Origin of the sequence: Marinobacter sp. 1_MG-2023 (genome assembly GCF_030549045.1) — a bacterium.
GTDB lineage: Bacteria > Pseudomonadota > Gammaproteobacteria > Pseudomonadales > Oleiphilaceae > Marinobacter.
In genome coordinates this window covers 1150131-1265473 of sequence record NZ_JAUOST010000001.1, presented here as the reverse complement: position 1 = coordinate 1265473, position 115343 = coordinate 1150131, and the positions used below count along the sequence as shown (strand labels likewise).

The 115343-nt window shown below is 54.6% G+C and carries 103 protein-coding genes and 1 pseudogene (1 of these 104 only partly in view); 49 read left to right on the top strand and 55 right to left on the bottom strand.

The genetic code is table 11. The features are described 5' to 3' along the window. Positions 1-174: 174 nt before the first annotated feature. The gene (gene zapE / locus Q4606_RS05810) at positions 175-1308 is read right to left on the bottom strand and encodes a cell division protein ZapE (protein ID WP_303597338.1); all 1134 of its coding nucleotides are present in this window, start codon (positions 1306-1308) and stop codon (positions 175-177) included. A gap of 196 nt (positions 1309-1504) precedes the next feature. Here zapE and Q4606_RS05805 point away from each other — a divergent pair, with 196 nt between their 5' ends. Further along, the gene (locus Q4606_RS05805) at positions 1505-1933 is read left to right on the top strand and encodes a YhcB family protein (protein ID WP_303597339.1); all 429 of its coding nucleotides are present in this window, start codon (positions 1505-1507) and stop codon (positions 1931-1933) included. On the opposite strand, the gene Q4606_RS05800 is transcribed toward Q4606_RS05805, so the two are convergent. From Q4606_RS05800 to Q4606_RS05750, 11 genes are all read right to left on the bottom strand, one after another. Next, positions 1934-2677, bottom strand: a complete 744-nt coding sequence (locus tag Q4606_RS05800; RefSeq protein ID WP_303606930.1) for a Nif3-like dinuclear metal center hexameric protein — start codon at positions 2675-2677, stop codon at positions 1934-1936. It abuts the gene before it with no gap. A gap of 169 nt (positions 2678-2846) precedes the next feature. Then, positions 2847-3899, bottom strand: a complete 1053-nt coding sequence (hisC, locus tag Q4606_RS05795; protein WP_303606929.1) for a histidinol-phosphate transaminase — start codon at positions 3897-3899, stop codon at positions 2847-2849. Between the two features lie 187 nt (positions 3900-4086). Further along, complete coding sequence (gene hisD / locus Q4606_RS05790; RefSeq protein ID WP_303606928.1) at positions 4087-5394, bottom strand: histidinol dehydrogenase; 1308 nt, start codon at positions 5392-5394, stop codon at positions 4087-4089. 177 nt (positions 5395-5571) lie between these two features. After that, complete coding sequence (gene hisG / locus Q4606_RS05785) at positions 5572-6210, bottom strand: ATP phosphoribosyltransferase (protein WP_303597343.1); 639 nt, start codon at positions 6208-6210, stop codon at positions 5572-5574. A 29-nt stretch (positions 6211-6239) separates the two neighbouring features. Continuing rightward, positions 6240-7502, bottom strand: coding sequence for a UDP-N-acetylglucosamine 1-carboxyvinyltransferase (murA, locus tag Q4606_RS05780; RefSeq protein WP_303597344.1), 1263 nt, complete (start codon positions 7500-7502; stop codon positions 6240-6242). Positions 7503-7530: 28 nt separating this feature from the next. Continuing rightward, positions 7531-7773, bottom strand: a complete 243-nt coding sequence (locus Q4606_RS05775) for a BolA family protein (protein ID WP_303597345.1) — start codon at positions 7771-7773, stop codon at positions 7531-7533. Between the two features lie 25 nt (positions 7774-7798). Beyond that, positions 7799-8107: a lipid asymmetry maintenance protein MlaB gene (locus tag Q4606_RS05770; protein WP_303597346.1), complete on the bottom strand. Its 309-nt coding sequence runs from the start codon at positions 8105-8107 to the stop codon at positions 7799-7801. Further along, on the bottom strand, positions 8104-8715 hold the full coding sequence (locus Q4606_RS05765; RefSeq protein WP_303597422.1) for a phospholipid-binding protein MlaC: 612 nt from the start codon (positions 8713-8715) through the stop codon (positions 8104-8106). Before Q4606_RS05765 ends, Q4606_RS05770 begins: the two co-directional genes overlap by 4 nt. A gap of 72 nt (positions 8716-8787) precedes the next feature. Next, positions 8788-9237, bottom strand: a complete 450-nt coding sequence (mlaD, locus tag Q4606_RS05760; RefSeq protein ID WP_303597347.1) for an outer membrane lipid asymmetry maintenance protein MlaD — start codon at positions 9235-9237, stop codon at positions 8788-8790. Positions 9238-9271: 34 nt separating this feature from the next. Beyond that, positions 9272-10054, bottom strand: a complete 783-nt coding sequence (gene mlaE / locus Q4606_RS05755) for a lipid asymmetry maintenance ABC transporter permease subunit MlaE (protein ID WP_303597348.1) — start codon at positions 10052-10054, stop codon at positions 9272-9274. Next, positions 10051-10863, bottom strand: coding sequence for an ABC transporter ATP-binding protein (locus tag Q4606_RS05750; protein WP_303606927.1), 813 nt, complete (start codon positions 10861-10863; stop codon positions 10051-10053). Before Q4606_RS05750 ends, mlaE begins: the two co-directional genes overlap by 4 nt. A 300-nt stretch (positions 10864-11163) precedes the next feature. On the opposite strand from Q4606_RS05750, the gene Q4606_RS05745 reads away from it, so the two are divergent. The 12 genes from Q4606_RS05745 (at position 11164) to yjgA (ending at position 20519) form a co-directional block, all read left to right on the top strand. Beyond that, positions 11164-12144: a KpsF/GutQ family sugar-phosphate isomerase gene (locus Q4606_RS05745; RefSeq protein ID WP_303606926.1), complete on the top strand. Its 981-nt coding sequence runs from the start codon at positions 11164-11166 to the stop codon at positions 12142-12144. A gap of 35 nt (positions 12145-12179) precedes the next feature. Beyond that, the gene (locus tag Q4606_RS05740) at positions 12180-12743 is read left to right on the top strand and encodes an HAD family hydrolase (RefSeq protein ID WP_303597351.1); all 564 of its coding nucleotides are present in this window, start codon (positions 12180-12182) and stop codon (positions 12741-12743) included. 2 nt (positions 12744-12745) lie between these two features. Continuing rightward, positions 12746-13366, top strand: coding sequence for an LPS export ABC transporter periplasmic protein LptC (gene lptC / locus Q4606_RS05735; RefSeq protein WP_303606925.1), 621 nt, complete (start codon positions 12746-12748; stop codon positions 13364-13366). Further along, a complete protein-coding gene (gene lptA, locus Q4606_RS05730; protein ID WP_303606924.1) occupies positions 13350-13880 on the top strand; it encodes a lipopolysaccharide transport periplasmic protein LptA in 531 nt (176 codons plus the stop codon). The genes lptC and lptA overlap by 17 nt, the downstream gene beginning before the upstream one ends. Positions 13881-13907: 27 nt before the next feature. Beyond that, positions 13908-14633: an LPS export ABC transporter ATP-binding protein gene (lptB, locus tag Q4606_RS05725; RefSeq protein WP_303597354.1), complete on the top strand. Its 726-nt coding sequence runs from the start codon at positions 13908-13910 to the stop codon at positions 14631-14633. 174 nt (positions 14634-14807) lie between these two features. After that, positions 14808-16349, top strand: coding sequence for an RNA polymerase factor sigma-54 (locus Q4606_RS05720; protein ID WP_303597355.1), 1542 nt, complete (start codon positions 14808-14810; stop codon positions 16347-16349). A gap of 105 nt (positions 16350-16454) precedes the next feature. Continuing rightward, a complete protein-coding gene (gene hpf, locus Q4606_RS05715; RefSeq protein ID WP_303597356.1) occupies positions 16455-16763 on the top strand; it encodes a ribosome hibernation promoting factor in 309 nt (102 codons plus the stop codon). An 86-nt stretch (positions 16764-16849) separates the two neighbouring features. Then, a complete protein-coding gene (gene ptsN, locus Q4606_RS05710; RefSeq protein ID WP_303597357.1) occupies positions 16850-17320 on the top strand; it encodes a PTS IIA-like nitrogen regulatory protein PtsN in 471 nt (156 codons plus the stop codon). A 29-nt stretch (positions 17321-17349) separates the two neighbouring features. Then, on the top strand, positions 17350-18234 hold the full coding sequence (gene rapZ / locus Q4606_RS05705; RefSeq protein ID WP_303606923.1) for an RNase adapter RapZ: 885 nt from the start codon (positions 17350-17352) through the stop codon (positions 18232-18234). A 6-nt stretch (positions 18235-18240) separates the two neighbouring features. Further along, complete coding sequence (locus tag Q4606_RS05700; protein ID WP_303597359.1) at positions 18241-18510, top strand: HPr family phosphocarrier protein; 270 nt, start codon at positions 18241-18243, stop codon at positions 18508-18510. A 94-nt stretch (positions 18511-18604) separates the two neighbouring features. Then, a complete protein-coding gene (mgtE, locus tag Q4606_RS05695) occupies positions 18605-19966 on the top strand; it encodes a magnesium transporter (RefSeq protein ID WP_303597360.1) in 1362 nt (453 codons plus the stop codon). 22 nt (positions 19967-19988) lie between these two features. Next, the gene (gene yjgA, locus Q4606_RS05690) at positions 19989-20519 is read left to right on the top strand and encodes a ribosome biogenesis factor YjgA (RefSeq protein ID WP_303597361.1); all 531 of its coding nucleotides are present in this window, start codon (positions 19989-19991) and stop codon (positions 20517-20519) included. A 6-nt stretch (positions 20520-20525) separates the two neighbouring features. Here yjgA and Q4606_RS05685 read toward each other — a convergent pair whose 3' ends face one another. Genes Q4606_RS05685 through Q4606_RS05660 form a run of 6 tightly spaced genes read right to left on the bottom strand, consistent with a single transcriptional unit; the run spans position 20526 to position 28862 of the window. Beyond that, positions 20526-24299, bottom strand: a complete 3774-nt coding sequence (locus Q4606_RS05685) for a YhdP family protein (protein WP_368502305.1) — start codon at positions 24297-24299, stop codon at positions 20526-20528. A gap of 37 nt (positions 24300-24336) precedes the next feature. Further along, entirely contained in the window at positions 24337-25818 is a 1482-nt protein-coding gene (gene rng, locus Q4606_RS05680) for a ribonuclease G (protein ID WP_303606922.1), read from the bottom strand. Continuing rightward, complete coding sequence (locus tag Q4606_RS05675) at positions 25815-26417, bottom strand: nucleoside triphosphate pyrophosphatase (protein ID WP_303606921.1); 603 nt, start codon at positions 26415-26417, stop codon at positions 25815-25817. Before Q4606_RS05675 ends, rng begins: the two co-directional genes overlap by 4 nt. Before the next feature lie 2 nt (positions 26418-26419). Next, entirely contained in the window at positions 26420-26896 is a 477-nt protein-coding gene (gene mreD, locus Q4606_RS05670; RefSeq protein ID WP_303597364.1) for a rod shape-determining protein MreD, read from the bottom strand. Then, on the bottom strand, positions 26896-27792 hold the full coding sequence (mreC, locus tag Q4606_RS05665; RefSeq protein WP_303597424.1) for a rod shape-determining protein MreC: 897 nt from the start codon (positions 27790-27792) through the stop codon (positions 26896-26898). Before mreC ends, mreD begins: the two co-directional genes overlap by 1 nt. A 29-nt stretch (positions 27793-27821) precedes the next feature. After that, complete coding sequence (locus Q4606_RS05660; RefSeq protein WP_303597425.1) at positions 27822-28862, bottom strand: rod shape-determining protein; 1041 nt, start codon at positions 28860-28862, stop codon at positions 27822-27824. A 269-nt stretch (positions 28863-29131) separates the two neighbouring features. Here Q4606_RS05660 and Q4606_RS05655 point away from each other — a divergent pair, with 269 nt between their 5' ends. The 6 genes from Q4606_RS05655 to Q4606_RS05630 all read left to right on the top strand — a co-directional run bounded on the left by Q4606_RS05655 (position 29132) and on the right by Q4606_RS05630 (position 36317). Continuing rightward, entirely contained in the window at positions 29132-30562 is a 1431-nt protein-coding gene (locus Q4606_RS05655) for a mechanosensitive ion channel family protein (protein ID WP_303606920.1), read from the top strand. A 90-nt stretch (positions 30563-30652) separates the two neighbouring features. Further along, positions 30653-30940 (top strand): Asp-tRNA(Asn)/Glu-tRNA(Gln) amidotransferase subunit GatC, encoded by a 288-nt coding sequence (gatC, locus tag Q4606_RS05650; RefSeq protein ID WP_303597366.1) that lies wholly within the window; start codon positions 30653-30655, stop codon positions 30938-30940. 40 nt (positions 30941-30980) lie between these two features. Next, positions 30981-32438, top strand: coding sequence for an Asp-tRNA(Asn)/Glu-tRNA(Gln) amidotransferase subunit GatA (gene gatA / locus Q4606_RS05645; RefSeq protein ID WP_303606919.1), 1458 nt, complete (start codon positions 30981-30983; stop codon positions 32436-32438). A gap of 6 nt (positions 32439-32444) precedes the next feature. After that, the gene (gatB, locus tag Q4606_RS05640; protein ID WP_303597426.1) at positions 32445-33911 is read left to right on the top strand and encodes an Asp-tRNA(Asn)/Glu-tRNA(Gln) amidotransferase subunit GatB; all 1467 of its coding nucleotides are present in this window, start codon (positions 32445-32447) and stop codon (positions 33909-33911) included. 187 nt (positions 33912-34098) lie between these two features. Continuing rightward, positions 34099-35466: an MBL fold metallo-hydrolase gene (locus Q4606_RS05635; protein ID WP_303606918.1), complete on the top strand. Its 1368-nt coding sequence runs from the start codon at positions 34099-34101 to the stop codon at positions 35464-35466. A 188-nt stretch (positions 35467-35654) separates the two neighbouring features. Next, on the top strand, positions 35655-36317 hold the full coding sequence (locus Q4606_RS05630) for a carbonic anhydrase (protein WP_303597369.1): 663 nt from the start codon (positions 35655-35657) through the stop codon (positions 36315-36317). Positions 36318-36375: 58 nt separating this feature from the next. On the opposite strand, the gene rimO is transcribed toward Q4606_RS05630, so the two are convergent. Further along, on the bottom strand, positions 36376-37719 hold the full coding sequence (gene rimO / locus Q4606_RS05625) for a 30S ribosomal protein S12 methylthiotransferase RimO (protein ID WP_303597370.1): 1344 nt from the start codon (positions 37717-37719) through the stop codon (positions 36376-36378). Between the two features lie 295 nt (positions 37720-38014). On the opposite strand from rimO, the gene Q4606_RS05620 reads away from it, so the two are divergent. The 4 genes from Q4606_RS05620 (at position 38015) to Q4606_RS05605 (ending at position 42431) form a co-directional block, all read left to right on the top strand. Continuing rightward, positions 38015-38425, top strand: coding sequence for a PilZ domain-containing protein (locus Q4606_RS05620; protein ID WP_303597371.1), 411 nt, complete (start codon positions 38015-38017; stop codon positions 38423-38425). 170 nt (positions 38426-38595) lie between these two features. Then, positions 38596-39504 (top strand): sulfate adenylyltransferase subunit CysD, encoded by a 909-nt coding sequence (gene cysD / locus Q4606_RS05615; protein WP_303597372.1) that lies wholly within the window; start codon positions 38596-38598, stop codon positions 39502-39504. A gap of 1 nt (position 39505) precedes the next feature. Continuing rightward, the gene (gene cysN, locus Q4606_RS05610; protein ID WP_303606917.1) at positions 39506-41164 is read left to right on the top strand and encodes a sulfate adenylyltransferase subunit CysN; all 1659 of its coding nucleotides are present in this window, start codon (positions 39506-39508) and stop codon (positions 41162-41164) included. 250 nt (positions 41165-41414) lie between these two features. Further along, on the top strand, positions 41415-42431 hold the full coding sequence (locus Q4606_RS05605) for a nucleoid-associated protein (protein ID WP_303606916.1): 1017 nt from the start codon (positions 41415-41417) through the stop codon (positions 42429-42431). A 167-nt stretch (positions 42432-42598) separates the two neighbouring features. Here the strand turns inward: Q4606_RS05605 and trmH are convergent, their stop codons facing one another. Continuing rightward, positions 42599-43330 carry a tRNA (guanosine(18)-2'-O)-methyltransferase TrmH gene (gene trmH / locus Q4606_RS05600; RefSeq protein WP_303606915.1) on the bottom strand — a complete coding sequence of 244 codons (732 nt, stop codon included), beginning with the start codon at positions 43328-43330 and terminating at the stop codon, positions 42599-42601. A 334-nt stretch (positions 43331-43664) separates the two neighbouring features. Between trmH and miaB the strand changes: the two genes are divergently transcribed. The 5 genes from miaB (at position 43665) to lnt (ending at position 48937) form a co-directional block, all read left to right on the top strand. Then, positions 43665-45011: a tRNA (N6-isopentenyl adenosine(37)-C2)-methylthiotransferase MiaB gene (gene miaB / locus Q4606_RS05595; protein WP_303597376.1), complete on the top strand. Its 1347-nt coding sequence runs from the start codon at positions 43665-43667 to the stop codon at positions 45009-45011. Between the two features lie 66 nt (positions 45012-45077). Then, positions 45078-46082, top strand: a complete 1005-nt coding sequence (locus tag Q4606_RS05590) for a PhoH family protein (RefSeq protein WP_303597377.1) — start codon at positions 45078-45080, stop codon at positions 46080-46082. After that, positions 46079-46552, top strand: coding sequence for an rRNA maturation RNase YbeY (gene ybeY / locus Q4606_RS05585; RefSeq protein ID WP_303597378.1), 474 nt, complete (start codon positions 46079-46081; stop codon positions 46550-46552). The genes Q4606_RS05590 and ybeY overlap by 4 nt, the downstream gene beginning before the upstream one ends. After that, positions 46549-47397: an HlyC/CorC family transporter gene (locus tag Q4606_RS05580; protein WP_303597379.1), complete on the top strand. Its 849-nt coding sequence runs from the start codon at positions 46549-46551 to the stop codon at positions 47395-47397. Before ybeY ends, Q4606_RS05580 begins: the two co-directional genes overlap by 4 nt. Positions 47398-47455: 58 nt before the next feature. Beyond that, entirely contained in the window at positions 47456-48937 is a 1482-nt protein-coding gene (gene lnt, locus Q4606_RS05575; protein WP_303606914.1) for an apolipoprotein N-acyltransferase, read from the top strand. A 66-nt stretch (positions 48938-49003) separates the two neighbouring features. On the opposite strand, the gene Q4606_RS05570 is transcribed toward lnt, so the two are convergent. Next, entirely contained in the window at positions 49004-49552 is a 549-nt protein-coding gene (locus Q4606_RS05570) for a zinc ribbon-containing protein (protein ID WP_303597381.1), read from the bottom strand. 191 nt (positions 49553-49743) lie between these two features. Here Q4606_RS05570 and leuS point away from each other — a divergent pair, with 191 nt between their 5' ends. The 5 genes from leuS to Q4606_RS05545 all read left to right on the top strand — a co-directional run bounded on the left by leuS (position 49744) and on the right by Q4606_RS05545 (position 55132). Continuing rightward, positions 49744-52329: a leucine--tRNA ligase gene (gene leuS, locus Q4606_RS05565; protein ID WP_303607018.1), complete on the top strand. Its 2586-nt coding sequence runs from the start codon at positions 49744-49746 to the stop codon at positions 52327-52329. A gap of 16 nt (positions 52330-52345) precedes the next feature. Beyond that, positions 52346-52921, top strand: coding sequence for an LPS assembly lipoprotein LptE (lptE, locus tag Q4606_RS05560; protein ID WP_303606913.1), 576 nt, complete (start codon positions 52346-52348; stop codon positions 52919-52921). After that, complete coding sequence (gene holA, locus Q4606_RS05555; protein ID WP_303597383.1) at positions 52918-53925, top strand: DNA polymerase III subunit delta; 1008 nt, start codon at positions 52918-52920, stop codon at positions 53923-53925. Before lptE ends, holA begins: the two co-directional genes overlap by 4 nt. Positions 53926-54035: 110 nt before the next feature. Continuing rightward, positions 54036-54299 (top strand): hypothetical protein, encoded by a 264-nt coding sequence (locus Q4606_RS05550; RefSeq protein WP_303597384.1) that lies wholly within the window; start codon positions 54036-54038, stop codon positions 54297-54299. 197 nt (positions 54300-54496) lie between these two features. Beyond that, a complete protein-coding gene (locus Q4606_RS05545; protein WP_303597385.1) occupies positions 54497-55132 on the top strand; it encodes an endonuclease in 636 nt (211 codons plus the stop codon). 91 nt (positions 55133-55223) lie between these two features. On the opposite strand, the gene Q4606_RS05540 is transcribed toward Q4606_RS05545, so the two are convergent. The 8 genes and pseudogenes from Q4606_RS05540 to bioB form a co-directional block, all read right to left on the bottom strand. Next, positions 55224-57020, bottom strand: a complete 1797-nt coding sequence (locus Q4606_RS05540) for an acyl-CoA dehydrogenase C-terminal domain-containing protein (protein WP_303597386.1) — start codon at positions 57018-57020, stop codon at positions 55224-55226. A 202-nt stretch (positions 57021-57222) separates the two neighbouring features. After that, positions 57223-59022, bottom strand: a complete 1800-nt coding sequence (locus tag Q4606_RS05535; RefSeq protein WP_303606912.1) for an acyl-CoA dehydrogenase C-terminal domain-containing protein — start codon at positions 59020-59022, stop codon at positions 57223-57225. A gap of 317 nt (positions 59023-59339) precedes the next feature. Further along, positions 59340-60008 (bottom strand): putative metalloprotease CJM1_0395 family protein, encoded by a 669-nt coding sequence (locus Q4606_RS05530; protein WP_303606911.1) that lies wholly within the window; start codon positions 60006-60008, stop codon positions 59340-59342. A gap of 95 nt (positions 60009-60103) precedes the next feature. Beyond that, entirely contained in the window at positions 60104-60349 is a 246-nt protein-coding gene (locus tag Q4606_RS05525; protein ID WP_303606910.1) for a flagellar biosynthesis protein FlgE, read from the bottom strand. Positions 60350-60400: 51 nt separating this feature from the next. Next, on the bottom strand, positions 60401-61093 hold the full coding sequence (gene bioD, locus Q4606_RS05520) for a dethiobiotin synthase (RefSeq protein WP_303606909.1): 693 nt from the start codon (positions 61091-61093) through the stop codon (positions 60401-60403). Next, a complete protein-coding gene (gene bioC / locus Q4606_RS05515; protein WP_303606908.1) occupies positions 61086-61946 on the bottom strand; it encodes a malonyl-ACP O-methyltransferase BioC in 861 nt (286 codons plus the stop codon). The genes bioD and bioC overlap by 8 nt, the downstream gene beginning before the upstream one ends. Before the next feature lie 30 nt (positions 61947-61976). Then, positions 61977-63152 (bottom strand): 8-amino-7-oxononanoate synthase, encoded by a 1176-nt coding sequence (gene bioF, locus Q4606_RS05510; RefSeq protein ID WP_303606907.1) that lies wholly within the window; start codon positions 63150-63152, stop codon positions 61977-61979. Positions 63153-63312: 160 nt separating this feature from the next. Then, positions 63313-64272, bottom strand: a pseudogene (gene bioB, locus Q4606_RS05505) (biotin synthase BioB); the annotation flags it as partial. A 329-nt stretch (positions 64273-64601) separates the two neighbouring features. Here bioB and Q4606_RS05500 point away from each other — a divergent pair. Then, complete coding sequence (locus tag Q4606_RS05500; protein ID WP_303606905.1) at positions 64602-65057, top strand: ComF family protein; 456 nt, start codon at positions 64602-64604, stop codon at positions 65055-65057. An 11-nt stretch (positions 65058-65068) separates the two neighbouring features. On the opposite strand, the gene Q4606_RS05495 is transcribed toward Q4606_RS05500, so the two are convergent. Beyond that, the gene (locus Q4606_RS05495) at positions 65069-66337 is read right to left on the bottom strand and encodes an NAD(P)/FAD-dependent oxidoreductase (RefSeq protein ID WP_303606904.1); all 1269 of its coding nucleotides are present in this window, start codon (positions 66335-66337) and stop codon (positions 65069-65071) included. Between the two features lie 23 nt (positions 66338-66360). On the opposite strand from Q4606_RS05495, the gene Q4606_RS05490 reads away from it, so the two are divergent. Genes Q4606_RS05490 through cmoB form a run of 4 tightly spaced genes read left to right on the top strand, consistent with a single transcriptional unit; the run spans position 66361 to position 69547 of the window. Next, a complete protein-coding gene (locus Q4606_RS05490; protein ID WP_303606903.1) occupies positions 66361-67362 on the top strand; it encodes a serine/threonine protein kinase in 1002 nt (333 codons plus the stop codon). A gap of 30 nt (positions 67363-67392) precedes the next feature. Beyond that, positions 67393-67779: a kinase gene (locus Q4606_RS05485; RefSeq protein ID WP_303606902.1), complete on the top strand. Its 387-nt coding sequence runs from the start codon at positions 67393-67395 to the stop codon at positions 67777-67779. Next, positions 67772-68527, top strand: coding sequence for a carboxy-S-adenosyl-L-methionine synthase CmoA (gene cmoA / locus Q4606_RS05480; RefSeq protein WP_303597398.1), 756 nt, complete (start codon positions 67772-67774; stop codon positions 68525-68527). The genes Q4606_RS05485 and cmoA overlap by 8 nt, the downstream gene beginning before the upstream one ends. Positions 68528-68554: 27 nt before the next feature. Further along, complete coding sequence (gene cmoB / locus Q4606_RS05475) at positions 68555-69547, top strand: tRNA 5-methoxyuridine(34)/uridine 5-oxyacetic acid(34) synthase CmoB (RefSeq protein WP_303606901.1); 993 nt, start codon at positions 68555-68557, stop codon at positions 69545-69547. 69 nt (positions 69548-69616) lie between these two features. Here the strand turns inward: cmoB and Q4606_RS05470 are convergent, their stop codons facing one another. The 11 genes from Q4606_RS05470 to Q4606_RS05420 form a co-directional block, all read right to left on the bottom strand. Then, entirely contained in the window at positions 69617-70912 is a 1296-nt protein-coding gene (locus tag Q4606_RS05470) for an adenylosuccinate synthase (RefSeq protein WP_303606900.1), read from the bottom strand. An 87-nt stretch (positions 70913-70999) separates the two neighbouring features. Continuing rightward, the gene (locus Q4606_RS05465) at positions 71000-72181 is read right to left on the bottom strand and encodes an ATP phosphoribosyltransferase regulatory subunit (protein ID WP_303597401.1); all 1182 of its coding nucleotides are present in this window, start codon (positions 72179-72181) and stop codon (positions 71000-71002) included. A 180-nt stretch (positions 72182-72361) separates the two neighbouring features. Then, positions 72362-73237 (bottom strand): protease modulator HflC, encoded by an 876-nt coding sequence (gene hflC, locus Q4606_RS05460; RefSeq protein ID WP_303597402.1) that lies wholly within the window; start codon positions 73235-73237, stop codon positions 72362-72364. 2 nt (positions 73238-73239) lie between these two features. Next, a complete protein-coding gene (hflK, locus tag Q4606_RS05455) occupies positions 73240-74433 on the bottom strand; it encodes an FtsH protease activity modulator HflK (RefSeq protein ID WP_303597403.1) in 1194 nt (397 codons plus the stop codon). 79 nt (positions 74434-74512) lie between these two features. Beyond that, complete coding sequence (gene hflX, locus Q4606_RS05450; protein ID WP_303597404.1) at positions 74513-75811, bottom strand: ribosome rescue GTPase HflX; 1299 nt, start codon at positions 75809-75811, stop codon at positions 74513-74515. A gap of 117 nt (positions 75812-75928) precedes the next feature. Continuing rightward, positions 75929-76180 (bottom strand): RNA chaperone Hfq, encoded by a 252-nt coding sequence (gene hfq / locus Q4606_RS05445; RefSeq protein WP_072796627.1) that lies wholly within the window; start codon positions 76178-76180, stop codon positions 75929-75931. A gap of 34 nt (positions 76181-76214) precedes the next feature. After that, positions 76215-77213, bottom strand: coding sequence for a tRNA (adenosine(37)-N6)-dimethylallyltransferase MiaA (gene miaA, locus Q4606_RS05440; protein ID WP_303607017.1), 999 nt, complete (start codon positions 77211-77213; stop codon positions 76215-76217). A gap of 46 nt (positions 77214-77259) precedes the next feature. Next, a complete protein-coding gene (mutL, locus tag Q4606_RS05435; protein WP_303597405.1) occupies positions 77260-79176 on the bottom strand; it encodes a DNA mismatch repair endonuclease MutL in 1917 nt (638 codons plus the stop codon). Positions 79177-79196: 20 nt separating this feature from the next. After that, a complete protein-coding gene (locus Q4606_RS05430) occupies positions 79197-80528 on the bottom strand; it encodes an N-acetylmuramoyl-L-alanine amidase (protein WP_303597429.1) in 1332 nt (443 codons plus the stop codon). Positions 80529-80589: 61 nt separating this feature from the next. Next, complete coding sequence (tsaE, locus tag Q4606_RS05425; protein ID WP_303606899.1) at positions 80590-81087, bottom strand: tRNA (adenosine(37)-N6)-threonylcarbamoyltransferase complex ATPase subunit type 1 TsaE; 498 nt, start codon at positions 81085-81087, stop codon at positions 80590-80592. Continuing rightward, the gene (locus tag Q4606_RS05420) at positions 81084-82646 is read right to left on the bottom strand and encodes an NAD(P)H-hydrate dehydratase (protein ID WP_303606898.1); all 1563 of its coding nucleotides are present in this window, start codon (positions 82644-82646) and stop codon (positions 81084-81086) included. Before Q4606_RS05420 ends, tsaE begins: the two co-directional genes overlap by 4 nt. A 147-nt stretch (positions 82647-82793) precedes the next feature. Here Q4606_RS05420 and queG point away from each other — a divergent pair, with 147 nt between their 5' ends. Further along, entirely contained in the window at positions 82794-83873 is a 1080-nt protein-coding gene (gene queG, locus Q4606_RS05415) for a tRNA epoxyqueuosine(34) reductase QueG (RefSeq protein WP_303606897.1), read from the top strand. Here queG and orn read toward each other — a convergent pair. Next, positions 83868-84410 (bottom strand): oligoribonuclease, encoded by a 543-nt coding sequence (gene orn / locus Q4606_RS05410; protein WP_303606896.1) that lies wholly within the window; start codon positions 84408-84410, stop codon positions 83868-83870. The genes queG and orn overlap by 6 nt on opposite strands. 256 nt (positions 84411-84666) lie before the next feature. Here orn and rsgA point away from each other — a divergent pair, with 256 nt between their 5' ends. Next, the gene (gene rsgA / locus Q4606_RS05405; RefSeq protein ID WP_303597410.1) at positions 84667-85722 is read left to right on the top strand and encodes a small ribosomal subunit biogenesis GTPase RsgA; all 1056 of its coding nucleotides are present in this window, start codon (positions 84667-84669) and stop codon (positions 85720-85722) included. Between the two features lie 19 nt (positions 85723-85741). On the opposite strand, the gene motB is transcribed toward rsgA, so the two are convergent. Together motB and motA are read right to left on the bottom strand one after the other, a co-directional pair. Next, positions 85742-86701, bottom strand: a complete 960-nt coding sequence (gene motB, locus Q4606_RS05400) for a flagellar motor protein MotB (protein WP_303606895.1) — start codon at positions 86699-86701, stop codon at positions 85742-85744. 25 nt (positions 86702-86726) lie between these two features. Continuing rightward, the gene (motA, locus tag Q4606_RS05395) at positions 86727-87578 is read right to left on the bottom strand and encodes a flagellar motor stator protein MotA (protein WP_303597430.1); all 852 of its coding nucleotides are present in this window, start codon (positions 87576-87578) and stop codon (positions 86727-86729) included. A gap of 198 nt (positions 87579-87776) precedes the next feature. Here motA and asd point away from each other — a divergent pair, with 198 nt between their 5' ends. After that, on the top strand, positions 87777-88634 hold the full coding sequence (asd, locus tag Q4606_RS05390) for an archaetidylserine decarboxylase (protein ID WP_303606894.1): 858 nt from the start codon (positions 87777-87779) through the stop codon (positions 88632-88634). Between the two features lie 174 nt (positions 88635-88808). Here the strand turns inward: asd and epmA are convergent, their stop codons facing one another. Both epmA and efp read right to left on the bottom strand, forming a co-directional pair. Continuing rightward, positions 88809-89777: an EF-P lysine aminoacylase EpmA gene (epmA, locus tag Q4606_RS05385; protein ID WP_303606893.1), complete on the bottom strand. Its 969-nt coding sequence runs from the start codon at positions 89775-89777 to the stop codon at positions 88809-88811. A gap of 7 nt (positions 89778-89784) precedes the next feature. Continuing rightward, positions 89785-90360 (bottom strand): elongation factor P, encoded by a 576-nt coding sequence (gene efp, locus Q4606_RS05380; protein ID WP_303596206.1) that lies wholly within the window; start codon positions 90358-90360, stop codon positions 89785-89787. A 45-nt stretch (positions 90361-90405) separates the two neighbouring features. Here efp and epmB point away from each other — a divergent pair, with 45 nt between their 5' ends. The 3 genes from epmB (at position 90406) to Q4606_RS05365 (ending at position 95772) form a co-directional block, all read left to right on the top strand. Next, positions 90406-91455 carry an EF-P beta-lysylation protein EpmB gene (gene epmB, locus Q4606_RS05375; protein WP_303606892.1) on the top strand — a complete coding sequence of 350 codons (1050 nt, stop codon included), beginning with the start codon at positions 90406-90408 and terminating at the stop codon, positions 91453-91455. Between the two features lie 226 nt (positions 91456-91681). Further along, positions 91682-93499, top strand: a complete 1818-nt coding sequence (locus Q4606_RS05370; RefSeq protein ID WP_303596208.1) for a GTPase — start codon at positions 91682-91684, stop codon at positions 93497-93499. Between the two features lie 188 nt (positions 93500-93687). Beyond that, a complete protein-coding gene (locus Q4606_RS05365; RefSeq protein WP_303596209.1) occupies positions 93688-95772 on the top strand; it encodes an EAL domain-containing protein in 2085 nt (694 codons plus the stop codon). 21 nt (positions 95773-95793) lie between these two features. On the opposite strand, the gene serB is transcribed toward Q4606_RS05365, so the two are convergent. Together serB and parC are read right to left on the bottom strand one after the other, a co-directional pair. Then, a complete protein-coding gene (serB, locus tag Q4606_RS05360; RefSeq protein WP_303596210.1) occupies positions 95794-97026 on the bottom strand; it encodes a phosphoserine phosphatase SerB in 1233 nt (410 codons plus the stop codon). Beyond that, positions 97023-99329, bottom strand: coding sequence for a DNA topoisomerase IV subunit A (parC, locus tag Q4606_RS05355; RefSeq protein WP_303596211.1), 2307 nt, complete (start codon positions 99327-99329; stop codon positions 97023-97025). The genes serB and parC overlap by 4 nt, the downstream gene beginning before the upstream one ends. Positions 99330-99414: 85 nt before the next feature. Here parC and Q4606_RS05350 point away from each other — a divergent pair, with 85 nt between their 5' ends. Together Q4606_RS05350 and Q4606_RS05345 are read left to right on the top strand one after the other, a co-directional pair. Then, positions 99415-99870, top strand: a complete 456-nt coding sequence (locus Q4606_RS05350; protein ID WP_303606891.1) for a hypothetical protein — start codon at positions 99415-99417, stop codon at positions 99868-99870. A gap of 94 nt (positions 99871-99964) precedes the next feature. After that, positions 99965-101602, top strand: a complete 1638-nt coding sequence (locus tag Q4606_RS05345) for a methyl-accepting chemotaxis protein (RefSeq protein WP_303606890.1) — start codon at positions 99965-99967, stop codon at positions 101600-101602. A 32-nt stretch (positions 101603-101634) separates the two neighbouring features. Here Q4606_RS05345 and Q4606_RS05340 read toward each other — a convergent pair whose 3' ends face one another. Together Q4606_RS05340 and Q4606_RS05335 are read right to left on the bottom strand one after the other, a co-directional pair. Continuing rightward, complete coding sequence (locus Q4606_RS05340) at positions 101635-102216, bottom strand: YceI family protein (RefSeq protein ID WP_303596214.1); 582 nt, start codon at positions 102214-102216, stop codon at positions 101635-101637. A gap of 58 nt (positions 102217-102274) precedes the next feature. Next, entirely contained in the window at positions 102275-102835 is a 561-nt protein-coding gene (locus Q4606_RS05335; RefSeq protein WP_303606889.1) for a cytochrome b, read from the bottom strand. Positions 102836-103375: 540 nt separating this feature from the next. Here Q4606_RS05335 and Q4606_RS05330 point away from each other — a divergent pair. Then, positions 103376-104671: an EAL domain-containing protein gene (locus Q4606_RS05330; RefSeq protein ID WP_303606888.1), complete on the top strand. Its 1296-nt coding sequence runs from the start codon at positions 103376-103378 to the stop codon at positions 104669-104671. Here Q4606_RS05330 and Q4606_RS05325 read toward each other — a convergent pair. The 5 genes from Q4606_RS05325 to Q4606_RS05305 all read right to left on the bottom strand — a co-directional run bounded on the left by Q4606_RS05325 (position 104658) and on the right by Q4606_RS05305 (position 112485). Beyond that, positions 104658-106433, bottom strand: coding sequence for an SLC13 family permease (locus Q4606_RS05325; RefSeq protein WP_303596217.1), 1776 nt, complete (start codon positions 106431-106433; stop codon positions 104658-104660). The two genes, Q4606_RS05330 and Q4606_RS05325, sit on opposite strands and share 14 nt — an antisense overlap. Positions 106434-106555: 122 nt before the next feature. Further along, positions 106556-108451: a DNA topoisomerase IV subunit B gene (parE, locus tag Q4606_RS05320; RefSeq protein WP_303596218.1), complete on the bottom strand. Its 1896-nt coding sequence runs from the start codon at positions 108449-108451 to the stop codon at positions 106556-106558. Between the two features lie 114 nt (positions 108452-108565). Then, the gene (locus tag Q4606_RS05315) at positions 108566-109063 is read right to left on the bottom strand and encodes a protease complex subunit PrcB family protein (protein ID WP_303606887.1); all 498 of its coding nucleotides are present in this window, start codon (positions 109061-109063) and stop codon (positions 108566-108568) included. Between the two features lie 17 nt (positions 109064-109080). Further along, positions 109081-111738, bottom strand: a complete 2658-nt coding sequence (locus Q4606_RS05310) for a S8 family serine peptidase (protein WP_303606886.1) — start codon at positions 111736-111738, stop codon at positions 109081-109083. A gap of 126 nt (positions 111739-111864) precedes the next feature. Then, positions 111865-112485 carry a TetR/AcrR family transcriptional regulator gene (locus Q4606_RS05305; RefSeq protein ID WP_303596224.1) on the bottom strand — a complete coding sequence of 207 codons (621 nt, stop codon included), beginning with the start codon at positions 112483-112485 and terminating at the stop codon, positions 111865-111867. A gap of 147 nt (positions 112486-112632) precedes the next feature. Between Q4606_RS05305 and Q4606_RS05300 the strand changes: the two genes are divergently transcribed. Then, positions 112633-114429: an acyclic terpene utilization AtuA family protein gene (locus tag Q4606_RS05300; protein WP_303606885.1), complete on the top strand. Its 1797-nt coding sequence runs from the start codon at positions 112633-112635 to the stop codon at positions 114427-114429. A gap of 50 nt (positions 114430-114479) precedes the next feature. Next, a protein-coding gene (locus Q4606_RS05295; RefSeq protein ID WP_303606884.1) for an SDR family oxidoreductase crosses the window boundary here: on the top strand, positions 114480-115343 show its 5' portion. Its footprint extends 3 nt past the window's final position; only the first 864 of its 867 coding nucleotides appear in the window; it begins with the start codon at positions 114480-114482; its stop codon lies beyond the right edge, outside the window.

Below are 115343 nucleotides of genomic sequence, written 5' to 3'. Positions count from 1 at the left end.
CGTGATGTAGGCACTATAGCTAACGCTGTCCAGTGCTTTGATCAGTCAAAAGTATGATTTTGCTCTCACCACCCGCTCACCCACCCGATCGACGTCGGGTTTTCTCGCACAGACTCACTATAGACAACAATTACGGATGCAACCACTTTGCTTTTGATGGTTTTTTTGCTCCTGCTAGGGCCTGTGTGGAGCCTGCAGATATTCTTGTGACTGCATTTCCAGGAGGCGGGATTCGGTGCGCTCGAATTCGAAGCTCAAGCGACCACCAGAGTAAAGCTCAGTAATAGGCACGGCTGCTGAAATGATCACTTTCACATTGCGATCATAGAACTCGTCGACCATGTTCACGAACCGGCGTGACTGATCATCTTTCTCGCCCCCGAGCACAGGGACGTTACTGATTATGATTGCGTGAAACTGGCGCGCCATCTCGATATAGTCGTTCTGGCTGCGAGGGCCGTCACACACGTCTTTGAAGTCAAACCAGACCACATCGTCAGCATGCTCCTGAGCCGGAATCTTGCGACCGTTAATCTCCATGGATTTACTATGCTTGCCGGCTTCCAACGCCAGTGCATCAAAGCTTCTGCGCAAAGAGGCATCAGCCTCTTCATCCAGCGGCGAATGATAAAGCTCAGCCTGCTCCAGTGTTCGCAAGCGGTAATCAACGCCGCCATCTACGTTCACTACGTCTGTGTGCTTGTTCACAAGTGCAATTGCAGGAAGGAAGCGCGCCCGCTGCAAGCCATCCTTGTAAAGGCCGTCGGGAACGATATTGGATGTACACACCAGGGTAACGCCACGTTTGAACAGCCCACCCATCAGGGTTGCGAGAATCATGGCATCGCCGATATCTGACACAAAAAACTCGTCAAAACAGATCACACGGGTCTCATCCGCAAACTTTTTCGCTACAAGATCCAGCGGATTCTTTTCACCCTTGAAGTTTTTAAGTTCCTGATGCACCCGCTGCATGAAACGGTGAAAATGCACGCGCATTTTGCGTTTGAAGGGCAGCGACTCAAAAAACGTGTCCATCAGGTAGGTCTTGCCTCTGCCAACGCCGCCCCAGAAATACAGGCCTTTAACTGGCTCCTCTCTGCCTTTTCTCAACTTGCGGCGCAATTTTGCCATTGCTTTTCCGCGTTCGCTTTCCGCTTCCACGAGTTTGTCGTAAAGTGTCTGGAGACGTCGAACAGCGTCTGCCTGGGCGGCATCACTGAGAAAATCCGGGCGTTCAAGATCTGCTTGATAGCGCTGCCAGGGGGTCTGGCTCGCAGTGGTTTCAGAGGGCATGGAAGCTGTCATCAGGAAATCCCGAGGTCTGATCGTTGATTTTGGCGCGGCGTATTATCGCGTATTTACGGTTTTTTCGCCATGCTGAAGGGCTGCGGGGGCAATACGACGATTGGCGCAGCACGCAAGCATGGGCTGATAGGGCCACGGGCGTTATACTGGCTTTCATGACTTGGTTCATTTTTCAGGCAACAGGACGACACAGCATATGACAAACCTGATTCTGGCAGCGATTGCCGCATTGATTGTTGGCATTGTCATCGGAGTATTGGTCGGCCGCTCGGGGCAGGGGTCTTCCCTCAGGCAGCGCCGTGCAGAACAGCAGGCAGAAGAACTGCGCAACGAGTACACCCGTTATCAGGCCCAGGTGAATGAGCATTTTATGGAGTCGGCCCATTTGCTGAGCCGCTTTAACGATGCCTATCGCGATGTGAACCAGCATATGGCTCGCGGCGCTAACCGCTTGTGCAACGATGAGGACTGGATGGCAGAGCTTGCTGAGCAAACCTCCCGCAAGCGCCTTGAGGAAGTCAGCGAAGACGGCGTTGAGCCGCCCCGTGATTATGCTCCCAAGACTTCGGGTACGCTTTCGGAAGACTTTGGCCTGAAGAAAGGCGAGAAAGCAACCCAGGCTTGATCAGACCGGGTTATCGCAATCTATAAACCGGTGATTGACGCCAAATTCCTTTTCTAACGCCACACCGAGCGCTTTTACACCATAGCGCTCGGTTGCGTGATGTCCGGCGGCATAGTAGTAGATGCCGCACTCTCTGGCTGTATGGGTTGTCGGTTCAGAAATTTCGCCACTGATGTAAGCATCGAGATCTGCGTCGATCGCTGTATTAAGGAACCCTTGCGCCGCACCTGTGCACCACCCCACCCTTTTAATTTCTGTTTTTCCGTCGCCGACCTGCAGAGGTTCCCGGTGAAGTGCTCTGGCAATATGCAGCCCGAATTTTTCGGGAGACATTGCTTCCTGAAGCTCACCTTCCCAGACCAAACCGTTTAACGGGCGGGGATTCTCGATACCGAGGATGTCTGCCAACTGGCGGTTGTTGCCGTATTCCGGATGGTCATCCAGAGGCAGGTGATAGGCGACCAGATTGATGTCGTTGTCCAATAACCGCTTGAGGCGTTCACGCTTCATACCCTGGATACGCTGGTCTTCGCCTTTCCAGAAGTAACCGTGGTGCACAATGACCATATCGGCGTTTGCGGCAATGGCAGCTTCGATGAGTGCGCGGGAGGCGGTTACGCCAGTGATGATGGTTTTTACGTCGCTTTTGCCCTCAACTTGCAGTCCATTGGGGCAATAGTCCTGGAAATTTTCTGGCTCGAGCCATTCATTGAGCTTTGCGAGAATGCTGTCACGGGTTGCCATGTTTTATCCTCTTTTAACCTAAACACTGGAGTTGCCGGCTGGCAGTGAGAGGGAGCGTTCCGGGAATGTAGAGGGCCAAGGACGGCCCGAAACAAGCGCACATGGATGTGCTCGTAGCGGTTCCCGGAACGCTCCCTCTCACTGCCAGCCTTGATCAGACTTCAGTCGTTTACAGAGATCTAAGACCAGTAATCAAGGCATCATTCTGCTCGGAAGTACCAATGGTAACCCTTAAGAAATCACTGATCCGGGGCTTATTGAAGTGACGGACAATAATGCCTTGCTCTCTCAGAGCTTTCGCCAGACTTTCACCGGACTTCGCTTTATGACGGGCGAAAACGAAGTTGGCTTTAGATGGCAAGACTTCGAAACTCAGACCCTCCAGAGCCTCAGTCACACGCTCCCGCTCAGAAATGACGCCTTCGCAGGATTTTTGAAACCAGGCCTCGTCTTCGTAAGCGGCTTTTGCGCCAGCCAGAGCCAGCCTGTCCAGCGGGTAACTGTTAAAGCTGTTTTTGACGCGATTCAAAGCCTCAACCAGATCCGGGTGGCCAATTGCGAAGCCGACGCGGAGGCCTGCCAATGAACGGGCCTTGGAGAGCGTCTGACTGACCAGCAGATTGGAGTATTTATCCACAAGCTTGATAGCGGTTTCGCCGCCAAAGTCTATATAAGCTTCATCAACCACAACTACACGCTCAGAATTGGCCTGGAGGATAGTTTCCACATGCTCAAGCCCGAGGTAACGACCGGTAGGCGCGTTCGGATTGGGGAAGATGATCCCACCGTTGGGCTGCGTGTAGTCTTCTGGATCGATTTCGAAGCTATCGGTCAGGGGTACCTTTTTGCCTTCTATGTTGTATAGGCCACAGTACACCGGGTAAAAACTGTAGGTTATGTCCGGGAACAGGATAGGCTCGCCGTGCTGGAACAAGGCAAAAAATATGTGCGCCAGGACTTCGTCGGAGCCATTGCCCAGGAACACTTGCTCGGGCGTTACGCTGTGATAACCGGCAATGGTCTGGCGCAGGCTTTCGCCTTCGGGATCCGGATAGAGGCGCAGGCTGTCGTTGAGTTCCGCCTGGATGGCATCTATCACTTTTGGGGATGGGCCAAACGGATTTTCATTGGTGTTCAGCTTCACCAGGTTGGCCATTTTGGGTTGCTCGCCTGGCACATAAGGAACCAAGCTCTTAACCAGGGGGCTCCAGAATTTACTCATTTCATTGCTCCGGTGGAGACGGCAGTTGGGGCGGCATCTGCTCCGGGAACCGCTACGAGCACATCCATGTGCGCTTGTCTTCGGACGTCCATGGCCTCCAACATTCCCGGAGCAGATGCCGCCCCAATTGCCTGCAAACTTTGGTGATATATTCAAATAGCTCGGGTCATTTTCAAGCTGACTAAAACTAGTCGCTTTTAATACGGTACTCAGCAGATCGTGCGTGAGCCGTAAGCCCCTCTCCCCTTGCCAGAACAGAGGCTACTCGCCCCATCCGGTCGGCACCTTTGGCACTGAAGCCAATAATAGAGGAGCGCTTCTGGAAATCGTAAACACCCAGTGGGGATGAAAATCGGGCTGTGCCGCTCGTAGGCAGTACGTGGTTCGGGCCAGCACAGTAGTCACCCAATGCTTCAGCGGTGTAGCGACCCATGAAGATAGCGCCAGCATGGCGGATTTCTTCCAGCAGAGCTTCCGGATCTTCGACCGACAACTCCAGATGTTCCGGCGCGATTCGGTTGGAGACCTTGGCGGCTTCGCTTAAATCTGAAACTTGTATCAGAGCTGCGCGATCAGACATAGAGGCGCGGATGATGTCGGCGCGCTCCATGGTGGGCAGTAGCTTGTTGATACTGGCCTCAACGGCATCGAGGAAGTCTGCGTCGGGGCTGACCAGAATGGACTGGGCCTGTTCGTCATGCTCGGCTTGGGAGAACAAGTCCATGGCGATCCAGTCAGGATCTGTCTTACCGTCACAGATCACGAGGATTTCCGAGGGGCCGGCAATCATGTCGATACCGACGGTGCCGAAGACTTCGCGCTTGGCCGTAGCCACAAAGATATTACCGGGACCAACAATCTTGTCCACAGCAGGGATGGTTTCTGTACCGTAGGCCAAAGCACCAACCGCCTGCGCGCCGCCGACGGTGAACACACGATCAACGCCCGCAATAGCGGCGGCGGCCAGCACCAGATCATTCACCACACCATCCGGAGTGGGAACCACCATGATAACTTCGCCCACCCCAGCCACTTTCGCGGGGATGGCGTTCATCAGAACGGACGAAGGATAGGCTGCTTTACCACCGGGCACGTAAAGCCCAGCGCGATCCAGCGGTGTCACCTTCTGGCCCAGCACAGTGCCGTCTTCATCCTGATACTGCCAGGACTTCTGATTCTGGCGCTCGTGATAATCCCGCACCCGATCCGCAGCCTGTTCCAACGCAACGCGCTGTTCTTTCGGAATTGCATTCAGCGCTTGCTGCAAACGACTCTGACTCATCTCCAACTCAGCGACGCTGGCAACATCCAGCCGATCAAACTTCTCTGTAAACTCCAGAACTGCCTGATCACCACGGGTTTTAACTTCGTGCAGGATATGACGCACCGACTCGTTCACCTGATGATCAACACTGTCGTCCCAGGCTAGCAGCGCAGCCAGCGCGCTATCAAAGTCACTTTGGGAGGCGTTCAATCGTTTGATGCTAACGGTCATTTCTCAAATCCTGCTTTGGATTAATTCTAAAAGCGTACACTCATGTTTCTGCGAAGCTGTTGGGCAAGGCTGACCAAAACTGTGCGGAGCCATGGATGGCGTAGCCAAGCGTACACGGACGTATTCACAGCGTGTTTTGGTCAGCCTTGCCCGACGGCTTCAGCGCACAAGGTATCTTTAGCGGCGCCTATCCACAGCAGCCGCCATCTTCTCAATGATGGGGTTAATCTGCTGATGTTTCATCTTCATAGAAGCACGATTCACCACCAACCGACTGCTGATGTGATCAATCAACTCACGGGCTTCAAGGCCATTGGCCTTCAACGTATTGCCCGTATCCACGATATCGACAATCTCATCTGCCAAACCGAGTATCGGGGCCAACTCCATCGCGCCGTAAAGCTTGATGATATCGGCCTGGCGCCCCTGGGCCGCATAATACCGGCGAGCCATATTAACGAACTTGGTTGCTACCCGAATGCGCCCGGCGGGCGGCGTTTCACCTTTGGGGCCGGCGGTCATGAGGCGGCAGCGGGAGATGTTCAGATCCAAAGGCTCGTAAAGCCCTTCCCCGCCATGCTCCATCAGCACATCCTTGCCCGTCACACCCAAATCGGCGCCGCCATATTGCACATACGTGGGCACATCAGTTGCACGGATAATAAGCACCCGCACATTCGGATCTGTGGTGGGAAACACCAGCTTACGGGATTTCTTGATGTCGTCGACCAGCTCAATTCCGGCTTCTGCCAGCAGTGGCAGAGTTTCTTCCAGGATTCGCCCCTTCGACAAGGCGATGGTAATGGAGTCTGTCATGCGTCCTTCCGGTTCCCCACTTGTGTCTGTCACGCTGGCAGGCGGCGGATACTTCCACCAAGCAGCTGCAATTTTTCTTCAATGCACTCATAACCACGATCGATATGGTAGATACGGTCGATAATAGTATCCCCATCGGCTATCAGACCTGCGATTACCAGACTGGCGGATGCCCGCAGATCCGTTGCCATAACCGGCGCGCCTGTCAGATGATCAACGCCTTTGATAATGGCAGCATTGCCTTCCAAGGTGATATCCGCCCCCATGCGGGTCAGTTCCTGAAGGTGCATGAAACGATTCTCGAAAACGGTCTCGATGATGGTGCCTGTACCTTCCGCCACTGCATTCATCGCGGCAAACTGCGCCTGCATGTCCGTGGGGAAAGCCGGGTAAGGCGCTGTACGAATATTAACCGCCTTCGGACGCTGACCTTTCATATCCAGCTCGATCCAATCAGGACCCGAAGTGATGTGGGCGCCGGCTTCTTCCAGTTTGAGCAACACGGCATCGAGAAGATCCGCGCGGGTATCTTTTAGTTTTACGCGGCCACCGGTCGCGGCTGCCGCCACCAGGTAGGTACCCGTTTCAATACGATCTGGTAGCACGTTGTAGTGACAGCCGTGCAAACGCTCAACACCTTCAATAACAATAGTCGAAGTGCCTTGCCCGGTGATTTTTGCCCCCATGGCAATCAGGCATTCAGCCAAATCAACGACTTCCGGCTCGCGGGCAGCGTTTTCGAGTATGGTTGTGCCTTCAGCAAGAGCCGCAGCCATCAACAGGTTTTCCGTGCCGGTCACCGTCACCACATCCATAAAAATGTGCGCACCTTTCAAGCGCCCATTGGTTTTCGCCCGGATGTAGCCGTTCTCTACCTTGATATCCGCGCCCATCTGCTCAAGGCCCTGAATATGCAGGTTTACCGGGCGGCTGCCAATGGCACAGCCACCAGGCAGAGAAACTTCAGCTTCGCCGAAATGCGCGACCAACGGCCCAAGCACCAGAATGGAGGCACGCATGGTTTTCACCAGCTCGTAAGGCGCATGAAAATGCTTGATGGTGTTAGCGTGAATTTCAACGCTCATCTTCTCATCAATCATTAGTTCCACACCCATGCGGCCAAGCAGCTCGATCATGGTTGTCACGTCGTGCAGGTGCGGCAGATTGCCTACGGTCACCGGCTCATCCGCCAGCAAGGTGGCAGCAAGAATAGGAAGGGCGGCATTCTTAGCACCGGAAATCCGGATTTCGCCGTCCAGGGGCTTGCAGCCCCGGATCAAAAGTTTGTCCACAATGGTAATCCTGTCGTGTGCGAGCTGTTCAGCCCTGGCGCGCGGCCCATTCAGCCGGTGTAAAAGGTTTCGGATGAAGGGCATGAATAGTGCCATCCATGATTTGCTGGAATAGCGCCTTGTTGATCAGTTGCTGCCGCTTGATGCTCGACAGGCCTTCGAAAACCTCACCTATGACTACCACCATGTAATGGCTGCCGTCGATCTGTACCTGCACTTCACAATCAGGCAGTGCTTCTTTGACCAGCTCGGAGACTTCGGTGGCGTCCATAGTAAATCCTCGGGTTTTATTGAAATCAGGGGCGGGATTGTAACCAATCCGCGAGGTTGCTCAAAGCCGCAAGCGAAACGAGGCGCTCTGGTGCGCCTGTGAAAGACAGTGAAACACCCTGCTTTTCAGCAAGCCGACTCCAACATAGAAGCATAGAGAGGGCCGCACTGTGAGTGGTGGTCAAGCCTTCAAGATCCACCACCAGGCTTCCGCTAGCCGTTTTGATCAGCCGCTCGCCCTCAGCTCGCAATGGCAACACTGTGTGAGCGTCAATGGCCCCGGCAACCGCGAGCACGCCACCCTTTTGCTTCACCGTCGGTAGCTCTGTGTTCATGAATTGTTCACTTCGTCTTCCAGGTTGAGAGATTTCACTGCATCACTCCATCCGTCGATCACTACCTGAACCTGCCCACGGTTGGCTTCCATTTCCTGGGTGAAGCGATCCCGGAACGACAGGCCGATGTTAACTCCCTCGACGATCACATTTTCCATCATCCAGTTACTGCCCTCCCGGCGATACATGGAATAGGTGACTGAGTGACGATTTCCCGTGGCAGTAATCACTTCCATGGCCACAGAAGCACGGTTATCGTTCTGCGGATTGATGGAAGCATCGTTGACATTGATTCTGAAATCTTCCGCACTCACCAACGCCTGTGCGTAGCTGTCGAACAGGCTGCGCTTGAATTTAACCACAAACTCATCCCGCTGTTCGGGAGTTGTTTGCCGCGCATAACGACCCATTACCCGGGCTGCAATTCGGCGAAAATCAACAAAACCCTCAAGTGCATCGTCCATACTCTGGTAAAACGCCTCAGGATCACGGTCATAAAGCCCGCGCTCGGCGTTAAGTTTCTCTACCAGCATCTGTGTATTCTCATCCACATACTGCTGCAAGTCTTCTTCCGGGCCCGCATGAACTGATGCCACGCAAAACGCCATCAGAGTCAGAGCGAGAAAAAATCGTTGTATTGACGCAATCACCTGATTCTCCTGTTCTGTCGCAAAACTGGCTTATTTGCCAGACGCAAAATTGCTGATCAGCCGTTCGATATTCATGGCAGACTGGGTGGAGTAGAACGTGTCGCCCTCTTTGAGGGAGTCCATTTCGCCACCAATTGATATATCAATGTACTGCTCGCCCAGCAATCCGGATGTACGTATTACTGCAGCGCTATCTGCGGGGATATTGTCCACATCACCATGGATGGACATAGCGACCCGCGCCTGGAAGGTTTCCTTGTTCAGACTGATGGAATCAATAGTGCCCACCGTTACGCCTGCCATGGACACCCTGCCTCGGGGTGTAATACCGCCGGTGTCATTAAAGTCGGCGTAAATGGTGTAGGTACTTTTTGCGGATTTTGGCGACAGTCCGCTTACCTGCAATGCGAGAAACAGCAGCGCTGCAAGCCCCGCCAGCATAAACAGGCCAACTGTGATATCCGTTGTTCTTTGTGTCATTACCCGCTCCCGGTATTATCTCGTCAGTCGTTAATCAGAAGTTGCCGAACATTACGGCAGTGAGCACAAAATCCAGCCCCAGCACGGCCAGCGAGGAGTAAACCACCGTTTTTGTAGTAGCCGAGCTGATTCCTGCCGATGTGGGTACACAGTCGTAGCCCTGATAAACCGCAATCCAGGCGCACACAAAGCCGAACACCACGCTTTTAATCACGCCATTTACTACATCGTCCCAGAAGTCCACTGAGGCCTGCATATTGCCCCAGTATGAACCCTCAAAAACGCCCAGCCATTCGACACCAACCAGCATTCCGCCCCAGATACCTACCATTGAAAAAATGATAGCCAGCACCGGCATGGCAATGAAACCCGCCCAGAGCCTGGGAGCAATAACCCGCCGCAAAGGGTCGACCCCCATCATTTCCATACTGGACAGCTGCTCGGTCGCTTTCATCAAGCCTATCTCAGCGGTCAACGCCGAGCCTGCGCGCCCGGCAAACAGCAGTGCGGTTACCACAGGCCCGAGCTCACGCACCAGGGTAAGCGCAATCATCTGCCCTATGGCCGCTTCGGAACCAAAATCGCTGAGAATTGTATAGCCCTGAAGGCCGAGTACCATGCCGATAAACAGGCCGGAAACCACTATGATAGCCAGCGATAGCACACCAACCGAATACAGCTGCTTCATCAAAAGCGGGAAACCGGTTGCTGGGTGCGGAACACCTGACAAGACGCCCGCCAGAAAGCGGCCAGCCTGGCCGAACGATATAACAAGGTCGATCCCGCTACGCCCGAAGGAAGCGATTCTGTTGATCACGAGACACCTCCCGAGAGACCAAAATCTTCAGCCGCAGCCGAGGATGGGTAATGGAACGGCACGGGGCCATCCGGGTGCCCGTTCAAAAACTGTTGTACCTGCTCGGACGGATGATCCTGCAACTCGGCAGGTGTACCTGTACCAATCACTTTTCCATCCGCGATAATACAGGCGTAATGGCAGATGCTCAGGGATTCTTTTACGTCGTGGGAGACCAGAACACTGGTGAGCCCCATGGAGCTGTTGAGGTCACGAATCAGTTTCACCAGCACACCCATACCAATCGGGTCCTGCCCGGCAAAGGGCTCATCGTACATGATCAGCTCCGGATCCAGAGCAATACTGCGGGCCAGAGCGACGCGCCGACCCATACCACCGGAAAGTTCCGATGGCATAAGTTTGCGCGCACCACGCAAACCAACGGCCTCCAGCTTCATCATTACGATGTCGTGAATCATGTCTTCCGGCAATTTCGTGTGCACACGCATCGGGAAAGCCACATTCTCGTATACGCTCAAATCGGTAAACAAGGCACCGCTCTGGAATAACATGCCCATTTTTTCCCGAAACTTGTAAAGCTCTTTACGGCGAAGTTCAGAAATCGGGTGACCATCCACCATAATGCTGCCGGAATCTGGCCGGAGCTGACCACCAACCAAACGCAACAAAGTGGTTTTCCCGCTGCCGCTAGGGCCCATAATGGCGGTAATTTTTCCACGGGGAATGTCCACGGAAACACCATTGAAAATGCGGCGACCGGAGCGCGAAAATACAACGTCCTTTAATGAAATGTACGAGCTCAAACCCATATTCCTTACCTTTCAGCCCATAGCCTTTAGCTCTCAACGCATAGCGCTTGGCTTTCAAAGACCGGCTACATTATTCTAAGGAGCCCACAAGCTCAATCAGTGGTTCGTAAAATGAATCGATAGCAATGATCAGTTTCACTGAACTTTACAGAGAAATCCTTGCGGAATTCGCTACAACGCCCGCTACTGCAATCTCTGATGAACATCCAGTAACCAGGCCTCGCGACTGGTGGGAAATGTTATACTTCGTCAACTTTATCGCATTCCCGTAAATTAACGAAAAAGCAGGCCCTTTGCCCGATGACTGAGCAAAAAACATTCAATTTCCGGAACCCCGCACTCCAGGCCATTCGCATTGAGCGCGATGCAATCAGCGCCCTGGAAAATCGCATCGATGACCACTTTGTACGTGCCTGCGAAGTAATCATGGCATGCAAAGGCCGTGTTGTGGTGACAGGCATGGGCAAGTCCGGCCATGTGGGTAACAAGATTGCAGCTACCCTGGCCAGTACCGGCACCCCTTCTTTTTTTGTTCACCCAGGGGAAGCCAGCCATGGCGATATGGGCATGATAACCAGCCAGGACGTCGTAATTGCCATTTCGAACAGCGGCAACACCAGCGAAGTGGTTACCATCCTGCCACTGATCAAACGCATGGGCGCACCTCTGATCAGCATGACCGGCAATCCGGCGTCCGTACTGGCGAAAGAGGCGGTTGCGAACCTGGATGTCAGAGTGGAAACAGAGGCTTGCCCTCTTGGACTGGCGCCGACATCCAGTACAACCGCAACCCTGGTGATGGGCGATGCCCTGGCCGTTGCCTTGTTGGAGGCGCGGGGCTTCAGCGCGGAAGACTTCGCGATCTCACATCCGGGCGGCAGCCTGGGTCGTAAACTCCTGCTACGGGTTTCCGACATTATGCACACTGGTGATCGCATACCCGTGGTAGGGGAAGACACCACCCTGAGCGGCGCTTTGTTGGAGATATCCCGCAAAGGGTTGGGAATGACCACCGTCGTAAACAGTGCTGGCTCCATGACTGGCATTTTCACTGACGGCGACTTGCGCCGTACCCTGGATAAGTCCATTGATGTGCACACCACCCCCATGCGGGATGTGATGACGCGCAATGGAAGAGCCATTCAGCCGGATCAGCTGGCAGCCGAGGCCCTCAACGTTATGGAAGGCCTGAAGATAAACGCACTCCCCGTGGTCGACGAAAACGGCGCCCTGGTTGGAGCCATTAACATGCACGACCTGCTCCGCGCCGGAGTTATCTAAAAAGCTGCTTAAAGAGTTATTCAGAGATCGATTTAATGGAAGAACTAAAAAGCCCACTTCAGGAAAACTGGCCCGACACCCTGCTGACGAAAGCAGCGCGTATCAAGCTTGTTGCTTTGGACGTTGATGGCATCATGAGCAACGGCAAAATTTACTTCAGCGCAAAAGGCGATGAGCTGAAAGGTTTTAACATTCTGGACGGGCTGGGTCTCAAACAGATCATGGCAGCGGGCATCACTGTAGCCGTCATTACCGGCCGCAACTCACCGCTTACTGAAAAGCGTATGAAAGACCTTGGAATCCCTCATCTTATGCAGGGTCGCGAGGATAAAAAGGTCGCCCTGCAAGAGTTAGTGAGCACGCTGGGCATTCTGCCAGAAGCCATCGCCTACATGGGCGATGATTTGCCGGACCTGCCCGCCATTCGCTACGCGGGCCTTGGGGTTACGGTTCCGAACGCATACTGGCTGGTGAAAGAGCATGCGGATTACTGCACCGAGGTTAGCGGTGGCAACGGAGCCGTGCGCGAACTCTGTGACCTGCTACTGACGGCAGGGGGCAGCCTGAACTCAGCATTGACGCCCTATCTGGAACCATAGCCATGGCACAAAGCGAAAAGAACAGCCTGCTATCTTTGCTGGCCATGGCAAACAGGCCACGACTTCGCATGCTCGCGCTGGCAGCCACCATCGCCGCCACGTTTTTCCTTCTGTGGCAAAGTGACGAATCACCGGTAACCAGTTACAGCGATGCCAGACAGCTCCGAGGAGAGGGTGAACCCGACGGTTTTGTAATCAACGGCAGCTACACATCTTACGATGACGCAGGCAATCGCAAGATCGTTTTTACCAGCCCCCGTATCGAACAGTTTGAAGAGGGAAACCGGGCTACCATGGAGCTGCCCAATGCAGAGGTGTTCAGCGCAACCGAAACTGAGCCATGGGTACTCAAAGCCGAGAACGGCAACCTGCTGCAGGGCGAAGACCTGTTACACCTGACCGGCAACGTTCGCGTGGTGCGCACTATTGGTGAGCGTGAAGCGACTCTGGTCACAGAGAGCCTGACCCTGGACAACAATCAGGGTAAAGTCTACACCGATGATTTTGTAGAAATTACTGACAGCGTGGGCACTACCCGGGCTAAAGGCATGAACGCGTGGATTGATGAACGCATTCTGGAACTCAACTCCCAGGTGGAAGGACGCTATGAAACCGTCAGATAACTCAATGGGCAAAGTGCTTGCCGGCATTCTGGTTGCAAGCCTCACTGGCCCGGCAATGGCATTTGATCTTGACTCCGACTCCCCTATTACCGTCAGCGCTGACAGCGCTCGTCTCGACGACGGTAAGGGCATTGCCACCTACACCGGAGCTGTAGAACTGGTTCAGGGCAAAACCCGTCTAACGGCGGAACGTGTCGTTCTGTATCGCAGCGCCGAAGGCCTGAACCGCATTGAGGCCAATGGTACTCCTGCACGCTACCAGCAGCCGGTTACCAGCGGAGAAGGTGAGACCGACGCCAAAGCCCTCAACATAACCTGGTCGGCCTCTGACAAACAGCTCACCTTTGAACGCGAGGCTGTGATTGAGCAGAATGGCAACGTGTTCAGCGGCGACATTATTCATTACGATACCGAGCAACGAGTGGTCACTGCAGAAGGCAGCGAGGATACCGGCGCTGGCCCGGGCCGGGTCGAAATGATCATCCAGCCCCGCGGTACCAACTCCAACCAATAACAGCTGATTACAGCAAACAGAGGTTCGATGGCAGTTCTCAGAGCGAGCAACCTGGCGAAAAGCTACAAACAGAAAAAAGTGGTCATCGATGTTTCGCTGGAAATTCGCAGCGGTGAAATCGTCGGACTGCTCGGCCCTAACGGCGCCGGCAAGACCACCTGTTTCTATATGATTGTAGGGCTGGTGAACGCCGACAATGGCCGCATAACCATCGACAGCCAGGACATTACGCCCTTACCCATGCACGGACGAGCCCGCAAAGGGATTGGCTACCTGCCGCAGGAAGCCTCGGTGTTCCGCAAGCTCTCCGTGCGAGATAACATCATGGCGATTCTGGAAACCCGCAAAAACCTCAATCGTGCTGACCGCCTGCAGAAGCTCGAGCAGTTGCTGGAAGAATTTCACATCACCCATATTCGCGATAGCCTTGGCATGGCGCTCTCCGGGGGTGAACGCCGCCGGGTTGAGATCGCCCGCGCTCTGGCGATGGAACCCGCCTTTATTCTGCTCGACGAGCCATTTGCAGGTGTAGACCCTATCTCCGTGAGTGATATCAAACAGATTATTCGTCACCTCCGGGACAAAGGTATAGGTGTTCTGATCACCGATCACAACGTGCGCGAAACACTGGATATCTGCGAGAACGCTTACATTGTTTCAGGTGGCCACATTATTGCCTCTGGAAATTCGGAATCTATTCTGGCCAATCAACAAGTTAAAGAAGTGTACCTTGGCAATGAATTTCACCTGTAAGCTTTGTTTTCGACACTCGGTTACACCCGTTCGATTGTTTTGCAGACCCGGAGCAAGTAAACTCGGCAAAGAACTTGCTAGGATAATCTAAAGTGGCGGCAAGTAGCCGGCATACATAGATTTTTTAGTCAATGCAAGAAATTCAGAGTGGGTATAAGTGACGGATCCTGAGCGATGGTTATGAAAGCCTCATTACAATTAAAGCTGGGTCAAAGCCTGACCATGACGCCCCAGCTGCAACAGGCGATCAGGCTTCTGCAGTTATCAACTCTCGATCTTCAGCAGGAAATCCAGCAAGCCCTGGAATCCAATCCCCTGCTGGAAGCCTCGGAAGATGACGACCAGTCTGAATCGACCCCAGCCGATAACGATCAGGGCGAGCACAAAGACACCGCGTCGGAGGAAGTTTCGGCCGACGTAGCTGGTGACTCTAACGCTTCTGACTGGGATGAAAACGAAACCGGCCCGGACTGGCAGTCCGAAAACGAAATACCGGATGCGCTTCCCGATGATCTTCCCGTAGATACCGCCTGGGAAGATGTTTATCAGTCCGCTCCCGCCCCGGCCGCGCGGAACGATGATGAGAACGACCACGATTTCGAAACCCGGAACTCTCCGACCGAAACCCTCAGGGACCATCTTGAATGGCAGCTCAACCTTACTCCGTTGAGTGAGCGGGATCAGGCCATTGCTCATGCTTTGATGGATGCGGTAGATGAGCGCGGGTATCTCACCAGTACACTTGATGAGATCTACGCGGGCCTGAGTGACGAGAGCGATGAAGACCCTCTTGAAATGGATGAAGTGGAAGCCGTTTTACGGCGGCTGCAGTACTTCGATCCGCCGGGGGTTTTCGCCCGGGATCTGCAGGATTGCCTGTTGATTCAACTCAACCAACTGCCCCCGGAAACACCCTGGCTGGCCCAGGCGCGTCTGGTTATCACCCATTATATAAATCTGCTGGGCAATCGCGATTATGCCCAGTTGCTTCGCCGCAGCCGCCTAAAAGAAGATCAATTGCGTGATGTGCTCGCGCTGATCACCAGCCTAAATCCGCGGCCTGGTGACATTATCGATCGCACAGAACCGGATTATGTCATTCCCGATGTCATCGTACGCAAACACAACGGCCGGTGGCGCGTGGAGCTGAATCCGGAAATTGCACCGCGCATACGCGTGAATGCCAGCTATGCTTCATTGATAAAGCGTGCGGACAGCAGCGCTGACAATACCTATCTTCGTGACCAGCTTCAGGAGGCCAAGTGGTTCATAAAAAGCCTGCAAAGCCGGAACGAAACTCTGTTGAAGGTAGCCACACGTATTGTTGAGTACCAGCAGGGCTTTCTGGATCATGGAGAGGAGGCGATGAAGCCGCTGATTCTCTCTGATATCGCCCAGGTAGTGGAAATGCATGAGTCCACCATTTCCCGTGTAACGACGCAGAAGTACATGCATACCCCTCGGGGTATCTTCGAGCTGAAGTACTTTTTTTCCAGCCACGTCAGCACTGACGAGGGCGGAGAATGCTCCTCAACCGCGATTCGCGCCATGATCAAAAAGCTGATTGCGGCCGAAACACCTAAAAAGCCGTTGAGTGACAGCAAGATTGCGACCATGCTTGGGGAACAGGGAATCAAAGTGGCGAGGCGCACAGTTGCAAAATATCGCGAAGCCATGCACATTCCGCCCTCGAACGAACGCAAGCGCCTGGTTTGAACCGGACACGGTTAACTGACTACTACGGATTTCGCTGGCACAGTCACAAACGCCAGCACTCAGTCCGGCTCCAGGAGCCGGAACGAATGACAACAGGAGACGTCTATGCAACTCAACATTTCAGGCCATCACGTAGAACTGACTCCCGCTTTGAAGGAATATGTATCCGAAAAGTTTGAACGGCTGGAGCGGCACTTCGACCATATCAGTAACTGCCAGGTAACACTGGAAGTTGATAAGGTTCGGCAGATCGCCGATGCTACGCTCCACGTGGTTGGTGGTGAGATTCACGCAAAGGCGGAAAACGAGGATATGTATGCGGCTATCGACGGCCTCGTCGACAAGCTTGACCGACAGATCCTCAAGCACAAAGAGAAAAGCCTGGACAGGATGCAGGGAAATACCGCCCGATAGGCGGCCATTTTCAGGCATGTAATCTAATCAAGCTGCGGCCCGGACAACGTGCCGCAGCTTTATTTTAACGGAAGCGCGGTCGATTCATGAGCGACACATCCCTGACAATAGACAACATTCTTGCACCGGAACTGACCCTGTGTAAGGTACCCGCCTCGAGTAAAAAGCGGGTTCTGGAGTTCATTGCCGAGCAGATCCGTCAGCAAAATGATTCACTCAGCGAGAGCCAGATTTTCAACAATCTGATCGCTCGTGAGCGGCTGGGCAGCACTGGAATCGGCCAGGGGATCGCCATCCCCCACTGCCGCCTGGAAGGGCTTGAGCACGTTATTGGCGTTCTGATGACGCTGGACGAAACCGTCGAGTTTGATGCGATTGATAACCAGCCGGTGGATCTTGTATTTGCACTGGTGGTACCCAAGGAAGCCACCAGTGAGCACCTTGAGTTACTGAGCCAGCTCGCCGAGAAATTCAATGAGCGTACCTTCTGTGACCGTCTCAGGCAGAGCGAAGATGCGAGCACGCTTTACCAACGCATGACCGCCGCGAGCGGCTGACATCCACTCTGGGAACAGGCTGTTTCATCATGAAGCTCATCATCGTCAGTGGCAGGTCCGGCTCCGGCAAGAGTACCGCCCTTCACGTACTGGAAGACCTCGGATACTACTGTATTGATAACCTGCCGATCGGGCTGCTGTTTCCTCTTACCCGGGAAGCTGCTAACCAGAGTGCTCCCGGGCGACTCGACAAAATGGCGGTCAGTATCGATGCCCGCAACCTGTCCGGCGAACTGGCCAATTTTGAGGAGATTTACCGCAAGCTTCGCAGAGATGACATTCAGGTAGAGATCATCTTTCTGGATGCCGATGAACAGTCCTTGCTGCAACGCTTCCATGCCACCCGGCGCAAGCACCCGCTGAGCGACGACAAAACCTCGCTCAGGGAGGCAATCAGCAACGAAAAGAGTCTGCTTGAGCCGCTCTCAAAGCTCTCGGACCTTTACATCAACACCAAAGGGCTGTCGATGTATGAGCTGCGGGATATGGTGAAGCAGCGGGTAGCGGGTCGTAAGGATCAGGAACTGGCCTTGCTTTTCCAGTCCTTCGGTTTCAAGCACGGCGTACCTCTGGATTCCGATTATGTGTTTGATGTGCGCTGCCTGCCCAATCCCTACTGGGATACCAGCCTGCGAAAGTTTACAGGCCTTGATCAGCCAGTGATCGAGTTTCTTGAAAAAGAGCCTTCAAGCAAAAAAATGATAGCCGACCTCATTACGTTTCTGGAGAGCTGGATTCCCTCCTTTGCGGATAGCAATCGCAGCTACATGACCATTTCCATTGGTTGCACTGGCGGTCAGCACCGATCTGTTTATATCTGCGAACAGTTGGGGCGGCACTTCCGGGAACACACCAGTAACGCTCAGGTACGTCACACCGAGCTACCGCATTTGCAGGCCCGGAAAGAGGTCTGAACCAGCGTGATACGGCAGCATATTGTGATTATCAATAAACTCGGTCTGCATGCCCGGGCCACCGCCAAGCTGGTTGCCACAGCGTCGGCATTTGATTGTTCCGTCAAAGTCTGCGGCAAAGGTCGCGAGGTGGACGCAAAAAACATCATGCAGGTCATGATGCTTGCTGCCAGCAAAGGCACAGAAGTGGAACTCGTGGCAGACGGCCCGGGCGAGCAGGAAGCTATTGAGGCCCTTGCCGGGTTGATCAACGACTATTTCGGGGAAGGTGAGTAACTCACCATTTTTCACTGAACATCCCTGTAACTCTTTCTCACGTGCACAGCCTAACTCCGTTATAATGCAGGTGTTTTCTGAGCTCAGGTGATTCATGTCCGATATTCTGGAAAAAAGCCAAGCCCGCCAACGTCTACGCTCACTGAGTGAAGCGCTGGACAGTGGCGCCCTGAAACAGGTCGCCCGCATTCTCAATGGCGGCCTGAGCCCCAGTGATATCGCTCACCTGCTTGAATCTTCGCCTCCACGCCAGCGTGCCGTGCTATGGAACCTGGTAGACAAACAGCTGGAAGGCGAGGTTCTCCAGTATCTTAATGAAGATATTCGTGCCGAATACCTGAGCCGCCTGAATGCTCAGGAGCTGGCAGATATCATCGAGGACTTCGAGTCCGACGATCTCGCCGACCTTCTGCAACAGCTGCCGGATGCGGTGATCCAGGAAGTCCTGGACACCATGGACGAACAGGACCGGCAGCGGGTCGAAGAAGTGCTTTCCTACCCGGAAGACACCGCCGGCGGCCTGATGAACACGGATACCATCACCGTGCGCCCCGACCTGAGCATGGATGTGGTCTTGCGGTACCTGCGCCGGCACAAAGCGCTACCGCCCATGACCGACAGCTTGATTGTGGTAAGCCGCAGGGACGAGTTTATCGGCATGCTTCCCATTACCAAAATGCTTGTATCCAACCAGAGCGCAACGGTACGGGAAGTCATGGACACCGATATCGAGCCTATTCCCGTCACCCTTTCCGATACTAAAGTGGCCACGCTGTTTGAACGTTACGACCTGATTTCCGCCCCCGTTGTGAGCGACGAGGGTCGCCTGTTGGGCCGGATCACCATCGATGACGTGGTAGATGTTATCCGGGAGGATGCAGATCACTCGCTGCTGAGCATGGCCGGCCTCGATGACGATGAAGACACCTTTGCTCCGGTATGGAAGACCACCCGCCGCAGAGCTGTCTGGTTGGGTGTCAATTTGATCACGGCTTTCACTGCCTCCGGGGTAATTGGGCTGTTCGAGGGCACCATCGACAAAGTTGTCGCCCTTGCGATACTGATGCCTATCGTGGCCAGCATGGGGGGCATAGCAGGCAGCCAGACTCTCACTCTGGTTATCCGGGGCATGGCCGTGGGGCAAATCAGTGGCGCCAATGTAGGCTGGCTACTGAACCGGGAGTTTCTCTCGGGTATTCTCAATGGTTTGCTCTGGGCTGTCGTCGTGGCGGCCGCCGCCATGGCCTGGTTCCAGGATGTCCTTATAGGCGCTATCATTGCCGCTGCGCTGGTTATCAACCTGGTCGTCGCCGCATTGGTGGGCACGGTACTGCCACTATTCCTGAAATCCCGGAACATCGACCCTGCCCTGGCCGGCAGCGTTATACTGACCACCGTGACAGATGTGGTGGGCTTCATGTCATTTCTGGGCCTTGCGACCATCGTCTACGCCTGACTCGAAAACCCTGGATGCACTAATGATTGACAGCGATCACGAAGATAACGATACCTACGAATATTCCGGCCCGAGTAAATCCCAGCTCAAGCGGGAGATGCACGCACTGCAGGGTATTGGTAAGCGCATGATGGAGCTGAGCGATGAGCAGCTTGATACGCTTACTATCAGCGATACTCTGAGACATGCCATTGAAGAGTCGCGCAGGATTCGCCAGAACGAAGCCAAGCGACGCCATCTGCAGTACATCGGCAAGATTATCCGACAGGAAGATGATCCGGAAGCGGTGCAGCGTGCCATTGATGCCTTCGATTCAGGCAGCGAAGAACATACACGTCGCCATCACCTGGCTGAACGCTGGCGTGACCGTATGATTGCAGAAGGTGATGCCGTGGCGGGTGAGTTCTTCAGATACTGCCCGGATGCTGACATACAACACTTACGCAATCTGGTTCGCAACGCCCGCAGGGACGTTGAAAAGCAGAAAAATACTGGCCAGACCCGCAAACTGTTCCGCTACCTGAGGGAGCGTATTGACGAGGTTGAGGCCTAACCCAGATTAGCCACCGGTATCAAAAACCTGCCTGAGATCTACTTTGGGCTCGTCCCAGGTGCCGGTGACGTTGTAAGTGGCGCTGGTCAACTTGCTCAATGGGTCGCCCAGCACCTTGTCCAGTACGAAAAGAGCTCCCCCTATCGGCGCACTGGCGCCCATCAACAACGCTGCCAGGGGAAGATTCTGGGTCAGTGGCAAAACGACCACCAGGCGCATATCAAGCGCTTCATTTGCCAGGTCTGTGTTACCGCTGAGCTTGAAGGCTAGCGAAGGCCCCACAACCTGGAGTTCCGGATCCATGGTCAGCAGACCTTCGTTCAGCCTCGCCTTGCCTGAGATCGCATCAAACGCTACACCTCGCTCATACAGATCGGAAAAATCCAGTTTGAGCCTGCGCCACAGGGTATCGGCATTGAGCAGGTTGAATACCCGGAATATCTGGGCACTGTTGTTGCGCTCCAGAATCACACCATCATCCAGTCGTAAGCTGACCTCGCCGCTCAGCCCCGCAATCTCAAACTCATCCGGCCGACCTGGCCAGTCCAGTTCCAGCTGAACGTCCGTCTGCTTATTGGAAAGCGGGATATCCGTATCGAAGAGCTCGCCAAGATCCGCCAGCGCACCGCCAGAAACCGACCCGGTAAACTGGCTGGTTTCTCTGTTGTCTATTACGCCCCAGGTCATATCACCGAGAAGCGTGAGGGATTTTAACCGCCCCTCGATGCCGCTGATATTGAGTTGGGAGGGCTCTGGTCGCAGGTGGAAGGACCAACGCCCAAGGCTGCCCCCATTCAGTTGCAGTTCGGAAATATCTATATCCACATCTGGCCAGTTCGCTATATCCATCGCCCGGAAGGCTTCCAACTGCTGCTCGACCGTCAGCAACTCCGGCTCATCATTTGCCGTGGCGTCATTCCGGATAAGGCGTACTACTTCAAAATTTGCAGCTATGGGGCGATCGTCGGCCGGGAAAACGATTCTGCCGACCGCCCGCTCGGAGCGAGTTGTTAAAATCCAGCGATCGCCCAGATCGAGTGCTTCCAGGTGAATATTCGTGAGCGTCTGATCGCCGAGGTACAATTCGTCGAACGTCAGCTCAACACCGGAACTTTTCAGCAGCAGATCAAAGGTCGCCCGATCTTGCCAGCTCCCGGTGATGCCAATTCCATCTGCCTCCGCCGGATCAATTTTTGCAACCAGCGGCGTCGCCTCTGCCGATTTTTTGGAAAACGGGCCGGGCCAATCAATAGCCAATCCTTCAAGGGTTGAGCGAACGGTGATGATCGAAGCTGTATCTGCGTCCACATTGAGCTCCGCAGAATAATCAATACTCCCTTTCAACCCGTATTTGCTTTGTCCGCTGCCATTGTTCTCTCCCCCCTCAGCCAAACCGGCCTGACGGAGCGCGTCAGGTACAGACAGGGAGCCGGTTTGCCTGATGCTAAGCCCGTCGGCATCAGAAGCTTTATCCGAAGAGGATTGGCTGAACATAACCTCGACCGGCTCACCGAGAAACCGGGCACTGAGCGGATCTCCTGAAAAACCTTTCTCCGAGTGGTATTTCAGGGACCCGGAAATATCCTCCCAACTCAGGTCCGCACCCGGATACCCTACATAGCCGTTCGACGTACTGACATCGGCTTCCACGACCACGCCTCCAGCATTATCAAGTGGCAGGTCAATATCCAGATCAAGCAAGTAGTCGCCACCGTAATTCAGGTTTGAAGCCTGAGTGCCGGCCATCGCCCCAAATGGGCTGTCAGTCATCCAGAATGCGATAGCACTACCCGGCACAGGTGCTGACACATCCACTCGGACCCGCGCCCCGCCATCGCCGGGAATAACCGCAACGGTTGCGGGGTTCAGCGCCAACCCACCGGTTTTTCCCGACTCCAGAGACACCAGAGTGTCGCCATTCTGTATGGCAACTCTTCCACGTGCCTCCGTCACTTCCGGCCATTGTTCATCGTAGCGGACGATGCCGTTCTCGAATTCATACCACATGGAGGAAACAAACGACCCCGAAGGTGCGTCTCCACCAATCTGTCCATGGCCGTAGTACACACCCGAAGTAATATCTGCCTCTTCTATAGCGGAGGTAAGCCATTCGTAAAGGCCGGCATCCACGACCTTTGCAGGTACAAAGTCCGCCAACATGGATTCATCTGCATTCTCGACAGCCACTCGCAATCCGAGATCGTCCTCACCCTGCCTGTCCAGTTTCAGGTCAAAAGCGCCGGTCAGATGGGTGTCCTCGCCATAGGTCATGGTTATGTCTGACGCATATACCCGGGTTACAGATCCATCCAGCTTCCAGGCGACGGTAGCGGCAAGTTCGGGTAACGACCACTCGCTTCCAAAGAGTTGAGGAAAGCCGAGAGCAACGGGCTGAATGCCTGAGCGGGCCTCCACATAGCCTGATGTCTGATCAACGTAAATGAACCCATTCACGTTCTGTACCGCTGGAGCACCCCCGTATGCGGCTGCCCCGACACCCCTGAGGCGCCCGGATAATTCGAAACTACTGCCTGTATTGCCCGGAATGCTGAGCGTCATACCATCGAGAAAACCGACGGGACGATACTGTTCGAGCGCTTCACGGGCCACATCAGGCAGCAGAGGCAGGGTTTCGGCAAGCCGTCTTAACGGGAGCAAGGGAAGAGCGTCAGCTGTTAAAGAGAACCCCTCGGGCTGGGGCGACAAAAGCAGACTGAACGGCGGCACTGTGTCACCATTCCAGGTCCAGGCCAGCTGTTTCAGGTGCCACTCCCCAATGGTTTCAGGTTGTGCGCTGGCACCCTCCTTTGCTTCGAGGACAGTATTATGGCGGCGCCAGCCGAATCGGGCGCTGATATCTTCTAGCGGCGCCAGAGACTCCCCTCCAACACCGAGCTGCAGGTACGGCGTCCTGACCGTCCCGTTGACTTGCTGCAAGACACCTGAACGGAAGGTAAGCCAGGCCTCACCACCCAGATCAAAGCCTTCTACGCGTATATCCTTCCATTGATACTCATCAATCAGGCCGTCGAACAGGCGTCCGGAATCCACATCGAGGTAAAGCTGGCCGGTAAAATCACCGCGAAAGAAGTGCTTCCCCACGAGCGTAAAACTGGCGAGCTGCTGGGTCGTTGCGGATCGCATAGCGCGCCCTGATGCACGAAAAAGGCCCTGTTGGTATCTCAGGTCAAGCTGGGGAATGTCGAGGTGCCTGAGCTGGCCCTGGTTATCCCGGATACCCAGGCTTACACGAGTGACTTTTATGTAAGGGTCTGACAGCCACTTTCCGGCAACTTCCAGCCAATACCGGAGTCGGTTGTTGAAGGGTTCCTGGAAATCCGCTCCTCGAACGCCGAGATCGCCACTGTCACGTTGATTCAGCGTCAAATCGAGCCCTTCAGCCTCAAAATCCTCGAATACAACTCTAAAACGCATCAACGAGGCCAATGCGTCAAACCGAATAGTCAGATGCTGCAGATGCAATGCCCGCACCCCGGTATCGGGGTTAGTGATTTCTATATTTTCCGCCGTAAAGGAAGGGTCAAGCCAGAACCAGCGAGAGGAGAGGCTGCCAATACTGACGTCGTGATCAAGGCGGGCGGATAGCTCGCGGGAAAGGTCATCCCGGAAGGCATCAATATTATGGGTGAGCTGCCTTCCGATTCCGGCGTAGAGAGCAAACAGCACCAGAGCAACCACCAACAGCCACCAGAAAGTGCTGGTCAGCAGCGCAATCAAACGGGCTGGCTGGCTGTCGGAAGGAGGCATCCGGGGTGTCACTCTAAGTCACCCCCTCCGCCGGTAGATTGCTCCAAAATCAGAGCAAAACCACATCGTATTGCTCCTGGCTATAAAATGGTTCCACCTGGAAACGGACCGTCTTGGCTATAAAGGTTTCAAGGTCAGCCACGTTGTCAGACTCCTCATCCAGTAGTCGATCAACCACACTCTGGGAAGCCATTACCAGATAGCTTTCGGCATCATAAACCCGGTTAACCCGGAGAATTTCCCGAAAAATCTCGAAACACACGGTTTCACTGGTTTTCAGGAAACCCCGGCCATCGCAGATCGGGCAAGGCTCGCAAAGAACCTGGCCAAGGCTTTCTGTGGTGCGCTTACGGGTCATCTCAACAAGGCCCAGCTCGGACACACCGGTAATCTTGGTTTTCGCGTGATCCCGCTCGAGCATCTTTTCCAGCATTCTGTGAACCTGGCGTTTATGCTCAGCGTCTTCCATGTCGATAAAATCGATGATGATAATGCCACCCAGATTGCGCAGGCGCAGTTGACGGCTGATCGCCCGGGCCGCTTCCAGATTGGTCTTGAAAATGGTCTCTTCCAGATTGCGATGCCCCACAAACGCACCGGTATTGATATCGATGGTTGTCATGGCTTCGGTCTGGTCAATGATCACATAACCGCCGGACTTGAGCTGAACTTTGCGGCTAAGCGCCCGCTGGATCTCATCCTCAACCGAATAGAGATCGAAAATAGGCCTCTCGCCGGGGTAGTATTCAACTTTATCGGCAAACTCTGTCACGAACTCTTCGACAAATTCCATCACGCGCTGATGGCTCTCGCGACTGTCGATACGCACTTTTTCAGTCTGAGGCCGGATAAGATCACGAATGGTGCGGATGAACAGGGGCAAATCTTTATACACAGCTGCAGGGGCCTGCACCTTTCCAATCCGTTCGTGAATGGACTGGCTGAGATGATGCAGGTAATTCATATCGGCCATCAGCTCTTCTTCCGATGCAGCCTCAGCCGCTGTGCGGATAATATAGCCTCCTTGCACATCGGCGTGTGCTGCAGCACCTTCCTCAACGAGAGCCTTCAAACGGTTACGTTCGGTCTCATCTTCAATCCGCTGGGAGATACCCACGTGGCTGACGTCTGGCATAAAGACCAGATACCGGGAGGGTATGGAAAGCTGAGTGGTGAGCCGGGCGCCTTTTGTGCCAATAGGATCCTTGGTTACCTGCACGACCAATGACTGGCCTTCCCGCAACAGGGTACGTATATCGGGAACCGTTTTTGGCCCTTCGCCCGAGTCTGCCGTGCCGGACTGGTTCGCGACAACATCCGATGCATGAATGAAGGCGGCTCTTTCCAGGCCTATATCTACGAATGCTGCTTCCATGCCAGGAAGCACACGCACAACTTTGCCTTTGTAGATATTGCCGACAATTCCTTTGCGGCTGGCACGCTCGATATACGCTTCCTGCAGCATACCGTTCTCGACCAGCGCGACCCGGGTTTCAACCGGCGTTACGTTGATCAGGATTTCTTCGCTCATGATTGGCTCTCCCGACTACTCGGCCAGTGTTTCCAGACAGGGCAACCGGCATCGGCCAGCAAGGCAGCTGTTTCCTGCAACGGCAGGCCAACAACTGCACTGTAGCTCCCTTTGATTTCTTTCACAAAAATACCACCAAGGCCCTGAATTCCATAACTTCCAGCCTTGTCCATGGGCTCACCTGAAGCCACATAGGCTGCAATTTCTGGCTCCAGAAGCTTGCGAAAAGTCACTTCTGTCGTCACCAAACGGGATTCACAACGCCCGCCCTGCACCAGCGCAATGGCCGTCATAACCCGGTGGGTTTTGGCAGACAACTCCGCAAGCATCGTTCCAGCTTCGTACGCATCCGATGGCTTCCCGAGAATCACATTGTCCAGAACCACGGAAGTATCAGACCCGAGAATCAGCTTATCAGGAAAACTGATTGCAACAGCAAGGGCTTTTTCCCGAGCCAGCCGCTCAACATAATCAACGGGCATCTCCGATGTTCCGGGTGTTTCGTCGATATGAGCAGGCTGCACAGTGAATGCAACACCGATCTGCTCAAGCAACTCCGCACGGCGCGGTGATGCAGAGGCAAGAATAATAGATGACATGGCTACCCCAGTTTCCGGTTGATGTTATCCATCAGGATGGAAAACAGGGGCCACACCAGAGCGCTGGTCAGTGCCGGCCACAAGTAACTGAAGCCGGCATCCTCGCCTCCGAACAGTTGCTTGAGGAAGTGCACCAGCATCTGATTGATGCCCAGAAGGAGAAACACCATGAGGCACTGTTGCGGCAGGGGGTACATCCGCAGCCGCTGGTGAACGGTAAGAACGAGAAACGCGATCAGCGCCATGCCCAAAGCATTGACGCCCAATGGCGTTGCCTCCAGCACATCGAGCAATAAGCCGAGGCACCAGGCAAACAGGATGCCGAACTGCCCCGGGGCCCGGAACGTCCAGTAAAACACTATCAAACCGAGCCACTCGGGCCGGAACTCGAACCAACCTACAGGAAACAAAGAAATGCTCAACACCAGTGACACGATCACTGACAGCGCAAAAACCGGATAACTGATTACAGATAACATCAGCCCTCACCCTCTTGCTCAGTAACCGAGTCAGACGACTCTGGCTGCGCCTCATCACCGATTGCAGGCTGAGACCGAAGCTCGCCTTTTGGCGGAAAAACCACCAGAGCGAGACGACTTTGATTGAGCTGAGCCTTAGGCCGCGCACGAATCGATACAAAGGGCTCGCCTGGTTCTTTGTTAATCAAGCTGACTTCTGCAACCGGATAACCCCTCGGGAAGCGCCCGCCAAGCCCGGAACTGACGAGCAGGTCGCCCTCACGAATATCCGCCGTGTCAGGCACATGAACCAGATCAAGGGCTCCTGAATCGCCAGTACCCAGAAGAACCGCCCTCAGCCCGTTCCGCACCACTTCAACCGGCACCGCATGACTGCTGTCGGAAACAAGAAGTACACGGGAGGTCACCTGACTGGTCTGTATGACCTGCCCCATCAGTCCATAGGCATCCAGTATCGCCTGCCCGACCTCCAAACCATCACTACGGCCTTTATTGATGATAATTTCATGGGAATAGGGGTCTGGCGACACGCTCACCACTTCACTGACGATAACGCGGTCATCCAGCAGTTCCGAGGAATTCATGAGGCGGCGGAGTTCGTTATTCTCAGATGCCAGGGCAGCGTACTTGAGCGCCCTTCTCTCAAGGATGAGTAGGCGGGCTTTCAGATCTTCGTTTTCCTGTTTCACATCTTCACGGGTGGTAAACAGACCAGCAACCCAGTCACTGAACTGATAGGGCGCATTGCCAAGCCAGTAGACAGGAGTGAGGCCGGTTGCCAGAGTGCTTCGGACAGGCGTAACGCGGTCGAACTGCTGATCGGCAACAATCAGCGTTGCCGATACGATAATAACGAGCAGCAGCCTGAGGCCAGGAACTGGCCCCTGGACAAAAATGGTTTTAATGGCGATCCCTCCCCAAAGGATTATCCCTCCGGTGAGAACATTCCGATGCCACCCCGGTCAATCACTTCCAGCGCCTTGCCGCCACCGCGGGCGACACAGGTAAGCGGATCCTCGGCAATAATAACCGGCAACCCGGTTTCTTCGCTGATCAGCTTGTCCAGCCCACGCAGCAACGCACCGCCGCCGGTCAGAACAATGCCACGCTCTGCGATATCCGAAGCCAGCTCTGGCGGGGACTGCTCCAGCGCACTTTTAACCGTTTGTACTATCTGAGCCAGTGATTCCTGAAGCGCGTCCAGGATTTCCTCACTGTTAAGGGTAAACGCCCGTGGCACGCCTTCAGCCAGGTTACGACCCCGAACATCGATTTCGAGAATCTCCAGCCCTTCGTATGCACAACCAATCTCATGCTTGATGCGCTCAGCGGTAGATTCACCAATCAGGCTGCCGTAATTACGACGTACATAGGTAACGATGGCTTCGTCAAACTTGTCACCACCCACTCTTACGGAATCGGCATAGACGATGCCATTCAGGGAAATAATCGCAATTTCGGAGGTGCCGCCACCTACATCCACAATCATTGAGCCGCTGGCTTCTTCTACTGGCAAACCGGCACCGATCGCCGCGGCCATTGGTTCCTCAATCAGGAACACTTCACGAGCACCGGCGCCCAGCGCCGATTCGCGAATGGCTTTGCGCTCAACCTGAGTAGACTTGCTGGGAACACACACCAGAACCCGCGGGCTTGGAGTAATGAAGCTGTTCTCATGCACCTTGTGAATAAAGTGCTGTAGCATTTTCTCGGTCACCACAAAATCAGCAATCACGCCATCTTTCATCGGGCGAATAGCGGTGATGTTACCTGGCGTCCGGCCCAGCATACGCTTGGCTTCGGAGCCCACGGCGGCAACCATTTTCTGGGAATTCGTGGTACGAATGGCTACAACGGATGGCTCGTTCAGCACAATCCCGCGGTCACGCACGAAAATAAGGGTGTTGGCGGTGCCCAGATCAATGGACAGGTCGCTGGAGAATAAGCCTCGGAGTCTTTTAATCAACATTCGTGTAGTTTCAACCTGAGAGTTGCGGTTGCAGAAAGATGCGGCAACTTTAGCAGTGCCCCCCCGCTCAGGCAAGGCGCAGCCTGCTGTAAAGGCAAATGATATTGAACTTCGCGTGAACAATTGTTCATACGCCGACCCGAACGGATTTCCGCAGGCGACAATTTACTGGTTGACGCAGGCGGCGAGTTGATCTTTGCTTCACTCAGAAGATAGCCTGAAACTCCTGAACCACAGGGGTCAACCTGCCACAAACGGGGCCACAATTGAGCACACCAGAAATCAGACTGCAACAGCGCCTCGGTGCAATAATAGCAGTAAACGGTCGGCTGCTCCTTGCTCTGATATTGACCCTGACCGCATGCATACCTTCCCTTGCTCTGGCCCAGCAAAGTGAAACCGAACCTGCAGGCGCGATCTCCCTGCAACCAGGTGCTGACAGTGACGCCTTGATCGCAGAACGCATTGCCAGCATTTTTAATCAGATTCCACAGTTTGAATCACTGCAGGTTACGGTCAATAGCGGCGTAGTTGCACTATCAGGGCAGACTGCCAACGACACCCAGGCGCAACGGGCATTGAGCCTGGCCAGCCGGGTAGAGGGCGCCATCGCCGTTGACGACAGGGTTGTACGCACCCTGGATTTGCAGGATAACCTCAACCCCCTTTGGGACTCGCTGCAAAATACCCTGCGCGGCTGGATACGAGCCTTGCCGCTATTGCTGGTAGCGTTTGCCGTTTTTGCAGTCGTGGCTTTCGCCGGGCACCGGCTGGCCGGCCACACCCCCCTCTGGTCACGCTTAACGAGAAATCCCTTCCTGGCGGAACTCGCCGGCCACGCTGTCCGGCTGATTACAATACTGCTGGGCCTGATCCTTGCCCTGAACATTCTCGGCGCCACAGCGCTGATGGGCACATTGCTGGGAGGTGCGGGCGTGCTGGGCCTGGCTATCAGCTTTGCCGTCAAGGACTCAATGGAAAACTACATTTCCAGCATCATGTTGAGCATCCGCCAGCCGTTCCGGGCCCAGGAACATGTGGTTATCAACGACTACGAAGGTGTTGTGGTGCGGCTGACATCGCGCTCCACGGTATTAATGACTCTGGACGGCAACCACCTGCGCATCCCGAATGCTACCGTGTTCAAAGCCGTCATCCTGAACTACACACGCAACCCCCAGCGCCGCTTTGACTTTGTGCTTGGCGTTGATGCTGAAGACGACCCGGCCCAGGCCATTCAGACCGGGCTTGCCGCTATACAACAACTGGACTGGGTACTGGCGGACCCCGAGCCCCACGGAATTATCGAGTCCGTGGGCGACTCCAACATCCTGATCAAATTCATGGCATGGATTGACCAGCGCGAATCCGACTACGGCAAAGCCCGTAGCCTTTCCATTCGTGCGGCCAAGAATGCTCTGGAATCTGAGGGTTTCACCCTGCCCGAGCCCATTTACCGACTGCGCTTCGATCAGACACCGGCAACCCTGGCAGTAAACGAAGTGCCCGAAATGCCGGCGAAAACAGAGGAGCCGAGTTCTGGTGCCACCGGTAGCACAACATCTGCCAACACCAATTCATCACCTGATGAAGTATTGAATGTACGCCCGGACACTACTATTTCGCGACAAGTACGCGAGGAACGCCGTGAGGCTGCTGTCGAAGACCTGCTGGACGATACCCGACCGATTGAATAGCTCTGACAGCCACGGGCCCTCCCGCTCAGCCGCGAATCTGTTACCATAACTGCCTTCTTAAAAACGCTGTTTTATACTTTTGGAGTCAACGTGACCATTTCCCGCGAAGACATTGAAAAAGTCGCCGTGCTGGCCCGTATTCGTCTCGACGAAGAGCAGATACCCGCACTGGAGAAAGACCTGGGCAACATACTCAGCCTTGTTGATGAGCTTAGCGCCGCCGATACCGATAACGTAGAGCCTCTGGCTCACCCGCTGGATGCGGTTCAGCGCCTGCGCGCCGACGAGGTGACCGAAAGCAACCAGCGCGAGGCTTTTCAAGCCATTGCTCCGGCCACCGAGAATGGCCTCTATCTCGTGCCCCGCGTTATTGAGTGATCTGACGAATCCCACCATCAGCCCAGCATCAGGATGGAACATGCATAACAAATCCGTAGCAGAGCTTTCCCGCGAACTGGAAAGCGGCAAGATTTCAAGCGTGGAACTGACCCGTGAGTTCCTCGATCGCATCAAGGCCGAAGACAGCCAATACAACAGTTTTATTACTGTCACCGAAGAGCAGGCAATGGCCGATGCCAAAGCCGCTGACGAAAAACGTGCCGCTGGAAAAGCGGAGGTTTGGACCGGTGTACCCTTTGCCCACAAAGATATCTTCTGCACCAATGGCGCAACCACCACCGCCGGTTCGAAAATGCTGGCCAACTTCGTGCCACCCTACGACGCCACGGTCACCGCCAATTTCCGCGCTGCTGGCGCAGTGTGTCTGGGCAAAACCAATATGGATGAGTTCGCGATGGGCTCTTCCAACGAGTCGAGCTTTTTCGGCCCGGTAACCAATCCCTGGGGCCTGAGCAACGGAGAGAAGCGAGTACCTGGCGGCTCCTCCGGCGGTTCCGCGGCTGCCATCGCGGCTCGCCTGACACCTGCAGCTACAGCCACCGATACTGGCGGCTCCATTCGCCAGCCAGCGGCCCTTTGTGGCATCACTGGCCTGAAGCCGACCTATGGCCGGGTCTCGCGCTTTGGCATGATTGCCTTCGCCTCCAGCCTCGACCAGGGCGGCACCATGGCGCGCACGGCCGAAGACAACGCCCTGATGCTGAACGTGATGGCCGGATTCGACCCGAAGGATTCCACATCCGCTGATCGTGCCGTACCCGATTACACTGCGACCCTGAACGAACCTTTGAAAGGCCTGCGCGTTGGCCTGCCGAAAGAATACTTCTCCGATCAGCTCAGCCCCGCGATGGAACAGCAGGTTCGCAATGCAGTGAAGGAATACGAAAAGCTGGGTGCGACAGTCAAAGAGGTGTCACTGCCCCATGCCAAGCTAGCCATTGCCGCCTATTACGTGATTGCGCCAGCTGAAGCCTCCGCCAACCTGTCACGGTTTGACGGTGTGCGCTACGGCTATCGTTGTGACGACCCCCGGGATCTCAGCGACCTCTATACCCGCACCCGCGCCGAGGGTTTCGGAGGCGAGGTGAAACGCCGCATTTTGGTCGGCACCTATGCGCTCTCCGCCGGCTATTTTGATGCCTATTACCTGAAGGCCCAGAAAGTACGACGGCTGATCCAGCAGGATTTCATCAACGCCTTCAAAGACGTGGATGTATTGATGAGCCCGGTTTCGCCCTCACCTGCGTTTGTCCAAGGCGAGAAAACCAACGACCCGGTCACCATGTACCTGGAAGATATTTTCACCATCGCCATAAACCTTGCTGGCGTGCCTGCGATGTCGGTACCGGCAGGATTCGTTGATGGTTTACCGGTCGGTTTGCAGATTATCGGGAACTACTTTGAAGAAGCCCGACTGTTGAACGTGGCTCATCAGTTCCAACAGGTAACTGACTGGCACCAGAAGCTTCCCCAGTAAGCCCGAATCAGGAGAACGTTTATGCAATGGGATATTGTGATCGGGCTGGAAATTCATGTTCAGCTTGCCACCAGAACCAAGATTTTTTCAGGCTCCAGCACTGCGTTTGGTGCCGAGCCTAATACCCAGGCCAGTGCCGTTGACCTGGCCATGCCGGGGACCTTGCCCGTTCCGAATGAGCAGGCATTCCGTTACGCAGTGATGTTCGGCCTGGCGGTAAACGCCGAAATCGGCCGGCGCTCTGTATTCGATCGTAAAAACTACTTCTACCCGGATTTGCCCAAAGGCTATCAGACCACACAGCTGGATCACCCTATCGTCGGCCCCGGCTTCGTGGATATTGATCTGGCCGACGGCAGCAGCAAACGGGTGCGCATTCACCACGCCCACCTGGAAGAAGACGCCGGCAAATCCCTGCACGAAGACTTTCATGGCATGACCGGTATCGATCTGAACCGCGCCGGCACTCCGCTAATCGAAATTGTCACCGAGCCGGACATGAACAGCGCGGAAGAAGCCGTAGCCTTCGCCAGGAAACTGCACAGCCTGGTATCCTCCATCGGTATTTGCGACGGAGACATGAGCCAGGGCTCCCTGCGTTTCGACGTCAACATTTCACTCAAGCCGAAAGGTTCAGACGAACTTGGCACCCGCACAGAAACCAAGAACCTGAACTCCTTCCGCTTTATGGAGCAGGCCATCGCCCACGAAGTGGAACGGCAAATGGACATTCTGGAAGACGGTGGCCGCATCATTCAGGAAACCCGACTCTATAACGGCGACCGGGATGAATCCCGCTCCATGCGCAGCAAGGAAGAAGCCAACGATTACCGGTACTTCCCCTGCCCGGATTTGCTGCCCGTAGTGATCGATGACGCCTTTATTGAAAGCGCCCGCGATTTGTTACCGGAACTGCCGGACGAGCGCAAAGCACGATTCAAGGAACAGTACGGCCTGAACGATTACGACGCACGCTTGCTCAGCGACGATGCCCGTATGGCAGCGTTCTTTGAAGAAACAGCAGGCCATGGCAAAGACGCAAAACTCGCTGCCAACTGGGTGTTGGGTGAGTTCTCCGCACGCCTGAACTCTGACGACAAAACTGTGGCGCAAGCACCCATTACCGGCGAACAACTGGGCCAGCTGGTGGCACGCATTGCCGACAACACTGTTTCTTCGTCCGGGGCCAAGAAAGTTTTCGAGGCACTCTGGAAGGGTGATGGGGACAACGCTGATGCCATTATTGAGGCCCAGGGCCTGAAACAGGTGTCGGACACCGGTGCGCTGGAACAGATGGTGGATGAGGTTCTCGCGGGCATGCCGGACCAGGTTGCGCAGTATCAGCAGGAAACCGACCCCAAGAAGCAGAAGAAAATGCTCGGGGGCTTTATGGGGCCTCTGATGAAAGCCTCCAAGGGACAGGGCAATCCAAAACTGTTCAATGAGATTTTGCTGAAAAAACTTAGCAATTAACCACTCAGGAAAGTGATTGAGTTGTCAGCCAGAGCACGCCGGTAATTCGCTGGTGCCTGGCTGACAACTCTTGTTAAGCAACCTTAATCTTGCGACCTCAATACGGTAACCTGATAGCGACCCGACGCCGCCGGCGCTGTGTTAAACATGACACACGTTCCTCAATCTGATTCTGGAAGGAGGCTCCATGTTTATTCAGACGTTCAAATCCGAAGGCTTGTCCCATCTTTCGTACCTGATTGGCAATAACGGCCAGGCCGCAGTTATCGACCCCCGCCGCGACTGCGAAATCTATGCGGAAGCCGCTGCTGCAAAAGGCTGCCGGATAACACATATCTTTGAAACGCACCGGAACGAAGATCTTATATCGGGTGCTCCCATACTTGCGCAATTGACCGGCGCTGCTGTTTTCCACGGACCGAATGCTGCGGGAACGGTGCGCTATGCAAAAACCACCCGGGAACACGATGAGTTCAGCTTTGGCAATCTGCAACTACGGGTACTCGAAACACCAGGCCACACCGACGACAGCCTGTCGTTTGCGCTCTACGATACCGACTTCGGTGATGACGCCGTAGCTGTATTCACGGGCGATGCCCTGTTCGTAGGGGATGTTGGCCGGACAGACTTCTATCCGGAGCGCCCAGAAGAAGTTGCAGGCCTACTCTTTGACAGCCTGCAAAAGCTGACAAGCCTTGGCGACCAGGCGCTGATTTACCCCGCTCACGGCGCCGGTTCTGTATGCGGCGACAATATGGCTGACCGTGAATTCTCGAGCATCGGCTATGAACGCCGCAACAACCCTATGATGCAAATCCGTTCACGCGAGGAATTCATCAGCCTGAAAGTCCAGGAACATCATTACCAGCCGCCCTACTTCCGTGAAATGGAGCGTCTGAACATGGAAGGTGGTCGCGCAACAAGCTCGGTCCTGACTCCTGCAGCCCTCTCACCTGCCGCCTTCAAAGACCTGCCAGACCAGACTGTGATCATCGACGTGCGCGGAATCAGTAGTTTCCTCGGAGCTCATATACCTGGCAGCCTGGCACTTCCGACACCCATGATTCCGGCCTTCGCAGGTTGGTTCCTGAGCCCTGAAGATAATCTGGCCCTGGTCGCTGTCAACGCGTCGGAAGCCGAGGTGGCTGCACGCCATCTTGCACGCATCGGCTTTGACAATGTACTCGGATATCTGGCTCCTGACATGCCCCAATGGGCCGCTATGGCAGAACCGTTCAGATCGGTACAAGTGATTGATCTGGAGGATTTCAAAAAACGCAGAGCCTCTCCTCCGGAGAACTGGAGCTTGCTGGATGTGCGGGGCAAAGGTGAAGTGGACGAAAATCCCGTTGACCGGGCCATTCACCACTACACCGGAAACCTGATGGAGGAGGCCCGTGAACTGGACCCTGGCAGGCACTACACCGTCATGTGTGGAAGTGGTGCACGGGCAGCGATCGCTGCGTCGGTTTTGATGCGCAGAGGCTTCAGAAACGTTGACGTATTCCTTGGGTCTGTGGGTGCGCTAATGACCGAGAAGACGTTGGTAGTCTAGCCAAACGCGAATAAGATGTGCTCACATAACGCCATACTCCCGGATTTAGACCGCGAGTGCCTGCAAGAGATCAAGAACGGCACCCTCAAACCGCCGGCATTCCTGTCCGTCGCGAAAGCTGTATTTGTCGCTGGGTGGCATGCCCGAGGAAGTAGTGCTTAACCCCCTGAACAAACCGAGGAGACATCATGGATCACATTGTTCGCGGCGTACTGAATTTTCACAAAAACATTTACCCGAAGCACAAAGACCTGTTTGGGGCCCTGGCCACCAGCCAGAGCCCGGATGTGCTGTTTATCACCTGTTCTGATTCCCGCATTGACCCGAATATGCTCACAGGCTCTCACCCAGGCGATCTATTCATTTGCAGAAACGCCGGAAATGTTATCCCTCCGCACAGCAACGAAACCGGCAGCATGACAGCGTCGATCGAATATGCCGTCGCGGTTCTCGGCGTACGCCACATTATTGTCTGTGGCCACACAGATTGCGGTGCCATCAAAGGCGCACTGGATATACCAGCATTGAAAGGCTTACCCCACGTCAAGGAATGGCTGGGCCATTGCCGTTCTGCCATGGAGATCGTCCGCGAACGGCACAATATTGCGACCGACGCCTGCCTGGACAGTAAGTACCTCAATGAAGCCATTGAGGAAAACGTGCAGCAACAGGTGCAGCACCTGCGCACGCACCCGGTCGTAGCTGCGAAACTGGCCACTGCTAAAATCGAAGTTCACGGTTGGGTATATGATATCAAGTCGGGGAGCATTCGCTGCTGTGGTCGCGACAGCCTGGAATTCAAGAGTTTTGATCAGTATTACGCCGACTACATCGCCACGTTCAGCGAATAAGCGCTAACTACAACGAAAAAGGCCCCAATATTCTGGGGCCTTTTGCACGTCACTTAACTCAGGCCAAAGTCGCCCACAAATCGTGTTCGTCGGCATGCTCAACAACTGCCTGAACAATCTGTCCCGGCTGCACACTTGTTACATCATTCAGATAAACCATGCCGTCGATTTCCGGCGCATCGGCTTTGGAGCGACCGATGGCGCCTTCTTCGTCTACTTCATCAATCAGCACATCAATGGTGGTGCCGATTTTCGCCTGCAGACGAGCAGCCGAGATTTCGGCCTGCTTGGCCATAAAGCGAGCCAGACGCTCTTCCTTGATCTCTTCCGGCACAGCGCCTTCAATTTCGTTAGCTTTAGCGCCCTCAACCGCACTGTAGGTAAAGGCACCCACGCGATCCAACTGAGCCTCATCCAACCAATCCAGCAGGTACTGGAAATCCTCTTCTGTCTCCCCAGGGAAACCCACAATGAAGGTGGAACGAATGGTCAGTTCCGGGCAGATTTCCCTCCACTTGCGGATGCGGTCAAGAGTTTTGCTATCGTGGGCCGGGCGCTTCATAGCCTTCAGCACCTTCGGGCTGGCGTGCTGGAACGGAATATCCAGATACGGAAGGATCTTACCTTCGGCCATCAGCGGAATAATATCGTCTACATGTGGGTATGGGTAAACATAGTGCAAGCGAACCCACACACCCATCTCGCCAAGGGCCTCACACAACGACTGCATTTTGGTTTTCAGTGGACGTCCTTGCCAGAAACCCGTGCGGTACTTGGTGTCTACACCGTAGGCCGAAGTGTCCTGGGAAATTACCAGCAGTTCTTTCACACCAGCGTCGACCAGGCGTTGGGCTTCATCCATCACGTCACCAATAGGCCGACTGACCAGATCGCCACGCATGGATGGAATAATGCAGAAGGTGCAGCGGTGGTTACAGCCCTCTGAAATCTTGAGATAAGCGTAGTGCCTTGGCGTCAGCTTGATCCCCTGAGGCGGCACCAGATCGGTGAACGGATCATGCTTTTTGGCTTGAGGGACAAACTGGTGCACCGCACCCACCACTTCCTCATAGGCATGAGGACCCGAGACTGCCAGCACACCTGGGTGGGTTTCGCGGATTTTGTCCGCTTCAACACCCATGCAACCGGTAACAATAACCTTGCCATTTTCGCTGATGGCCTCACCAATGGCGTCCAGAGACTCCTGCTTGGCTGCATCAATAAAACCGCAGGTGTTCACCACCACAATGTCTGCATCGTTGTAGGTCGGCACCACATCGTAGCCATCCAGTCGAAGCTGGGTCAGGATACGCTCTGAATCTACCAGTGCTTTCGGACACCCCAGACTGATAAAGCCAACCTTGCCGTTGCTGCCCACTGTGTTCTCGGTTTTTTCTGTCATAAAACGTTCAGGATTCCTGGCGCCCGAGGAGAGCACGCGAATGAATGGAGGCCGGGATTTTACACTAATAAAGCGCCTTTCTGCAGCAAAAGCCGAGATGCACGAAGGGCTAAAGGCTACTGATCTGAATCAAAACTGTGAACTCTTGTTCAGAAAAATATAATAAATCTGCAATAATATACGACACTCAAGTTGCTGATCAGAAAACAAACAACTACACTTTTTGTCGTTTACACGTTGTTCTGAAAGATTATTTAGACTTGAGCATGACCTAACAGTACCCACAAGAGCGCCCATGAAAGCTGCCACAATAAAGCCAAACCTGCGGAATCAGCAACGCGTGGATGTTGTGAGTGATATCCTTATCGAGAAGCCCGATGGATGCCAACTCACCTGCAAAATCTCCAACCTTTCCCGCACAGGCGTGATGGTTTCCTGCAACCAGGAAGCTGTGGACCAGCTCGTACCTCACCTGAAGGCCCCTGCCCCCGGCAACTGGATTGCCGTCAAAGCCCGGTTTTCTGTGCCGGTTCTCCCAACCCAACCGGTATCCATATTGGCCAACGGGAATATCATTCACCTGCGAAGAATGGCCCGGGATGAGTTTCAGCTGGGAATCCAGTTTTCAGATTTTGAAGGCAACGGATTTGATTACATAGACAGCTACGTGCGCGAACTGCTGGCCAACACAAGCAAACCAGCCTGACATCGAAAGATATAAAACACCTACGCCTGTTCCCGGGCGCATCCACGTGATGTGCTATATTTCTATAACTTAAAACTCTAAACGCAAGCCTTCTTATAGCCTTATTGCCTCTGATATGATTGCCGTTCACATTTGCACGCCTTTACGGCCCGCTGCGACAACGGATTATCATGACCACATACAACCTCACGCATCTGAAACAACTGGAAGCGGAAAGCATCCATATCATCCGCGAAGTGGCCGCCGAGTTTGATAACCCGGTCATGCTCTACTCCATTGGCAAAGATTCTGCGGTTATGCTGCACCTGGCTCGCAAGGCCTTCTACCCAGGCAAGCTACCCTTCCCGTTGATGCACGTAGACACGACCTGGAAATTCCGGGATATGATTGATTTTCGGGAACGCAAGGTTAAGGAGTACGGTCTGGATCTGATTGTGCACACCAATCAGGATGGCGTGGACCAGGGCATCGGCCCGTTCACTCATGGCAGCGCCAAACATACAGACGTAATGAAAACCCAGGCACTCAAGCAAGCCCTGGACAAACATGGCTTCGATGCCGCATTTGGTGGCGCTCGCCGGGACGAGGAAAAATCCCGTGCCAAGGAGCGGGTCTATTCTTTCCGCGACGAATATCACCGCTGGGACCCAAAGAACCAGCGTCCGGAACTCTGGAACACCTACAACGGCAAAGTTAATAAAGGTGAAAGTATTCGGGTGTTCCCTCTTTCCAACTGGACCGAGCTGGATATCTGGCAGTACATCTATCTGGAAAACATTGAAATCGTGCCGCTTTACTACTCAGCAGTACGCCCGGTTGTTGAGCGCGACGGATCTCTGATCATGGTGGACGATGATCGCATGCCTTTGAAAGAAGGCGAAAAACCTATGATGAAGTCCATCCGTTTCCGAACCCTTGGGTGTTACCCATTGACCGGCGCGATTGAATCCGAAGCGGACACATTGCCCGAAATCATCCAGGAAATGCTGCTGGCCACCAGCTCCGAGCGCCAGGGCCGCGTGATCGATCACGATTCGGCTGGCTCCATGGAACAGAAAAAGCGGGAAGGGTACTTCTGATATGTCACATCAATCTGATCTCATCGCCGACGATATTCAGGCTTACCTCAAGCAGCATGAAAACAAAGAACTACTGCGCCTGTTGACCTGCGGCAGCGTCGACGACGGCAAAAGCACCCTGATTGGCCGCCTGCTGCACGACACTAAAATGATCTACGAAGATCACATGGCCAGCCTGAAAACCGACAGCGCTAAAATGGGCACCACCGGTGAAAAGCTCGATCTTGCCTTACTGGTAGACGGCTTGCAGGCGGAGCGTGAACAGGGCATCACCATCGACGTTGCCTACCGTTACTTTTCGACCGACAAGCGCAAGTTCATCATTGCCGACACGCCGGGGCACGAGCAATACACCCGCAACATGGCTACCGGCGCATCTACCGCCCAGGTCGCCATCCTGATGATCGACGCCCGTCGCGGGGTGCTAACCCAGACTCGCCGGCATTCCTACATTGCCTCGTTACTTGGCATCCGGCATATCGTTGTAGCCGTTAACAAGATGGACCTGGCGGATTATAGCGAAGACCGCTTCAACGAAATCCGCGAGGAATATCTCGCATTCGCCGCCAAACTTGGGCTGAACGATATCCGTTTTGTGCCAATCTCCGCGCTGGAAGGCGACAACGTTGTGAACCGAAGCAAGAACATGCCGTGGTTCAACGGCCAGCCTTTGATGGAAATCCTCGAAACGGTGGAAGTGGGCCGCGACAAAAATCTGGAACATTTCCGGTTTCCGGTGCAATACGTAACCCGCCCCAATCTGAACTTCCGGGGATTCTGCGGCACCATCGCCTCCGGCGTTATCCGCCCGGGCGAAAAGGTTATGGCTCTGCCCTCCCGGCGCACCAGCACCATTAAGGAAGTCGTGACTTTCGATGGTAACCTGGAAGAAGCTTACATTGATCAGGCCGTCACGCTGACACTTGCGGACGAGATCGATCTCAGCCGCGGCGACATGCTGGTAAAGCCCGAAGACGAGCCGGAAGTCGGCAACCGCTTCAAGGCCAATATCGTGTGGATGACGGATGCGCCTTTACAAACCGGTCGTCTGTATGACATCAAACTGGGCCCCACCTTTACCTCGGGCACGGTTCGGAAAATCCATTATCAGACCGACGTGAACACGCTGGAACAGCATGCAAACCCAGAGCTGCTGCAAGTGAATGAAATCGGCCTCTGTGACCTGACCCTGAGCCAGCCAATTGCATTTGATGCCTATCAGCGCAACCACGCCACAGGCAGTTTTATCGTAATTGACCGGCTATCCAACGTAACCGTTGGTGCCGGCATGATCGACAGCCTGGCAGATACTGTAGGAACCCTTGAGCCAGTTGGCCCGGAAGAACGCGAGCGCAGGCTGGCCCAGCAGCCGACGATTATCGGCTGCTCCGGCAAACAAGCTTCCGCACTTGCATTGGCAGTGGAGCGTGCACTGTTTGACCAGGGCAAGACCGCTGTGGTCCTGAGTGAAGATAATGCAGGTAATGCTGACGACCGCCGACGCACTGCGCAGTTGCTGACAGCCCATGGGCTGATTGCGATTGCTGTGAACATTGGCACGGATGTAGCCAGCGTTTCTAGATCGGCTGATAGTACGGAGGAAGTCTCCGCTGTTGCTGCAGCTTTAGTGCAGGAGCTGGTTCGCGGAAAACGGGTTTAATCTGGGTTTTATAACCAAGACTGGCTGATTAGGTGGGGGCCGCGGGGCGGGGTGTCTTTTCTTCTGGAAAAACAACTCGCTTCGCTCAGACATTTTTTCCGGCAGAAAAGACACCCCGCCCCACGGCTATCAAGCTATGCAGTAATTCTCCCTTTTAGTCGTGAATGTAATCGTTGTACGTGGCAGAATCTGTGGCCCTGAAGGTTTCCTTCGGGGCATTTTTGTTTCTTTATCTGGGACTTTTCTGTTTATGGCCATCAAACACCTTCGCACCGCTTTTTCCAGTCAGTACCAGCCTGGGCAGCCGGCCCGCCTCCAAAGTGGTGAATCCCTACAAGAACCGGGTGGCGACTATGAGGGTCTGCATAAGCAGATGAAGCGGCTGTTTAACAGCAAGCCGGGCAAGAAATACGGACGATTTTCGGATGACATCGGTGAGAGCCCATTTGCAGGCTGGCTGAAAGATTACCTTGAGGATAAGCAGAGTTTTGCGTCTCTTACTGACCGCTTGTTCGGGCAGTGGCAGGAACTGCTTACGGGTTGCCAGGAAGAATTTCAGGGGCAGTTAGTGGTTGTCCATGAGGCGCTGGCCGATTCAGATGTGGTTTATGTACTTATCATGGAAAGCGATGGCGCCCTGCGGTTTGATGGTAACCAGACATTGGATACAACGGATGTGCTGAGCACATCGCGCCTGAACCTTGCGATGCGGGTTGAGCTTGACGACTGGCTGGGCGATAACGCGGCTGAGAACTATCTTACTCTGGTTCATGCCCGTGGCACTGGTGAACCGGGAGAGCTGTTTATACGCTTGTGCGGTTTCACTAACCATGTGGATGTTGAGAAAGAAACCCTGACGTTTCTGGATGCGGTGGAAGCTTTTGCCAAGTCTTCGGAGCCAGAGAAGGCCGGAGAGGTACGCACGCGGGCTTATGAGTTCTGCAAGGAGCAGCATGCGTTGGGTGAGCCGGTTGCCATTGAGGCGTTGTCTGGCTATTTGGACGAAGATAAACCTGAGCGTTTCAAGGAGTTTGCCAGCAAGACTACCGAGATGCCTGAGAGCGGAGTTTTGCACCCGGATCATCGGAAGGTGAAAAAGCTGGTGCGGATCGCGGGTTCTGGTGGTGGCATGAGCGTTTCTTTCTCTTCGGACCTGGTGAATCAGGCGGTGTATTACGACCGGGATAAGGATGCGCTTACGATTACGCGTTTGCCCAAGGCTTTGCGGGAACAACTGGAGAGGTATCTTCAGACAAGAGAGGATTAACTGTCTCCCTTCACCCCGAAAAACGGGGCTGGCTTCCGTGGGGGCTGGCTCCGCGGCGCGGTGCCTCTTTTCTTCTGGAAAAAGCAACTCGCTGCGCTCAGACATCTTTTTCCGGCAGAAAAGAGCCTCCACACCACGGGCCGATCAGGCTGTTGAGGTTTATCCGGTTAGCCTGCTGATTCTGGGTTGTTGTCGGTCCACCTGGAGCGGTTTGCTCTTAGCACTCTTACATCCTGCATCCAGCTTACTCCGTCAACCAGCTCTCCGGTTTCGTGGTCGAGTGGCGGGTATGGCAGATTGCGGTCGTCGCAGTAGCGTTTGACGACAGGCTGACACCAGCTGAACAGCAGGCGGTTGTATTCTTCATCCGGTATGCGCCGGGTGTCGAACAGGCCGGCTTCTTTGCGCTGTCGCTGCGCTTCGGAGAGGATGATCGCACAGGCTGCGGAGACGTTAAGGGATTCGACCATGCCCATCATGGGGATGACGATGTGTTCGTCGGCCTGCGCGGCGGCACCGGCGCTGACACCATCCACTTCATTGCCCATGACGATGGTACAGGGCACGGTAAAGTCTGCGGAGCGGTAGTCAATGGCGCGGTCTGACAGCTGTGCCGCGTAGAGTTTGTGGCCCTGCCCTTTCAGGTTTGCTATGGCATCGTCCATGGTTCTGTGGGTGTGAGGTGTTACCCACTTGAAGCTACCACCGGCGGTTTTACGGAAGGCGCGGAAGCCTTCTTTAGGCCATACCACGTGCATATTGGCAAGCCCGAAAGCGTCGCAGGTTCGCAATATAGCCGAGAGGTTTCTGGGTTTATGAACCTGGTCGGTCAGGACACTCAGGTCTGGCTGACGGGTGTTCAAAACCTGTTTGATGCGGGCAAGGCGTTCAGGTGTCATCGTTTTCTACTGCTGCGTGGGAAGCGGTCATTACTCCGAAGCAAGACGAAGCGGTTGGTGCAGGGGCATCCAAAAACGTGGAGCGCCAAGGATGGCGCGACCGAGCCCTACAGGGAAGTATTTACGGGCGTTTTTTGGATGCCCCTGCACCAACCGCTGACACTCCGAAACTCGATAAACCGCGATAATACCACAGCAAAACTGGCAGATTACCGAGACAACGCTGGTTGCCGAATGATCACACCGTTATAATACGCAGTTCTCCTTTTTAGCGCGCCCGTTCCGGATATTTCAAAGCTCCGGGCGCCAAATACATCCAGTTATGTTGAGACCCATGGCCAAAAAGCTGTTTATCAAGACCCACGGTTGCCAGATGAATGAATACGATTCATCCCGCATGGCCGACCTGCTTAAAACCGGCGAAGCGGTTGAAATGACCGAATCCCCGGACGACGCCGACATCCTGCTGCTGAACACCTGCTCCATTCGTGAAAAAGCCCAGGAGAAGGTCTTTCACCAGCTGGGTCGCTGGAAAAAGCTGAAAGCGAATAAACCGGAACTGATTATCGGTGTCGGCGGCTGTGTCGCCAGCCAGGAAGGCCAGGCCATTCTCGACCGCGCGCCATATGTCGATATGGTTTTTGGTCCTCAAACCCTGCACCGCCTACCGGATATGATTACCGAAGTGCGCATGAAAGGTAACGGCGTTGGCGTCGTGGATGTGAGCTTTCCGGAAATCGAGAAGTTCGACAACCTACCGGAGCCGGGTGCCGATGGCCCCTCGGCGTTTGTATCCATCATGGAAGGCTGTAGCAAATACTGCACCTTCTGCGTGGTGCCCTATACCCGCGGCGAAGAAGTCAGCCGGCCTGCAGACGATGTGATTGCAGAAGTCGCTCATTTGGCAAGCCAGGGTGTACGCGAAGTGAATCTGCTGGGCCAGAACGTGAACGCCTATCGCGGTGAAACCCACGACGGCGATCACATGGACCTGGCAGAGCTTATTACCTTGATAGCCACTATCAACGGTATAGATCGCATCCGTTACACAACGTCGCACCCGGTTGAGTTCACCGATGCGATGATAGACGTGTACGAACAGGTTCCCGAACTGGTCAGCCATTTGCACCTTCCGGTACAAAGCGGCTCGGATCGCATCCTGGCGGCGATGAAACGTGGCCATACGGCACTGGAGTACAAATCCAAGCTTCGTCGCCTGCGTAAAATCCGCCCCGACATCAGTTTTTCTTCAGACTTCATCATCGGTTTCCCCGGGGAAACCGAGAAAGACTTTGAAGACACGATGAAGCTGATCAACGATATCGGTTTCGACATGTCGTTCAGCTTCGTTTACAGCGCCCGCCCTGGAACTCCAGCCTCGGATCTGCCGGACGACACGGAAATGGAAGTGAAAAAGCAGCGCCTTAAGATTCTTCAGGATCGTATCAACCAGACAGTGATGGATATCAGTCGCAAGATGGTGGGTTCTACTCAACGCATTCTGGTAACCGGTCTTTCGAAGAAGGATCCTGGGGAGTATTCCGGGCGCACGGAGAACAACCGGATTGTGAATTTCCGGCACGAAAATCCGGAAATCGTAGGGCATTTCATCGACGTCGAGATTGTTGAGGCTTACGCTAACTCTTTGCGTGGTTTGCCTGTGGATTCTGAACTGTACTAGGCCTGCACTCCAATAGCACCCAAGCTTGAAATGCGTCCTCCCGAAAGGGAGTAAAACGGAGAAAATTTGAATACCAACGATTCCAGACAATTTGACTTACACCCCGCTGACCAGCGCAGGCTAACCACCCTTTGCGGGCAATTTGACGAGAACCTGAAACACGTCGAACGTCGCCTGCAAGTATCGATCAGCCGCCGAGGTCATCACTTCCGGGTGGAAGGTGAAACCGAACATGTTGCCGCCGCAGTGGAGGTCATCCGGCACCTGTACAGGGAAACTGAAGCTACCGATGACATTTCACCGGATACCGTACACCTGTATATCCGGGAAACAGGGTTCGAGCGGCTTCCGGAAGATGTGCCGTTTGATGGCGCGGTAACAATCATTAAAACCCCCAAGCTCACCGCCAAACCTCGGGGAGCGAATCAACAGAAGTACGTGCACAGCATTCGCTCCCACGACATCAATTTTGGTATTGGCCCTGCGGGCACAGGTAAAACCTGGCTGGCCGTCGCTTGCGCGGTGGAAGCACTGAAAGACGAGCAGGTGAAACGAATTCTTTTAGTACGCCCTGCTGTCGAAGCGGGTGAGAAACTGGGCTTTCTGCCCGGTGACCTGGCACAGAAAGTAGACCCTTATCTTCGCCCCCTGTATGACGCGCTTTACGAGATGCTCGGGTTTGACCATGTCACCCGGCTGATTGAAAAAAGCGTGATCGAGATTGCACCGCTTGCATTCATGCGTGGCCGCACCCTCAATAACTCGTTTATTATTCTGGATGAGAGCCAGAACACTACCCGCGAGCAGATGAAAATGTTCCTGACGCGAATAGGCTTTGGCTCTACCGCTGTCATTACCGGCGACACGACTCAAGTCGATTTGCCGCGGGGCCAGAACTCCGGGCTGATACACGCAGCGGGTGTACTTAATAAGGTTACAGGCATTGGCTTTACCCGCTTTGAAGCCAAAGACGTTGTCCGGCATCCGCTGGTTCAGCGAATAGTAGAAGCCTATGACTCGCTCGATGAAACCAGTGGCACCAATAGTAAAGAGAGCGATCGTAAGCGGTGAGCAAACTGACGGTCGATTTCCAAAATGTGGTCGCCGGGCCCGAAGTGCCTGCCGAATCCCTGTTTCAGTCTTGGGCTCAGGCAGCCTGGCTGGGGCAGGAGCCGTCCGAGGTAACCATCCGCATTGTCGGTATTGATGAAAGCCAGGCACTGAATCATCAATATCGTGGTAAGGATAAACCAACCAATGTGTTGTCCTTTCCATTTGAAGCTCCACCCGGTATAACAATGCCGTTGGCCGGAGATCTCGTTATTTGTGCCCCGGTTGTGGAAGATGAGGCCAGAGAACAACACAAACAGACGGCAACTCACTGGGCACACATGGTGATCCACGGTATGTTGCATCTTCAGGGCTATGACCATATTAATGATGAAGACGCAGAGGCCATGGAGGCCCTGGAAATCCGGTTGCTGGCACAGTTTGGGTTCGGCAACCCTTATACAGCAGAGGAAACGGTAAAAGACTCATGAGCGACGATCAGTCGAGTCGCAGCCAGGGCTCCAACAAGTCCTGGCTGGAGCGAATATCACATGCCTTCTCCAGCGGACCAGAATCAATCGAGGATGTGCTGGAAATACTGCGGGATGCTGAATCCCAGGCTATCATCGACGTCGATGCCATGAGCATCATCGAAGGTGCCATGCAGGTTGTGGACATGCGGGTGGAAGAAATCATGATTCCCCGCTCCCAGATGGTCACGGTGCGGGCCCACCAGGATCCGAAAGACTTTCTGGATGAAGTCATTGCGTCTGCTCATAGCCGGTTCCCGGTTATTGGAGACAGCCAGGACGATGTTATTGGCGTGCTTCTCGCCAAAGACCTTTTGCCGCTCGCTCTCAACAACGACATGGACTGGTCTCATGTTCGTGAGATCTTGCGCCCGCCAACGTTTGTTCCAGAGAGCAAGCGCCTGAACCAGCTTCTCAAGCAGTTCAAGGAAAACCGCAATCACATGGCAATCGTTGTGGATGAGTACGGCGGAACGGCAGGGTTGATCACCATTGAAGATGTGCTGGAGCAAATCGTCGGAGAAATCGAGGACGAGCACGATTTCGATGAAGAAACCCACATCAAGGCTCGCGGTGACGGTTCCTATGCGGTGAAAGCCGTAACACCCGTCGATGACTTCAATGAGTTCTTCAAGACGGGGCTGGATGAAGAAGACTTCGATACCATTGGCGGCGTAGTGCTCAAGGAATTCGGACACCTGCCCAGACGAGGCGAAACGGTTGAATTCGGTGGTTTGCGGTTTACCATTGCCAACGCTGATAACCGTGTCATCCGTCTGTTACAGGTAACCCGTAGTGAGCAGTGACGACTTAAAACCTCTCATTTCCTCCGCTCACCCTTTATTGCCCAACCGCTGGTTCAGTATGGCAACCCTTTTGGTTGCCGGCGCGCTGCAGACCCTGACCTTCTCACCCTTTCACCTGTGGTGGCTTGGCCCGGTTTCCATTTTGCTTATTTTGCTGGTCACCATCCCCCTTCCGGCGAAAAAGCTCTTCGCCGCTGGCTGGCTGACCGGATTGGGCCTGTTCGCTTCTGGCGCGAGCTGGGTTTACATCAGTATCAGCGAATTCGGCAACACGCCCATTCCCGTTTCAGTTTTGCTCACCGCGGCGTTTGTGGCGGGCCTGGCTCTGTTTCCTGCTATCGCCTTCTGGTTCTGGGGCAACTTGGCGAAAGCAAGTGCTGTGCGGCGCCTTATCCTCTTCCCGGCCATCTGGATTCTCGGGGATTGGCTGCGAGGCTGGCTGCTTACCGGCTTTCCCTGGCTGTATCTGGGCACAGCTCACACTGATGGCCCCTTGGCCGGTCTTGCCCCGGTTGTTGGCGTGCATGGCCTCACCTTTTGGATCGCGACCAGTGGCGCGGCAATCTTTGCGGCCGGCTGGCTTATCGCAAAGCAACGTCATACAAGCGCCGGAATTCTGATAGTGGCAACCCTTGTCCCCTGGCTTGCAGCACCTGCTCTGAACCGCGTTGACTGGACGGACATTAGTAACGAACCCACCTCGGTTGCTGCCATGCAGGGCAATATTCCACAGTTAATGAAATGGGACCCGGAGTTTCTGAAGGATCAGATTGTGGCGTATCTGGGTATGACCGAGCCGTATTGGGATACCGATTTGATTCTCTGGCCCGAGACCGCCATTCCCATCCCCCAGGATCAGGCGGGAAAAATCATTGAGCACATCAAAGAGAACCTTGGGGAAGACAGCACTCTGATCACCGGCATTCCCTGGTATGGCGTCAGCGCCCGGACGGGCGAATTCACGTATCACAACAGCATTACGGCCATCGGCAATGGTAACGGGATCTATCACAAGCAAAAACTGGTGCCTTTTGGAGAGTATGTTCCGCTGGAGGGTATTCTTCGGGGGCTTATCGGCTTTTTTGATCTGCCGATGTCGAGCTTTACACCTGGTCCGCAGGGCCAGGGACCGTTAATAGCCAATAACACCCGGGTAATGCCTTTTATTTGCTATGAGGTCGCTTACCCGGATTTTCTGGCCCGCAATGCGGTAAATTCGGATTTGCTACTAACGATCAGTAACGATGGCTGGTTCGGGGATTCGGTAGGGCCGTTACAGCATTTGCAAATTGCTCGCATGAGGGCGCTGGAAACCGGTCGTTATATGATTCGCGGCACCAACAATGGAGTGACGGCGATCATTGATCACAGAGGACAGATCACGGCACGCATTCCGCAATTTGAGCGTGCGGTGCTTACGGGAGATGTATTCAAGGCCAGCGGCAGTACCCCTTACATGATGACGGCTTCCTGGCCGGTTTTGACTTTGGCGTTGATCCTGATCGTGTTTGTTCGCGAGCGGGTTATTCCTAAGAACTGACTCTGTTCAGGTTTTGGTGCCTGCAATTGTATCCGGGGTGTCACCACCCCAGTTGTCAGGCTGGCATCAGCTTTCTTTCCTCGGCCAACGGCTGGTCACCCGCTTGTAGTATTGTGAACCGCAAGCTTCGCAAGGCTCCAGGTGACTTGTGGAGGTGAGGCACAGCATGTGCTTGCAGTTCAGGCATTGGAACATGCCGGCGGTTGCAACTTCACCGGCGATATACTTTCCTGCATCGTGACTTTCGAGCTTTTGCCGCAGCGCCAGCGTGTCCACCATGGTCTGATCTGCGACTGACAGCAAACGCTCAGTGAGGCCCGTTTCCAAAAGTGATATATCGAGCTGAAGCCATTCCGCGAGCCCTTCACCAGTTTCATCCACAAAATGTATGAGGTGCTCCAGATCCCTCTGAAGGTAAGCCCCAAGGAGGCCGATTTCGTCCCTGGTCATCTTCTCCAGTTCCGCTTCCACTTCTATCGCCCTATCAACCTCCTCTTCCAGGGTTTCCAGCGTGGTGTCCTGCGCTGTACGCAAGCGGCTCTGAACCTGCTCAAGCATACGGTCATAAGCTTCAAGAGCCTGGCCCGAGAGATGGTGTCTTTCCGGACGAGTCATAGCATTTTCCTTTTGTGAATGCCCTTGCTTCATTGTGGTCCATGATCTGCAGCCGAACAAGCACCAGGCAGCAGTTGTGGCAACATGTTTCACGTCCGAGCAGCCGGACTACCTGTTACGCCTTGTGTGCGTTAGAATGTTCGGCCGCTCCGCACATCATTTTATACAGGGTAACTTTGGTAATGGCAGGTATGGACGAGCAGTACAACCCCCGTGACGTAGAACAGAATGCGCGCACCTTCTGGGAAGAGAACAAAACCTTTGAAGTCAGGGAAGAGCCGGGTAAGCCGAAATACTACTGCCTCTCCATGTTCCCCTACCCCAGTGGCAAGCTCCACATGGGACACGTTCGAAACTATACCATCGGAGACGTGATCTCACGCTACCAGCGCATGCAAGGCAAAAACGTGATGCAGCCCATGGGCTGGGACGCGTTTGGGTTACCCGCGGAGAACGCGGCCATTGCCAACAAGACTGCACCAGCAAAGTGGACCTACGCCAATATCGAATACATGAAAAACCAGCTAAAACAGCTGGGTTTCGGGTACGACTGGAACCGCGAACTGGCTACCTGCAAGCCGGATTATTACCGCTGGGAACAATGGTTCTTTGCGCGCCTTTATGAAAAAGGCCTGGTTTACAAGAAAATGTCTACAGTGAACTGGGATCCTGTCGACCAAACCGTTCTTGCAAATGAACAGGTTGTTGATGGCCGGGGATGGCGCTCTGGTGCCCTGGTTGAGCAGAAAAAGATACCCCAGTGGTTTATCCGCATTACCGATTACGCCGAAGAGCTGCTGAACGACATGGACGATCTTGATGGGTGGCCGGAGCAGGTCAAGACCATGCAGCGCAACTGGATCGGCAAGTCTGTAGGTACAGAGCTGACCTTCCCTCTGAAGGACAGCGAGGACAGCCTGACGGTCTATACTACGCGCCCCGACACCCTGATGGGTGTGAGTTATATGGCAGTCGCTGCGGAGCACCCGCTGGCCAAAGCTGCCGCTGAGCGCCATCAGAATGTTGCCAGCTTTGTGGCTGAATGCGGTAACAGCAAGGTTGCCGAAGCTGACATGGCCACCATGGAAAAGAAAGGCGTTGACACCGGATTCAAAGCCATTAATCCGCTTACGCATGAAGAGATACCGGTGTGGGTCGCCAATTTTGTACTCACCGATTACGGTACCGGCGCCCTGATGGCGGTCCCGGGCCATGATGAACGCGACCACGAGTTTGCGCTCAAGTATCGCTTGCCGATCAAACAGGTTATTGCGGCCACCGACGGTCGTGAGATAGACGTGCAAGAGGAGGCCTTTACAGGCAAAGGTGTACTGGTTTCTTCCGGGAAATACACTGGCCTGACCAGCGACGAGGCCTTTGACGCCATTGCCGACCATTTGGAAGAGACCGGCATTGGCAAACGCACCGTAAACTACCGCCTTCGTGATTGGGGTGTGTCTCGCCAGCGTTACTGGGGTGCGCCCATTCCCATGATGACCATGGAGGATGGCACCCAACGCCCGGTACCGGATGATCAGCTACCGGTTCGCCTACCTGAAGATGTCGAGATGGACGGCGTGCAGTCCCCGATCAAAGCCGACCCCGAATGGGCAAAAACTTCTTTCAATGGCCAGCCGGCAACGCTGGAAACCGATACCTTCGACACCTTCATGGAGTCGTCCTGGTACTACGCCCGCTTCTGCAGCCCGAACTACGACAAAGGCATGCTGGACCCTGCGGCTGCGAACTACTGGCTACCGGTAGATCAGTATATAGGTGGTATCGAACACGCCATTCTCCACCTGCTTTACGCGCGCTTCTTCCATAAGCTGTTGCGTGACGTTGGTCTGGTGACCAGCTCCGAGCCTTTCAAGCAGTTGCTGACTCAGGGAATGGTGCTTGCAGACACTTACTATCGCGACGACGAAAAAGGCGGCAAGGTCTGGATTGCGCCCGCAGATGTTATTGTAGAACGGGACGAAAAAGGACACGCAGTTGGCGCTGTTCACAAGGACGACGGGCAACCTGTTATCGCCGGCGGCGTAACCAAGATGTCCAAATCAAAGAATAATGGCATAGATCCGCAATCGATCATTGATGCTCACGGCGCCGACACCGTGCGCCTGTTCATGATGTTTGCCGCACCCCCCGAGCAGTCTCTTGAGTGGTCAGACAGCGCCGTAGAGGGCGCACACCGCTTCCTGAAGCGTCTTTGGCGGCTGGCGCATGAGCAGGTGGCCGGCGGAGGCGCACCCGCTCTGGACGTAGGTGCGCTGAATAGTGCCCAGAAAGACCTGCGACGCAAAACCCACGAAACTATAACCAAGGTTAGCGACGATATAAGCCGTCGCCTGACCTTCAATACAGCCATTGCTGCGGTGATGGAGTTATTGAATGATGTTAGCCGCCTGAATGGCGACGAACCGCAAACGCGGGCCGTCCGCCAGGAGGCACTGGAAGCCGCAGTTGTTATGCTGGCACCGATTGTGCCGCACATATGCCATACCCTCTGGGAGGCTCTTGACCATCAGGGTCCCGTTGTTGATGCGCCCTGGCCGGCAGCAGATGAGGCCGCCATGGTCCGCAGCGAGATTCAAGTAGTGCTTCAGGTTAATGGTAAGGTGCGCGCCAAGGCAGACGTTCCCGCAGACATCAGCAAGCCTGATCTCGAAGCGCTGGCCCTGGAAAACGAAAATGTTTTGCGTTTTATTGAAGGCGTGACCGTTCGCAAAGTGATTGTTGTGCCCGGTAAACTGGTTAACGTGGTGGCTAACTGATATGCGGCTTTGCACCTTGCAGCTAAACGCAGCCAGACTGATTGCCATCAGTGTGATGGCGGCCAGTCTGGGAGCCTGTGGTTTTCAGTTACGGGGTGCATCACCAGTTTCGTCGGCTCTTGAACCTCTGCATCTCGATTGCCAGGCCCCTGTACCCACCGCCCTATGTGTGGCGGTTCGGAATCAGCTTGAGCTTGGCGGTGTGCTGCTGGCTTCGGACGAAGAAGCAAAATATCACCTCAAGATCCGAAATTTCGAACAGGATCGCCGAGCCTCCGCAATTACCGTTCAGGCTGCGGCCGCCGAATACACTCTCAGACACTCGGTTAACCTCGAAGTGATCAGTGGCGATGGCATTCCTATTATCGCCAGTACTCGCCTCTCAACGTCTGAAAGTTACAGGTACGATGAAACCAACGTGTTAGCCAAACAGCGCGAGGAAGAAAACCTGCAACAGCAACTGAGCGACCGTCTGGCGCAGCAGATCATCTTCCGCCTTGTGCCCCTCACTCAGGAGCGACTACAGGAGATCCGGAGCAGCCACACTAAGGCTATTACCCCGGCTAACGATCAACCACCTGTCAAACCATGAAGACGAATCCGGGCCAACTGTCACAGTTGCTGCGCAAAGGCCTGGCTCCGGTCTATCTGGTTTCCGGAGATGAGCCTCTGTTGGTACAGGAGTGCTGTGATCAGATCCGGGGTGCTGCAAGAGAAGCTGGCTTCGAGGACCGCCTGACCTTTCACGCTGATCAGCAACTCGACTGGAATATCGTTGCCGACGAATTCAATGCCATGTCCCTGTTTGCCGAGCGCCGTCGAATCGAAATCCGTTTGCCTACAGGAAAGCTGGGAGATGGCCGCGCGGTTCTTGAACGGGTGCTTGCTCAGCCTCCCGAGGATATTATTGTCCTTCTGATCAGCACGCGCCTGGACGCAGCAGAAACCAGACGCAAATGGTACAAGGAACTACAATCTAAAGGCGTTCACGTACCTGTATGGCCGGTGGATGCAGACAAGTTTCAGGGCTGGCTTCAGCAAAGAGCGGGAAACCGGGGGCTGAGCCTGACCCGGGGAGCCCTGGCGATGCTGGCAGAAAGGCTTGAGGGCAATTTGCTCGCTGCCAGCCAGGAGCTTGATCGGTTATCGCTTCTTACCAACGGGAACACCATTGACGAGGAGACGATTGAACAGGCCGTTCAGGACAGTTCACGCTTCAATGGTTTCGAACTTGTTACCGAGCTTATCAGTGGGCGTGCGCCCCATGCCGGGAAGATGATTGGTGTACTGCAACAGGAAGGTGAAAACCCCCTCGGCCTTCTTGCAGTATTGAGCCGTGACCTCAATCTTTTGCTGGAACTGAAGACCGGCGAGAACAGAACAGAAAACCCGTCGGCATTTTTCAAGAAACGTGGCGTCTTTCAACCCCAACGAGCCAGGGCATTGGAGCAGGCAGCCCGGCGCCTGAATCCGATGCAACTGCAGGAAGCCATAAAACTATGCAGCCAGATAGATCGCGCAGCTAAAGGCTTTGACGAACTCTCCCCCTGGCATTATCTGAGGGATATGTCTGCACTGCTGGCAGCCAGATCCTGACATGGGTCAAAAGCACCCGATATAGGGCCTTCTTGGCCTATCTGTCACTTGACAGTTTTTCGTGACCAAGCGCATGGTTAAGGCATCACTAACTCAAAGAGGTGCCTGGCATGGGTCTTCAAGAAGAACTCAAAACTCTCTCGGATAAAATCAAACAGTATCGTGATGAGGCTCGCGTGCAACTCCACCTGGCTCGTCAGGACGTTAAGGATGAGTTCGATGAGCTCGATCAGGAGTGGGATAAGTTCAGAGCCCGTTTTGATCAGGTAATGGACGATGCAAACGAAGTATCCCAGGAAGCACGCCAGACAGCCAAGAAACTGGGAGAAGATCTTAAGACGGGTTACGAGAGCATTCGCAATAAAATGAAGTAAAGTGTTAAACCGTTAACAGAACGCTACAAAACTTTACCTTTAGGGGCCCCGGTACCGAGGCCCTTGTGTCATAGTTCCTCTAGAAGTGAATCGAGCGTCATTGTTTTTATGACGGCACCGCCTGGTCGTATGCTCCAAGACCAAATAAGGCCTGTTCCGCCAAGACGCCCGCAGACGCTGAGAGGTATAAATGACATATGAAAAAGTTGTTGATCATCCCCATCGCCCTCGCTTTTATGCTGACCGCGACTTTTGTTATCGGTCAGAACACCCGCTTTAGTGACCCGGCAACCGTTATCAAAGAACAGTTCTGGGGCAACCTGTATGCGAGCGGTGGCCAGTCATTTTTCTGCGATGCGCCATTTTCCCGAAAAAGCTTCACGCTGACGGAAGGCTACATTTATCCGCTTGCGGATGTGCGTAACGCGCTCTCATGTGGCACCGCACGCCAGTGCGAGCAGGACAACCGCTATCGCCAGATAGCTTCTGATCTTCACAACATGATTCCGGTGCGGAGTCGTACCGAGCTTCGGCGGAGGAATGCCCGCTACGAAGACCTTGGAGAAACGGTCAAACAAGATGACTGTGGTATCCGGGAAAGCAGCCAGTTCTTTGAACCGCCCACCAGAGTCAAAGGTGATGTTGCCCGAAGCATGAGCTATATGGTTAACACCTACAGCCTTCCCTGGCTTGGATCCGCACATGTATTCCAGAATTGGAACCGTGCGGATCCTCCTGACGACAGAGAAGTGTCCCGCCACAAAAGAGTTGCGGAAATTCAGGGCAATGAAAACCCCTATATAACCGACCCAACTCGGATTGAGCACCTTTAACGCTGCGGCTGATCGAGTCAGGCCTCGCACAACTGAAATAGCAAAAAAAAAGCAGGCCCGAGGGCCTGCTTTTTTCATTCCGCCGGAGGTATCAGAACTCCTCGGCAGTTAGCGCCATCATGGATTCACTGCCGCTACGAATACCCTCTGCAAGCGAAACGGTTTTCGGCAACAGACGATCGAAATAGAAACGTGCGGTTTTCAGCTTGCCACTGTAGAAGCCGGAGGTGTCGTCACCGGCTTTCGGTGCCGCCGCCTTAACAATACGCGCCCACATGTAGCCCAATGCGGTCAACCCGAACAGGTCGAGATAATCTACTGAAGCCGCGCCAATGGCATCGGGGTTGTCAGAAGCCTGTTTGATAACGTGCTCGGTGACGTCCGAGAGGCGTTCGAGTGCGGCGGCAAGCGGTTCCAGATATGGACGCAAGCTCTCTTCGCCGCTGTTTTCCTCAATAAAGGCGGCCATATCCTCGGCAAACAACTCATACAGCTTACCCTGGCTTCCAACCACCTTGCGCCCCATGAGATCCAGTGCCTGAATGCCGTTGGTGCCTTCGTAGATCTGGGTAATGCGACAGTCACGAACCAACTGTTCCTGGCCCCATTCACGGATAAACCCGTGGCCACCAAACACTTGCTGGCCCATGATGCAGGTATCCAGACCGCGGTCTGTCAGAAATGCTTTTGCAACCGGCGTCAGCAGCGCAACCAGGCCTTCAGCGTGGGTGCGACGATCCTGTTCAGCAGCATCGGCGTATTTGGAGATGTCCAACCACTGCGCCACATACGTTGAGAAGGCGCGACCGCCTTCGACGTAGCCCTTCATCGTCAACAGCATGCGGCGCACATCCGGGTGTACCAGAATTGGATCTGCCGCTTTATCAGGCTGTTGCGCGCCGGTAGGGGCGCGGCTCTGAATACGTTCCATGGCGTATTCCCGGGCGCTTTGCAGGGAAGCTTCTGCAGCGCCGATACCCTGGATACCTACGCCCAAACGCTCATAGTTCATCATGGTGAACATGGCGTTCAGACCCTTGTTCTCCTCACCCACGAGCCAGCCTTTGGCTCCGTCAAAGTTCATTACGCAGGTCGCAGAGCCTTTGATGCCCATCTTTTTCTCGATGGAGCCGCAGCTCAGACTGTTACGCTCGCCCAGCGAACCATCATCGTTCACCATGAACTTGGGCACCAGGAGCAGAGAGATACCCTTGGGACCTTTGGGCGCGCCGGGCAACTTGGCCAGTACGAGGTGAATAATGTTTTCCGCCATGTCGTGATCGCCCCAAGTTATAAAAATCTTGGTGCCAGTCACATTGAACGAGCCATCGCCATTGGGTTCAGCTTTCGTGCGGATGATACCCAGATCAGTTCCTGCGTGCGGCTCCGTCAGATCCATTGCACCGGACCAGACACCCGAGTACATATTGGGGAGGTACTTTTCCTTCAGTTCCTGGCTGCCATGGGCATCCAATGAGAGGCAGGCACCGGCGGTCAGCATGGGGGCCAGGCCAAACGCCATATTCGCGCCCTGTAGCATTTCCTCAAACTGGGCAACCAGCGTTTTTGGCATGCCCATACCACCAAACTCGGGGTTGCCACCGAGGCCGTTCCAGCCGCCTTCTACAATCGTTTGGTAAGCTTCTTTAAAACCATCTGGCGTAGTTACTTCGCCTTCGGTCCATTTGCAGCCCTGCTCGTCCCCTTCGCGATTCAGGGGTGCCAGCACGCCACTCGTAATTTTGCCGGCTTCTTCAAGGATCGCATCTGCGGTTTCGGGGTCCACGTTTTCAGCGACCTTTGGCAATGATGCCCAAAGTGCCGGAGCATCAAAAACTTCGTTCAGGATAAAACGCATGTCACGCAATGGTGCCTGATAATCAGCCATCAAAACTCTCCAATTTCATAACAGTCTGTCTGTGCAGATGGCAGCAGTGCAAAGCCAGCTCACCTGCTCGGTCCGTGTGTCCGGGGTTGTTATATTTTATTGGCGCACATTCTAACTCAAACCCGGCCGTAACTCATGAAAAAAGCCCGGCTCCTGAGAGCACGGGCTTTTTTTGCCGGTTAATCAGCAACGCTTTCCAGAATCAGATAGCGAAAGCTTCTTCCGGCATATCCAGCAGGGTGTCAGCACCCGCCAGCATAGTCACAGCGTGCGTCTTGGTACGCGGAAGCATGCGGGCGAAATAGAAGCGTGCAGTCTGCAACTTGGCGTTGTAGAACAGCTCTTCCGTAGTACCTTCTGCCAGTTTTTCCTGGGCGATCTTCGCCATACGAGCCCAAAGGTAGCCAAATACCGCATAGCCAGAGTACATCAGGTAATCAACAGACGCGGCACCGACTTCCTCACGGTTCTTCATGGCAGTCATGCCCACTTTCATGGTCAGGTCGCCCCACTCCTTGTTGATCGCGTTCAACGGCTCGATGAACGGCTTCATCTGCTCATTGTCAGCGTTTTCTTTGCAGAAGGTGTGAACCAGCTTGGTGAAGCCTTTCAGAGACTCGCCCTGGGTCATCAATACTTTACGACCCAACAGATCCAGCGCCTGGATGCCGGTAGTACCCTCGTAGATCATGCCGATGCGGGAATCACGAACATTCTGTTCCATTCCCCACTCGGAGATAAACCCGTGGCCACCAAACACCTGCATTCCCAGGTTAGCCGCTTCATAGCCAATTTCGGTTAGAAACGCCTTGGCAATCGGGGTCAGGAAGCCAAGCAACTCATCGGCCTCTTTACGCTCTTCATCTGACTTGCCACGCTCAACGAGATCGGCTTTTTGGGCAGTCATGTAGATCAGTGCACGTGCGCCTTCTGCAACGGCTTTTTGGGTCAGCAGCATGCGACGAACGTCCGGGTGAACGATAATCGGGTCTGCAATGCCTTCCGGATTCTTGGCGCCACTCAGGGAACGCATGGCCAGACGGTCTTTGGCGTAGGCCAGTGACCCCTGGAAGCCCAGCTCCGCAGCGCCGAGGCCCTGAATGGCCGTACCAATACGGGCGACATTCATAAAGGTGAACATGCAGTTCAGGCCCTTGTTCTCTGGCCCGATCAGCCAACCTTTGGCACCGTCAAAGTTCATGACACAGGTAGCGTTGCCATGGATACCCATCTTATGTTCGATAGAACCACAGGATACCGCGTTGCGCTCTCCGGCAGAGCCGTCTGCCGCGGGCAAGCACTTGGGTACGATGAACAGGGAAATGCCCTTGGTACCTTCTGGTGCGCCTGGCAAACGTGCCAAAACAACGTGAACGATGTTGTCGGTCAGGTCATGTTCACCGGCCGAGATAAAGATTTTGGTGCCGGTGATACTATAGGAACCGTCTGCGTTGGGCTCTGCCTTGGTGCGCAGAGTGCCTAGATCCGAACCACAGTGAGCTTCAGTCAGGCACATGGTGCCAGTCCACTCACCGCTGATCATTTTGGTAAGGTAAGTCTGCTTCTGCTCTTCAGTGCCGTGCGCTTCAAGCGTGTTAATCGCGCCATGGCTCAGGCCCGGGTACATGCCCCAGGACCAATTGGATGTGCCGTTCATTTCGCTCATGACAATGCCGAGCGAGCTTGGAAGGCCCTGGCCACCGTAATTAGGGTCTGCAGCCAGTGACGGCCAGCCGCCTTCAACGTACTGGTTGTATGCTTCTTTGAAGCCTGTCGGTGTTTTTACACCGTTTTCGCTCCAGGTGCAGCCTTCCCTGTCACCAACGGTGTTCAGTGGGGACAGTACCTGTTCAGCAAACTTCGCACCTTCCTGAATAATGGCATCAACCATATCCGGAGTTGCGTCTTCCGCGCCTTCCAGACTGGCGTAGTGGGTCTCGCTGTCGAGCAGCTCGTTCATTACGAATTTGATATCACGCAGGGGCGCTTTGTACTCAGGCATGTAAACCACCTCGGTTTTCGGTCTTGGCTGAAAAGAAATAACAGCTTGTGGCCTTGGGTTTGCTCAGACACTGCAGACTGGTGTGCCGCAGCATTAATTAAACACTTGTTTGAAACATACGTTTAGAGGCACAGAATTGTCAATAGCCGGGCGAATAATTTGTGCAGAAATTGGGCACCGACGCAGATTTCCCCGGTGCATGCAAAACGCACAGACAAGCCACCAATGGCGCCTCGACGGGCGGTGACCGGCCGCGAATCCTCTATAGGGTTTAAACAGAAGGTGCCTGCCAGCCCGAAGGCTGACAAGTGATCAAATCAGACTGAAATGGGTAGAAACCCGTCTTTACCAGAGGTAGGGTCTGGCACGAAACCGGCGATATCCTGATAGATACTACGGGCCTGCTGGCTGGCTCTGGACAGTTGCTCAGCAGAGCTTTCCGACGCACTGGAACTATCACGGGAATCAGAAGATACACCGTCATCAACGCGGGCTGACACTTCCCCCTCAGAGTCGGAGGAACCCTGTTCTGAGGCAAGTTCAGACTGAGCCTGCAACATGGTCTGCATCGCCTGGGCCGCGACTGCGCGGTCCTGGCCTGAGGGTTCCGCAGGTGCCATTGCAGCTGCGCGAACCACACGCATTTTTTCGATGGTTGCCTGGGGGTCACCGTTAACTGGAGAGACATCAATAGACACCTCTCCACCTACCGCGTATTGAGCGCCGTCCGCGCCACGCTGGTAAGTAAACGACATGCTGCCTGCGTATTGGCCTCCTACCGCCTGATGCGCTGCTTCATGGGCGCGCACTTCGCGATCTCGTGCCTTGAGCTCGGACAACTCTTTCAGCTCCGCCTCATTCAGCCCACCGACTTCTTTATCAGAGGCTGACGGCTCACCTGCCTTGCGCTTTGTTCCTGCAGCTTCGCTTTCATCTGCAGCGCGAACCGCCCGATTACCAGGTTCCGCAGGCGCTTCACTACTCACATTGCCGGCACCACGCGGCTCACGGACAGCGGGGGACTGGGAGATGAATGTCGATACGGGAGGGAGGGACGAAAGTGAGTTCAAGGATTCAGAACTCAGACCATAATATCTAAAAGTGACCCGAGCGTCTCATCAGCAGTCTTTACTACCTGAGCAGACGCCTCGACGCTTCGTTCGTAAAGCTTGAGATCGACAATCGGCTCAATAAGACCGCTCCCGCTGTCGGCACTACCCTGAGGGCCATCAACGCCAGCGCGAGCGATTTTACGAGCGGCATTTTCCATGCCGTACATACCATCCTGAATACCCTGGATGCCAATAGCGAGCGTATTATTGATCATGACTGCCACTTCCCCTGACCATTAATTGACACCATTAGGCCACACTACTGGTCAATTTTCAAACAGCACATCAATACCAAGACAGCCACTCAGGGTTGTCGGCTCAGCACCTTTAACCCAGGGCATCACACCCAGGCAAGGAGCCCGGATATGCTTCATGAGATAATCCAGTGTTTCCTGCTCACAGCTCATTGCTGCGGATTCTGCATGGTTCGCAACCCAACCGGCCAATACCAATCCATCGTTTCGAATAGCCTCCGCGGTCAGCAGTGCCTGATTAATGCACCCAAGCCTGAGGGCAACAACAAGAATAACCGGCACACCAAGCGCCCTGGGCACAGCCGAGTATGTTTCCCGTTCGTTCAATGGCACTCGCCAGCCACCCGCGCCTTCAATCAGCAAAAGGTCCGCCGGGCGCATCTGCAAACCCCGACAGAAGCCCACCAGGCGATCCGCCGAAATGACTCTTCCAGCTTGCTCAGCGGCAACATGAGGTGCGATGGCAGGAGCTAACGCAATGGGGTTCACAAGATCATAGGCCAGGGATTCTGTGGCCACCCGTTGGAGAATCAATGCATCTTCATTGCGCAGCCCCTCCGGTGTCTTCTCGCAACCAGAGGCGACAGGCTTCATGCCCAGTGTACGCCTGCCAGCCGCTTTCGCGGCCTCGAGAATCGTAGCAGACACCATGGTTTTCCCTACCCCTGTGTCTGTGCCAGTCACGAAAAACGTTTTCTTAGCCATATAAGCTGGTTTGCCCCATCCTCGTGTCAATTTGCGTCTTGTCGTTGATATCCGGGCTTGACCAGTAAACCCATGCAGCCTCATAGCTGGCCACAAAGCCACCCTCAGGCTCTACCGGGTAATTCCGGCACATAGCCCGCAAACGGCCTGGAGCTGTGACCGTCATGCGTCGGTTCGCCGCTTTATAACCCGCCCCCAGTTGCTTCAGCTCTGCTGCCAAGGCGAGTGGCGAGGAATAGGGTAAGCGTAGAGTTTTTGTCTCGATTTTCGCTTCCGATAACTCACGGGATACAGCCGCCCGAAACGCCGCCTCAGGCTCGAACCGGTTTATATGCTTCTGACCAGGGTCCGCTTGATTCCACGCCTGATCAAGCTCCCAAAGAGTACCCTCAAGAAGCGTTGAAATCGCCAGTCGACCTCCCGGCCTGAGAACCCGCCGGCACTCTCTCAACACCGGGGCAGGGTCAGTACACCACTGAATCATGAGATTGCTGAAGATCAGGTCGCAGCTCTGATCCGGCAGAGGAATCGATTCGGCATCTCCAACAACCCAGTCGATGCCTGAAGGGGAACTTGCGCCGGCATGACCAATCATGCCGGGCGAAAGATCCATACCCATTATGGATACAACACACCCAAGCCCGACCAGCTTGCGGGTAAACCAACCTGTACCGCAGCCAAGGTCCAATACATGGCAAGGCAGATTGTTCTGGCTAGCCGAGGGCTGCTGAAGCTCCTCGAACATAGCGTTGCCCATAAGGCGCTGCAACCGGGATACGCTCTCATAGGTGGCCCGTGCAGTGCCAAATCCACGAGCTATATCGGTTTTGCTGGCCAGGTACGCGTCAATCATTTTTTGGGCACTCGAGCCTTCGAGGGATCGTCACAAAACTGTACTCCTGCTATCCAGAAGATATCGGCATTCCCACAGCGCCTGCATCAGATAGTCCAGATCTCCACAGGAGTGATCAGCACTAAACGTAACCCGCAAGCGCGCCTCACCTTCGGGCACCGTTGGGGGCCGGATCGCCGTCACCAGCAGCCCACGCTCTTCAAGAGCCTGGCTTAGCGCCAGAGCCACATGGTTGTCACCAATCATGATGGGTTGAATAGGCGTATACGAGGGCATGAGTTCATACCCCAGGCCAACAGCCTCTTTTCGGAACCGCCCAATCAGACTCTGCAGGTGAGTTCGTCGCTCGTCACCCTGTTCAATCAGGTCAAGATTGGCACAGGTTGCCAGCGCCAACGCCGGAGGCATCGCCGTGGTGTAAATATAGGTACGGGCCTTTTGCACCAGGTAGTCCATCAATAGTGCCGGACCAGCCACAAACGCCCCGCTGGTACCTGCGGCCTTCCCCAGAGTTCCTATGAGGATCGGCACATTTTCTTCAGACAACCCGAACTCCGCCAGGCTTCCCTGCCCATGCGGCCCAAGAACCCCAAAACCATGCGCATCATCCACCACAAGCAAGGCACCGTGCTCCCGACAAACCGAAGATAGCTCAACCAGAGGGGCCACATCCCCATCCATACTGAACACTCCGTCTGTAACCACCAGCTTGTGGCCGGACGTCTCAGCAAGCATGGTCGCAAGTGACGACACGTCTCTATGTGCATACCTGCGCACCTTTGCCCGGCTCAGGACACAGCCATCAATAATTGAGGCATGGTTCAGGCGATCCGAGAAAATCGTGTCCCCACGCCCCGCCAGTGCAGAAATCACACCCATATTGGCCATATAACCAGTGGAGAAAAATAACGCCGAACTGCGGCTGGTAAAGGCAGCAAGGCGCTCCTCCAACAGATGGTGAGCATCATGATGGCCACAGATGAGATGCGAAGCCGCACCACCAAGCCCTGTCTCTGGCAGGGCATTCCGGAGCGCTTCAATACTTGAAGGATGATTGGCCAGGCCAAGGTAGTCATTACTGCAAAACGAAAGTAATTGCTTACCGTTGGACGTTAAAACTGGTTTCTGCGGGCCAGAAATTCGCCGGCGAGTCCTGTACAGACCCGCCTGCTTTCGTTGTTCCAGTTCAGCGAAGAAATCGCGCACGAATGATTATCCTGAGAAGTCACAGATGTATATGGCTGCCGGTTGTTTGCACCAATACAAACTAGGCAGATTCTCGGGTGGCGTCATAAAACAAATGCCGCGCTGCTTCCTGCTCCAGGGCCCCGACAATCGTCTCTTCATCCTGCGCTTCAGACACGCATTGCTCCCGCTGCTCGGGCCTGATACCCAAACGGCGGAACAGCGCCATATCCGCATCCGCCTCCGGGTTCGAAGTCGTCAGCAATTTCTCGCCGTAAAAAATTGAATTGGCACCCGCCAGGAAACACAGCGCCTGCATCTGTTCGTTCATCGTCTCCCGACCCGCAGACAAACGCACATGGGAAGCTGGCATCATGATGCGAGCTACTGCAAGAACGCGAATAAACTCGAACGGATCCAGATCGTCCACATTCTCCATAGGTGTGCCCTTCACTTTTACCAGCATGTTCACCGGCACACTTTCCGGGTGATGTGGCAGGTTTGCGAGCTGAACCAGCAAACCAACCCGATCATCTTCCTCCTCACCCATACCCATAATGCCGCCACAACACACCTTCATGCCTGCGTTGCGAACGTTATCAAGCGTATCCAGCCGATCCTGGTAGGTGCGAGTTGTAATAATGTGGCTGTAGTATTTCTCGGACGTATCAAGGTTGTGGTTGTAATAATCCAGCCCTGCCGTCGCAAGCTCGTCCGCCTGCTCGGGCTTGAGCATGCCCAGTGTCATGCAGGTTTCAAGACCCAGAGATTTCACCTGCCGGATCATATCCAGCACATAGGGCATATCCTTCTCTGCAGGGCTGCGCCATGCAGCGCCCATACAGAAACGCGAAGCGCCTTTTTCCTTTGCGGCGCGGGCTTCCGCAACCACTTTCTCCAGTTCCAGTAACTTTTCCTTTTCCAGACCGGTGTTGTAGTGACCGCTTTGGGGGCAGTACTTACAATCCTCCGGACAGGCTCCGGTTTTAATCGACAGCAAGGTGCTGACCTGAACTTCATTAGGGTCAAAATGCTGCCGGTGCACCGACTGGGCACGAAACAGAAGATCATTAAAGGGCAGTTCAAAAAGTGACCGTGCTTCCTGGAGCGTCCAGTCGTGGCGTATCGATGTGGCAGTCATGCAGAAGTCCTGTTAACCTTTTTCGGTCGCTTGGTTTACGGATGAATCAGATGATAAAGGGACTGAATCGGCTGTCAACCCTAAAGTCAACTTGGGTTAACAGAGATAACACCAAAGGCCTATGCGTTGGTTGCCTTTCCGCCAATGCTGGCAACGGCTTATGCCACCTTTGCAAGGCTGATCTCCCGGTTAACCAATGGCATTGTTACTGCTGTGCCCTGCCGCTGGCATTCCCGGGAGCCGGTACTCTTTGTGGCGACTGCCTGCAGTCACCACCGCCGTTCGATCGCTCTCTCATACCCTGGCGCTATCAGTATCCGGTCGACAGCATGATCAGCCGCTATAAATATAACGGCCAACGTAAATTTGCCCGGCCATTGATCGCAGGTTTATCAGAGCACCTGCAAACCGCTATTCTGGAATCCGGTGAAACCAAACCGGACTTATTAATTCCGTCCCCCATGTTCCCCGCTCGTCGTCGAAAACGCGGCTTCAACCAGGCTCGGGATATCGCAGAAAGCCTGGGTAAGGCGCTAAGCATTCCGGTTGACACCGGAGTCGTTCGCCGCGTGCATAAAGTCCAGGCCCAAAGGGGCCTGAGCAGAGAGGCAAGGCTGGCTAATCTTCGCGGGGTTTTTAAAGTGTGTGCAGCGGTGCCAGAACGAGTTGCCATCGTAGACGATGTGGTAACGACCGGTGCAACGGTGCGGGTACTTGCATCAGCTCTGAGGGAGGCCGGAGCAAAGGAGATTCAGATCTGGGCACTGGCAAGGACGCCAGGGTAGGCTGGCTTTGGTTATGCCAGTTTGTTCTTTACCAGGCCGGCAATCGCCAGGCAGGATGTCAGACCCGGCGACTCGATCCCGAAAAGGTTTACCAGCCCCGGAACACCGTGCTCATCGGGACCATCGACTCTGAAATCGAAAAAACCGCCCTTTGCGTCTTTCAATTTCGGCCGGATGCCAGCGTATGCAGGCTGAAGGCGGCCAACCTCAAGACCGGGCCACCACTGTTTTATGCCTGCGGCAAAACCACCTACCCGCTCAGGATCGACCGAATAGTCTTCTCGTTCAATCCACTCTACGTCCGGGCCAAAGCGCGCCTGCCCGGCCAGGTCAAGGGTAAGATGAACACCCAGCCCACCTGGTTCGGGAACCGGATAGATCAGGTTTCTGAATGGGTGGCGCCCGCTGTAGCTAAAGTAGACTCCCCTGGCGAGCCATTGGGAGGGCCGTTGCTCATCGGGAAACCCCAACCAGCTTCGAGTCAGTGGAACCGCCCCTAAACCGGCGGCGTTCACAAGACTACGGACTTTTAGTGTGCACGGAGAAGCGCCGGCAACCTGGAGGAGATGATAGTCACCCGCCGATTCAATCCGCTCGACCGGGGAGTGCAATGCGAGTGAGCCCCCCGCATCCTCCAGCTCACCCAGTAGCGCAAGCATAAGGCCATGGGTATCCAGAATGCCCGTTTCCGGCGACCAGAGCCCCGCAGTAACCCGGACGCCCGGTAACTGCCGCGCAACGTCCTTGCCACCCACAAGGGAAAGAGGGACATCATTGGCTGCAGCATGCAATTGAATCCCTTCAAGCAAACGGTTTTGCGCGTCATTGGTAGCGATTACCCACTTTCCGCACTTACGGTAGCCTACCCGGTGACTTTCACAGAAGTCATACAGTTGCCTGCGACCTTCCACGCAAAGACGGGCTTTCAGCGAGTTCTGTGGATAATAGATTCCGGCATGGATAACTTCACTGTTACGTGAAGAAATGCCTTCACCGAAACGACTTCCTGCCTCGAGAACAATCACTTCCCTGCCTGACCGGGCAAGTGTCCGCGCCACCGCAAGCCCGACAACGCCGGCCCCGATCACAAGGGTATCCACTTCCAGAAGATCGCTTGTCACGTGATATTCCTGTTGCCTTTTTGATTGCCGACAGCCAGTTTCCGGAAGCCGAAAACCGTTGAAGCCTAAGGTACCCCAATACCCGCCGGGCCGGAACCCACGGAAACATCCCGTTCCCGCATTACGAGAGCACTGCCAAGAAGGTATACTTGGGGCCAAATTTACCAGCCTGGCTTCGTTTTATGATTAACGCCTCTCCCCACCCCTACGATGCCCTGACACCGGATGTCATTCTGGATGCCATGGAAGAGGTTGGTTTTGCGGTAAGTGGCCGGCTATTTGCTCTGAACAGCTATGAAAACCGGGTTTATCAAGTAGGGCTGGACGAAGGCGCCCCCATGATTGCCAAGTTCTATCGTCCCGGTCGCTGGACCGAAGAGCAAATACGGGAAGAGCACGAATTTACTCTGGAATTGCTCGCCGCTGATATCCCTGTTGTCGCACCGCTGCTAATGCCATCCGGCGATACACTCGGCAAGCATGGTGACTTTTTCTTCGCGGTGTTCGATCAGCGTGGCGGCCAGGCACCTGATACCAGTGTTACCGACACCCTCTACCGATTGGGACAGTGGCTCGGCCAGATTCACAACATCGGCGCCCTGAAGCCATTTCAACATCGTGTCGCCCACTCACCCCTGGACGGCATTGAAGCGAGCAACCAACTATTACTTGAAGGAAACTGGATTCCTAAGGACCTTCGGCCAGCCTGGGACAGCCTGATCCCGGACTTACTGACCCATTGTCGCGCCCGGATGGAAGATGCCGGAGAAGTTGAAACACTACGACTGCACGGAGACTGCCACGCCGGTAATATATTGTGCCGCGATGAGCAGATGCTCTTCGTGGACCTGGACGATTGCCGTTCCGGCCCCGCCATCCAGGACATGTGGCTGCTACTGAATGGAGAGGATAGCGAGCGTGGCGCGCAGCTGGGCGAGTTACTGGAAGGCTATGAAATGTTCCGGGATTACAATCGTCGAGAGAGGCATTTGATTGAGCCTTTGCGCTGTTATCGGCAGATCAGCCATTGTGCGTGGCTTGCAAAGCGCTGGGATGATCCTGCGTTTCCGCGGTTTTTCCCATGGTTTGCCCAGCCCAGATTCTGGTCAGATCAGGTGCTGTCCCTCAGAGAGCAGTTAGCTGCTCTGCAGGCGCCCTCCATAGCACTCCCCGGTCAATACTGAATATTCACTCACGTTTAAATTGAGGTAGGCATGAGCCAGAACGAGGCCCGTTACACCATCCGAAGCCTTTTTGTGACCGCTCTGGTCACTATTGTCGGTACCGTACTGGTGCTGGAGGTCAGCGGAAACATCAAGCATTCGGACAACAAGGATCATGTGCCTGTTGGCGACTTTCAGGCGATCCATATAACGCCGGGCGAGAGCTTCCGCATGTCACCCAAGGCCTCCGAGCTCCACGCCGCTTGTGAAAACGGGTATCTGGCTATCGCTGCTGATATAGACCCATCTTTCCGTGGCATCCTTGTCGACTACAAAAACCGCGGTGTACGCTGCTACCGGCCCACAGCCACGGCCCCGGCGGTCGTACCGCAACATGATGCACCGGATCTACAAGAGAACCCTGCCAGCGATGAGTAAGACCGACCGCTCTCCAGAACAGCAGACAGACCGGCTTTTCGCCACAGAACGACAGCCTGAAGACTTCCGGTTTGATGCGGCGGTTGCCCGCGTATTCCCGGATATGATCCGTCGCTCCGTGCCCGGATACACCACAATCATACCGATGATCGAAGTCATCACCGAACAGTATGCCCAGGCCAACTCCAACTGTTATGACCTGGGCTGCTCTCTTGGCGCCTCAACCCTGGCCATGCGCCACGGCATTTCGTTTGACAGCTGTTCTCTGGTGGGTGTTGATAACTCAGAAGCAATGATCGAGCGCTGCGAGCACTACATAGCCCTCGATGATCACGCCCAGCCGGTCAGCCTTCGCTGCGAGAACATTCAGGAGACGGAACTTACCAACGCATCCGTAACGACCCTGAATTTCACTCTGCAATTTGTTCCGCCGGGGCAGCGAAGCAGCCTGTTAAGTAAAATCGCTGCGGCTACCCGGCCTGGAGGCGTCCTAATCCTTTCGGAAAAAATCTGCTTCGACTCAGAGGAAGAACAGGCCATTCAGACACGCCTTCATCATGAATTCAAACGGGCGAATGGATATTCGGACCTGGAGATCAGTCAGAAGCGCAGCGCCATTGAACAGGTATTGATTCCGGAAACACTGGATGCACACAAGCAGCGCCTTGAAGAGGCGGGGTTTGACCGTGTTCTGGTCTGGTATCAGTGCTTCAACTTCGTATCCATGCTGGCGATCAAGGCCGACTGAACCCTATACGGAGAGCGACCAGAGAACATGCCGAATTTTGACTGGAAAACCTGTTTCAGACAGCTCCTGACTGAACTGGACGATACCGGCCAAAGCGACTGGGCAGATCTAATCAGAGCCCAGCTAAGCCGCCGTTTTGAGGATAATCCCCACGGTGACCTTGGCCGCTGGCAAACAGCCCTGGGCAGCCTCCCTGTCATTGCCGAAACAACCGCCGAGCTCAACACCTCCTCCATTACGCTTCGCTCAGCGGCTCCCCTGAACCCTGACCAACAGGATGACCTTGAGAAAGGACTCAGGGGGCTTATGCCCTGGCGCAAGGGCCCTTTCGATTTTTTCGGCACCCACATTGATACCGAATGGCGTTCCGACTGGAAGTGGGATCGGATTTCACCTTATATTTCTGACCTTAAGGGGCGCCGCATTCTGGACGTGGGGTGTGGCTCCGGATACCACTGCTGGCGCATGCTGGGTGAAGGCGCTGAGCGGGCAATCGGTATAGATCCGGGATTACTGTTCATGTTCCAGTTTCTCAGCGTAAAACGCTATTTGCCTGAGTCTCCGGTGGATCTATTACCGATACGCATGGAAGACCTCCCTCAAGGGCTCGAAGCCTTTGATACCACCTTCTCCATGGGCGTGCTCTACCACCGCCGGTCACCCCTCGATCACCTGCTGGAGCTCAAAGGCACCTTACGCAGGGGTGGTGAACTGGTACTCGAAACTCTGATCGTGGATGGGCCGGAAGGTTACAGCCTGATGCCTGAGGACCGCTATGGGCAGATGCGCAACGTATGGTTTTTACCGAGCTGTGACACTTTACTAAGGTGGCTGGACCGGGCCGGATTCCGCAACGCCCGCATTGTGGATGTCTCGGTAACCAGCACTGACGAGCAGCGCAGCACAGACTGGATGCGTTTCAATTCGCTTCATGACTTTCTGGACCCGGATGATCCCACAAAAACCATCGAAGGTTATCCCGGGCCAAAGCGGGCCACGATTATTGCTGAGAAACCCTGAACATGAAAAAGGAGCACAAAAAACCCGCTGTGCCGATTTGGCAGAGCGGGTTTTCCCTTCTCTTAGCGCTTAGCAGCCAAAAGGATGACGCAGTACAATCGTTTCAATGCGGTCTGGGCCGGTTGAAATAATATCGATTGGCGCTTCAATCTGCTGCTCAAGGAAACGGATATAGGCTTTAGCATTTTCCGGCAACTGATCGAGTTCAGTCAGCCCGAATGTACTTTCGTTCCAGCCCGGCAACTCTGCATATACCGGCTCAATATTCTTATAGCTGTCGCAACCGATCGGTGGACGGGTGATTTCACCTTTTGGGGTTTTATAGCCCACGCAAACCTTCACGGTTTCAAGCCCATCAAGAACATCCAGCTTGGTAAGACAAATGCCGGATACACTGTTGATCTGGATAGCATGGCGAAGAGCAACTGCATCAAACCAGCCACAACGGCGTGAGCGACCGGTTGTGGTACCAACTTCGTTGCCTTTCACCGCCAGATGCTGCCCCATGTCATCAAAAAGCTCAGTGGGGAACGGGCCAGAACCCACGCGAGTGGTATAGGCTTTTGTAATACCAAGCACATAATCCAGATACAGAGGACCGAAACCAGAGCCCGTAGCTGTGCCGCCAGCAGTCGTATTGGACGAGGTTACATACGGATAGGTTCCCAGGTCTATATCGAGCAATGAGCCCTGGGCGCCCTCAAACATAATATCCTGACCACGCTTGCGATAGTCATGGAGCAAGTCGGTAACATCCGCTGCCATCGGCAGGATTTCTTTACCCATTTGCATCAGCTCTTCCAGAGCCGCATCGACATCTTCAGCTTCTTCCTTGAAGTACTCGGTCAGCACGAAGTTGTGATAGGACATGATTTCCCGCAGCTTCACTTCAAAGTCTGCCGGGCTGTGGAGATCACCAAGACGAACTCCGCGGCGTGAAACCTTGTCTTCATAAGCCGGACCTATGCCCCGGCCAGTGGTACCGATCTTGTCGTTTCCTTTCGCGCGTTCACGGGCCTGATCAATTCGCACGTGTGTGCGCAGTATGATCGGGCATGCCAGACTGATACGCAGACGGTCGCGAACCGCTACACCAGAGGCTTCCAGCCCACGGACTTCCTTGAGAAGAGCCTCCGGCGACAAAACCACGCCGTTTCCAATCAGGCACTGAACGTTTTGCCGGAGAATGCCTGAGGGAATCAGATGCAGAGCCGTTTTTTTGCCGTCAATTACCAGAGTGTGGCCCGCATTGTGGCCGCCCTGAAAACGAACTACCGCTCCGACTTTTTCAGTCAGAAGATCGACGATTTTACCCTTGCCTTCATCACCCCACTGGGTGCCCAGCACAACAACGTTTTTACCCATGATTATCTCTCAATGCGCACACGGCATGGCGTGCGTCTTGCAAATTTGGCAAATGTACTTTCACACGTTCGTAACAACTCGCCGACTTCAGCTGAGCGACTGAACGACCCAATGATCACCCTGTTTTACCAGCTTCCGATCACACCCCCGGGTCAAGGGATTCACCCCGCTGTCTTCTGGTAGCGCCCGGACAACGACATCGGTCATCCGTAGTTCCGAGACGGCCTGTTCCAGCGCTACATCATTGTCTGCAGGCGCCCAAACCGCTTTGCTGCGACAAACCGAACGCTTACCCAGAGCGACCAGAGCCCGAATATCCAGGCTAAACCCCGTAGCCGGACGAGCGCGCCCAAAATCACTGCCAATGGCGTCGTAACGGCCACCTTTTGCCACTGAGTCGCCATGACCAGGGACATAAGCCGCAAACACCAGACCGGTGTGGTAGTTGTATCCCCGCAGCTCGCAGAAATCGAAACCAAAGCTGACTTCCGGGAAGTCTCTTTCCAGCATCTCTGCAACCCGACCCAGTTGATCCAGCGCCGCGCTGAGGTTATCTGACGCACCACTCAGTATTCGACGTGCCTCAGCCAGCGCTTCCGGACCGCCGCTGACGCGAGCAAGCTCACGAAGCCTCGCTCCCGCCGAACCACTCGGGCAGTCACCAAGAAGCCTGTCCAACTCGGGTACAGACTTCCGCGCCATAGCGTCAAAGATAGCCGCACTGGTATCACGATCAAATTCGGCTTCACCAATGAGGCTTTCGTAAATGGACACATGAGCCAGATCCAGATGGACTCTCGGGAGGCCGGCAACGCGAAGGGCCTCCAGCATCAGGCTGATCACTTCCAGATCCGCAGATTCAGAGGCACTGCCAAACAGCTCACAACCCGCCTGAATCGGCGTACGCCCCGTCAGCATATGTTTTGGACGGGTATGCAGCACATGCCCGGCATAACAGAGACGAGTAACTCCTTCCTGGCCCAGAGTGTGAGCATCAATGCGCGCAGCCTGAGGCGTCATATCGGCACGAACACCCATCATGCGCCCCGTCAGCTGATCAGTCAGCTTGAAGGTCTGCAACTCCAGGTCATGTCCTGTGCCGGTAAAAAGGGATTCGAGGTATTCGATAAGCGGAGGAATTACCAGTTGGTAGCCCCAGCGCTGGCAGGTATCCATTACATCCCGGCGCAGGGATTCTATCTGTCCGGCCAGGGGCGGCAAAATATCTTCTACCCCGTCCGGCAGTAACCAGCGATCAGATACTGTCATGAGATTCCGTAGTCCATCCCGCACACTCCTGTCAGTGGTACAGAAGAAGTATGCAGATTTGTAGGGTGACATTCGGGGCAGAGAAACCCGAACCAAAACCTGAGGGATTTTACACTGTTGGCGCGCACAAAAAAACCGGAATACCAAGGTATTCCGGTTTTCAGGCGTGCAGGGCGAGTTTTAGCTTCCGCCCTTCGAATCCTTCATGAATTTCAGGAATTCACTGTTGGAGTCGATAACCATTACGTCGTCTTTGCTGGAAAAGGTGTTCCTGTAAGCCTGCAGGCTACGGTAGAAGCTGTAGAACTCCGGATTGGAGCCGTAGGCCTCCGCGTAGATACGGGCCGCTTCGCCATCGCCTTCGCCTCGCGTTTCTTCTGCGGAGGCGAATGCTGCCGCCAGGGTAACCGTTTTCTGACGGTCGGCATCAGCGCGAATTCCTTCGCCCAACTCACGTCCCCTGGAGCGGAACTCCTGCGCCAGTTTTTCACGCTCAGTAGCCATACGGCGATAAACGTTTTCACTGACCTGCCCCGGAAACTCGATAGCCTTGACACGGATGTCTATCACATCGATACCAAATTCCTTGACGGACGTTTCATTAACGCGGTCACGCAGAGTGTGCATCAGTTCGTCGCGCTGACCTGAAACCACCTCATGCATGGTACGGACACCAAATTCATCTCGCAGGCCATTATCCACCCGGGACAACAGAAGCGACTGAGCGCGGAACTCGTCTCCACCTGTGGCCCGGTAGAACTGGTCCACATCCCGAATTTTCCAGGCGATGTAGGAGGTAACATCCAGCGGTTTCTTCTCAACCGTCAGATACTGCCGCGAAGGCAGATCCATGGTGAGAAGCCGGATATCAAACTCCCTGACCTGATCGATGACCGGCACCTTGAAGTGAATGCCAGCCTTGATGTCGGTCTCAACCAACTCACCAAATCTCAGCATTACCCCACGATGGGTTTCCGGAATAATGTAAACGCTCGAAAGTACCAGCAGGACAACGATAAGAGCGCCTGCAAGACCCACTACACTTTTAGGTCCCATAATTATCTGCTCCTCCGGGTATTAGTGTCCTGCCTGGTTCGAATTTCCTGGATAACCTGGTCTGTAACCGTCTGGATATCCATATCGCTACCGCTGCTGGAAGACTGGTTTCCGCTGCGTGGCAGAGCGCCCTGAGTCATGCGATCCAACGGCAGAAGCATCATGTTGCCACTGCTTTCGGTATCCACGAGAATCTTGCTGCTGTTAGACAGAACCGTTTCCAGTGTCTGCAGGTACATGCGTTCACGGGTTACATTCGGCGCCATCTGATAAACCGCCAACAACTCGAGGAAACGTGCGGTTTCACCGCGAGCCCTTTCGGTAACCTCTTCTTTATAGGCGCTGGCTTCTTCAATCATGCGCTGGGCTTGACCACGGGCTTCCGGAACAACCTTGTTACGGTAGGTTTCCGCTTCTTCCTTCACACGCTGTTCATCCTCACGAGCTCGCTGAACCTCACGGAAAGCGTCCTGTACAGCTGGTGGCGGCTGGGTACTTTCAACGTTAACCCGAACAATCTGAAGACCAGTTTCGTACTCCTGAAGAAAGCCCTGGAGACGTTGTTCAACCCGAACAGCCAGTTCAGCCCGCCCCTCTGTGAGCACGTCATCCAGCGTCGAACTGCCAACCTCGTGGCGCAGAGCACTGTCTGTTGCGAAAGCCAAAGCCTGGTTTGAGTCCCTGACATTCAGCACATAGTCACGTGCATCGCCGACCCGGTACTGTACTTGAAGGTCAACCGTTACCAGATTCTCGTCCTGGGTCAGCATCTGGCCGCTGGACTGTGCAGTTCTGACACTTGTGACCAATACCTTGGTGACATCATCAATCAGAGGCACCTTGAATCTCAGGCCGGGGTTTTCAGTTTTGGAAAACTCGCCGAACCGCAACACAACAGCGCGCTCCTGCTCGTTTACCGTATAGAAGGACTGAAAAATCACGTAACCCACGACAAGAATAGCTGCGAGTGCGAGAACCGCACCAAAGCTGCCTGCTGCACCTGAACCGCCGCCACTGTTGCCGCCGTCGCCTCCGGATTTCTTGCCTTTACCACCCAGCATTTTGTTCAGTTTGTCGAGGCCTTTTTTCAGTGCCTCATCAAGGTCTGGTGGTCCCTGATCATTGCCGCGACGACCACCACCAGTTCCCCATGGGTCATTGTCGTTGCGGTTTCCACCCGGTTCATTCCAGGCCATAGTGCTCTCCGTTCCTAACGTGTCGAATGGTTGCAAATACTAGGGACTTATCATCGCCCCGGCAATAGCTGCTATGGTTTCAGGCGTGCCCGTCATCCAGGCGCACTGTTTCTTCATTCACGCCCGCACGGCTCAGCAATTGCAGCCAGTCCCGGCGTTGCAGTCGGATTTCGAGTACCGTATCCCCGGTTTCCCGGTATTCTTCACTCAGCACCGAACCTGCCTCATGCAGGAGCGCCCGGAGCTTGCCATCGGCAGGCCCGAGCAAAACAAATTGGTGTACAACGTCTTCAGCCAGTCTCTCGACGATGGCATCGTAGAGCCCATCCAGCCCCTCGCCTGTAACAGCCGAGACCCAGGCTCGGACAGGCACACCCTCTTCGTTGCGTTCAACCCGAGGCGCAAAATCATCTAACAAATCGATTTTATTGAACACCTGAAGCACAGGAATTTCGTCGGCACCAATTTCCGCCAGCACTTCCTCAACTTGCTCAATATTTTCGTCACGACGGCTGTCGTGGCAGTCAACAATGTGCAACAGAATGGTAGCTTCCGTGGTCTCTTCGAGAGTTGCCCGGAAGGCTTCAACCAGTTTGTGCGGCAGATGCCTGATAAAACCCACCGTATCCGCCATTACGACCGCCCCGATATCCGGAAGTTCCAAACGCCGGATGGTTGGATCCAGAGTCGCGAACAACTTGTCCGCAGCATATACGGAGGACGTGGTAATTTGGTTGAAAAGAGTGGATTTTCCGGCGTTGGTGTAGCCTACCAGAGATACCGTAGGAATATCAGCGCGCTTGCGCGCCCGACGACCCTGATTACGTTGGCTGCGAACCTTCTCAAGCCGCTTGTTAATGGACTTGATGCGCTCGCGCAGCAACCTGCGGTCGGTTTCCAGCTGGGTCTCACCCGGGCCACGCAGACCAATACCGCCTTTCTGCCGCTCAAGGTGTGTCCAGCCGCGTATCAGGCGCGTCGACATATGTTCAAGCTGCGCCAACTCTACCTGCAATTTGCCTTCGTGCGTGCGAGCACGCTGAGCAAAAATATCCAGAATAACGCCCGTTCGATCCAACACACGGCATTTGAGCTCATGTTCAATATTTCGCTCCTGGCTCGGCCTCAGAGCATGATTGAACAGAACGACATCGGCATCGTGCAGCGCTACCGCATCGCGAATTTCCTCAAGCTTGCCTTCCCCAACAAACAACTTTGGGCTGGGCTGCTTACGGGAACCGGTTACAATTCCAACCGACTCAACTCCGGCCGATGACACAAGCTCCCGGAATTCATCCGGATCTTCCGAGCCGTCATGGGACGTAAAATCGATGTGCACGAGTATCGCTCGCTCACCTACATCCGGGCGTTCAAACAATGGGTATCAACTCCGAAACAGTCAGGCTGTTATCCTCTTAAAAACAAACACCCGCGGCCATCGGAGCCAGAAGGCTCGTCAGGGGCGCGGGTGACAATGCTGGAAAACTGAATTGGTTCAGTCTTCAGGTTCACCATCTTCCGCCGGGTTCTGCTGGGGAATGCGAACATTCCTGGCAGGAACGACAGTAGAGATTGCATGCTTGTAAACCATCTGGCTGACGGTATTTTTCAGTAAAATCACAAATTGGTCAAAAGACTCTACCTGCCCTTGCAGTTTGATGCCGTTAACCAGAAAAATGGAAACCGGAATGCGTTCCTTGCGTAAGGCATTGAGGTAAGGGTCTTGTAGTGAGTGCCCTTTTGACATGTATGTTCTCCTGTTTATTGGTAAATGCAGATCGTCAATATTCTGAATTCAATGTGGTGCGAAGTCTGACTTTTTTCAAGGCTGCCTCAGCGATAAAACCGTCTTCGCTTTCCAACCAGTTCAAATCCGACCACTTTCGAAGCCACGTGAGCTGCCGTTTGGCAAGCTGACGAGTGGCTGCGACACCTTTACTTACAAATGCGTCATAATCATCAGCACCGGCCAAATGGCTCCATGCCTGTCGATAACCGACACAGCGCATGGACGGAAGTTCCGGATGCAAATCACTTCTGGCCATCAGTGCCCGAACCTCGTCGAGGAAGCCCGCTTCCAGCATATTGAGGAAGCGCGTAAGTATCCTCTCATGAAGCACCCGCCTATCTGAGGGCGCCACAGCTAACTGCGTTACAGTATACGGAAGCGATAAACTTTCGTCTGCCTGCCATTTAGTATAGTAGGTGTAATCCTTAATGCCTTGTTGGCCTGCCTCTTGCCTCTGCGGCTGGCTGCTCTCCGCTTCCCAGAACGAGGAAATCGGTCGGCCTGTCAGGCGAATCACCTCCAGGGCTCGCAGGAGACGCTGGCGATTATTCGGGTGAATCAGCTCTGCTGCTATAGGATCTTTGGCCAGCAGCTCTTCATGGAGGGCAAGCCACCCCTTCGCATCGGCCTCCATTTCCAGGGCTTTACGAAGTTCGGGGCTGGCAGAAGGCAGCCCAGACATTCCATGTAAAAGCGCTTTGAAGTACATCATGGTTCCGCCGACTAACAATGGAATACGGCCTGCCCTGGCGACCAGATCCATTTCAACCAGCGCATCCCTACGAAAGTCAGCAGCGGAATAGGTTTCTGCGGGGTCGCAGATATCGATCAGCCGGTGCGGTGCGCGTGCCAGCTCATCCGCACTGGGCTTGGCCGTGCCTATATCCATCCCGCGATAGATCATCGCTGAGTCTACGCTGATGATGTCACAAGGCAGTTGTTCGCAAAGCGCCATGGCCAAATCGGTTTTACCAGACGCTGTAGGCCCCATCAGAAAGATGGCGGGTGGTGCTTTGGAGAGCTCTCTCGACGGCACCCTAGCGACCCCGCAGAAATAGCTTATCCAGCTCCGCGAGCGTCACGAGCGTCCAGGTGGGGCGCCCATGGTTACACTGGCCACTGCGCTCCGTTGCTTCCATGTCCCGTAGTAGCGAGTTCATTTCCGGAATGGTCAATTGACGATTTGCCCGCACCGAACCGTGGCAGGCCATGGTACCGAGAAGCTCGTGGGTAACCGCTTCAACCCGGTCGCTCTGGCCGTGCTCGATCAGGTCCGACAGAACATCCCTTACGAGCTGTTCGGTATCCGCTCCCCGCAGCAGGGCGGGCACTTGACGGACGGCAAGCGTTTCGGGACCTATACGCTCAATCTGCAGCCCGAGCTGCTGTAACTCTTCTCCGTGAGTCTCCGCCAAAGCAGCCTCTTTCTGACTCACAGCAAGAGACAAAGGCACCAGCAGCGGCTGGCTTTTGAGATCCTGCTCGGCCAAAGCACGCTTCATTCGCTCATAGGTAATCCTTTCGTGGGCGGCGTGCATGTCTACCACGATCATCCCGGCACTGCTCTGGGCCAGCACATAGATACCGTGCAACTGCGCAATAGCGTAACCCAGAGGCGGCTCCTCATGACCACCTGTGCTGGCAGCATGATCCAGCGGAGAAGTCGCGATAGCTGCCGCATCTCCAAACGATGTGGGCTCGTGCGGAGCACTGACACCCCCACCACCAAGGGACTGGTAAAAAGCCATCTGATCACTGGCCCGCCATTCCTGCTGCGGTGCCGCCTGGCCGCCAAAACTGGTCGCAGCAGCATGACCTCCACTGGCAGGCATCGCAGGCTGACCATTCCAGGGCTGAGCCTGAGCCAATGATTCGCCCGCTACCGCTTCTCCCTGCCCCGAACCTTCGCGACCGAAGGACTGCGCCACTGCGCCACGAAAGTGGTCATCCGGTCGGACATCCGCCAACGCCTTATGCAACGTGCGGAATATAAAATCGTGCACCAGTCGACCATCACGGAAGCGCACTTCGTGTTTGGTCGGGTGCACGTTCACATCGACCGTAGCCGGATCAACTTCAAGATAGAGAACGAAGGCCGGATGGCGATTGTTGTACAGCACATCGCGGTAGGCCTGGCGAACAGCGTGCGCAACCAGCCTGTCCCGGATTACCCGGCCATTGACAAAGAAATACTGCAAATCGGCCTGGCTACGAGAGAATGTGGGCAAGGCCACCCATCCCCAAAGGCGGAGCCCTGTGGCTTCTGCATCGATCACCACCGCATTATCGATAAACTTCTGACCGCAAAGAGCTCCAATACGGCGCTCTCTGTCCACCATGGATTCTGCTGGCCGAAGATTCTGAACAACCCGCTGGTTGTGACGCAGAGAAAAACCAGCATCAAACCTGCTGAGCGCCTGGCGCCGCACACACTCTTCTACATGATTGAATTCGGTTTTCTCAGTACGCAGAAACTTGCGCCGCGCCGGAGTATTGAAAAAGAGATCCCGGACTTCAACGGTGGTGCCCACAGGATGCGCAGCCGGTGAGATCAACGCATCCATATCGCGACCTTCAACCTCCACCCGGGAAGCCGCTTCCTGTCCGTGCGTACGGGACGTCAGCGCAAGACGCGAAACAGAACTGATACTGGCCAGGGCCTCGCCCCGGAAACCAAGTGAGGCTACTGCCTCAAGATCATCAAGGCTGGCAATTTTGCTGGTGGCATGGCGACTAAGCGCCAGAGGCAAGTCATCTTCAGCGATACCGCTACCGTCATCGCGCACCCGGATCAGCTTTACGCCACCCTGCTCTACTTCCACATCTACGCGGTCCGCGCCCGCATCGAGCGCGTTTTCAACCAGTTCCTTGACGACAGATGCAGGGCGTTCAACCACCTCGCCCGCGGCAATCTGGTTTGCCAGCCGCGGCGAGAGCAATCGGATGGAGGGCATATTTCGGGACTACCTCTTGTTCAGGATGAGGGGATACGAATGGTTTGCCCTACCATAACACGGTCGTCCCTAAGGCCGTTATACTGCATAAGCTCGCTGACGGTGGTCTGATTTTCCCGCGCCACGCCCGAAAGCGTATCGCCACTCTGGACCCGGTACTGGCTCACACGGCTGCCTCCCTGACTGTTCTGTTTCTGCCAGGCCAACAAGGTGCCAGGCGGGGGTGTTTTACGAAAATACTCATCAACACCCTTCATAATGGCGCCGGCCAACTTGCGGCGATACCAATCGGTTGCCAGATTCTTCTCTTCCTGAGGATTGGAGATAAACCCTGCCTCAACAAGAATGGATGGAATATCAGGAGATTTGAGAACCGCGAACGCTGCCTGCTCTACCCCCGGCTTATGCAAATGGGCCACACCATTGAGTTTGCCAAGTATCGAGCTGCCCACCCCCAGACTGGCGTTAATACTGGCCGTCATGGACAGATCGAGTAACACGCCCGCCAGCATATCGTCGCGCCCATCGAGAGATACACCACCGGTGCCGCCGATCAAATCAGAGCGGTTTTCACTCTGCGCCAGCCAGCGCGCGGTTTCACTGGTAGCGCCGCGCTGAGACAGCGCGAACACTGAGGCGCCCTTGGGCTGAGGCGTCCTGAAAGCATCCGCGTGCACTGACACGAACAGGTCTGCGCTGTATTTACGGGCCAGAATGGTGCGATTTCTCAGACCGATGTAATAGTCGCCGGTTCGGGTGAGTTTGGCGGTATAACCTGGCTGCTTGTTAATCATATCCGCGAGAATTTGTGCCATCTTCAGGACTACATCTTTTTCCCGCGTGCCTCGTGGACCTATGGCTCCGGGGTCCTCACCACCGTGACCTGCATCGATAACCACAATAACATCACGCTTGCCGGCTGAATCATGAGTTACCGTAGGCTTGCTCGCTTTCTCTAATCGACTGCCGTTTTCATCAATGAGATCAAGTACGAGGCGATGCCCATACTGCTGGTTGGGCTCCAATTGGAAGCTCCGGGGCTTGATGTCACTGGCAAGATCAAGAACCACCCGCAAATCGGTGCCGTTACGCGTGGCACTGCGGATACGCCGGACGGGGCTACCAGACAGATCGAGTTTGGAAAAATCTGTTTTCAACCGGGTATCCTTGAGATCAATCACCAGACGGGAAGGATTACTCAGCGCAAACATGTTGTGATTAACCTTACCCGCGGTATCCAGTACCAGGCGAGTATGATCCGGCGCGGGCCAGATGCGGATGCCATCAACCTGAGTGCCGGCCTGTACGGTCACACTTGCCGTAAGCAAGCACAACGACACCAGAGCAATCATTGTCTTCATCGTAAGCTTGATTTTCATCATACAACTTGCCTGTTTATCCAGTGCCGGTCCGTTAATGGCCCGGACCGATCAGTTCCAATTCGTTCAAAAGTGATGCGCCCAGTTCCGAGCGCGCCCGAACAACCACGGAGCGCCCTTCGCCCTGATGTTCAAGGTGTATTTCAATGTCCGGCGCAGGCAACAGTCCCTCGCCGCGTTCTGGCCATTCAATAAGGCAAATACTCTGGCCGTTGAAGTAATCACGTATACCCATGTATTCCAACTCTTCAGGGTCGCCCAACCGATACAGATCAAAATGGTAGGCCGGCGGCTCCAAATCTTCGTACGGTTCAACAAGCGTGTAAGTAGGACTCTTTACAGCACCCTGATGCCCGAGACCCCGGATAACTCCGCGACTGAGCGTGGTCTTACCCATCCCGAGGTCGCCTTCGAGAAACACCGTCAACCCCTGACCCATTTGTTTTGCAAGGCGAGCAAGCTCGGCACCGAGATTTTCTGTTTCGGCCTCGCCTTCCAGAAACAATCTGCGCTCGTTCCCGAAGATACTCATTCCTCCCCCTTACAGAAACTGCTGTGCGGCTCTGCTTTCCGGAAAACCTGCGGCAACGCATCGATTACATCCGTTGGGATCAGCCCCATATAGCCTTTTTCCAGTGAGGCCCGGCCAGCGGCTTCCAGGTGCACGACTGCACCGATCGTGGCGGCAGCTGCCGGTGAGTCGATCATCTGTGCGTAAAGTGCACCGATGACTCCCGACAAAACATCACCCATGCCCCCCGTCGCCATGCCCGGGTTGCTGCCACCGGCAATATTCACTTCTTTCTTCCCAGAGGCGACGATCGTACCCGCCCCTTTGAGCAAAACCGCGCCACCGTATAAAGACTGGAGTTTTTTAGCTGCAGCCACACGATCCGCCTCTATTTCCGGAACCTCGCAACTCATTAGCCTGGCTGCTTCTCCCGGGTGCGGCGTCAGAATCTGATTGCCTGCAGACATAGCCGCTCTGGAACACAACAGGTTCAGGGCATCTGCATCCAGAACACGGGGTTTACCGCTTGCAACTACTTGTTGCAGCATCTGCTGCCCCCATGAGCCCTGACCTATACCCGGCCCGCACACCACTACCGTGGCAGCATCCAGCAGCGCTGGCAGTTCTGAACCGTGCATCACGCCATGAGCCATTAACGACGGACACCGAGCCAGCGCAGCCGTCACATGCTCGGGGCGGGTCGCCAACGTAACCAGCCCGGCGCCGGAGCGTGCAGCCGCTTCTGCTGCCAACAAACCAGCCCCACCAAAACCCCGGTCTCCAGCAACGACCAATACATGGCCGAATTGCCCCTTGTGGGCGTTGGCCTGACGCGCAGGCAACCAGTCACGAACCGAGGGCCAAAACTGAAGCATGGCCAGAGGCCTCTCACCGCTCTCGCTGACCCCGGTACCGGCAATCAGTGACTCGAAGACCACATCGCCACACACTGCAGCTCCCTGCCCGGTATACAGGCCGACCTTGCGACCAATGAAAGTAACGGTAAGGTCGGCTTTAACTACGTCTCCCTTGGCGGCACCGGTGGTGGCGTTCAGCCCGGACGGCAAATCCACTGCCAGCACCGGAATTCCAGAACGGTTGCAGCGTACAATTACCCCCGAAAATGGCTCTCTGGGTGCACCGGAAACACCTGTACCCAGCATGGCATCGACAATGAGGCCAGCGTTTTCAAAAAAAGAATCCCACTCAGGCTCACCGATACCCGCCAGTTCCTGAACCTTCACACCGTCGGCAACAGCCTTTTGCCAGGCCTTGCGTGCATCTCCACTCAATTTCTCCGTGGGAGCAACCGCAACACAGTGCACAACCAATCCGTGCCGCACGGCGTTGGCCGCTATCAGATAACCATCACCACCGTTATTGCCGGCACCGCAAAGAACCAGCAACGGCTCACCATTAGGCCAGCGCACAACCAGCCGGCGAAACGCCGCGCGTGCAGCAGCCTGCATCAGCGCGAAACCATCAACGCCCTGCTGTTCGATCAGATAATGATCGATACGGCGCACGGAATCGGCTGAAAACAGCGCATCTGATAAACTGCCCCCAGCGTGCTGCGGCATGAACCTTTGCCCCCGTTACAGAAACCGGTTTAAGAAAATTGGCCAGCTACCTGTAAAGCATAGCAAAACCATGGAAAAGGTCATAACTTAATCAAATTAAATATCCTTATTTCCAGCGCCTGCGAAACAGAGACATCAGCGGAAACTATGAGCACGACCGAATCCAACACGTTCCCCATCCCGGAACTGACTGATTTACCAGAACTTATCCGGCAATGGGCCAGCGACCTCGGCTTTTCGGATGCAGGCATCACAACGGCGGAGACCGGCGAACATGCCCGGCACCTGCAAGACTGGCTGGACAGTGGCTACCAGGGCGAGATGGAGTACATGGGGCACCACGGGGACAAGCGCTATACGCCGAATTCTCTCGTGCCCGGTACAATCCGGGTGATCTCCGTGCGCATGGATTACATGCCAACACCAGACAGCCCGAAAGAAGCACTTACTAACCGGGAAAACGCCTACATTACCCGCTACGCTCTTGGCCGCGACTATCACAAGCTGATCCGGAAGCGGCTCGCGACACTGGCAAAGAAAATTGACGAGGCAGTAAGTGGCTATGATCACCGCGCCTTCGTAGACAGCGCACCTGTGCTGGAGCGAGCGCTTGCGCAACGCGCCGGTCTGGGCTGGATCGGCAAGAACAACATGTTGATTCATCCGAAGGCAGGGTCGTTCTTTTTTCTTGGCGAAATATTCACCAGCGCCCCCCTGCCGGTTGATAAACCCTTCGAGACCGATCATTGCGGCAGCTGTTCTGCCTGCCTCGACATGTGCCCTACAGATGCCTTTGTGGGTCCACACAAGCTGGATGCCCGGCGCTGCATCAGCTACCTCACCATAGAGCTGAAAGGCAGCATCCCGGAGGAGTTGCGAACTCTGATGGGCAATCGGGTATTTGGTTGCGACGATTGTCAGCTCGTGTGCCCCTGGCAAAAATTCAAGAAACCCACCCGCGAAGATGATTTCCAGCCAAGACACGGCCTGGACAATAGTTCGCTGGCAGAGCTTTTTTTATGGACGGAAGAGCAATTCCTGAAGCGGACAGAGGGATCAGCGATTCGCCGAACGGGGTACGAGGGCTGGTTGCGGAATCTGGCGGTAGGGCTAGGTAATGCGCCTACCACCATCCCGGTGACCGAAGCCCTTAAACAGCGCACAGACCATCCTTCCGAGTTGGTCCGCGAGCATGTTCAATGGGCCCTGGCGCAGCACGGTTTATAATTTAAAGAAGTGTTCCCGGTAGTGGCGCAGTTCGTTGATGGAATCGCGAATATCATCCAGTGCCAGGTGACTGCCCTGCTTCTTTACGCCTTCCAGAACATCCGGGCGCCAGCGCCGAGCCAGTTCTTTTACGGTGGATACGTCAAGATTGCGATAGTGGAAGAAGTCTTCAAGCTCGGGCATGTATTTTACGAGGAAGCGACGATCCTGCCCGATGCTGTTGCCGCACAGGGGGGATTGCCCCTTTTCCATGTATTCTTTGAGGAAGGCGATGGTTTGCTGCTCGGCTTCGGCTTCTGACACTTTGCTTTCCTGAACGCGCCTGGTGAGGCCGCTTTCGCCGTGGGTTCGGGTGCACCATTCGTCCATGGAGTCCAGCAGGCTGTCGGGTTGGTGAATTGCAACAACCGGCCCTTCGGCGACCAGGTTCAGTTCTGAATCGGTGATGATGGTGGCCATCTCGATGATGCGTTCTTTTTCCGGATCAAGGCCGGTCATTTCCAGATCAATCCATACCAGGTGGTTGCCTGCTGACATTCTACTTTCCTCGTTAACCAAACATCGGTGGTAGGCGGGGCTGCCTTTTACCTGCCGGGAACCGCTACAAGCACATCCATGTGCGCTTGACTCCGGCCATCCATGGCCTCCGACATTCCCGGCAGGTAAAAGACAGCCCCACCCCATAATTCGCCGTTATATCGTGGTGAAACAGCCATATTAAAGCCGCACATAATTAATTACCGTATGATGTCACAGCAACGTCACCACTTTCATCTGTGTTATTTGAGACTTTATGGCAAAACGGCAACTGAACAAGCAGCAGCAATTCCGGATCAAGAAGGTTCAGGAGGAGCGTGCCGCACGTGCAGCTCGCAAGGAGAAATCGGTTCAGGCACAGGCCGATGCCGGCGAACTGGGGCCAGAACAGGAAGGGCTGATTATTGCTCACTATGGGCAGCAGCTTGATGTGGAAGCCCTGGAGGGCGAACACAAGGGTGATGTTGTGCGCTGCTTTGTTCGGGCAAATATCGACAGCCTGGTAACAGGTGACCGGGTTATCTGGCGGCCAGGCAAGAGCGAGACGGGCGTGATTGTTGCGCGCTGCGAACGCGATAATTTGCTGCAACGGCCGGATAACTTTGGTGCTGTGAAGCCGGTAGCGGCCAACATTGATCACATTATTCTGGTGATTGCGCCGGAGCCTGAACCCCACGACAACCTGATTGACCGATACCTGGTGGCATCAGAGACCACAGATATTCCTGCCGTCATTCTTTTGAACAAGACAGATCTGATCACGGACCGTAACCGGGCGCAGATTGACGCATTGCTGGAGCGCTATGCGGCTCTGGGCTACGAGATAGTACGCACCTCAGCCGTGCAGTTCGACGGCGCACCTTCACCGGAAGTCGAGGCGCTGGTAAAAGGCAAAACGAGCGCGTTTGTAGGTCAGTCTGGCGTCGGGAAGTCATCGATTATTCAGACACTCATGCCCGATGAGGCAATTCGGGTTGGTGCGGTTTCAGAAAGTACGGGCAAAGGCGTTCACACCACCACGACAGCAAAGCTTTTCCACCTGCCGATGGGCGGTGATCTGATTGACTCACCGGGAATCCGGGAGTTTGGCCTCTGGCATATGTCACCTAGCGAAATCGAATATGGCTTTCGCGAGATTCGCGATGTGATTGGCTACTGTAAATTTCGCAATTGCCGGCATATGGGCGATCCTGGCTGCGCCATCGATGCAGCAGCAGAATCAGGCAAGCTCAGCCCGGAACGGCGCCGGAGTTTTCACCGTATTCTTGAAGATATGGCAGAACAGCAGTCCCGAGGCTTAAAAGCCAACTGATACCGCACGACCCACAGATCTACCAGTTCAGTTCGCCGGGCGCAGGTTCAGGGTTCTCGTCCAACCAGTCTCCGCTCTGAAGGCTTTCCTGAGCCTTTTCCTGCTCTTGTTCAGATGGGGCCGTAACATCAATCAAAGGCACGCCTTCGGCGCTGGCACTGCTTTGAATGCTGTTCACGGTTTTCTTGTTCAGCACAATAATGGAAATCCGGCGATTTATGGGTGCCGTCGGCTCACTCTGATCAAACAATACGGAATCACTAAGCCCCACGACTCTTGCAATCTGCTGGGCACGCACACCGCCAGCAACAAGAGCCCTGCGTGCAGTATTCGCGCGATCGGCCGAGAGTTCCCAATTCGTGTAGCCCGGGCGCCCGCCAAAGGGCGTGGCGTCCGTATGACCGGTAATGCTTACCCTGTTATCCACAGACCCAAGGGTTTTCGCAAGCTCGAACAGGATATCTTGCGAGTAGTATTTCAATTCAGCCTTGCCGATATCGAACATGGGGCGACCTGAGCGGTCAACGATCTGGATTCGGAGCCCTTCATCCGTGATATCAATCAACAGCTGGTCTTTGAATTCCTGCAGCGTTTCGTTCTCGTCGATGCGTTGCTTCAACTCTTCAAACAATTCGTTCATACGGCGCTGCTCGAGAGTCTCCGAGAGTGCATCCACTACATTTTCACTGATCGTAATCTGACCTGGATCGACATCCATGCTTGCTTCGTTAATAACAGATGCACTGCCTTCAAGGTCTACAGGGTTGGGAGATCCACCATCCGTGAAGCCCACCGGATCGCGAAAATAACCCTCTACCGCTTTTTTCTGCTCCGGAGAGGCTGTTGCTGTTAACCAGAGAACAAGAAAGAAGGCCATCATCGCTGTAGCAAAGTCGGCAAACGCCACTTTCCAGGAGCCGCCATGATGCCCCCCGGCAACAACTTTTTTACGCTTGATGATGATCGGCTGCTGTTCCAAGACTCGGCTCCGGGTTCAGGTTGCGCTATTTGGCGCGCACATGATCGTTCAGTTCCTGAAAACCAGGGCGTTTGTCAGTTGGCAATGCTTTGCGTCCAAACTCGATGGCCATCTGGGGCGCCTGCCCTGACACTGTGGCAACAATTGCGGATTTGACGCACTCATAGGCTTTGAGTTCATATTTTGCGGCATGCTCCATGGCGATGGAGGTTGGGCCCACAAAACCATAACCCATCCAGATACCCAAAAAGGTGCCTACCAGCGCTGCTGCCACACTCAGACCAATGCGCTCGGGCCCCTCGCTCAGAAAGTTCATGGTGATAACAATACCCAGCACGGCAGCCACAATACCAAGGCCAGGAAGGGCATCAGCGATTTTGTTTACCGCGTGGGCTGGCTCTTCAAGCTCGTGCTGACGGCTGTCAATTTCACTTTCCATCATGCCTTCAAGCTCATGGGTAGCCATGTTTCCGGCACTGATTATTCGCAGATAATCGGTAATGAATGCCAGCAGCTCTTTTGATTTCATAATGGCCGGGTAACGACTGAAAATCTGGCTGGATTCCGGGTTATCTATGTCTTCCTCAATAGACATTACGCCTTGCTTGCGGGATTTATCAAAGATCTCGTAGAGCATGCTCAGCAAATCCATGTAATAGGATTTGTTGAACGGGGACCCTGTCAGCAGGCGCATGATTCCAGAGAATACTTCCTTGACGGTGTGCAGCGGGTTGGCAATCACGAACGAACCAAGGGCTGCGCCGAAGATAATGAGAAGCTCTGTCGGTTGCCACAACACCATTAGATTGCCGCCATGGAGGACATACCCACCAAGAACGCTGGCGATGACAATAATTGAGCCAATAATAAGTAACATGGGAAGAATGTGAGCCTTTGAATTGAAGGAATCGGCCTGCGCCGGTAATGATCGTGCATTTTCTGGACTGATCATAGCAAGCCCCTGCATTATCCGCGAAGCTACGAAACAATTTCTATACATACAGACGTCTGCGCAACACACTTGCAGTACTATTTGATAAACTTGGGGTCTTTGAGCACCGAGGATCTCTTTTCAATGTTCGACAAGCTGTTTGTCCTGAGTCAGTACGTCACTCCGCAACTGACAGTGTCGCACGCGGCCGGCCGTCTTGCAGACAACGACCGTGCCCCTGCGCTTAAAAATCGTGTGGTCAAATGGTTCGTGAAGCGTTACGACGTAGACATGAGTGAGGCCGCCGAAGAGGACCCGACGGCCTACGCCAGCTTTAACGCATTTTTTACCCGTGCGCTGAAGCCCGGCCTCCGCCCCATTGCCGAAGGCGCAAGCACCTTCGTAAGCCCTGCGGATGGCACCATAAGCCAGCTGGGCCATGTAACCGGCGACCGGGTCTTCCAGGCCAAAGGCCAGTCTTTCAGCCTGACCGAATTGCTCGGCGGAGACACTCAGCGGGCGGATGCTGTCTCAGAGGGTGAGTTTTCAACCATCTACCTTTCCCCGAAGGACTACCATCGAGTCCATATGCCCATGGCGGGCACGCTTCGGGAGATGACCTATGTTCCTGGCAAACTGTTTTCAGTAAACCCGGTTACCGCTGAGAATGTTCCTAACCTATTTGCCCGCAATGAGCGTGTTGTCTGCATGTTTGATACTGCGGCGGGCCCTATGGCGATGGTTCTTGTAGGTGCGATGATTGTCGGCAGCGTGGAGACGCCCTGGGCAGGCGTTGTGGCTCCCAATAGCAGTGGCGTAAAGACGATCTCCTATGAAGGCGAGAGTGCTATCTCGTTTGCCAAAGGCGAGGAGATGGGGCGTTTCCGTTTGGGTTCTACGGTGGTGATGGTTATGCCTAAGGGTAGCGTTAGCTGGGACGCTGAGCAGGTTGCGGGGAAGCGGGTTCGTATGGGTGAGGCATTTGGGAAGGTCTCCGCCTAAGAGCATAGTACAAGGCTCTTGTTGGCACCTTTTTCTATTGAGTCCGGCACTGTCGGAGGGCTGTCTCCGAAACACGCTGTGAATACGTCCATGTACGCTCCGCTCCGCCATCCATGGCTCCGCAGGGTTTCGGAGACAGCCCTTAGACAGTGCCCCGTGTCTTTTATGTAGCCTTTAAGCTCTCTCTAGCGGAAAGGCCAAAACATCTGCGATATCACGAGTACCAGTTTTTAGCATCAATAGACGATCCAGCCCTAGCGCCACCCCAGCGCAGTCTGGCAAACCCTGCCCTACAGCCGCCAAAAAAGCCTCATCAATCTCCATTTCAGGCTTTCCATCCGCTTTTCTTAGACGATTATCTGCTTCGAAGCGGGCGCGCTGTTCGTCTGGGTTGGTGAGCTCCCAGTAACCGTTGCATAGCTCCAGGCCATTAATATAAAGCTCGAAGCGGTGGGCTATGTCAAAGCCGTCTGCATTGGAAATTCTGGCCAGAGAGGCCTGGGAGGCCGGGTATTGGTTGATGAAGACCGGGGTTTCGGTGCCCAGGCTGGGTTCAACAGCGAAGCTCATGAGCAGGTCGAGGCAACCATCGCGGCTGAGGCCTTGCAGTTGTTCGGGCTCAAGCCATTGCCGGCAGCGCTGGCGCAGGTCGTTTTCCGTAACCACGAAAGGGTCGATGCCGGCCCCGTCAATCATAGCCTGGCGGTAGCTTGTAATTTGCGGTCGCGGGCAATCAAGCCAACCACAGACCAGGTCGGCAACTTCTGACATCAGACCTATGTCGTCAAAACCCGTGCGATACCATTCCAGCAGGGAAAATTCGGGATTGTGGCGGCTGCCACGCTCTCCGTTGCGAAAAACTTTCGAGATCTGGTAGATGGAGCCGGCGCCGGCGGCTAGCAGGCGCTTCATGTGGTACTCCGGCGAGGTCTGCAGCCAACCACCCTCAAGGCCCTGGGCGCTTGAATTCGCAAAGATGCTCTCGAGATTGGGCTCTGTTACACCGCAACGGCCGAGTATCGGGGTTTCAACTTCCAACACACCTCTTTGGGCAAAGAAGCCGCGCACAAAGGAGGACTGCTGTGCACGGCTTTTCAAGGCTGCCCGGGAGGCTGTCGGCTGCCAGTCGGGCTTTTGTTTCATACTTTGCTCAGCTGCTTTTTACCCGGTTCATATATTCACCGGAGCGGGTGTCTACTTTGAGCACTTCACCGATGGTGATGAACAGCGGCACGCTGACAACGGCGCCGGTAGACAGGGTTGCCGGCTTGGAGCCGCCCTGTGCAGTATCGCCCTTCATCCCTGGGTCGGTCTCAACAACTTCCAGTTCAACGAAGTTTGGCGGGGTAACCGTCAGGGGTGCACCGTTGTATAGGGTAACCGTGTAAACGTCCTGCTCTTTGAGCCATTTTAGAGCATCACCTACAGCTTTTGCGTCGGCTGCGAACTGCTCAAATGAACCATCGGTCAACATGAAGTGCCAGAATTCCCCGTCGGTATAGAGGTATTCCATATCATGGTCCATTACGTCTGCACCTTCGAGACTCTCACCAGACTTGAAGGTACGTTCCCACACCCGATTACTCATCAGGTTACGCAGCCTGACCCGGTTAAAAGCCTGGCCTTTACCGGGTTTTACAATTTCGTTCTCAAGAATGATGCAGGGGTCGCCATCCAGCAATACTTTAAGACCGCCGCGAAATTCGTTGGTAGAATATGAAGCCATGAAATGTCCACCTGCCAAAATGCTGTTTAAAATTCGAAGGCCGCTATGATACAGCGAACCCCCACCTCTATAGAAGCCCGGCTTTCTGGCGATGACAACCGAAGCTGGCAACAGCTGCTGTCCGATTCCATAACTTCGCCACAAGAGCTGCTAACCAGGCTGGACCTGCCGGCAGATACCTGGCTGGATGGCGCAGAGACCGGACACCGATTATTTGAAGTCAGAGTTCCTGAGCCTTTTCTCGCACGAATGGAGAGGGGAAATGCCTCAGATCCGCTTCTGCGACAGGTTTTACCCCTGGGTCTTGAGGCCAATCCGGCAGAGGGATTTGTAGCAGACCCCTTGCAGGAAGACGGTGCAATACAAACCACCGGACTGATTCGAAAGTACCGCAGCAGGGCTCTGCTGATGGTAACGGGCCAATGTGCGGTTAACTGTCGCTACTGTTTTCGCAGACACTTCCCCTACGACGAGCAACGCCTCAGCCCGGCCGATCGACAGGAAGTGCTGGATACGCTCTCGGCAAGCCCGGAAATCAATGAAGTTGTTTTCAGTGGCGGCGACCCTTTGGCAGTCAACGACCAACTGCTATCCCGGTGGTCTTCAGCCATCAGCAGCATTCCCCACATACGCCGTATACGCCTGCACACTCGACTGCCGGTGGTGATACCTCAACGAGTGTGTGACTCTCTGCTCAAGTGGATCAGCAGCACACCGGTGCAGGTTGTGATGGTGCTGCACATCAATCATCCAGCGGAAATTGACCAAATGACCCGTCGCGCACTGAGCTATCTCCGCTCAGCAGGCGTAACCTTACTGAACCAGAGCGTCATCCTCAGAGGTGTTAATGACAACGCCGATGTGCTTGAGGAGCTAAGCGAAACACTGTTTGATGCGGGTGTTCTGCCCTACTATCTTCATGCATTTGACCCGGTCGCAGGGGCTCAGCATTTTGATGTACCTGATGACGAGGCTCGCGCGCTGGTTCGCGAACTGCTCTCCAGGTTGCCAGGATTCCTGGTTCCAAAGCTGGTTCGCGAAGTGCCTGGTAAGACGGCCAAGACACCTATTGACCTGCACCTGGAAACTCTTTAACCGTATTTTTTCAAAGCTGGCCTGATTTCACATGTCAAACATTGTTAACTGACAACTTTCTCGCTTTCTTGCTCTGGTTTGCTACTTTAAAGTCCAGTACCGTCTATTTTGTAAAAAAATGTATTTACGGTGTTTTCCAGGCATACCGATGTGATAGAGCGATCTACTTTGCGTCGAATGAGGAAGCCCGGAATACGAAACCCAGCTTTGATATTGGCGCATATTCATGGAAGGCATGATCCTCAAACCCGATCTCCGTGTTCCCGAGCAGAAAACAGCGAGTCTGTCGTTCTGTGACACAACGCCCAAAGCGTTCAGGGCCTGGATCAATCAGCTTCCCATGGCCAATATTGGCGAGGTTTCGCGTCAGCTCTATCATGCGATCATAGAGCTCAACCATCTGTTCCTTGGCCCCCAGCATCGCCTGCAATTCCTTGAGCTGATTCGTGACAAAATTCACTTCGTCTGCAGTGAGCTTTCCCGTCATTATCTTGGTCTTGCTGTGGCACTGCCTGAAAAGCAGCGCAAAATTGCCAATCTGTCCCAGGCGCTTCAGCTTCACCTCGCCAGTGGTTATAAGCTTTGCGTTCTGGAGGCATTGGATGACGGCGGACTCGACAAAAACCGCAAACTGATTGCGACAGCCATCCATCGGGCTATGTCCGAGCTGGCCTCAACCATTCTGAGATCTCACCAACTCTATTGCCCGAGCCCGGCACAAAGCTGGCTGGAATGTCACCGCATGTTCCGGTTTGCCCATCGCAACAAACTTTCGGACGCAACCGTAGAAGACAGCACCTTGAAACAGCGAAAGGCAAGCACTGTGGCCGACAGCTACAAGCGCCTTTTGCTTCTCGGTTGCGCAAGACCAAACCAACTCCGGCAGTCAGAATTGCTCCAGGCATACGACCTGTTTGAATCCTGGACTGAACAAACCCGTTGCGGACCGAACATCGGAGAAGACACCCTTTTCGTCATCAATATGGAAGGGGATAGCTCGCCGGTATACAGAAGCCTTCTCGAAGCCAAGCCCGGTGATGAGAGCTTCGGGTTTGATACCCGCGACCTGGCGGCCGCAATTTCCGAAAACCTGGATGCGAGGCTACGTAAACTTCCGGCACCCGACACTTTGATAGTACCGGGCAGTGTCAACGAAACCCTCCTCACTCACCTGAGCCAGGCTCTGGGAATTCTGGCCAAAAGGAATTTCAACCGGATTGCCAGCCAAGGCACACTCGAAGTCTGCGTAGGACTCTCGGCGGCACACTATTTTATTTCCGGGGAAAAGTCGTTTACCGAGTTTGTTACGGGCAATGACAACGGTGATGAGGCCGACGAGAACCTTTTTGTGCGTTCCGACCGCTCGTCACGCAAGCGAGGTGATGCCTGGTCAGGCGCCCATGATGCCTCTCCTGGTGAGGAGCGCCTGCACTCCGCTGATACACCAATCAACTTTCGCGGCAGCTTCGGAAATACACCGGCACCTGCAACGGAAAAGAATCGCCCGAGAGCGCATATTACCCTGCTGGTGAACACCAGTCCCGGCGGCTACTGCGTCTCGTGGGAAACCAACGTCCCACCGTCGATGCAGGCAGGTGAAATTCTCGGTGTGCGAGAGCAACGCTCTCACCCATGGAGCATCGCGGTCGTGCGCTGGATCCGGCAGATCAAAAATCAGGGCACCCAGATTGGCATAGAACTTTTGGCACCCAGCGCCTCCCCCTGCGGTGTTCGACTGATTCATAAAGTCGGCAACAGCAGTGAATATCTGCGCGGACTTCTGCTTCCCGAGATCAGTGTTGTCAACCAGGCTGCAACCCTGATCACGCCACGACTGCCGTTCCAGGACGGCAGTCGAATCTCCATGCTGCATAGCGGCCGAGAGGAACAGGGGCAGCTTCTGAAAAAGATATCTTCTACCGGAAGCATCAGTCAGTTTGAGTTAAAGCTGCAACACAACGCTGCAGCCCCGGCACATGCGAGTACCTCACCTTCGGCAGGCACCAGCGAGGATGATTTCGACTCTCTGTGGCCATCACTCTGAACACCTCCGGCGCCTCCGTAAATCCGCCGGAGGCTTGTTATTAAGCCTCAACCCCTGCATCATTCAGCGATAGTGATAGTCCGGTCTTGCAGTACCAGTTCACATTTTCTTGCAAGATACTGTATTTAAGGCAGATTTTTATCTGCCAAGGCCGGCTCAGCCAACCTGTATTATGAGACGCCTTAGGAATGCAGAAACAGAACGCCACCGTACACCTGCTGATCCTCGATCCATCCCAGAATGATGCCGAATCCCTGGTAAGCCTCCTCAGAAATGCTGGCAGGGCCACTCGGGCGCATCGCATTACCTCCGAAGAGGACCTGGAAGAAGCTCTTAAAAGCAACAACTGGGATCTGCTTCTGGCGCGTGATATCGAGCAGGAATTCTCCGCGGATAGCGCTTTAGCCATGATCCGACGCATGGATAAAGATATTCCCTGTCTGTTCCTGACAGAGGAAGAAACCCGTGAAAGAACCGTGGCTGTCATGAAAGCTGGCGCTCAGGGTACGGTTCAGTCTGGCCATAATGATCTATTGGTTCTCAAGACCAAGCGCGAACTTGCAGCCCTGGAAGATCGCCGCCGCCGCAGAGCGCTGGAATCTCATCTGCGCGAGGCAGAACAACGCTGCCAACTGCTACTCGAAAGCTCTAAAGATGCGATCGCCTATATCAATGACGGCATGCACATCTACGCCAACCAGTCTTACCTGGAATTTCTGGGATACGACGACATCGATGACCTGATGTGTGTCCCTGTGCTCGATACGCTGACCGCTGAAAGCCAGAACGACTATAAGGCGTTCATGAAATCTTTCACCGAGAAGGGCGAAGACGGCATGACCATCAACTGCACTGCAAAGCGCAGCGATGACCATGAACTGAACGTAACCATGTCTGTCTCAGCTGCCACCTACGATAGTGAAGTATGCACTCAGATTGTGCTGCAGCCCGAGCACAGCGATGCAGAGCTGGAAGAGAAATTGCGCGAAATCAGCAGCCAGGATCTGCTTACCGGCCTGTATAACCGTCAATACCTGATGAAAGAGCTTGAACAAACCATCGCCAGTGCCGGCAAAAACAACGAAACCGGTGCCCTGGCGTACATAGCTCTCGATAACTTCATAACCATGAAAGGCCAGGTTGGTATTTCCGGCGCGGACTTGTTACTGGGTGACCTGGCCACACTGCTGAAAGAAGAGGCCGCCGATGATCTTGTACTGGCGCGCCTTAGCGATGATGCGTTCTGCCTCTTGTCTCAGTCAGGTGATGAAAAGTCACTGACCAACCGGTGCGAGCAGGTTCGCAAAGCTGTTGAGGAGCATCTGTTTGATATAAATGGCCACACGGTTCCGTTGACCGTCAGCATTGGTATTGCATCCATTACCGAAAACTCGCCGAAAGCCGAAGACCTCATGGCTCGGGCTCATAATGCATCATCGGAAGTACGCAAACAGGATGGCCACGCCGAGGGCAATGGTATTTGCGCCTATAACCCTGCAAATTATGAAACCCTCGATGATGGCAGCGCCGTAGATGACATACTTAAGGCACTGGAAGATAACCGATTCCGGCTTCTGTTCCAGCCCATTATCAACCTTCGCGGTGAAGGCGAAGAGCACTACGAAGCTTTCGTGAGAATGCTCGACAAAGACGAAAATGAAGTCTCCCCCTATGACTTCCTCCCTCCCTTGGGACCAAGCGATACCGCCATCAAGATCGACCGCTGGGTCATTCTGCAGACCATAAAGCAGTTATCCAGCCACCGCTCCAAAGGTAACGATACTCGCATGTTCCTCAATGTGACGGCGGAAACTCTCCAGGACAAAACCTTCACGCCCTGGCTGAGCGTCGCCCTGAAAGCCGCTCGCTTACCCGGTGACTCGCTGATTTTCCAGATCCGCGAGGGCGATGCCAACAAGTACATGAAGCAAGCCAAGGAGTTCACCAAAACCCTGCATCAGCTGCACTGCAAGGTATCCATTGCACAGTTCGGCTGCGCACTGAATCCGTTCAATACCCTGAAGCACATCGATACGGACTATGTGAAGATAGACGGGTCGTTCACGGAAGAGATCCAGAAGAACGATGAAGCCAGGGAACAGGTGAAGGAAATGGTAAAAAGCCTGCAAAGCTCTGGCAAACTAACCATCATTCCTCTGGTAGAAAACGCCGCTGTTCTCGCGACACTCTGGCAAGCCGGCGTGAATTACATTCAGGGGTATTATCTGCAGGCCCCGGTACCTGAGATGAACTACGACTTCAGTGATAACTGAGACTGACTGGTCAATGCCGGTTTAAAAACCGGCATTTTTCAGCCCCTGATTCGTTTCACTTTCGCGAAAGCCGATCAGATAGAGAATAGCATCGAGGCCAAGTGTAGATATCGCGTGGCGAGCAGACTCCTTAACCAACGGCTTGGCCCGGAATGCAACGCCAAGTCCCGCCTGACTCAGCATAGGCAGGTCATTGGCGCCATCCCCGACCGCAATCACCTGTTCCCGGGAAATATGCTCTTTCCCGGCAATCTCGAGTAGTAATTCCGCCTTGCGCTTACCGTCAACAATTTGGCCACAAACCTCACCTGTCACCTTACCATCGCGAATCTCCAGCGCGTTTGCGTACACGTAGTCGATTCCCAGCTTCCGTTGAAGGTGCTCGGCAAAGTAAGTGAAACCACCGGAAAGAATCGCCGTACGGTAGCCCAGCGCCTTCAGGCTTCGTATCAGGTGTTCCGCTCCTTCCGTCATCTTCAGACGGCCAGCAACACGCTCAAGCACAGATTCATCCAGACCTTTGAGTAGCAAGAGGCGTTCAGCAAAACTCTGGCTGAAGTCCAGCTCTCCCTGCATGGCACGTTCTGTAATCTCCGCAACCTGTTCGCCAACGCCAGCTTCCAGGGCAAGCTCATCAATCACTTCAGCCTCAATGAGGGTGGAGTCCATATCAAAGACCACCAGGCGGCGGTTCCGCCGGAAGATGGAATCCTCCTGAAACGCGATATCTACGTTCATCTCACCGGCAATGTGTAGAAAATCAGCTCTGAGCTGCTCAAGATTGGAGGGAGTGCCGCGCACTGAAAACTCCACACAGGCAATCCCGTTGCCGGCCGCAGTGAGTGAAGGTCTTGCCGACAGCCTGGAGATATTATCGATATTCAGGCCGTGACGAGCGGTGATCGCAGAAACCCGGGCAATCTGCTCTGCCTTGATATCACGGGACAGCAGGGTGACGATGTAGCAGGCCCGGTTACGCCCTTCGGCCCAGGACTGGTATTCCTCCACTGTTATTGGCGCAAACCTGACCTGAAGGTCCAGCGAATGCAGTCGAAACAGCAAATCGCGGATCACCGGGGAGGATTTCGATTCATCAGGAATCTCAATGAGGATCCCCCAGGTCAGGTGGTCATGAATAACCGCCTGTCCTATATCGAGAATCCGTACGTCGTAACGCCCCATGATGCCGGTAATTTCCGACGTAAGGCCGGGCTTGTCGCGCCCCGATACGTTAATCAGAACCAGTTCACTCACGATTTGAGCTCTCCATCATCAGAACTCTCCTCTTCCTTTGCTCTTGCGGCAGAAGGGATAACATCAATGGAATCCACCCTCTGAAGCCCTCGCGGCAGTTTATGCCCGCGCCGGCCCCGCTCGCCCAGATAATGCTCAAGATCGCTGAACTGCAGCCCCATCTTGCGCTTGCCTGCACGTATCTCTAACTGGTCATCCTTGGCGAATACCGCCACCGCCACCACATACTCTTCGCGGTTCTGCACCCGGGCGGAAGGGATACTGATAATCTTGTTGCCCTTACCCTTACTCAATTCTGGCAATTCACTGAGAGGGAAAACAAGCATTCTGCCTTCGTTGGATATTGCACCAAGATACAATGCGTTCTCCGTTACAGGGATAACCACCGGCGGCATGATCTTCGCTCCTTTCGGCACGCTGACCACGGCCTTGCCGTTCCGGTTTTTACTGATCATGTCTTCCAGCGAGGTCACAAAACCGTATCCGCCATCCGTAACCAACAGGGCTTTGCGGGCAGGATCGCCCATCAGCAGGCCGGAAAAGCTTGCCCCCGAGGGAGGATTGATCCTTCCGGTCAGAGGCTCGCCCTGCCCCCGGGCTGAGGGCAGGCTATGGGCCATCAGTGAATACGCCCTGCCGGTGGAGTCCATAAAGATGGCTTGTTGGTTATTACGACCTCTGGCTGCCAGGGCAAACCGGTCGCCGGACTTGTAGCTCAGCCCGTCCGGATCGATATCATGCCCCTTGGCGGCACGCACCCAACCTTTATCCGATAGAACTACGGTAACAGGGTCGTTGGATACCAGATCATTCTCACTGAACGCACGGGCTTCCTCACGCTCAACAATCGGAGAGCGCCGATCATCACCGTATGTTTCGGCATCCGCTTGCAACTCACTCTTGATCAGCTCGCGCAGCCGGTCTTCAGAACCGAGAATGGCCTGAAGCTCGTCCCGCTCAGCAGCCAGTTCGTCCTGCTCACCGCGGATTTTCATTTCCTCAAGCTTGGCCAGGTGCCGCAATTTCAGCTCAAGGATGGATTCGGCCTGATCCGGAGACAAGCCGAAACGTTCCATCAACACCGGCTTAGGCTTATCTTCGGTGCGGATAATATGGATGACTTCATCGATATTCAGATAAGCAATCAACAGACCTTCAAGGATGTGCAGGCGCGCCAACACCTTATCGAGCCTGTGCTGCAAACGACGGGTAACCGTGGTGCGACGGAACGCCAGCCATTCTGTCAGCATCTGGCGCAGGCCTTTTACGCCCGGCCGACCATCGTTACCAATTACATTGATATTTACCCGATAGGTTTTCTCGAGATCTGTGCTGGCGAAAAGATGGGCCATAAGCCCGTCCAGATCTACACGATTGGAGCGCGGCACAATAACGAGGCGAGTCGGGTTCTCATGATCCGACTCATCACGGAGGTCCGCCACCATAGGCAGCTTTTTAGTTTGCATCTGGTGCGCAATCTGCTCCAGCACACGGTTGCCAGATACCTGATGTGGCAGGTCTGTCACTACAATTTCACCAGTATCCCGAACCCAACGCGCTCGCATACGCAGCGAACCCCGCCCGGTCTCATACATCTGGCGTAAGTCCTTGCGGGGCGTAATTATTTCAGCGTAGGTTGGGAAGTCCGGGCCTTTTACGTGTTCGCAAAGCTGGTCAACCGTCGCTTCCGGGTCGTCCAGCAACCGTATACAGGCCGCGGTTACTTCCCTCACGTTATGGGGCGGGATATCCGTCGCCATACCCACCGCAATACCGGTGGTGCCGTTTAGCAGTACATGGGGCAAGCGTGCCGGCAGAACTGCGGGCTCGTCCATGGTGCCGTCAAAATTTGGCGTCCAGTCTACCGTGCCCTGGCCAAGTTCCGAGAGCAAGACGTCGGCGAAGCGCGCCAGCCGGGATTCCGTATACCGCATAGCTGCGAAGGATTTGGGATCGTCCGGCGCACCCCAGTTACCCTGCCCGTCAACAAGCGGGTAACGATATGAAAAGGGCTGAGCCATCAGAACCATGGCTTCATAGCATGCGCTATCCCCATGGGGATGAAATTTACCCAGCACATCACCCACTGTGCGTGCAGATTTCTTATATTTGGACGTGGATTTCAGGCCCAGCTCTGACATGGCATAGATAATACGCCGCTGAACCGGCTTCAGCCCGTCCCCGACATTGGGGAGCGCCCGGTCAAGAATGACGTACATGGAGTAATCGAGATAAGCTTTTTCCGTGTAGTCCCTGAGTGAAACCCGCTCAAAGCCTTCATCCGTCGTCTGAAACTCTGGCATGGATGCCTCTTTTGCCTGTATTGCCTGATTTTGAAGAAGTCCGTGATGCTACCTTGTGCGCCCGGAATAATCACGGGGCAGTGCAGTGGCACATTATATGAAGCAGCGCGCTGATACACCAACAACCGGCGTATTTATTGGTCTGAATGCTCCATCGGCGCCAGGTACCAGCAATTCCAATAGCGGAATTCCCGCATGGAGAGTCGGTAAGGTGCACCGTATGCTCCATATCGTTGACGATCAAAAGGCAGTTTTCCCTCCACACAAGCGGAACACTATGAAACCCAATATGAAAGCCTGCGGGCAAGCCATGATCACGGCAATAGTGAATGCGTCACTGGCCGTCGCACTGATGCTTCTTGTGGAATTCGCAATCAGCGGTAGCTTTCAGGTACCTGCGCCCTATCTCTGGGCTGGCCTGTTGATCGGGCTGGTAATTTTCGGTGCTCAGTTCTGGCGTCAGCGCCATCTTTGTCGCGCCTGCGAAACCCAGCGGGATGCCACCAACACAACACATCACAAGCTTCACACTGACACCTGATCCTCATTATGGGATACAGACCGCCGCAATAAATCCCTTAGAATCTGCTAAACCCTGTTATGCTCTAAAAAAAACAAACAGACACGAGCATACTATGACTATCGGCAAACGCTTCGGGCTAAGGTCCAAAATCGCACTCCCCTTTGCCATCACATCAATTGCCCTGGTTTTTATTGGATTATTCAGCGTTAACACTACGCGTCAGCTGGTTTCAGGTACGGAAGATATAGCCGACACCTATCTGACCTCAGTCAGCCTCATCCTTAACGGAGACCGGGACCTCTATCAGGCGCTCGTTGCCCAGACGTCCTATGTGGATGCCAGAACAAACAACACGGATGGCTCAAACTTTCTTTCAGAATTCAGGGAAAATGCCGGCCAGGCCAAAGAGCGCTTCGAGACAACGGTAAAACAGCTCGAAGGCACCGGCGTTTCAGCGGTAGCACAAGGGTTCGATGCTGCCTTCGAAAGCTGGCACGAATCCGCTATGCAAGTGATCAGTCTCGCGGAGAGGGGCTCACTGGAACAGGCACGAGCGCTGGCAACGACTGAAACATCCCCTCGCTTCGACTCCCTGCGCAGCTATTTTGACGAGGTCGGCGCTCACGTAGACCAAAGAGCGCAAGCTCGCACTTTGGCCCTGGCCTCTGAAGGACAGAGCAGCTCTGTAACAATTCTGGTCATCACTGCGATTGCCATTCTCGGCAGCATCACGCTTTTTATCATGTTCCTCAGGATGATCATTCAATCCATTTCAACCCTCAAAGAACAATTGGATAACATTGCACAGGGCGAGGGGGACCTGACCCAGCGCATTCCGGTTGAACTCGATGACGACCTGGGCGCTCTTGCCGGAAGCTTTAACCTGGTTCTTGGAAACCTGCAGTCAATGGTCGCGTCAATCCAGCAACTGACCATAGAGCTGGGCAAAGGTGCAAACAGCCTCCGCCAGGCTTCCAATGACAATAACGAAGGCGTAAGCCGGCAAACCGACGCTATCTCGATGGTGGCAACCGCTATCAATGAAATGCAGAGCGCTATAGAAGAGGTGGCCGGAAATGCATCTCAAGCGGCAGATGTCACAAAAGAAGCCCAGCACAAAGGTAGCAACAGCGCGAACATTATCCGCGAATCTTCTGAACAGGTGCACCGCCTTTCCGCCCAGATTACGAAAGCTGTGGAAGTTATCCGCAAGCTCTCCGACGACTCCGACAACATCACGTCGGTTCTGGATGTTATCCGTGGCGTTGCAGAGCAAACCAACTTGCTCGCTCTGAACGCGGCTATAGAGGCAGCCCGGGCCGGAGATCAGGGCCGGGGGTTTGCCGTAGTCGCAGACGAAGTACGAACGCTGGCCCAACGTACACAGCAGTCTACGGAAGATATTCAGACCATGATTGAAACACTGCAGACGGGCGTTTCAGATATTGTTTCCGTCATGGAAACCGGGAGCCAGGAAGCGTCAGAAACAGTGAAACTGTCAACAGAAGCCGAACAAGAACTGAATGCCCTTCTTGAGGCCATGACCCGGATTGCTGACATGAACATCAGCGTTGCTTCCGCCACGGAGCAACAGACTCAGGTTGTTGACGAAATAAACCGCAGCATCACAGAAATCAATGACCTTGCAGCGGAAAGCGCATCCAGATCGGAACAGATTGACGATATCAGCCAATCCCTCGACGGCTATGCACGAGAACTGGAAAACCAGACAGGCAGATTCCGGGTTTAACCCCGGAATCTGTTTTGGCACGGTAACCGGTTTTACTGGCGGATGCCTTCAACCGAAATAGTGATCTCAACGGTCTCCGATGCCTTCCCAAGGTTCGTGGGAATACCGAAGTCTTCAAGGCGTAGCTCGGTCTCGGCTTCAAAGCCCATCCGATAGCCTCCCCATGGATCTTTACCGTGGCCCAGCATCTCAACATCCAGGGTAACTTCGCGGGTAACGCCGCGCAGGGTGAGGTCACCGATAATGTCAGCCTCACCTTCCTCATCAACAACCACGCGCTTGCTCTTGAAACTCGCCTCCGGATACTCACTCACATACAGGAAATCTTCGCCGCGCAGGTGTTTGTCTCGCTCGGCATGATTCGAATCCACACTTGAAGGGTCAATCGTCACGTTTACTGAGCTGTTTTCCGGGTTGTCAGCATCGTACGTAAATTGCCCATCAAAATCATTGAAGCGGCCGTAGAGCCAACTGTAACCCAGATGCGAGATCTTGAAAGTGATGAACTGGTGCGCGCCCTTGTCATCAAACGCATAGGTACCAGCGTGTTCGTCTGCATGAACACTGCCGATCATGGCCAGTGAAACCGAAGTTGCAAGCAATAGTTTTTTCATAGTTGTCTCCTTTGACGAGAAATCCAAAACGCTCTGAGCCAGAGCGACTGTAGGTAAATCAATGATCCCGGCGGCCAGGAGCCAGCATCCGGCGGAGCGTCGCATCCCGGTCTATAAAGTGATGTTTGAGTGCCCCGGCGGCGTGAATCAGGGCAAGGACGATCACCGCCCACGTGCTCCAGTAATGCACCAGGCCTGCAGTGTCTTCCAACCCTTTTATCTGGCCAGTCACCGAGGGCACCTCGAACCAGCCGAACACATTCACAGAGGAGCCGTCCGCAGTTGAAATCAGAAAGCCGCTTACCATCACCACAAAAACCAGGGCATACAAAAGGATGTGCGCTATCCGGGCGCTGACCCTCTCCCAGTTTTCGTGCCCCGACAGTGGATCAGGCGATGTGGCGAACAGGCGCCAAGCCAACCGGAACACCATCAAGCCAAATAATAAGACACCGATACTGCGATGAATATCCGGAGCGCGACGATACCAATCGTCGTAATAAGACAGGTCCACCATCCAGAATCCCAAAGCGAAGGTTCCGAACACGGTGGCAGCAACAACCCAGTGAATAACGATAGTCAGCCAACCATAACTGACAGGCGTGTTACCTAATTGCATCGTGACTGATCCCTCTTTTTCCTTGTCTGCAACTCGCGAGAAGGAGTATATGAAGCCTCATACTCAAAGGAAATCGGAATGTTTTGCCCACTATCATCAGAAATTCTGATCATGTATCCGGAGGTACGCCAGCCATTTGCCTTTGGTCTCATACGGCTTCTACGGATTGTTAGAAACCATAGACACGATAAAATTTGTCCATGCTTAACCGCCCCGTCCGGGGGGCCTCATTGAACGAGAGGACAAGACATGGAACTTGAATTCGACGAATCCGTTGCAATCCCCAGCAATAACTAATTTTGCGTGGCCCCTGTGCGGGGCCACCCTCTTACTTCAGCCCACACTACACGACGAAAATCTGCAAATCGCTTCCTGTTTCTTCATGAAACAGTGGCAATACTCTTCCGTTTTTGGCAATCTCTCTTCCAACTAGCAGTTTACTCAGGCTTTTTCCGGTTTTACCAGTGACTGACCAGTGACCATTCAGGTACTTGGCTTCCATAGTTCCTGATGCATTCGCTCAATAACCTGAAACTCACTATGCAGCGCTCCTTCCCGGAAAAGTGGACAGCCCCCGAACTTGATGTGCTGTCGCCAATGTTACACAGAAACGGCAATGTCTGGACGGCAGAGTTTCGCGGTCTGGTTCTGAGCACGGCGCTCCAACCTATCTACAGCATTTCCCACAAACGAACGGTTGGCTACGAAGCCCTGATCCGGGCCCATGACCCAGATAAGTCCAATGTTCTGCCAATACATCTTTTTGAGGTGCCAACTTCAGATGCTGAAGCCCTCCTCCTGGATCGCCTCTGCCGATACCTGCACATTCAGAACTACTGCGGTGCAGAGGATCAGCTCAACTGGCTGTTTTTGAATGTATCCCCCCGGGTGGTCACTATCGGCAGCCAGAGAGATTCGTTTTTCGGCGAATTACTTGCAAAAACAGGACTCCCTCCGCACCGGATCGTTATCGAGATTGTTGAGCAACCAACAGATGACGCCGAACGCCTGCGTGAGACAGTTGCCTACTACAGGAAGCTGGGATGCCTGACAGCCATCGATGACTTTGGCGCCGGACACTCCAACTTTGAGCGGATATGGAACCTGTCTCCAGACATCGTCAAGCTGGACAGGAAGCTGTTAACTCGAGCTACAGAAGACAATAAGGCACGGCAGATCCTGAACGGTATCGTTTCACTGCTACACCAGTCCGGGTGTCTGGTTTTACTGGAGGGCGTGGAAACCAGTGATCAGGCCATGATTGCCATCGATGCCGGTGTGGATTTTGTTCAAGGGTTCTACTTCTGCCGACCCAGCACGGATCTGGCAAAGCTGTGCAACACCCCAACAGATTTCGACCAGCTTCTGCAGAAATACAAAGCCTGTCACCAGATAACCCGGGACCCGACCCGTCAGCTGATCGATTTCTTCCAGCGAGATTTCCATTTGGCAGCCGAGCAACTCCAAACCGGCGCCCCCATGGCCAAGGCCTGTAGCGTCCTGCTGAACCAGCCTACAGTTTCCCGTTGTTATCTGGCGGACGACAGAGGCGTCCAGATTGAGGACACGCTCATATCAGACACCGGAACCCGAAGCCTCGACCCCCGCTTCAAACCGCTTGAGAGCACCAGCAAGGCCGACTGGTACCGACAACAGTACCTGAAGCAGGCGTTGGCCCAACCGGGCAACCTCCACGTTACAGCGCCCTATCTCTGCGTAACTGGCGCATACATGTGCGTTACCCTATCACTCTGCTTTACTTACGAGAGCGAGCTACGCGTACTTTGCTGTGACATTCTCGCCAATCCGCCAGCAGTTCCGGTTAACCAGAACTGATTCCGTATACCAAGGAAATCACTGCAACAGAGACCAGACCAATGAACACATTCATTGGCAAGCCTAACCTTACAAAATCCCCGAACCGGTAACCACCCGGGCCGAATACCATCATATTGGTCTGATAACCCAAAGGGGTCGCGAAGCTGGCCGAGGCAGCCATCATCACCGCGATCACAAATGGTTCGGCTGCAACGCCCATGCTGGTGGTCATCGACAGCACTATCGGGAGAACAAGGACAGCGGCTGCATTGTTTGTAATAACTTCCGTGAGCACGGATACGGAAAAATAGACCAGGAAAAGAGCCAACAATACGTGCCCCTTGCTGAGACCAAGAATGGCACCCGCCACATAGTTTGCCGCCCCGGTCTGTTGCAGAGCGGCGCCCAGAGCAAAGGAAGCCGCTATAGTCAGAACCACTGGCACATCCACGGATTTCTGAGCCTGGCCTACGGAACAGCAGCCACTCAGGATCATGAGGGCTGCACCCAGCAAAGCGGCATTCAACATGCTCAGAACACCGCAGGCAGCAAGCCCTACCAGAACAACCAGCACGCCCCAGGATAACCATGCACGATCATGCCTCGGGGCTTCTGTTCCCAGGTCGTTGATAAGCAGGAAGTCTTTATTGTAGCGTTGACGGCTCACAAACGCCGGCCGTGCTTCGAGCAAAAGCACATCGCCGGGTTTGAGGCGAATGTTGCCCAGGTTTCCCGAGACTCTCGCGCCACCCCGGGCGACCGCCAGAACAACCGCCCCATAACGTTCGCGGAATCGCGCATCGCGAATGGTCAGGCCAAGCACCTCCGACTGGGGGGACAAAGCCGCTTCCATCAAACAACGCTCCGCACGGTCTTTGCTGAGGCTAGGCTCGTCCGCGTGTACGGAAGGCACAATGCCGTTAATGCGCAGCAAATCGGAAATTGCCTGAGTGTCCCCGGCAAATACAAGCCGGTCTCCGCCTCGCAGGCGCTCCTCGGAAGGCACTGCCGTTACAACGCTGCCATCGCGCTCAATCTCGACAAGGTATAACCTTTCCAATTCGCGCAGGCCAGCTTCACCCACAGCCTTGCCAACCAGTGGCCCATCAAACGCAACCGCAACTTCCAGAGTAAACTCCTTCATGGAACCGAACTTGTGCTGATCTTCACGGTTGGGCAAGGCTCTGGGCATAAACAGTAAAATAGCGCCGATACCGAGAATCGCTACCGGCAGCCCTACAACGGTTATGGAAAATATAGAAAATCCGGCATCACCGGTTAGTTGCTCATACTGACCATTTACAACCAGGTTGGTGCTGGTGCCAATCATGGTCAGCGTGCCACCAAGAATGGCGGAATAGCTGAGAGGGATCATCAGTTTGGAAGGTGAAATTCCGATCTTCCGGGACCAGGCATGAATCGCCGGAATCATTGTGGCAACGACTGGCGTATTGTTGAGAAAACCACTCAACACCGCAACCGGAAGCGTAATCCTTGCCTGAGCAGAGCGCACAGTCGTCGGGTTTCTCAGCAGGTGCTTGACCAACAGGTCAACTCCGCCGGAATGATGAATGCCCGCCGCCACCACAAACAGTGCCACAACGGTGATCAATCCGGTATTACTGAAACCCGCCAGCGCCTGGTCAGCAGAAATAATGCCACTGGCACTCAGAACCACAAGCACACTCATCATGACAAGATGAGGCGCGAAGCGTCCTGAACTCATAAGTACCAGCGCTCCCCCTGCGAGGCTCAGCGCAAACCAGCCCTGCCAATCCATCTGCGGTTCATCCCGATCGTAAAACCGGCAGGATAACGAGTTTCAGGAATACTTAAAAAGAATAAAGAACTATTTTTATAGACCTAGAGGGAATATTCTTCGGCCCAAGCACCTTGCCATAATCAAACGGCCACATCCGCCATGTTGCCATAGGCCTCAAGCCACGCCCTGCGGTCAGACGCGCGCTTCTTGCCAAGAAGCATGTCCATCCGGCTATCGGTATCATCGCCGTCTTCAATGGTCAGCATCACCAGACGACGGGTATCCGGCGCCATGGTGGTCTCCCGAAGCTGGAGCGGGTTCATTTCACCCAACCCTTTGAAGCGGGTAACGGAAATCTTGCCTTTACGCTTTTCCGCTTCTATACGATCGAGGATGCCCTGCTTTTCGTGTTCGTCCAGGGCATAAAACGTTTCCTTGCCCAAATCCACCCGATAAAGCGGTGGCATGGCAACAAAGACGTGGCCCGCAGCAACAACCGAGCGGAAATGCTTGAGGAACAATGCGCACAACAGCGTAGCAATGTGCAAACCATCAGAATCCGCGTCCGCGAGGATGCAGATTTTGTTGTACCTAAGGCCGTCAAGCTGATCCGAGTTGGGGTCAACGCCAATGGCCACGGCGATATCGTGGATTTCCTGGGAAGCCAGGATCTCACTGGAATCCACTTCCCAGGTGTTCAGAATCTTTCCACGCAACGGCATGACCGCCTGGAATTCACGATCACGCGCCTGTTTCGCGGACCCACCCGCGGAATCCCCCTCTACCAGAAACAGCTCAGAGCGGGCGGTGTCGCCGCCAGAGCAGTCGGCAAGCTTGCCGGGTAAAGCAGGCCCGGAGGTTACCCTTTTTCGGGCCACTTTTTTACTGGCCTTGAGCCTGCGCTGGGCGTTGCTGATAAACAGTTCCGCCAGCACTTCGGCCACGCCAGTGTGCTGGTTCAGCCACAAACTGAAGGCATCCTTGACCACACCGGAAATAAATCCTGCTGCCTCCCGCGAGGATAAGCGTTCTTTCGTCTGGCCGGAGAACTGAGGCTCCTGCATCTTGAACGAAAGCACATAGGAAACTTTTTCCCAGATATCATCCGGAGAAAGCTTTACGCCCCGTGGCAGAAGATTACGGAACTCACAGAACTCACGCATGGCTTCCAGAAGCCCCGTCCGCAAACCGTTTACGTGGGTGCCTCCCTGAACGGTGGGAATAAGGTTCACGTAGCTTTCCATGAGCGCCTCACCGCCTTCCGGGAGCCACTGGATTGCCCAGTCAACCGCTTCCTGATTACCCGAAAAGCTGCCGGTAAACGGTTCCAGTGGCACAACTTCCAGGTCTGTCAGCGCAGAGCGCAGATAATCCCGAAGGCCTTCCTCATAGAACCACTCATCTTTTTCACCGGTTTTTTCCTGCACAAAAGTTACCGTCAAACCCGGGCAAAGCACTGCCTTTGCGCGGAGGTTATGACGCAAGCGACTGACAGAAAAATTAGGGCTATCGAAGTATTTTGCATCCGGCGTGAACTTGATTCGGGTACCGGTGTTGCGTTTACCAACCGTATCGATAACCTCCAACTCAGAAGCCTTGTCTCCATTCGCAAATGTCATGCGATGGAGTTCACCGTTGCGCTTTATCGTTACTTCAAGCAGCGTGGAAAGTGCGTTCACGACGGAAACGCCAACGCCGTGCAGGCCACCGGAGAAGTTGTAGTTACCCTGCGAAAACTTACCGCCGGCGTGGAGTCGGGTCAGGATCAATTCGACGCCAGGCAGCCCTTCCTCTTTATGGAGATCGACTGGCATACCGCGGCCATCGTCTTCAACACTCAGCGAACCATCGGCGTAAAGCACCACGTCAATACGGCGGGCGTGTCCGGCGAGGGCTTCATCCACACTGTTATCGATCACTTCCTGGGCCAGGTGGTTCGGACGACTGGTGTCGGTGTACATTCCCGGGCGCTTACGCACCGGGTCCAGGCCGCTCAGTACTTCAATGGCATCGGCGTTGTATTGTTGCTCGCTCATAAACTGGAAGTGACTCCGCAGGAAGAAAAATTCGTTAACATAGCTTAGGGATTCGCCGCCAAAGATCAACGGCTGATTGTGGTTTGTATCAACAGCCTGTGAACGTAAAAATAATTAAAACTTCTCAACCAGGTCCGCGTCCCGGACGCCTGAGACCCGTATTTCTGACCAGTCACCAACCGGAATCGCGATCACTGCACAAGGCGACGTGATGACCTGTGCAGCCATACTACCGGGCGCAGGCGCACGAACAACCATTGTCAGGCGTAGCATGTTGTCGCTACTTTCAACCTCAGCCGAGGCCAGGCTGAGGCTGTGACCGCCCGTTGGTTTTTGTCCCAGAGTAACAAACAACAAGTGCTCCTGTTCCAGGTCCACCTCCCGCAATTGCTGAACGGCCATATTTTGGGTGGGCAATTCCAACAGTTGCTGCAGTCGCTCTTTGGTTTGAACATATGCCAACCCGGGGCCCGTCAGCCCACAGTGCGCAGACTGGGTAACCTGACGTACCAAAGGCGCACGGGGCTCATCTTCCGCAGTTTCTGTGGCGGCGCACCCTACAAGCAATGCACCTGCAGCCACCAATGAAACCGCCGGCAAACCTGTCAACATATTCCTGAGTACAGCAATCAACGCTCAGCTCCAATTGTTTTGGGTGCCACCGCGCCAGCCGACTGTGGCGTTTTGAGTTTGTAACCTGCGAATCCGGGCCGAGGCAACGCATCCGGTGTTGCTACAGAGATCGTGGGGCGGGAGTAACTTGTGGTCATACTAATACCCGTCAGGTCGGTGTCCTCGTCGATGGTAATCACCTCCCGTACACCTGTTACCGGGTACTCGGCACAGGCTTCTCCGGACTGGCAGATAATGCCATCGTTATCCAGATCAGATCCTGCAACCAGTATATAGTCACCCGGCGGCACCTCATTCAGCATTTCAGGCTCCACACCGTCATCAGGAATGAATGAAAACTGATACTGTCCGTTGTCTGCCACAGCGCTTGTCTGGGCAACGGTTGTGTAAAGAAATCCATCAGGTTCAGGGTCGACCAACAGAACAAAATGGCGACCCGCATCTCGGGCGCTTTCATCAGTCACAAGCTCAGCCACTACGGGAATTTCAAGCACTCTGTCGGTGTCGGTGGTGTAGTTTATTTCAAGTCTGGTGCTCACAGGTGTACCCGGCACCAATAGCTGTTCATTGAGCGATACATTCACGGCGAACGGCGTCCCAGGAGACAGAAGCACATCAAGCCAGTCCGGGCTCACAATGTCCGGATCAATCGTCAGACTGTTACTCTCGTCACCCAGTACCTGCAGGTCAATATCCTGAAACGTTCGGGTCTCCGACGACAGGCTGACCGTTGACGGCGATGCTGAAAGAATCGTGACCGATGGATCTTCCATTGCAGTAAGCACGGCCTTGGCCGCATCAATTACCCCATACCCCAGAGCATCTGAGCGACCACCCGCAACGGGCGTCGTAAGCTCCCCGCTTTCAAGCCACGCCAACAGGGTTCCGGTATCCAGATCTCGCTTTTTGGTTTTCATAAGCGCAAATACGCCAGCAACGTGGGGCGCAGCCATGGAGGTGCCCTGTAGCCCGGAATAATCCGGCTCAAATCCGTTGGCACCAAGGCTGCCGCTGGCACTGATCACCAGATCTGCCGAGCCATCAAGGTTCGCATCCCTGAGCACGTCGCCGCCGGGAGCCGCAAGGTCAATCCACGAGCCAAAATTGGAATAACTGGCAAGGTTGCCCACGCCATCCACCGCACTGACAGAAAACACGCCTTGCTCTGCAGCCGGGTATGCAGGCAGAGAGCTTGCCTGGTTGCCTGCTGCGGCTACAACAATCACACCATTTGTAACGGCGTCAGCTATGGCGCTCTGTAAGGCCGGTATTTGGGGCAAGCCACCGAGGCTGAGGTTGATGATGTCAGCCTTCGGTGGTGTGCTGCCCCCTACCCACTGAATTGCATCAATCAGATCGGTGGACGATCCGACACCCCCCTCACCCAGCACCCGCACAGGCAAAACTTTACTGCCAAAGGCTACACCCGTTCCACCCAGCTGGTTATTGGCGCTGGCCGCAACCGTACCGGCAACATGGGTGCCGTGAAACACGTTGGTGCCCACAGCATTTCCCGGGTCACGCGGATCGTCATCCCGGCCGGGAGAGCTATCATTGTCGTATTCTGCTGAAACAAAATCGGCTCCGGGTAGATCAGAGGGAAGCGGGTTGACGACATTGGGGGCAAGATCCGGATGCCAACCCGAATTATCTCTGAACAACCCGGTATCCAGCACAGCGACTGTAACGTCAGAACCGCCTCCCGCATCCAGTTGCCAGGCTGCCGGCAGGTTTATCAGGCCGTAGTGCCATTGCTTTGGATACAACGGCTCATCGAGCGGGCCCTGAGCCGATGCAACATAGTCAGGTATAGCGCTCTCAACCCCGGGTTGCTGCCTTAAGGCCTGAATCCAGTCAAGAGTCTCCTGATCATTGCCAGAGGCCGCAGACATGCGACTTACCGGCATGGCCATTAGCCAGTGCTTGTGATCCAGAGCACGGACAGCCTGCCCCAACGCCAAAGTGGACGCCGCCATTCGCTGGCCGTGAGAATCCGACATGGCCACGATCGCCCGCCCCGGAACAAACTGGTGGCTGGGCCAATCCAGGTTCAGCGCCGACGACTGAATACCCGCTGTTTTCGACAGCACGTAACGAACGGGAGGCGGATCAAAGTCACCGGCCGAAATCACGACGACATAATCACCCGCCGCCTCACCTGAGGGTAGGTTCACATTGACGGAAGACAGTTCGTTAACCGGATCTGTGGCCTGAGAGTCCAAAACAGTGCCATCCAGGCGCTGCAGCTTCAAGGTGACTGTCGGCCCATCCAAATCATCAATAAACGTGCGCAGAGACACACGCTCACCCGGCATCATCGGAACTTGAAAACGGTCTTCCGGGTCCTGAGGAAAATCATCAAAAGGATCGCTGGTACCACGGGAGTCTTCGCTAAAGCTGACATAGCCCGCGAGGACGAAAGAGGCTGGCAGCGGCTGGGGCTGTGTTAGCGGGAGCTCGCCGAAAACCAGGCGATCCGCCGAATCACTATCAACCCGGGTGTTGGCTTCAATTCCAATGGAGCCGCTCAGAACAACCGGAGCCTGCGGAATACCAGTTTCACTATCCCCGCTGGAAGATGACCCGCCACCACAGCCACCTACCGCCAGCGAAAGTGCGAGAACACCAGCAATCCGTTTGCATCTACAAGCCATGATCCCCGCTCCGGAACATCGTCCATTTGACAGCCAATACTGCCATTATAATGCGTGTTCATGACAGGTTTGCCTAGCTATACGAATGGTTGACGCTCAATTCCAACCCTTCATAGCCGACCATGGTTAACTCAGGCCCAGCATTGCAACCACCTGATCGGTCAGCCCTTCCCGGGTCAGGCCACCGCGTTCCGGGCGGTACCAGGTTACGGTCCAACTCAAAGCGCCCGTCAGCATACGGCGTACCACAAATGGATCGGCAACCAGGGCGCCCTCGTCTTTCAAAGCTGTGAGCACATCCAGCCACAAGGCTTCATAAATATCGCGAAGCTTCAGCACCTCTACCTGGGAAGCCTCGGACAGGCTGCGCCATTCAAACACCAGAACCGCCATTGCCTCGCCGGTCTGCCCATTAATCGATTCCAGCTCGGCACTGATGAGTGCCCTCAGTTTGTCGCGATTGGAATCAGCAGCCTCCATGGCTGCCTGCATGACCGCTGTGTTAAGCCTGATGGTTTCAACCATAACCGCTTTAAGGATCTCTTCTTTGGTGCGGAAATGGTGAAAGAGACTGCCCGATTGAATTCCAACCGCCGCTGCCAGGTCCCTGACAGTGGTGCGCTCATAACCTTTATCACGAAATAAACGGGCTGCCTCTCGAAGCAGTCGGCCACGCGCGCTGTCCGGGGCCGAAACCAGGTTGTCAGCGATCAGTGACTGAAGAATTTTGTCTTGGCTCACGGGCATATCCACGGGTTTTGAAAGAACAGATATTCTACCCCACATTTAGCTGTTTACAAACCAAGCGCTTGCTTGGTAATGTTTGATCCATGGGCTAAACACTGGCCCGCACCCCTCGCGGGGCACGTGCCAGAAATAACAGGATGCTTAACCATGACTGATTCCTCTAAAAAGGTTCGTATCGGTTGTTCCTCCGCCTTCTGGGGTGACACAGAAACAGCCGCTGCGCAGCTGGTTCACAAAGGCGATATTGACTATCTGGTTGCCGACTACCTTGCCGAAGTCACCATGTCGATCATGGCCGGCCAGAAAATGAAGGACCCCAACCAGGGCTACGCACGGGACTTTGTCGAAACCGTCATGGGCCCCCTTCTTGCTGACATTAAAGCAAAAGGGATTCGCGTACTGACGAATGCCGGCGGCGTAAATCCTGTGGCTTGCCGGGATGCACTACAGGCACTCTGCGAGCAGGCCGGTGTGGAAATGAAAATTGCGCTGGTGGTCGGGGATGATCTGCTCCCCCAAAAGCAGGCGCTGGGCAAAGCTGGCATTACTGAAATGGCCACAGGCGAGCCCATGCCGGCAATGATGGTAAGCCTGAACGCCTACCTTGGCGCTCCCGGCCTGGTGGCTGCTCTGGACGAAGGCGCCGACATTGTTCTTACCGGCCGGGTAGTGGACAGTGCATTAATCCTCGCCCCTCTGATTCATGAATTCGGCTGGGGTTGGGCAGACTATGACAAGCTGGCTCAGGGTAGCCTTGCCGGTCACCTTCTGGAGTGCGGCGCACAGGCTACTGGCGGTAACTTTACCGACTGGGAAGAGGTTGCCGAAGGCTTCGCCGACATGGGTTTCCCCATTGCCGAAGTCAGTGCAAACGGAGACTTTGTCATCACCAAACCGGAAGAAACCGGTGGCAAGGTGAGCCTCGGCACCGTTGCCGAACAACTGGTTTACGAAATCGGTGACCCTCGTGCGTACCTGCTGCCAGATGTGACCTGCGATTTTACCAATGTAAAACTGGAGGAGAGCGGGCCAGACCGTGTAACCGTATCCGGAGCAAGCGGCCTGCCACCCACCGATAGTTACAAGGTATCCGGCACCTGGCCGGACGGCTTCAAGTGCACCGCAACTTTCCTGCTGGCAGGCATGGATGCTCCCAAAAAAGCACAGGCTGTTGCCGAAGCGATCCTGACCAAAACATCCCGACTGTTCCGGGAACGCGGCTTGCCCGATTACACCGAAACCAGCATCGAACTCTTGGGCACTGAAACCACCTACGGCAAACAAGGTCGTGGCCAGACCAGCCGGGAAGTTGTCGTGAAAATCAGTGCAGCCCATGTCAAAAAGGGCGCTCTTGTACTTTTCTCCCGGGAGATTGCGCAAGCCGCTACCGGCATGGCACCAGGTTTAACGGGCATCGTGGGTGGTCGGCCAACAGTGTGGCCCAAGATTCGACTTTATTCTTGTCTGGTACCCAAGAGTGCGGTAGCTGTGTCTGTTGACCTGAGCGGAGAGGCAGCCCCCGTTTCGGTAGCTTCGGCCGGTGGATTCCAGCCCGGCCGGATCACGGATCAACCCGTAATAGAGAAACCATCGGCAACGGATACCACCGTGCCTTTGATTGATCTTGCCTGGGCTCGCAGCGGTGATAAGGGAGACCACACAAACATTGGCGTCATTGCACGCAACCCCGACTTTGTGCCTTTTATCGCAGCAGCGTTGACCGAAGAGGCCGTTGCGGAATGGATGGCCCACACACTGAACCCGGAAACCGGAAGGGTCACACGCTGGTCACTGCCAGGATTTAACGCCTTCAACTTCTTATTGGAGCACAGCCTGGGCGGAGGCGGCGTTGCCAGTCTGCGTATTGACCCGCAAGGCAAGGCATTTGCTCAGCAGTTGCTGGAATTTCCGGTGCCGGTGCCCTCGGGGCTGGCTGGATCTTAATCCTATGGTGCATGCCCGAGCGCCCAAACATTGAACAAGGCTTTCAAATTATGAGTTATCAATCCGTTTTCCACCCCGACCTGTTCAAGAATCAGACCTTTATCGTCACCGGCGGAGGTTCTGGTATCGGGCGCTGTACCGCCCACGAACTGGCCTCTCTTGGAGCCAGAGTTGCGCTGGTGGGTCGTAAAGTCGAAAAAGTTGAAGCCGTAAAAGCTGAAATTCTTGAAGACGGCGGAATAGCCTCGGCTCACGTGTGTGATATCCGTGAAGAAGAGTCTGTAAAAGCCACGGTAAAAGCGATTATTGCAGAACATGGCGGGTTGGACGGCCTGGTCAACAACGCCGGTGGCCAGTTCCCCTCCCCTCTGGCCGGCATCAATCAGAAAGGCTGGGAAACTGTTGTTCGCACCAACCTCACCGGTGGTTTTCTGATGGCGAGAGAAGCCTACACACAGGCGCTATCGAAAACCGGCGGCGCCATCGTGAACATTGTCGCCGACATGTGGGGCGGCATGCCGGGCATGGGGCATTCGGGCGCCGCAAGAGCTGGCATGGTGAACTTTACCCAGACAGCCGCCGTGGAGTGGGGCACTTCCGGTGTTCGCGTGAATGCGGTGGCTCCTGGCTGGATAGCGTCCAGCGGCATGGACAGCTACCCCGAACACATGAAGCAGTGGATTCGCAGCCTCGGTGATAACGTTCCTATTAAACGCATGGGCACAGAATCGGAAGTCAGCTCGGCGATCTGTTTCCTGCTGAGCCCGGGCGCATCGTTTATCAGCGGCGACTGCCTGCGCATTGATGGCGCAGCGTCACAGGGTGGGCGCGTATGGCCGTTCCCCAAAGCCAAGAATAACGAGCCTTATAACGGTTTTCATCGGGCAGTCACACCCAAAGTACTCAGCGAGGAT

Coding starts and splice junctions, on each gene's coding strand:
- zapE (WP_303597338.1), bottom strand. CDS start 1,308: ATGACAGCTTCCATGCCCTCTGAAACCACTGCGAGCCAGACCCCCTGG.
- Q4606_RS05805 (WP_303597339.1), top strand. CDS start 1,505: ATGACAAACCTGATTCTGGCAGCGATTGCCGCATTGATTGTTGGCATT.
- Q4606_RS05800 (WP_303606930.1), bottom strand. CDS start 2,677: ATGGCAACCCGTGACAGCATTCTCGCAAAGCTCAATGAATGGCTCGAG.
- hisC (WP_303606929.1), bottom strand. CDS start 3,899: ATGAGTAAATTCTGGAGCCCCCTGGTTAAGAGCTTGGTTCCTTATGTG.
- hisD (WP_303606928.1), bottom strand. CDS start 5,394: ATGACCGTTAGCATCAAACGATTGAACGCCTCCCAAAGTGACTTTGAT.
- hisG (WP_303597343.1), bottom strand. CDS start 6,210: ATGACAGACTCCATTACCATCGCCTTGTCGAAGGGGCGAATCCTGGAA.
- Q4606_RS05775 (WP_303597345.1), bottom strand. CDS start 7,773: ATGGACGCCACCGAAGTCTCCGAGCTGGTCAAAGAAGCACTGCCTGAT.
- Q4606_RS05770 (WP_303597346.1), bottom strand. CDS start 8,107: ATGAACACAGAGCTACCGACGGTGAAGCAAAAGGGTGGCGTGCTCGCG.
- Q4606_RS05765 (WP_303597422.1), bottom strand. CDS start 8,715: ATGGCGTTTTGCGTGGCATCAGTTCATGCGGGCCCGGAAGAAGACTTG.
- mlaD (WP_303597347.1), bottom strand. CDS start 9,237: ATGACACAAAGAACAACGGATATCACAGTTGGCCTGTTTATGCTGGCG.
- Q4606_RS05750 (WP_303606927.1), bottom strand. CDS start 10,863: ATGGGTTTGAGCTCGTACATTTCATTAAAGGACGTTGTATTTTCGCGC.
- Q4606_RS05745 (WP_303606926.1), top strand. CDS start 11,164: ATGACTGAGCAAAAAACATTCAATTTCCGGAACCCCGCACTCCAGGCC.
- Q4606_RS05740 (WP_303597351.1), top strand. CDS start 12,180: ATGGAAGAACTAAAAAGCCCACTTCAGGAAAACTGGCCCGACACCCTG.
- lptC (WP_303606925.1), top strand. CDS start 12,746: ATGGCACAAAGCGAAAAGAACAGCCTGCTATCTTTGCTGGCCATGGCA.
- lptA (WP_303606924.1), top strand. CDS start 13,350: ATGAAACCGTCAGATAACTCAATGGGCAAAGTGCTTGCCGGCATTCTG.
- lptB (WP_303597354.1), top strand. CDS start 13,908: ATGGCAGTTCTCAGAGCGAGCAACCTGGCGAAAAGCTACAAACAGAAA.
- Q4606_RS05720 (WP_303597355.1), top strand. CDS start 14,808: ATGGTTATGAAAGCCTCATTACAATTAAAGCTGGGTCAAAGCCTGACC.
- hpf (WP_303597356.1), top strand. CDS start 16,455: ATGCAACTCAACATTTCAGGCCATCACGTAGAACTGACTCCCGCTTTG.
- ptsN (WP_303597357.1), top strand. CDS start 16,850: ATGAGCGACACATCCCTGACAATAGACAACATTCTTGCACCGGAACTG.
- rapZ (WP_303606923.1), top strand. CDS start 17,350: ATGAAGCTCATCATCGTCAGTGGCAGGTCCGGCTCCGGCAAGAGTACC.
- mgtE (WP_303597360.1), top strand. CDS start 18,605: ATGTCCGATATTCTGGAAAAAAGCCAAGCCCGCCAACGTCTACGCTCA.
- yjgA (WP_303597361.1), top strand. CDS start 19,989: ATGATTGACAGCGATCACGAAGATAACGATACCTACGAATATTCCGGC.
- rng (WP_303606922.1), bottom strand. CDS start 25,818: ATGAGCGAAGAAATCCTGATCAACGTAACGCCGGTTGAAACCCGGGTC.
- Q4606_RS05675 (WP_303606921.1), bottom strand. CDS start 26,417: ATGTCATCTATTATTCTTGCCTCTGCATCACCGCGCCGTGCGGAGTTG.
- mreD (WP_303597364.1), bottom strand. CDS start 26,896: ATGTTATCTGTAATCAGTTATCCGGTTTTTGCGCTGTCAGTGATCGTG.
- gatA (WP_303606919.1), top strand. CDS start 30,981: ATGCATAACAAATCCGTAGCAGAGCTTTCCCGCGAACTGGAAAGCGGC.
- Q4606_RS05635 (WP_303606918.1), top strand. CDS start 34,099: ATGTTTATTCAGACGTTCAAATCCGAAGGCTTGTCCCATCTTTCGTAC.
- Q4606_RS05630 (WP_303597369.1), top strand. CDS start 35,655: ATGGATCACATTGTTCGCGGCGTACTGAATTTTCACAAAAACATTTAC.
- rimO (WP_303597370.1), bottom strand. CDS start 37,719: ATGACAGAAAAAACCGAGAACACAGTGGGCAGCAACGGCAAGGTTGGC.
- Q4606_RS05620 (WP_303597371.1), top strand. CDS start 38,015: ATGAAAGCTGCCACAATAAAGCCAAACCTGCGGAATCAGCAACGCGTG.
- cysD (WP_303597372.1), top strand. CDS start 38,596: ATGACCACATACAACCTCACGCATCTGAAACAACTGGAAGCGGAAAGC.
- cysN (WP_303606917.1), top strand. CDS start 39,506: ATGTCACATCAATCTGATCTCATCGCCGACGATATTCAGGCTTACCTC.
- Q4606_RS05605 (WP_303606916.1), top strand. CDS start 41,415: ATGGCCATCAAACACCTTCGCACCGCTTTTTCCAGTCAGTACCAGCCT.
- trmH (WP_303606915.1), bottom strand. CDS start 43,330: ATGACACCTGAACGCCTTGCCCGCATCAAACAGGTTTTGAACACCCGT.
- miaB (WP_303597376.1), top strand. CDS start 43,665: ATGGCCAAAAAGCTGTTTATCAAGACCCACGGTTGCCAGATGAATGAA.
- Q4606_RS05580 (WP_303597379.1), top strand. CDS start 46,549: ATGAGCGACGATCAGTCGAGTCGCAGCCAGGGCTCCAACAAGTCCTGG.
- lnt (WP_303606914.1), top strand. CDS start 47,456: ATGGCAACCCTTTTGGTTGCCGGCGCGCTGCAGACCCTGACCTTCTCA.
- Q4606_RS05570 (WP_303597381.1), bottom strand. CDS start 49,552: ATGACTCGTCCGGAAAGACACCATCTCTCGGGCCAGGCTCTTGAAGCT.
- leuS (WP_303607018.1), top strand. CDS start 49,744: ATGGACGAGCAGTACAACCCCCGTGACGTAGAACAGAATGCGCGCACC.
- holA (WP_303597383.1), top strand. CDS start 52,918: ATGAAGACGAATCCGGGCCAACTGTCACAGTTGCTGCGCAAAGGCCTG.
- Q4606_RS05550 (WP_303597384.1), top strand. CDS start 54,036: ATGGGTCTTCAAGAAGAACTCAAAACTCTCTCGGATAAAATCAAACAG.
- Q4606_RS05545 (WP_303597385.1), top strand. CDS start 54,497: ATGAAAAAGTTGTTGATCATCCCCATCGCCCTCGCTTTTATGCTGACC.
- Q4606_RS05540 (WP_303597386.1), bottom strand. CDS start 57,020: ATGGCTGATTATCAGGCACCATTGCGTGACATGCGTTTTATCCTGAAC.
- Q4606_RS05535 (WP_303606912.1), bottom strand. CDS start 59,022: ATGCCTGAGTACAAAGCGCCCCTGCGTGATATCAAATTCGTAATGAAC.
- Q4606_RS05525 (WP_303606910.1), bottom strand. CDS start 60,349: ATGATCAATAATACGCTCGCTATTGGCATCCAGGGTATTCAGGATGGT.
- bioD (WP_303606909.1), bottom strand. CDS start 61,093: ATGGCTAAGAAAACGTTTTTCGTGACTGGCACAGACACAGGGGTAGGG.
- bioC (WP_303606908.1), bottom strand. CDS start 61,946: ATGATTGACGCGTACCTGGCCAGCAAAACCGATATAGCTCGTGGATTT.
- Q4606_RS05500 (WP_303606905.1), top strand. CDS start 64,602: ATGATCAGCCGCTATAAATATAACGGCCAACGTAAATTTGCCCGGCCA.
- Q4606_RS05490 (WP_303606903.1), top strand. CDS start 66,361: ATGATTAACGCCTCTCCCCACCCCTACGATGCCCTGACACCGGATGTC.
- Q4606_RS05485 (WP_303606902.1), top strand. CDS start 67,393: ATGAGCCAGAACGAGGCCCGTTACACCATCCGAAGCCTTTTTGTGACC.
- cmoA (WP_303597398.1), top strand. CDS start 67,772: ATGAGTAAGACCGACCGCTCTCCAGAACAGCAGACAGACCGGCTTTTC.
- cmoB (WP_303606901.1), top strand. CDS start 68,555: ATGCCGAATTTTGACTGGAAAACCTGTTTCAGACAGCTCCTGACTGAA.
- Q4606_RS05470 (WP_303606900.1), bottom strand. CDS start 70,912: ATGGGTAAAAACGTTGTTGTGCTGGGCACCCAGTGGGGTGATGAAGGC.
- Q4606_RS05465 (WP_303597401.1), bottom strand. CDS start 72,181: ATGACAGTATCTGATCGCTGGTTACTGCCGGACGGGGTAGAAGATATT.
- hflC (WP_303597402.1), bottom strand. CDS start 73,237: ATGGGACCTAAAAGTGTAGTGGGTCTTGCAGGCGCTCTTATCGTTGTC.
- hflK (WP_303597403.1), bottom strand. CDS start 74,433: ATGGCCTGGAATGAACCGGGTGGAAACCGCAACGACAATGACCCATGG.
- hfq (WP_072796627.1), bottom strand. CDS start 76,180: ATGTCAAAAGGGCACTCACTACAAGACCCTTACCTCAATGCCTTACGC.
- miaA (WP_303607017.1), bottom strand. CDS start 77,213: ATGGGGCCTACAGCGTCTGGTAAAACCGATTTGGCCATGGCGCTTTGC.
- mutL (WP_303597405.1), bottom strand. CDS start 79,176: ATGCCCTCCATCCGATTGCTCTCGCCGCGGCTGGCAAACCAGATTGCC.
- Q4606_RS05430 (WP_303597429.1), bottom strand. CDS start 80,528: ATGATTGCTCTGGTGTCGTTGTGCTTGCTTACGGCAAGTGTGACCGTA.
- tsaE (WP_303606899.1), bottom strand. CDS start 81,087: ATGAGTATCTTCGGGAACGAGCGCAGATTGTTTCTGGAAGGCGAGGCC.
- Q4606_RS05420 (WP_303606898.1), bottom strand. CDS start 82,646: ATGCCGCAGCACGCTGGGGGCAGTTTATCAGATGCGCTGTTTTCAGCC.
- queG (WP_303606897.1), top strand. CDS start 82,794: ATGAGCACGACCGAATCCAACACGTTCCCCATCCCGGAACTGACTGAT.
- orn (WP_303606896.1), bottom strand. CDS start 84,410: ATGTCAGCAGGCAACCACCTGGTATGGATTGATCTGGAAATGACCGGC.
- rsgA (WP_303597410.1), top strand. CDS start 84,667: ATGGCAAAACGGCAACTGAACAAGCAGCAGCAATTCCGGATCAAGAAG.
- motA (WP_303597430.1), bottom strand. CDS start 87,578: ATGTTACTTATTATTGGCTCAATTATTGTCATCGCCAGCGTTCTTGGT.
- asd (WP_303606894.1), top strand. CDS start 87,777: ATGTTCGACAAGCTGTTTGTCCTGAGTCAGTACGTCACTCCGCAACTG.
- epmA (WP_303606893.1), bottom strand. CDS start 89,777: ATGAAACAAAAGCCCGACTGGCAGCCGACAGCCTCCCGGGCAGCCTTG.
- efp (WP_303596206.1), bottom strand. CDS start 90,360: ATGGCTTCATATTCTACCAACGAATTTCGCGGCGGTCTTAAAGTATTG.
- epmB (WP_303606892.1), top strand. CDS start 90,406: ATGATACAGCGAACCCCCACCTCTATAGAAGCCCGGCTTTCTGGCGAT.
- Q4606_RS05370 (WP_303596208.1), top strand. CDS start 91,682: ATGGAAGGCATGATCCTCAAACCCGATCTCCGTGTTCCCGAGCAGAAA.
- Q4606_RS05365 (WP_303596209.1), top strand. CDS start 93,688: ATGCAGAAACAGAACGCCACCGTACACCTGCTGATCCTCGATCCATCC.
- parC (WP_303596211.1), bottom strand. CDS start 99,329: ATGCCAGAGTTTCAGACGACGGATGAAGGCTTTGAGCGGGTTTCACTC.
- Q4606_RS05345 (WP_303606890.1), top strand. CDS start 99,965: ATGACTATCGGCAAACGCTTCGGGCTAAGGTCCAAAATCGCACTCCCC.
- Q4606_RS05340 (WP_303596214.1), bottom strand. CDS start 102,216: ATGAAAAAACTATTGCTTGCAACTTCGGTTTCACTGGCCATGATCGGC.
- Q4606_RS05335 (WP_303606889.1), bottom strand. CDS start 102,835: ATGCAATTAGGTAACACGCCTGTCAGTTATGGTTGGCTGACTATCGTT.
- Q4606_RS05330 (WP_303606888.1), top strand. CDS start 103,376: ATGCAGCGCTCCTTCCCGGAAAAGTGGACAGCCCCCGAACTTGATGTG.
- Q4606_RS05325 (WP_303596217.1), bottom strand. CDS start 106,433: ATGGATTGGCAGGGCTGGTTTGCGCTGAGCCTCGCAGGGGGAGCGCTG.
- parE (WP_303596218.1), bottom strand. CDS start 108,451: ATGAGCGAGCAACAATACAACGCCGATGCCATTGAAGTACTGAGCGGC.
- Q4606_RS05315 (WP_303606887.1), bottom strand. CDS start 109,063: ATGTTGACAGGTTTGCCGGCGGTTTCATTGGTGGCTGCAGGTGCATTG.
- Q4606_RS05310 (WP_303606886.1), bottom strand. CDS start 111,738: ATGGCTTGTAGATGCAAACGGATTGCTGGTGTTCTCGCACTTTCGCTG.
- Q4606_RS05305 (WP_303596224.1), bottom strand. CDS start 112,485: ATGCCCGTGAGCCAAGACAAAATTCTTCAGTCACTGATCGCTGACAAC.
- Q4606_RS05300 (WP_303606885.1), top strand. CDS start 112,633: ATGACTGATTCCTCTAAAAAGGTTCGTATCGGTTGTTCCTCCGCCTTC.